The sequence below is a fragment of the Aeromonas sp. SE22 genome, from assembly GCF_038739755.1.
GTDB lineage: Bacteria > Pseudomonadota > Gammaproteobacteria > Enterobacterales > Aeromonadaceae > Aeromonas > Aeromonas jandaei.
Genome location: NZ_JBCGFD010000003.1, coordinates 1 through 114652, shown reverse-complemented (window position 1 = coordinate 114652; position 114652 = coordinate 1). Strand labels below are relative to the sequence as shown.

111 protein-coding genes and 1 tRNA gene (1 of these 112 cut by a window edge) are annotated in these 114652 nt (G+C 57.2%); 27 read left to right on the top strand and 85 right to left on the bottom strand.

The window, feature by feature from the left end:
- The 7 genes from AAHA39_RS07525 to AAHA39_RS07495 all read left to right on the top strand — a co-directional run.
- Positions 1–700 carry the 3' portion of a PTS sugar transporter subunit IIA gene (locus AAHA39_RS07525; RefSeq protein WP_320656804.1) on the top strand. The gene continues 68 nt to the left of window position 1, outside the view, so 700 of the gene's 768 nt are visible here — the last part of the coding sequence; the start codon falls outside the window, past its left edge; its stop codon occupies positions 698–700.
- Between the two features lie 120 nt (positions 701–820).
- The gene (gene rluE / locus AAHA39_RS07520) at positions 821–1699 is read left to right on the top strand and encodes a 23S rRNA pseudouridine(2457) synthase RluE (protein WP_320656803.1); all 879 of its coding nucleotides are present in this window, start codon (positions 821–823) and stop codon (positions 1697–1699) included.
- A gap of 95 nt (positions 1700–1794) precedes the next feature.
- Entirely contained in the window at positions 1795–2298 is a 504-nt protein-coding gene (locus AAHA39_RS07515) for an NUDIX hydrolase (RefSeq protein WP_320656802.1), read from the top strand.
- 150 nt (positions 2299–2448) lie between these two features.
- Positions 2449–3555: a tRNA 2-thiouridine(34) synthase MnmA gene (gene mnmA / locus AAHA39_RS07510; protein ID WP_005353619.1), complete on the top strand. Its 1107-nt coding sequence runs from the start codon at positions 2449–2451 to the stop codon at positions 3553–3555.
- A 212-nt stretch (positions 3556–3767) separates the two neighbouring features.
- Positions 3768–4382, top strand: coding sequence for a high frequency lysogenization protein HflD (gene hflD / locus AAHA39_RS07505; RefSeq protein ID WP_041208876.1), 615 nt, complete (start codon positions 3768–3770; stop codon positions 4380–4382).
- A gap of 121 nt (positions 4383–4503) precedes the next feature.
- Entirely contained in the window at positions 4504–5874 is a 1371-nt protein-coding gene (gene purB / locus AAHA39_RS07500) for an adenylosuccinate lyase (RefSeq protein WP_041208877.1), read from the top strand.
- Positions 5875–6039: 165 nt separating this feature from the next.
- The gene (locus tag AAHA39_RS07495; protein WP_185226751.1) at positions 6040–7170 is read left to right on the top strand and encodes a ribosomal protein uL16 3-hydroxylase; all 1131 of its coding nucleotides are present in this window, start codon (positions 6040–6042) and stop codon (positions 7168–7170) included.
- A gap of 69 nt (positions 7171–7239) precedes the next feature.
- On the opposite strand, the gene AAHA39_RS07490 is transcribed toward AAHA39_RS07495, so the two are convergent.
- From AAHA39_RS07490 to AAHA39_RS07470, 5 genes are all read right to left on the bottom strand, one after another.
- Complete coding sequence (locus AAHA39_RS07490; protein ID WP_320656801.1) at positions 7240–8382, bottom strand: heparan-alpha-glucosaminide N-acetyltransferase domain-containing protein; 1143 nt, start codon at positions 8380–8382, stop codon at positions 7240–7242.
- A gap of 117 nt (positions 8383–8499) precedes the next feature.
- Positions 8500–8826, bottom strand: a complete 327-nt coding sequence (locus tag AAHA39_RS07485; protein ID WP_104014220.1) for a hypothetical protein — start codon at positions 8824–8826, stop codon at positions 8500–8502.
- A gap of 160 nt (positions 8827–8986) precedes the next feature.
- Positions 8987–10534, bottom strand: coding sequence for a protoporphyrinogen/coproporphyrinogen oxidase (locus AAHA39_RS07480; RefSeq protein WP_320656800.1), 1548 nt, complete (start codon positions 10532–10534; stop codon positions 8987–8989).
- A 10-nt stretch (positions 10535–10544) separates the two neighbouring features.
- The gene (locus tag AAHA39_RS07475; RefSeq protein ID WP_320656799.1) at positions 10545–11876 is read right to left on the bottom strand and encodes a flavin monoamine oxidase family protein; all 1332 of its coding nucleotides are present in this window, start codon (positions 11874–11876) and stop codon (positions 10545–10547) included.
- Between the two features lie 414 nt (positions 11877–12290).
- A complete protein-coding gene (locus AAHA39_RS07470) occupies positions 12291–13049 on the bottom strand; it encodes a GntR family transcriptional regulator (RefSeq protein ID WP_041208882.1) in 759 nt (252 codons plus the stop codon).
- A 152-nt stretch (positions 13050–13201) separates the two neighbouring features.
- Here AAHA39_RS07470 and AAHA39_RS07465 point away from each other — a divergent pair, with 152 nt between their 5' ends.
- The 4 genes from AAHA39_RS07465 (at position 13202) to AAHA39_RS07450 (ending at position 17177) form a co-directional block, all read left to right on the top strand.
- Positions 13202–14224 carry an ADP-ribosylglycohydrolase family protein gene (locus tag AAHA39_RS07465; RefSeq protein WP_033114417.1) on the top strand — a complete coding sequence of 341 codons (1023 nt, stop codon included), beginning with the start codon at positions 13202–13204 and terminating at the stop codon, positions 14222–14224.
- Between the two features lie 2 nt (positions 14225–14226).
- Complete coding sequence (locus tag AAHA39_RS07460) at positions 14227–15609, top strand: purine-cytosine permease family protein (protein WP_320656798.1); 1383 nt, start codon at positions 14227–14229, stop codon at positions 15607–15609.
- Position 15610: 1 nt separating this feature from the next.
- The gene (locus AAHA39_RS07455; RefSeq protein ID WP_320656797.1) at positions 15611–16555 is read left to right on the top strand and encodes a PfkB family carbohydrate kinase; all 945 of its coding nucleotides are present in this window, start codon (positions 15611–15613) and stop codon (positions 16553–16555) included.
- A 202-nt stretch (positions 16556–16757) separates the two neighbouring features.
- Entirely contained in the window at positions 16758–17177 is a 420-nt protein-coding gene (locus AAHA39_RS07450) for a hypothetical protein (RefSeq protein WP_201907228.1), read from the top strand.
- A 51-nt stretch (positions 17178–17228) separates the two neighbouring features.
- Here the strand turns inward: AAHA39_RS07450 and AAHA39_RS07445 are convergent, their stop codons facing one another.
- The 8 genes from AAHA39_RS07445 to AAHA39_RS07410 all read right to left on the bottom strand — a co-directional run bounded on the left by AAHA39_RS07445 (position 17229) and on the right by AAHA39_RS07410 (position 25649).
- Positions 17229–17753, bottom strand: coding sequence for a GNAT family N-acetyltransferase (locus tag AAHA39_RS07445; protein ID WP_042031533.1), 525 nt, complete (start codon positions 17751–17753; stop codon positions 17229–17231).
- 32 nt (positions 17754–17785) lie between these two features.
- Positions 17786–19390, bottom strand: coding sequence for a GNAT family N-acetyltransferase (locus tag AAHA39_RS07440; RefSeq protein ID WP_320656796.1), 1605 nt, complete (start codon positions 19388–19390; stop codon positions 17786–17788).
- Positions 19390–20001, bottom strand: a complete 612-nt coding sequence (locus tag AAHA39_RS07435) for a glutathione S-transferase family protein (RefSeq protein WP_320656795.1) — start codon at positions 19999–20001, stop codon at positions 19390–19392. Before AAHA39_RS07435 ends, AAHA39_RS07440 begins: the two co-directional genes overlap by 1 nt.
- A gap of 36 nt (positions 20002–20037) precedes the next feature.
- Positions 20038–20676: a pyridoxamine 5'-phosphate oxidase gene (gene pdxH / locus AAHA39_RS07430; RefSeq protein ID WP_320656794.1), complete on the bottom strand. Its 639-nt coding sequence runs from the start codon at positions 20674–20676 to the stop codon at positions 20038–20040.
- A gap of 165 nt (positions 20677–20841) precedes the next feature.
- Complete coding sequence (locus AAHA39_RS07425; RefSeq protein ID WP_320656792.1) at positions 20842–22533, bottom strand: reprolysin-like metallopeptidase; 1692 nt, start codon at positions 22531–22533, stop codon at positions 20842–20844.
- The gene (locus AAHA39_RS07420) at positions 22499–23032 is read right to left on the bottom strand and encodes a hypothetical protein (RefSeq protein ID WP_320656791.1); all 534 of its coding nucleotides are present in this window, start codon (positions 23030–23032) and stop codon (positions 22499–22501) included. The genes AAHA39_RS07425 and AAHA39_RS07420 overlap by 35 nt, the downstream gene beginning before the upstream one ends.
- A 323-nt stretch (positions 23033–23355) precedes the next feature.
- Complete coding sequence (locus AAHA39_RS07415) at positions 23356–23694, bottom strand: hypothetical protein (RefSeq protein WP_320656790.1); 339 nt, start codon at positions 23692–23694, stop codon at positions 23356–23358.
- On the bottom strand, positions 23673–25649 hold the full coding sequence (locus AAHA39_RS07410) for a reprolysin-like metallopeptidase (protein ID WP_320656789.1): 1977 nt from the start codon (positions 25647–25649) through the stop codon (positions 23673–23675). Before AAHA39_RS07410 ends, AAHA39_RS07415 begins: the two co-directional genes overlap by 22 nt.
- A 171-nt stretch (positions 25650–25820) precedes the next feature.
- Here AAHA39_RS07410 and AAHA39_RS07405 point away from each other — a divergent pair, with 171 nt between their 5' ends.
- Positions 25821–27032 carry an RsmB/NOP family class I SAM-dependent RNA methyltransferase gene (locus tag AAHA39_RS07405; protein WP_043850373.1) on the top strand — a complete coding sequence of 404 codons (1212 nt, stop codon included), beginning with the start codon at positions 25821–25823 and terminating at the stop codon, positions 27030–27032.
- Between the two features lie 107 nt (positions 27033–27139).
- Here the strand turns inward: AAHA39_RS07405 and AAHA39_RS07400 are convergent, their stop codons facing one another.
- The 6 genes from AAHA39_RS07400 to AAHA39_RS07375 form a co-directional block, all read right to left on the bottom strand.
- Positions 27140–27529: a RidA family protein gene (locus tag AAHA39_RS07400; RefSeq protein ID WP_139742594.1), complete on the bottom strand. Its 390-nt coding sequence runs from the start codon at positions 27527–27529 to the stop codon at positions 27140–27142.
- 69 nt (positions 27530–27598) lie between these two features.
- Positions 27599–29893 carry a formate C-acetyltransferase gene (gene pflB / locus AAHA39_RS07395; RefSeq protein ID WP_320656788.1) on the bottom strand — a complete coding sequence of 765 codons (2295 nt, stop codon included), beginning with the start codon at positions 29891–29893 and terminating at the stop codon, positions 27599–27601.
- A 44-nt stretch (positions 29894–29937) separates the two neighbouring features.
- Positions 29938–31146, bottom strand: a complete 1209-nt coding sequence (gene tdcD / locus AAHA39_RS07390; protein ID WP_219270969.1) for a propionate kinase — start codon at positions 31144–31146, stop codon at positions 29938–29940.
- 204 nt (positions 31147–31350) lie between these two features.
- Positions 31351–32682, bottom strand: coding sequence for a threonine/serine transporter TdcC (gene tdcC, locus AAHA39_RS07385; protein WP_041208894.1), 1332 nt, complete (start codon positions 32680–32682; stop codon positions 31351–31353).
- Between the two features lie 11 nt (positions 32683–32693).
- The gene (gene tdcB, locus AAHA39_RS07380) at positions 32694–33698 is read right to left on the bottom strand and encodes a bifunctional threonine ammonia-lyase/L-serine ammonia-lyase TdcB (protein ID WP_320656787.1); all 1005 of its coding nucleotides are present in this window, start codon (positions 33696–33698) and stop codon (positions 32694–32696) included.
- A 358-nt stretch (positions 33699–34056) separates the two neighbouring features.
- Positions 34057–34401, bottom strand: a complete 345-nt coding sequence (locus AAHA39_RS07375; protein WP_005353650.1) for a Grx4 family monothiol glutaredoxin — start codon at positions 34399–34401, stop codon at positions 34057–34059.
- A gap of 287 nt (positions 34402–34688) precedes the next feature.
- On the opposite strand from AAHA39_RS07375, the gene sodB reads away from it, so the two are divergent.
- Positions 34689–35273 carry a superoxide dismutase [Fe] gene (gene sodB / locus AAHA39_RS07370; protein ID WP_320656786.1) on the top strand — a complete coding sequence of 195 codons (585 nt, stop codon included), beginning with the start codon at positions 34689–34691 and terminating at the stop codon, positions 35271–35273.
- Between the two features lie 123 nt (positions 35274–35396).
- On the opposite strand, the gene AAHA39_RS07365 is transcribed toward sodB, so the two are convergent.
- The 42 genes from AAHA39_RS07365 to AAHA39_RS07160 form a co-directional block, all read right to left on the bottom strand.
- The gene (locus AAHA39_RS07365) at positions 35397–36212 is read right to left on the bottom strand and encodes an MlaA family lipoprotein (RefSeq protein WP_320656785.1); all 816 of its coding nucleotides are present in this window, start codon (positions 36210–36212) and stop codon (positions 35397–35399) included.
- Between the two features lie 85 nt (positions 36213–36297).
- A complete protein-coding gene (gene ccmI, locus AAHA39_RS07360) occupies positions 36298–37566 on the bottom strand; it encodes a c-type cytochrome biogenesis protein CcmI (protein WP_320656784.1) in 1269 nt (422 codons plus the stop codon).
- A complete protein-coding gene (locus AAHA39_RS07355) occupies positions 37563–38042 on the bottom strand; it encodes a cytochrome c-type biogenesis protein (RefSeq protein WP_320656783.1) in 480 nt (159 codons plus the stop codon). The genes ccmI and AAHA39_RS07355 overlap by 4 nt, the downstream gene beginning before the upstream one ends.
- Positions 38043–38053: 11 nt before the next feature.
- Entirely contained in the window at positions 38054–38584 is a 531-nt protein-coding gene (locus AAHA39_RS07350) for a DsbE family thiol:disulfide interchange protein (protein ID WP_042031549.1), read from the bottom strand.
- Positions 38581–40536, bottom strand: a complete 1956-nt coding sequence (locus AAHA39_RS07345; protein WP_320656782.1) for a heme lyase CcmF/NrfE family subunit — start codon at positions 40534–40536, stop codon at positions 38581–38583. Before AAHA39_RS07345 ends, AAHA39_RS07350 begins: the two co-directional genes overlap by 4 nt.
- Positions 40533–41024, bottom strand: a complete 492-nt coding sequence (gene ccmE / locus AAHA39_RS07340) for a cytochrome c maturation protein CcmE (RefSeq protein WP_033114435.1) — start codon at positions 41022–41024, stop codon at positions 40533–40535. The genes AAHA39_RS07345 and ccmE overlap by 4 nt, the downstream gene beginning before the upstream one ends.
- On the bottom strand, positions 41021–41227 hold the full coding sequence (gene ccmD / locus AAHA39_RS07335; RefSeq protein ID WP_104014203.1) for a heme exporter protein CcmD: 207 nt from the start codon (positions 41225–41227) through the stop codon (positions 41021–41023). The genes ccmE and ccmD overlap by 4 nt, the downstream gene beginning before the upstream one ends.
- A 2-nt stretch (positions 41228–41229) precedes the next feature.
- Positions 41230–41970 carry a heme ABC transporter permease gene (locus tag AAHA39_RS07330; RefSeq protein ID WP_041208901.1) on the bottom strand — a complete coding sequence of 247 codons (741 nt, stop codon included), beginning with the start codon at positions 41968–41970 and terminating at the stop codon, positions 41230–41232.
- A 168-nt stretch (positions 41971–42138) separates the two neighbouring features.
- Positions 42139–42807 carry a heme exporter protein CcmB gene (ccmB, locus tag AAHA39_RS07325; RefSeq protein WP_042031553.1) on the bottom strand — a complete coding sequence of 223 codons (669 nt, stop codon included), beginning with the start codon at positions 42805–42807 and terminating at the stop codon, positions 42139–42141.
- Between the two features lie 4 nt (positions 42808–42811).
- Positions 42812–43447, bottom strand: coding sequence for a cytochrome c biogenesis heme-transporting ATPase CcmA (ccmA, locus tag AAHA39_RS07320; RefSeq protein ID WP_320656781.1), 636 nt, complete (start codon positions 43445–43447; stop codon positions 42812–42814).
- 192 nt (positions 43448–43639) lie between these two features.
- Positions 43640–44026 carry a DUF2802 domain-containing protein gene (locus AAHA39_RS07315; protein WP_104014990.1) on the bottom strand — a complete coding sequence of 129 codons (387 nt, stop codon included), beginning with the start codon at positions 44024–44026 and terminating at the stop codon, positions 43640–43642.
- A gap of 18 nt (positions 44027–44044) precedes the next feature.
- Positions 44045–44533, bottom strand: a complete 489-nt coding sequence (locus AAHA39_RS07310) for a chemotaxis protein CheW (protein ID WP_033114441.1) — start codon at positions 44531–44533, stop codon at positions 44045–44047.
- 69 nt (positions 44534–44602) lie between these two features.
- Complete coding sequence (locus AAHA39_RS07305) at positions 44603–45475, bottom strand: chemotaxis protein CheW (RefSeq protein WP_320656780.1); 873 nt, start codon at positions 45473–45475, stop codon at positions 44603–44605.
- Positions 45472–46266 (bottom strand): ParA family protein, encoded by a 795-nt coding sequence (locus AAHA39_RS07300; protein WP_033114443.1) that lies wholly within the window; start codon positions 46264–46266, stop codon positions 45472–45474. Before AAHA39_RS07300 ends, AAHA39_RS07305 begins: the two co-directional genes overlap by 4 nt.
- Positions 46267–46270: 4 nt before the next feature.
- Complete coding sequence (locus tag AAHA39_RS07295; RefSeq protein ID WP_320656779.1) at positions 46271–47188, bottom strand: flagellar motor protein MotB; 918 nt, start codon at positions 47186–47188, stop codon at positions 46271–46273.
- A 2-nt stretch (positions 47189–47190) separates the two neighbouring features.
- Positions 47191–47928 carry a flagellar motor protein gene (locus tag AAHA39_RS07290; protein ID WP_041208907.1) on the bottom strand — a complete coding sequence of 246 codons (738 nt, stop codon included), beginning with the start codon at positions 47926–47928 and terminating at the stop codon, positions 47191–47193.
- Positions 47929–47930: 2 nt separating this feature from the next.
- Positions 47931–49046, bottom strand: coding sequence for a protein-glutamate methylesterase/protein-glutamine glutaminase (locus tag AAHA39_RS07285; protein ID WP_320656778.1), 1116 nt, complete (start codon positions 49044–49046; stop codon positions 47931–47933).
- A gap of 32 nt (positions 49047–49078) precedes the next feature.
- Positions 49079–51286 carry a chemotaxis protein CheA gene (locus AAHA39_RS07280; RefSeq protein WP_320656777.1) on the bottom strand — a complete coding sequence of 736 codons (2208 nt, stop codon included), beginning with the start codon at positions 51284–51286 and terminating at the stop codon, positions 49079–49081.
- Between the two features lie 11 nt (positions 51287–51297).
- Positions 51298–52038: a protein phosphatase CheZ gene (locus AAHA39_RS07275; RefSeq protein ID WP_033114448.1), complete on the bottom strand. Its 741-nt coding sequence runs from the start codon at positions 52036–52038 to the stop codon at positions 51298–51300.
- Between the two features lie 12 nt (positions 52039–52050).
- The gene (cheY, locus tag AAHA39_RS07270; RefSeq protein WP_005298814.1) at positions 52051–52422 is read right to left on the bottom strand and encodes a chemotaxis response regulator CheY; all 372 of its coding nucleotides are present in this window, start codon (positions 52420–52422) and stop codon (positions 52051–52053) included.
- A gap of 123 nt (positions 52423–52545) precedes the next feature.
- Positions 52546–53265, bottom strand: a complete 720-nt coding sequence (locus AAHA39_RS07265; protein WP_041208910.1) for an RNA polymerase sigma factor FliA — start codon at positions 53263–53265, stop codon at positions 52546–52548.
- Entirely contained in the window at positions 53258–54133 is an 876-nt protein-coding gene (locus AAHA39_RS07260) for a MinD/ParA family protein (RefSeq protein WP_033114450.1), read from the bottom strand. Before AAHA39_RS07260 ends, AAHA39_RS07265 begins: the two co-directional genes overlap by 8 nt.
- Before the next feature lies 1 nt (position 54134).
- Positions 54135–55556 carry a flagellar biosynthesis protein FlhF gene (gene flhF, locus AAHA39_RS07255; RefSeq protein ID WP_043849988.1) on the bottom strand — a complete coding sequence of 474 codons (1422 nt, stop codon included), beginning with the start codon at positions 55554–55556 and terminating at the stop codon, positions 54135–54137.
- 16 nt (positions 55557–55572) lie between these two features.
- Positions 55573–57678, bottom strand: coding sequence for a flagellar biosynthesis protein FlhA (gene flhA / locus AAHA39_RS07250; protein WP_203975413.1), 2106 nt, complete (start codon positions 57676–57678; stop codon positions 55573–55575).
- Positions 57679–57785: 107 nt separating this feature from the next.
- Entirely contained in the window at positions 57786–58916 is a 1131-nt protein-coding gene (gene flhB / locus AAHA39_RS07245; RefSeq protein ID WP_320656776.1) for a flagellar biosynthesis protein FlhB, read from the bottom strand.
- The gene (gene fliR, locus AAHA39_RS07240; RefSeq protein WP_320656775.1) at positions 58909–59706 is read right to left on the bottom strand and encodes a flagellar biosynthetic protein FliR; all 798 of its coding nucleotides are present in this window, start codon (positions 59704–59706) and stop codon (positions 58909–58911) included. Before fliR ends, flhB begins: the two co-directional genes overlap by 8 nt.
- Positions 59703–59972, bottom strand: a complete 270-nt coding sequence (fliQ, locus tag AAHA39_RS07235) for a flagellar biosynthesis protein FliQ (RefSeq protein WP_203130256.1) — start codon at positions 59970–59972, stop codon at positions 59703–59705. Before fliQ ends, fliR begins: the two co-directional genes overlap by 4 nt.
- A 23-nt stretch (positions 59973–59995) precedes the next feature.
- Positions 59996–60757, bottom strand: a complete 762-nt coding sequence (fliP, locus tag AAHA39_RS07230; protein ID WP_041208916.1) for a flagellar type III secretion system pore protein FliP — start codon at positions 60755–60757, stop codon at positions 59996–59998.
- Positions 60744–61127, bottom strand: coding sequence for a flagellar biosynthetic protein FliO (gene fliO / locus AAHA39_RS07225; RefSeq protein WP_320656774.1), 384 nt, complete (start codon positions 61125–61127; stop codon positions 60744–60746). Before fliO ends, fliP begins: the two co-directional genes overlap by 14 nt.
- Entirely contained in the window at positions 61124–61516 is a 393-nt protein-coding gene (gene fliN, locus AAHA39_RS07220; protein ID WP_005298791.1) for a flagellar motor switch protein FliN, read from the bottom strand. Before fliN ends, fliO begins: the two co-directional genes overlap by 4 nt.
- Positions 61517–61566: 50 nt before the next feature.
- Complete coding sequence (gene fliM, locus AAHA39_RS07215) at positions 61567–62637, bottom strand: flagellar motor switch protein FliM (RefSeq protein WP_320656773.1); 1071 nt, start codon at positions 62635–62637, stop codon at positions 61567–61569.
- Positions 62638–62644: 7 nt separating this feature from the next.
- Positions 62645–63160: a flagellar basal body-associated protein FliL gene (gene fliL / locus AAHA39_RS07210; RefSeq protein WP_182925953.1), complete on the bottom strand. Its 516-nt coding sequence runs from the start codon at positions 63158–63160 to the stop codon at positions 62645–62647.
- A 57-nt stretch (positions 63161–63217) separates the two neighbouring features.
- A complete protein-coding gene (locus AAHA39_RS07205; protein WP_407707138.1) occupies positions 63218–65101 on the bottom strand; it encodes a flagellar hook-length control protein FliK in 1884 nt (627 codons plus the stop codon).
- 67 nt (positions 65102–65168) lie between these two features.
- Complete coding sequence (fliJ, locus tag AAHA39_RS07200; RefSeq protein ID WP_033114462.1) at positions 65169–65609, bottom strand: flagellar export protein FliJ; 441 nt, start codon at positions 65607–65609, stop codon at positions 65169–65171.
- A 27-nt stretch (positions 65610–65636) separates the two neighbouring features.
- Positions 65637–66968, bottom strand: coding sequence for a flagellar protein export ATPase FliI (fliI, locus tag AAHA39_RS07195; protein ID WP_042031567.1), 1332 nt, complete (start codon positions 66966–66968; stop codon positions 65637–65639).
- A gap of 52 nt (positions 66969–67020) precedes the next feature.
- Positions 67021–67839 carry a flagellar assembly protein FliH gene (gene fliH, locus AAHA39_RS07190; protein ID WP_320656771.1) on the bottom strand — a complete coding sequence of 273 codons (819 nt, stop codon included), beginning with the start codon at positions 67837–67839 and terminating at the stop codon, positions 67021–67023.
- A gap of 69 nt (positions 67840–67908) precedes the next feature.
- A complete protein-coding gene (gene fliG, locus AAHA39_RS07185; protein WP_033114465.1) occupies positions 67909–68970 on the bottom strand; it encodes a flagellar motor switch protein FliG in 1062 nt (353 codons plus the stop codon).
- Positions 68963–70666 (bottom strand): flagellar basal-body MS-ring/collar protein FliF, encoded by a 1704-nt coding sequence (fliF, locus tag AAHA39_RS07180; RefSeq protein WP_033114466.1) that lies wholly within the window; start codon positions 70664–70666, stop codon positions 68963–68965. The genes fliG and fliF overlap by 8 nt, the downstream gene beginning before the upstream one ends.
- Before the next feature lie 62 nt (positions 70667–70728).
- Complete coding sequence (fliE, locus tag AAHA39_RS07175; RefSeq protein WP_041208924.1) at positions 70729–71046, bottom strand: flagellar hook-basal body complex protein FliE; 318 nt, start codon at positions 71044–71046, stop codon at positions 70729–70731.
- A gap of 165 nt (positions 71047–71211) precedes the next feature.
- Entirely contained in the window at positions 71212–71988 is a 777-nt protein-coding gene (befA, locus tag AAHA39_RS07170) for a beta cell expansion factor BefA (protein ID WP_320656770.1), read from the bottom strand.
- Positions 71989–72198: 210 nt separating this feature from the next.
- The gene (pyk, locus tag AAHA39_RS07165) at positions 72199–73638 is read right to left on the bottom strand and encodes a pyruvate kinase (RefSeq protein WP_033114470.1); all 1440 of its coding nucleotides are present in this window, start codon (positions 73636–73638) and stop codon (positions 72199–72201) included.
- A 162-nt stretch (positions 73639–73800) separates the two neighbouring features.
- The gene (locus AAHA39_RS07160; protein ID WP_005334759.1) at positions 73801–74655 is read right to left on the bottom strand and encodes a MurR/RpiR family transcriptional regulator; all 855 of its coding nucleotides are present in this window, start codon (positions 74653–74655) and stop codon (positions 73801–73803) included.
- Between the two features lie 296 nt (positions 74656–74951).
- Here AAHA39_RS07160 and glk point away from each other — a divergent pair, with 296 nt between their 5' ends.
- The gene (glk, locus tag AAHA39_RS07155) at positions 74952–75968 is read left to right on the top strand and encodes a glucokinase (protein WP_139395083.1); all 1017 of its coding nucleotides are present in this window, start codon (positions 74952–74954) and stop codon (positions 75966–75968) included.
- Between the two features lie 196 nt (positions 75969–76164).
- On the opposite strand, the gene AAHA39_RS07150 is transcribed toward glk, so the two are convergent.
- Complete coding sequence (locus AAHA39_RS07150) at positions 76165–76665, bottom strand: SRPBCC family protein (protein WP_041208927.1); 501 nt, start codon at positions 76663–76665, stop codon at positions 76165–76167.
- A 158-nt stretch (positions 76666–76823) separates the two neighbouring features.
- Between AAHA39_RS07150 and AAHA39_RS07145 the strand changes: the two genes are divergently transcribed.
- Complete coding sequence (locus tag AAHA39_RS07145; RefSeq protein ID WP_082035469.1) at positions 76824–77240, top strand: GNAT family N-acetyltransferase; 417 nt, start codon at positions 76824–76826, stop codon at positions 77238–77240.
- Here AAHA39_RS07145 and AAHA39_RS07140 read toward each other — a convergent pair.
- The 5 genes from AAHA39_RS07140 to AAHA39_RS07120 all read right to left on the bottom strand — a co-directional run bounded on the left by AAHA39_RS07140 (position 77237) and on the right by AAHA39_RS07120 (position 82874).
- Positions 77237–77734, bottom strand: a complete 498-nt coding sequence (locus tag AAHA39_RS07140) for a hypothetical protein (RefSeq protein ID WP_185226727.1) — start codon at positions 77732–77734, stop codon at positions 77237–77239. The genes AAHA39_RS07145 and AAHA39_RS07140 overlap by 4 nt on opposite strands.
- Positions 77735–77744: 10 nt before the next feature.
- Complete coding sequence (locus AAHA39_RS07135) at positions 77745–78545, bottom strand: winged helix-turn-helix domain-containing protein (protein ID WP_320656769.1); 801 nt, start codon at positions 78543–78545, stop codon at positions 77745–77747.
- Between the two features lie 258 nt (positions 78546–78803).
- On the bottom strand, positions 78804–80330 hold the full coding sequence (locus tag AAHA39_RS07130) for a methyl-accepting chemotaxis protein (protein ID WP_320656768.1): 1527 nt from the start codon (positions 80328–80330) through the stop codon (positions 78804–78806).
- Positions 80331–80370: 40 nt separating this feature from the next.
- Positions 80371–81102, bottom strand: a complete 732-nt coding sequence (locus tag AAHA39_RS07125; RefSeq protein ID WP_042031631.1) for a substrate-binding periplasmic protein — start codon at positions 81100–81102, stop codon at positions 80371–80373.
- Positions 81103–81635: 533 nt separating this feature from the next.
- The gene (locus AAHA39_RS07120) at positions 81636–82874 is read right to left on the bottom strand and encodes a uracil-xanthine permease family protein (RefSeq protein ID WP_320656767.1); all 1239 of its coding nucleotides are present in this window, start codon (positions 82872–82874) and stop codon (positions 81636–81638) included.
- Between the two features lie 304 nt (positions 82875–83178).
- Here AAHA39_RS07120 and AAHA39_RS07115 point away from each other — a divergent pair, with 304 nt between their 5' ends.
- Together AAHA39_RS07115 and AAHA39_RS07110 are read left to right on the top strand one after the other, a co-directional pair.
- Positions 83179–84282, top strand: a complete 1104-nt coding sequence (locus AAHA39_RS07115; protein WP_320656766.1) for a Hint domain-containing protein — start codon at positions 83179–83181, stop codon at positions 84280–84282.
- Positions 84279–84620 carry an RT0821/Lpp0805 family surface protein gene (locus AAHA39_RS07110; RefSeq protein WP_201966689.1) on the top strand — a complete coding sequence of 114 codons (342 nt, stop codon included), beginning with the start codon at positions 84279–84281 and terminating at the stop codon, positions 84618–84620. Before AAHA39_RS07115 ends, AAHA39_RS07110 begins: the two co-directional genes overlap by 4 nt.
- Before the next feature lie 83 nt (positions 84621–84703).
- Here the strand turns inward: AAHA39_RS07110 and AAHA39_RS07105 are convergent, their stop codons facing one another.
- Positions 84704–86419, bottom strand: coding sequence for an NAD-dependent malic enzyme (locus AAHA39_RS07105; protein WP_342690008.1), 1716 nt, complete (start codon positions 86417–86419; stop codon positions 84704–84706).
- 195 nt (positions 86420–86614) lie between these two features.
- Here AAHA39_RS07105 and AAHA39_RS07100 point away from each other — a divergent pair, with 195 nt between their 5' ends.
- On the top strand, positions 86615–87814 hold the full coding sequence (locus AAHA39_RS07100; RefSeq protein ID WP_320657378.1) for a hybrid sensor histidine kinase/response regulator: 1200 nt from the start codon (positions 86615–86617) through the stop codon (positions 87812–87814).
- 72 nt (positions 87815–87886) lie between these two features.
- Here the strand turns inward: AAHA39_RS07100 and AAHA39_RS07095 are convergent, their stop codons facing one another.
- The 9 genes from AAHA39_RS07095 to AAHA39_RS07055 all read right to left on the bottom strand — a co-directional run bounded on the left by AAHA39_RS07095 (position 87887) and on the right by AAHA39_RS07055 (position 97406).
- Positions 87887–88858 carry a formate dehydrogenase subunit gamma gene (locus AAHA39_RS07095; protein WP_255936636.1) on the bottom strand — a complete coding sequence of 324 codons (972 nt, stop codon included), beginning with the start codon at positions 88856–88858 and terminating at the stop codon, positions 87887–87889.
- On the bottom strand, positions 88855–89478 hold the full coding sequence (fdh3B, locus tag AAHA39_RS07090) for a formate dehydrogenase FDH3 subunit beta (protein WP_041208940.1): 624 nt from the start codon (positions 89476–89478) through the stop codon (positions 88855–88857). The genes AAHA39_RS07095 and fdh3B overlap by 4 nt, the downstream gene beginning before the upstream one ends.
- A gap of 4 nt (positions 89479–89482) precedes the next feature.
- Positions 89483–92359: a formate dehydrogenase subunit alpha gene (locus AAHA39_RS07085; protein WP_204477524.1), complete on the bottom strand. Its 2877-nt coding sequence runs from the start codon at positions 92357–92359 to the stop codon at positions 89483–89485.
- Between the two features lie 23 nt (positions 92360–92382).
- Positions 92383–92586, bottom strand: a complete 204-nt coding sequence (locus AAHA39_RS07080) for a transcriptional initiation protein Tat (protein ID WP_216994632.1) — start codon at positions 92584–92586, stop codon at positions 92383–92385.
- A 101-nt stretch (positions 92587–92687) separates the two neighbouring features.
- On the bottom strand, positions 92688–93305 hold the full coding sequence (locus AAHA39_RS07075; RefSeq protein ID WP_042007396.1) for a TorD/DmsD family molecular chaperone: 618 nt from the start codon (positions 93303–93305) through the stop codon (positions 92688–92690).
- Positions 93306–93315: 10 nt separating this feature from the next.
- Positions 93316–95070, bottom strand: coding sequence for a 4Fe-4S binding protein (locus tag AAHA39_RS07070; RefSeq protein WP_320657377.1), 1755 nt, complete (start codon positions 95068–95070; stop codon positions 93316–93318).
- Between the two features lie 103 nt (positions 95071–95173).
- A complete protein-coding gene (locus AAHA39_RS07065; RefSeq protein ID WP_139407991.1) occupies positions 95174–95773 on the bottom strand; it encodes a DUF3306 domain-containing protein in 600 nt (199 codons plus the stop codon).
- A complete protein-coding gene (locus tag AAHA39_RS07060) occupies positions 95766–96320 on the bottom strand; it encodes a DUF3305 domain-containing protein (RefSeq protein WP_320657376.1) in 555 nt (184 codons plus the stop codon). Before AAHA39_RS07060 ends, AAHA39_RS07065 begins: the two co-directional genes overlap by 8 nt.
- Positions 96321–96728: 408 nt before the next feature.
- Positions 96729–97406: a hypothetical protein gene (locus tag AAHA39_RS07055; RefSeq protein WP_342690007.1), complete on the bottom strand. Its 678-nt coding sequence runs from the start codon at positions 97404–97406 to the stop codon at positions 96729–96731.
- 265 nt (positions 97407–97671) lie between these two features.
- Here AAHA39_RS07055 and AAHA39_RS07050 point away from each other — a divergent pair, with 265 nt between their 5' ends.
- Complete coding sequence (locus AAHA39_RS07050; protein WP_320656668.1) at positions 97672–98529, top strand: formate dehydrogenase accessory sulfurtransferase FdhD; 858 nt, start codon at positions 97672–97674, stop codon at positions 98527–98529.
- Positions 98530–98544: 15 nt separating this feature from the next.
- Positions 98545–99411, top strand: a complete 867-nt coding sequence (locus tag AAHA39_RS07045) for a helix-turn-helix transcriptional regulator (RefSeq protein ID WP_081849330.1) — start codon at positions 98545–98547, stop codon at positions 99409–99411.
- Positions 99412–99793: 382 nt separating this feature from the next.
- Here AAHA39_RS07045 and AAHA39_RS07040 read toward each other — a convergent pair whose 3' ends face one another.
- Positions 99794–101908 (bottom strand): sensor histidine kinase, encoded by a 2115-nt coding sequence (locus AAHA39_RS07040; RefSeq protein WP_320656672.1) that lies wholly within the window; start codon positions 101906–101908, stop codon positions 99794–99796.
- A 26-nt stretch (positions 101909–101934) separates the two neighbouring features.
- Positions 101935–103290 carry a sigma-54-dependent transcriptional regulator gene (locus tag AAHA39_RS07035; RefSeq protein WP_320656667.1) on the bottom strand — a complete coding sequence of 452 codons (1356 nt, stop codon included), beginning with the start codon at positions 103288–103290 and terminating at the stop codon, positions 101935–101937.
- 251 nt (positions 103291–103541) lie between these two features.
- Between AAHA39_RS07035 and AAHA39_RS07030 the strand changes: the two genes are divergently transcribed.
- The 6 genes from AAHA39_RS07030 to AAHA39_RS07005 all read left to right on the top strand — a co-directional run bounded on the left by AAHA39_RS07030 (position 103542) and on the right by AAHA39_RS07005 (position 109349).
- On the top strand, positions 103542–104372 hold the full coding sequence (locus tag AAHA39_RS07030; protein ID WP_320656666.1) for a substrate-binding domain-containing protein: 831 nt from the start codon (positions 103542–103544) through the stop codon (positions 104370–104372).
- A gap of 64 nt (positions 104373–104436) precedes the next feature.
- Positions 104437–105138 (top strand): ABC transporter permease, encoded by a 702-nt coding sequence (locus tag AAHA39_RS07025; RefSeq protein WP_104014170.1) that lies wholly within the window; start codon positions 104437–104439, stop codon positions 105136–105138.
- 28 nt (positions 105139–105166) lie between these two features.
- Positions 105167–105862 (top strand): energy-coupling factor ABC transporter ATP-binding protein, encoded by a 696-nt coding sequence (locus tag AAHA39_RS07020; RefSeq protein ID WP_040065392.1) that lies wholly within the window; start codon positions 105167–105169, stop codon positions 105860–105862.
- Positions 105834–106469 (top strand): molybdenum cofactor guanylyltransferase MobA, encoded by a 636-nt coding sequence (gene mobA, locus AAHA39_RS07015; RefSeq protein ID WP_320656665.1) that lies wholly within the window; start codon positions 105834–105836, stop codon positions 106467–106469. Before AAHA39_RS07020 ends, mobA begins: the two co-directional genes overlap by 29 nt.
- On the top strand, positions 106466–108229 hold the full coding sequence (locus AAHA39_RS07010) for a bifunctional molybdopterin-guanine dinucleotide biosynthesis adaptor protein MobB/molybdopterin molybdotransferase MoeA (RefSeq protein ID WP_320656664.1): 1764 nt from the start codon (positions 106466–106468) through the stop codon (positions 108227–108229). The genes mobA and AAHA39_RS07010 overlap by 4 nt, the downstream gene beginning before the upstream one ends.
- A gap of 61 nt (positions 108230–108290) precedes the next feature.
- On the top strand, positions 108291–109349 hold the full coding sequence (locus AAHA39_RS07005; protein ID WP_042029388.1) for an FUSC family protein: 1059 nt from the start codon (positions 108291–108293) through the stop codon (positions 109347–109349).
- Positions 109350–109426: 77 nt separating this feature from the next.
- Here AAHA39_RS07005 and AAHA39_RS07000 read toward each other — a convergent pair whose 3' ends face one another.
- From AAHA39_RS07000 to AAHA39_RS06980, 5 genes are all read right to left on the bottom strand, one after another.
- Complete coding sequence (locus tag AAHA39_RS07000) at positions 109427–110800, bottom strand: HD-GYP domain-containing protein (protein ID WP_320656663.1); 1374 nt, start codon at positions 110798–110800, stop codon at positions 109427–109429.
- Between the two features lie 87 nt (positions 110801–110887).
- The gene (locus AAHA39_RS06995) at positions 110888–111442 is read right to left on the bottom strand and encodes a DUF3332 domain-containing protein (RefSeq protein ID WP_041208956.1); all 555 of its coding nucleotides are present in this window, start codon (positions 111440–111442) and stop codon (positions 110888–110890) included.
- A 160-nt stretch (positions 111443–111602) separates the two neighbouring features.
- A complete protein-coding gene (locus tag AAHA39_RS06990; protein WP_320656662.1) occupies positions 111603–112898 on the bottom strand; it encodes a methyl-accepting chemotaxis protein in 1296 nt (431 codons plus the stop codon).
- Between the two features lie 170 nt (positions 112899–113068).
- Positions 113069–113536: a GNAT family N-acetyltransferase gene (locus AAHA39_RS06985; protein WP_320656661.1), complete on the bottom strand. Its 468-nt coding sequence runs from the start codon at positions 113534–113536 to the stop codon at positions 113069–113071.
- Positions 113537–113719: 183 nt separating this feature from the next.
- Positions 113720–113920, bottom strand: a complete 201-nt coding sequence (locus tag AAHA39_RS06980; protein ID WP_005334863.1) for a YbfA family protein — start codon at positions 113918–113920, stop codon at positions 113720–113722.
- A gap of 211 nt (positions 113921–114131) precedes the next feature.
- Here AAHA39_RS06980 and AAHA39_RS06975 point away from each other — a divergent pair, with 211 nt between their 5' ends.
- Positions 114132–114425, top strand: coding sequence for a hypothetical protein (locus tag AAHA39_RS06975; protein WP_042029394.1), 294 nt, complete (start codon positions 114132–114134; stop codon positions 114423–114425).
- Positions 114426–114468: 43 nt separating this feature from the next.
- Here AAHA39_RS06975 and AAHA39_RS06970 read toward each other — a convergent pair.
- Positions 114469–114542: transfer RNA gene (locus AAHA39_RS06970), tRNA-Cys, on the bottom strand.
- Positions 114543–114652 lie beyond the last annotated feature (110 nt).

The following is a 114652-nucleotide window of genomic DNA, read 5'->3' as shown; positions in this document are numbered from 1 at the left end:
TCGGCTGGCGGGGATGTTCAAATCCTGCATTCGCTGCGCCAACCTCACCCGGCGCCAGACGGTTATCGCCAGCAATCAGCTCTCCCTGCTCACCCTCGCCACCCAGCCCGGCGATCTCTGCCAACTGCAGATCGAAGGCAACGACGCCGAGCTGGCCCATATGGCATTCACCTGCTGGTGCGGGGAACTGGGTCAACCGCTGGTGCGCCCATATACCGCGGCGCTGGCCGAGCTGCGTCTGGCAAGCTCTCTGCCCGACTACCACTTCGCCCTGCGCCAGCTTGCTCACAGTCCCGTCCCCCTGACCAAGAGCGAGGCGCTCGAACACCTGATCGACCTGCTGCCCGCCGAGCTGATCAGCAACAGAGCCGCGCTGGAGGAGGCGATCAGTCGGCGCGAGCAGATCGCCGCCACCATCATCTGCCCGGGTCTCGCCATGCCCCATGTGCTCTGCGAGGGGATAAGCCAGCCCGCCCTGAGCCTGCTCAGCAGCCCGGCCCCCATCGAGTGGGGCTCGCAGCTCGGGCCGGTGCAGACCATCATCCTGCTGGCGGTGCCGACCGGCTGCGGGCGCGACACTCTGCTTCCCCTCACCCGGCTGGCCCGCGCCCTGATGGACGAGGTGATTAGCGGCGCCCTGCTGCAAGCAAGCTCGGCCCCCGCCAGACAAGCCATCGTGATTGAAAACCTGCTCGGTTGACCCTCGGCTGTAACCGACCCCATTTCCCAAGCGATCTTCACGGCAGCCACACCCATTCATCCTGCCGTCAGCCCCCTGTGGTACACTCGCTGCCATTCCCACTTGCCAATCCGCTATCCGATGAAATCTGCCCGCTCCCGACTCTCGCTGCCAAACCGTCCCGCCCGCGATGGCGCCACCCGCTCTGCTGCCCGACCAGCCGAACCCCGCCACGTTGCGGCGCGCAAGCCGGAGCTGGCCCCCGAGGATCGCAAGTTGCTGCTGTTGAACAAGCCCTACATGGTGCTCTGCCAGTTCACCGACGAGGCGGGTCGCGAGACTCTCAAGGATTACATCAGCGAGCCCGGCATCTACGCCGCAGGCCGACTTGACCGCGACAGCGAGGGGCTGCTGCTGCTCACCAACGATGGCAAGCTGCAGGCGCGCCTCACCCAGCCGGGGGAGAAGACCCCCAAGACCTACTGGGTGCAGGTGGAAGGTATTCCGAGCGAGGAGCAACTGGCTGCCCTGCGCGCCGGTGTGGAGCTCAACGATGGCATGACCCTGCCCGCCGGGGCCCGCATCATGGATGAGCCTGTGGTGTGGCCGCGCAATCCCCCCATTCGCGAGCGCAAGGAGATCCCCACCTGCTGGCTGGAGATCAAGATAGTGGAGGGGCGCAACCGGCAGGTGCGGCGGATGACCGCCCATATCGGCCACCCCACCCTGCGCCTTATTCGCTACGCCATCGGTGACTGGACCCTAGATGGTCTGGCCCCCGGCGAGAGCCGCGCCCTGCCCGCTCCCGAGCTGGCGCCCGTCCCGCGCAGGGCACAGACACCCAACAAACCGCGCGGCCAAGGCACGGGCAGCAACAATCCGCGCTCAGCCCAACCGACCCGAAGCCCCCATGGTCAGGGCCAGGGGCGCGACAGCCGTGACGCGAGCCCGCGCCCGGCCAATCGCAGTAGCGGCCGTGGCACAGCGCGCCGGCCGGCCCGCAGCAAACCCTCGGAATAACGCGCAGCCCGCTGGCAATAGAACAGTAAAGAACCGAGCTGAATCGAGCCCCTGCTTCGGCCGGGGCCAAACCGGTAACGAGACAAGGAGTCCTTATGAGCGATAACCTTCCTGCATCGCAGGAGAAAACGCCGCACGAGCGCATGCAGGCCAGATTGACCGTTGCCGCGCTGGTGCAGTGGCAGGGCCGCTTTCTGGTGGTGGAAGAGGAGATCAAGGGCCAGCGCCGCTTCAACCAGCCCGCCGGTCATGTGGAGGCCGGTGAAGATCTGCTCACCGCCGCCTGCCGCGAGCTGAAAGAGGAGACGGGGCTGACCGCCACGCCCACCGCCTGGCTTGGTACCTATCTCTACAAACCGGCCGACAGCGAGGCCACCTATGTGCGCACCGCCATCATCTTCGACCTTGAAAAAGCGCCGGGTCAGCACCATCCAGAGGATCCTGACGGCGATATCCTCGCCTGCCACTGGCTCACCCAGGAGGAGATCGCCGAGTGCAAATCGGCCCTGAGAAGCCCCTTGGTGTGGCAGTGCATCGAGGATTATCTGGCGGGAACACGCCTGCCGCTCTCGGCGCTCAAGGCCTTTATCCAGAGCTAGGGACAGAGCAGGCATCCGCTGGCAATCGCCGCAAGAAAAACGATTTCCTGCCGCAAGGTTCCTGATGGGGACAGTGGCATGGAGATGTGACCGGGGGCGCAAAACTCTGGTAGAATACGCCCCGTTTAAACGAACTGGTAACTTCGACTAATGACAGACAACAGCCAAATCAAGGTGATCGTCGGCATGTCCGGCGGCGTGGATTCTTCCGTCTCGGCCTACCTGCTCCAGCAGCAGGGCTATCAGGTCGAAGGCTTGTTCATGAAGAACTGGGAAGAAGACGACACGGACGAGTACTGCTCTGCCGCCCAGGATTTGGCTGATGCCAAGGCCGTCTGCGACAAGCTGGGGATGAAACTCCACACCATCAACTTCGCGGCCGAGTACTGGGACAACGTGTTCGAGCACTTCCTCGAAGAGTACAAGGCTGGCCGCACGCCGAACCCGGATATCCTGTGCAACAAGGAGATCAAGTTCAAGGCGTTCCTCGAATTTGCCGCCGAAGAGCTGGGTGCCACCTACATCGCCACCGGCCACTATGTGCGCCGTGACGACAGCACCGGCCGCCCGCGCCTGCTGCGCGGTCTCGATACCAACAAGGATCAGAGCTACTTCCTCTATACCCTGAGCGAGAAGCAAGTGGGTCAGAGCCTGTTCCCGGTTGGCGACCTGGAGAAGCCGGAGGTGCGCCGCATCGCCGAGCAGCTGGATCTCATCACCGCCAAGAAGAAAGACTCCACCGGTATCTGCTTTATCGGCGAGCGCAAGTTCAAGGACTTCCTGGCCAAGTTCCTGCCCGCCCAGCCCGGCAAAATCGAGACCGTGGATGGCAAGGTGATCGGCGAGCATCAGGGTCTGATGTATCACACCCTGGGCCAGCGCAAGGGGCTCGGTATCGGTGGTCGCAAAGATGCCACCGAAGAGGCCTGGTATGTGGTCGACAAAGAGGTCGAACGCAACGTGCTGGTGGTGGCGCAGGGCGAACATCCCCGCCTCTACTCCGATGGTTTGATTGCCAGCCAGCTGCACTGGGTGGATCGCACCCCAATCCGCGAGCCGCGTCGCTGCACCGTCAAGACCCGCTACCGCCAGCAGGATATTCCCTGTCTGATCCAGCCCATCGACGACGAGACCATCCGGGTCATCTTCGACGAGAAGCAGGCTGCTGTCACCCCGGGCCAATCCGCCGTCTTCTACGACGGGGAAGTGTGTCTGGGCGGCGGCATCATCGAACAGCGTTTCAGCCATCCGGTCTAAGGGCTGGGCGCTCACGAGCGTCCGCGCTGTACTCCCTTCTCCCCTCGCGGGAGAAGGGTTGGGGATGAGGGGGTAACCACCCTCACCCTGACCCTCTCCCTGAGGGAGAGGGGACAAAGAAAAAACAGCACAAGGCAGCGATACATGATTGGCAACGTCCAGGCCGGATCATGGCATCGGCCGGTGAATGAACAGAACAGGGCTGTGAAGATATGAGCGATAAATTCCAAGACAGAACCATGGCCTTTGCCGGCATCTGCCAGGCGGCCGCGCTGGTCCAGAAGGTGGCCCGCGACGGCAGCTGTGACGAGGCCGCCCTGCGCGAGAGCCTCTCCAGCATTCTGGTGACCAACCCGAGCCACCCGCTCGAGGTGTTCAATAACACCCATCTGGCCATTCGCGACGGCTACCGTGCGCTGGTCGAGCAGCTGGGTGCCGACGGCAGCCAGAAGAATGCCGAGCTGACCCGCTATGTGGTGAGCCTGATTGCGCTGGAGCGCAAGCTGGCCAAGCGCAAGGACATTCTCAATATGCTGGGTGAGCGGATCAGCCAGATCGGTCGCCAGCAACAGCATTTCGATCTGCTCGACGAGCAGATCCTGGCCAACATGGCGAGCATCTACAGCGATCTTATCAGCCCCATCGGGCCGCGCATTCAGGTGGCCGGCACCCCGCTGTTCCTGCAGCAGCCGCTGGTGCAGCACAAGGTGCGCGCCCTGCTGCTGGCAGGCATCCGCGCCGTGGTGCTGTGGCGCCAGCTCGGTGGCAGCCGCACCCAGATCATCTTCGCTCGCAAGAAGATGGTGGAACTGGCCAAGCGTTACTAATCATTGGCTTGCGCGCAGGGAGAGGGAGACAAGGTGAACAGCCGCACATCAGCCTTGATACACCCCGACCGGCGCGCAAGTGAATACGGATCCCCCACACCAATCATCAGGAGTTCACCCCATGGAGCTGTCCGCGCTGACTGCTGTTTCCCCGATTGACGGTCGTTATGGCGACAAGGCCGATGCCCTGCGCCCTATCTTCTCCGAATTCGGCCTGCTGCGTTTTCGCGTTGAAGTCGAGGTTCGCTGGTTGCAGAAACTGGCCAGCCACGCCGGGATCCCGGAAGTCCCAGCCCTGAGCGCGGCCGCCAACGCCCTGCTCGACGGCATCGTCAGCAACTTCAACGAGAGCGACGCCGCCCGCATCAAACAGATCGAGCGCACCACCAACCATGATGTGAAAGCGGTGGAGTACTTCCTCAAAGAGAAAGTCGAAGTGAACCCGGAGCTGGCGGCTGTCAGCGAGTTCATCCACTTCGCCTGCACCTCGGAAGACATCAACAACAACTCCCACGGTCTGATGCTGAAAACCGCCCGCGAAGAGGTCATCAAGCCTTATTGCGAGAAGCTGATCGGCGAGATCAAGCGTCTGGCCCATGAGTACCGCGATATGCCGCTGCTCTCCCGCACCCACGGCCAGCCGGCGACCCCGAGCACCATGGGCAAGGAGATGGCCAACGTCGCCTACCGTCTGGAGCGCCAGTACAAGCAGATCATGGCGGTGGAGATCCTCGGCAAGATCAACGGCGCAGTCGGCAACTACAACGCCCACATCAGCGCCTATCCGGAAGTGGACTGGCACCAGTTCTCCGAGGAGTTCGTGACCTCCCTGGGTCTGACCTGGAACCCCTACACCACCCAGATCGAACCGCACGACTACATTGCCGAGCTGTTCGACGCCATGGCCCGCTTCAACACCATCCTGATCGACTTCGACCGCGATGTGTGGGGTTACATCTCCCTGGGTCACTTCAAGCAGCGCACCATCGCTGGAGAAATCGGCTCCTCCACCATGCCGCACAAGGTCAACCCCATCGACTTCGAGAACTCCGAAGGCAATCTGGGTCTGGCCAACGCCGTGTTCCAGCATCTGGCGAGCAAGCTGCCCATCTCCCGCTGGCAGCGGGATCTGACCGACTCGACCGTGCTGCGCAATCTGGGCGTTGCCATCGGCTATTCCCTTATCGCCTATCAGTCCACTCTCAAGGGTATCTCCAAGCTGGAAGCCAACGACGCCGCCATGGCCGCCGATCTGGATGCCAACTGGGAAGTGCTGGCCGAGCCGATCCAGACCGTGATGCGCCGCTACGGTATCGAGAAGCCCTACGAGAAGCTCAAGGAGCTGACCCGTGGCCGCCGCGTCGATGCCGAAGGGATGCGTACCTTTATCGACACCCTGGAGTTGCCGGAAGCGGTCAAGGTTGAGCTGAAGAAGCTGACCCCGGCCAACTACATCGGTGACGCCCAGCGTCTGGTTGATCTGCTGAAATAAGCGGATAAATGACACCACCGGGGCCCTGTGCATGATCTGCAACAGGGCCCCGGTTATTTTATGTGGCACCCTATACACGGTTTGCAAGAGGGCTTGCCCGAGGCCGGCAGCCGCCTCTGGCAAGACCTCTCCTGACCTTTGTCGAACCCTTTGACGAGAAGATCTATGTACGAACTCAATCTGGATATCGCTCACTTCCTCGAGCACTACTGGCAGAAGCGCCCGCTCCTTATCAAGGGCGGCTTCAAGGACTTTCAGGATCCCATCAGCCCGGACGAGCTGGCGGGTCTGGCCATGGAAGAGGTGGTAGAGTCCCGTCTGGTCACCCGTTTCGACGGCAAGTGGGATGCGGCCCACGGCCCCTTCGAATCCTACGACCATCTGGGCGAAGAGAACTGGACCATTCTGGTACAGGCCTGCAACCACTGGGCCCCCGAGGTGAACGAGCTGGCGGTGCCGTTCCAGTTCATTCCGGGCTGGCGCTTTGATGATGTGATGGTGAGCTTCTCCACCCCGCACGCGGGTGTCGGCCCCCACATCGACAACTACGACGTGTTCATCACCCAGGGTATCGGCAAGCGTCACTGGCGGGTTGGCGATGCCAAGCCGCTCAACGAGTTTGCCGCCCACGCCGCCCTGCTGCACTGCGAGCCGTTCGAAGCGATCATCGACGTCATCATGGAGCCGGGCGACATCCTCTACATTCCGCCCGGATTCCCCCACGAAGGCTACGCCATCGAGCCCTCCATGAACTTCTCGGTGGGCTTCCGCGCGCCGGATGCCAAGGCGCTTATCTCCTCCTTTGCCGATCACCTGATCGACAACGAGGTGCGTACCGAGCGTTACGGCGATGCCGACCTCAAGCCCCGTGCCCGTCACGGTGAGATCCAGCCCCACGAGCTGCACCGTCTGCGCGAGCTGATGCAACAGGCCCTCGATGACGAGACCCTGTTCAAGGAGTGGTTCGGCACCATGATCTCCGAGGCCAAGCACGATCTGGACGTCAATCCGGTAGAGCCGGATTACAGTGCCGAGGAGGTAGCCGACCTGCTGACCCAGGGCGAGCCCGCCATCAAGGTGCCGGGCCTGCGCACCGTCTGGTTCAGCGGCGAAAGCCAGCAGTGCTATATCGATGGCGAAGCCTGGACCCTGCAGAGCGAAGATGCGGCAGCCATTTCGCTGTTGTGTGACAAGGACATCATCACTCAGGCCGATATGGTAGAGCTGGCCGATCAGGCCGGTTTCCTGCAACTGCTGACCCGACTGGTCAACCGCGGGTACTGGTTCTTCAACTGATCCGACAACCGTCGCGCAGAGATAAAAAAGGAGGGGTATCCCTCCTTTTTCTGTTTAATGCAGCTCACATCATTTATGAAAAAGAAAGAGCACCAGCATAGTCGCGAGCAGGGCCCCAACCAGGATCAGGGTCGTGGATGAGAAATACCTCTGACCATCCCCCGCTTTCCAATTTGCATATATCGTTGCCAACACATCACTGACCACCACAATCCCTACCGTCAGTACAATAAAGCTCGCCATGCTCAAACTTTGTCCCGGAATAGCCAAAGTCAGCCATGAAATGATCACCCAGTGAATGCAGTAAATCGGGGTAACATTTTTACTCCAGCGACCCGCGATATCCTTGATAAAACCAGGTACATAACGTACCAGATAACTCAATATAGCGAGTTCAAATATGACACCACCAGTAAAAGTGATATTATCCGTCAAGATATGATGGTAATAACCAGTCTCAAGATTCATACCTGTTGGAATAGAGAACAAAAAATTGAAAAGGTATATACCGAAGAAAAATACGACTGCCGCAACAACCCCCGATATCAGATAAAACTTTCTTTTATCAGTGCAGCGGATCAGATAATCGCCAAAAATATATCCGGCGATGGGGTAAAATGCCCATGTTAGGAATGGGAAATATGAACTTTCATTACTTCCCCAAAAAAGTCCAGCCAGAGAAGATACGGGCAGAGTCTGGGTTTGCACTGGCAATAGCAAAATATTTATCAGGGCAAAAACCAATCCGGTGATACCGATAGCAATCTTGTTAAACTGGAAGAAATTGAAGCCAGCAAACATGATCATTGCCAACCCTGAAAATTGCAGGATATCCACAATCATCAGCTCATTGAATCCCTTGTAGAGATAGCTGATGTCTGCGCTATTGAATCCCATAATTACGTTTGGGATGAATCCACGTACAAAACTGAGCAGGTAGGCTGTACATAGCAGAGCAAGACCACGCCAGGCCATTGATGCCGGTTGATTCTTCCTTGAATAATTTATGCCGATACCAAGCAGAAACATGAACATAGGGGCTGCAGGAATATCCCCATTAAAATCATTTATATCAGCCAGTAGTGTGTCCCATACTCCTGAATTGGCAAAAACCAATTGTACATGGATGATAATCATAAATAGCACGGCTAAGCCTCTGGCTATATCTAGCTCAGGTTGCCGACCACTGTTTACTTTATCCGGAGAAAACATATCTCACCTGCCTTTAATTTATATCGCTGGTTACGGCATAGCAATGCAACAATATGGCATTGCTAACAATGCCATAACGTATCACCTCAAACTTATAGAGAAACTCGTCTTATATGGTCATTCCACCATAAACGTCATAAACATATCAAAGAACACACCAAAAAAGGCGATACTGATACCAAATATAAAAAGATAGAGAGTGTGTCTATAATAAGTCAGAGCATCATCATCCTGACGGACACTTAATATTCTGAACAATACAAAGATCATGCTCACTGTGCCAGAGAACACACACATGCCGATCAAATATGCCTGCCACGCAGAGCCAACATGTTCGACGTCACCACGCACCCATGTCGCCATATAATTGAGCAAAAAGCCCAAGATAATACCGTTGGCAGTTACCATTGGTGCTCGTAGATTGGTTATTTTATCATCTTTCATTTACTCCCCCTGAAACCGGAATTATATTCACATCACCATACTATCATCAGCGCTTATGAAATATAGATCCCGGTTGGTTACATGGCAAGAAGGAGCAATACCATGTAAGGTATTACTCCATCTCCAGATTTATATCTCCGTCTGCAGTTAAATTATTGTGTCAGTCGTGATCTGCCTCAAGGATTTTTTCTGCCGCATAGTAACCAGATTGCACTGCTGCCTCAAAAGTCGGGTAGATCATATAGTCGCCCGCCAACACTATCGAGTCATCATCACTGTTATTCAGTTTGAGCAATCTGTCATATGCCCCCAATGACATCACTGGATAGCCATATGGGAATCGCTCAATATCGTAACCTGTAATTTTTTTGCTTGCTGCGGTAAATATTTTATCCAAATCACGATAGACATTCTTCAGCAACTCATCATCACTCATAGTCAAAATTGACTGGTCATGACTGCTCTTGGGAGCGATGTAGACAGAAATGATATTGGCTCGCTCTTTTTTCTGCTGGTCGTAAAACCGCTCAACCCAGGTAGCATCATAAACATCAGTGAAGAAGTAACTGTCTGGCACTGCCAAATCAAACGCCTTGTCAAATATCGGCGTATCAGAGAATAGTGCGACCGTAACATAAGGAGCGTAAGTTATCCCCTTCATGATCTCTTTACGCTCTGACGACAAAACAGCATCAGCGATCTTCAGAGTCACCGGAGCCGGGGTCGCAATGACAACTCTCTTGGCCAGAATAGTGGCTTGCTTGCCCCCTTTTTGGGTGTATACCACTGCATAATTTTCACCTTGTCTGGTAATACCGGTGACTGTACTCCCAGCTCTGAGCTTGCCATTCAACGCATGCCCCAACTTGTCAGTCAGCTCGGAGATACCCTTGGTAAAGGTGTAAGAGTTGGAACTCTCTTTTTTCGCCTCTGCATACTGCTCCGCAGCACTGCCAGGTTCATCATCCAACACATAACCATGTTCGTCATCGTCATAATCAAATGCGACCTCGGGGATCAGACTCAGTGCAGATATCTCCTGCAGGCCAGCCCCAAAAAGCCCACGGCTGGTCACATTGTATTTATCTATATAAACCTCAGGAATTCCATTCGCTGTTAACCAGCTTTTGGCATCCATATAATCCATTTTTTTAGTACGATCATTATATTCCGTATCAGGTATTTCATCGTAATGCTTATATTCTGATGAAATTAGTTTGATAAAATTATTATATGTTTCCAGATCACTATGTTTTATCAAATGTCTGGCAATACCATCACTACCATAACTGATAGATTCCCCATCATAAATAGCATCCATTGGTGAGGGAATTTCTTTCATTTCAAGACCGAGCTTGCTCACCATGCCTGCCAGCACATCATCGGGCTCCCCCAGATATTCTGTACCTTTGGCATAGGTAAACTGTTTATGGTGTCCTGAAGCGGTACGCCCACCAACAGTGTCATTTTTTTCCAACAAGACAAGATCTTTATCTTTCAGAAAATATCCTGCGGTAAGACCTGATATACCGCCACCGACGATCACTATATCATGAAACTCAACTTGAGCTGGCTGCATGCCAGACTCACGAGCACAAAGAATAGTTACCGGCAGCAAACAACATATACCTATGAAGGCAACCTTCTTATTTAAACCATTTCTTATATTATTCTGCATAGTGTCACCTCTATCTTTTCCATCACCCATTTTACGTTCATTAAGGGATGCGATTTAGACCGGAGGAGATAACCTCATCAGCTGCCCTTACACCAGATAAATAGGCACCATGTACCGTCTGAAAGAAGTGTCTCTCGGTCGCCTCACCAGCAAAAAAGAGACGATGTGCAATACTCTTCGCCAAATCGTCCCTAGCCTTGGGAGTTGCGCCCAATCCGTTGTATGAATAAGCTCCCATAGCATAAGGATCCGCACTCCAGCGTGTAATCAAGTAGCTCACCGGGTCTGGAATATTTGCACCATATATGGCTCTCAATGCTACCATCGCACTGGACACTGTATCCTGATCGTCCAGCTGTTCAACATGAAGCGCAAACTCGGCAGCATTAAAGCCAATCAAAACTGGCTGATTGGTATGTCTGGCCAAGCTGACCCATTCAACCCATTGTCCTTTATTGCCAGTATCGGGGATATTGTTAATCCAGTCGTAGCGAGTATCCCAAAATGCATAGGGGAAATGGAGACAACATTTATTCAGCGTACCGACACCAAGTTTTTTAATTGCTTGTGCTTTCCTACTTGGCAATGGTGGTTGAAATTCCACACGACCTGATTTCAAAACGCCCAGTGGTAAAGTCAGTATTACTTGCGCAGCTTGATATGTCCGGCTTTTTGTTTTAACGATAACCTCTGCATTACTCTCATATTCAACTTTTATAATTTCCTGTTCAAGCAGGATATCTAAATCCTGAGCAAGGTACTCGACAACGGACTGATAGCCGTTATACAAAACCCATTCATCACCAGAACAATCTTCATCACTATCAAACCAATATGAAGAGAGCTGCTCTATGGATCCACCATACTCATGCTCTATGGTGCTACTTAAAACAAAATCGATAATTCGTTGTTCTTCTTCAGAGCGTGAGGAGTAGGAAAGGCGAGAATAAATGCCATCCCGCAATGAGACATCACGTTCCGCATCCTGCAAAATCATTATTGCAGCAGATATTTCATCTTCAATCAAAGTAAGGCGTGCATACTGGGATGAACTCAGTTTATGAGAACCACCATAAAAAATATCTGCGCTCTCCGAATCGGTGGAAAAGTGCTTGATACCCAGCTCATCAACCAATCTTGAAACAGGATTTTGTGGCCCGGCACCGTGAATCCATGTTGCCCCAAGATCGATAGCAGGCCCCGCCCACTGCGAAGAGGTATGCAAACGCCCCCCAATACGATCCCGGGCTTCAAGTACCAATACGTGGTATCCGGCATCACGCAATTTTTTAGCCGCGACAAGACCTGCCACACCGGCGCCAATCACTATGACTTGCCATCTATCGGTAACCGCAGAATTCAACTCGCCCATGGTATTAGCGTCTCCTCTCCTATGACCAAGTTGCCAGTAAACCGATTGGTTAGAGGCAATATTGTCACTGCAACCGGTGAAACATTTCAGACAACATTCACTCTTTTTGAGCGACCGCTCAAAACTACTGTAAGGGCTTGCTACAAGTCAATAGCAACATCGCTATCAAACGCTGTTTCTTGAATCATGCAGTGAGAAGAATGGGGATGAGCCATCCAGCAAACAGCCGCATCCATGCAGTGAATATGATGGGGATACAGACAGGGGCAGAGAAAAAATACTATTTAAAATCAATAGTAATGCATGATTGAACATGACAGATGGCTCGTTTCACCATCACTACTGCCCTATGTGAAAACCTGTACGACAAAAGGCGCCTTATGGCGCCTTTTTTATTGCTATGTACCCAACTATTCAGCCGGGAATGGCACCGCTGTTGAAGGTAAAGCTGTAGCTATCGCCGCGGCAGAGGCTCTGGCTCACCTCCAGCAGCTCCCCCTGCGCCGTGTAGCTGCGCTGCATCACGGCCAGCACCGGCATGCCGACCGGCAATCCCAGCATGGCGCTCTCGGTCTGGCTCGGCACCTGCTGGCGGATCTGGTACTGCTGGGCGACAGGCTCAATCCCCTCCTCCCGCCAGTGGGCGTAGAGCGAGCCCTCCAGCAGATCGGGGCGAGGCAGGAACTGGCGAGGGATATAGGTGGTCTCGATGGAGGTGGGGTCATCGTTGACGCAGCGCACCCGGCGGATCTTGGCGATCTCGGTGCCCTCAGCCACCCCCATCAGGGCGGCCTGCTCGGCGCTGGCAGCCACGAGCTCGCGCGCCAGCCAGCGATCGCTCAGCGCCCCGAGCTGGCTCAGCTGGGCGGTAAAGCTGCCTCCAGCCAGGTTGTAGGTAAACGGAGCGTGCACGACGGTGCCCTTGCCCTGCTGCTTGATCACCAACCCCTGCTCCGCCAGCAGGGAGATCCCCTTGACCACGGTGGCCCGGGATAGGGCGAGGCTGTCGGAGAGCTGACGCTCGGAGGGGAGCACACAGCCGTGGGGCAGCAGTTTGCGCTCGATAGCCTGCTGCAGCCCCTGCGCCAGAATGAGATAGAGCGGCTCATCCCCTGCACAGGCCAGCCGTTGTTTCAACTCGTCAAACAGGTGTTCAGCACTCTCTCTCTGCATGGCGCTCTCGTCTAAAGATGCAAAAACATAAACAAATGGGTCCAGTCCACTTTACTTTAAAATGCGTTATGGTTCACACTGGACTGACACTGGATGTGTATAATACCCACTGGACTGCAACTGGACTACACAAAAAGGTGATCGATATCGTCATGACCCCATCAAGCTCTACCTCACTTCAACAGCAGCGTATTCTGGGTTGTCTCTATGGACAAGCTGTGGGCGATGCCTTTGGCATGCCATCGGAGCTCTGGTCCCGCGAGAAGGTGCGTGCCTTCTTCGGCTGGATCCATGACTTCCTCGACGGCCCCGAGGAGAACATCGCCGCCAACGAATTCGTGCGCGGCCAGTTTACCGATGATACCAGCCAGATGGTTGCCCTGATGGATGCCATCATCGAGGAGCAGGGGGAGATCAAGCCACTGACCATCGCCCGCCACATCATGAAGTGGGCCGAGGGGATCGACGCCTTTAGCAAAAATATTCTGGGCCCGACCTCCAAGGGAGCCCTTATCGCCCTGCAGCAGGGGATCCCCCTTGAGGAGATCCAGGCCAACGGGGTGACCAACGGCGCCCCGATGCGTATCGCCCCCATCGGCTGCCTGATGCCGACCAGCGACAAGGAGGCCTTTATCGAGGCCGTGCGCCTTGCCTGCGTGCCGACCCACAAGTCGGATATCGCCATCGCTGGTTCAGTGGTGATTGCCTGGGCCATCAGCCGCGCCATCGAAGGGGCCAAGTGGGCAACCATTCGTACCGAACTGCCCCCCCTCGCGCAAGAGGTGCAGAGCCGTTTTGCCTCCACCTTCAGCGCCTCCCTTGGCCGCCGCATCGAACTCGCCTTCACCGCTGTCGACAAGGCACCGACCATCGAATCGGGTCTGGACGATATCTATGACCTGATCGGTTCCGGCATGGATGTGATTGAATCTATCCCCGCCGCGCTGGGCATAGTGGAGCTCTCCGAAGGGGATCCCATGCTCTGTGCCCAGCTGTGCGCCAACCTCGGCGGCGATACCGACACCATAGGTGCCATGGCCACCGCCATCTGCGGTGCCCTCAGCGGCATCTCGGCCCTGCCGCTGGCAGCGCGCCAACTGATTGATCAAGCAAACCGGATTGACTTCGGCCCCTATGCCGAAGCCCTTGCTCACTATCGGCAACAGGACGTATGACTATGAGCCAGCAAGCAACCGAGATGCAGCCGGAACAGACTTCCAGCGGCATCGATCTCATCCCTCCCCACGAGCGAACCAAGCAACCGGCGGAGCTCTTCTTCGTCTGGTGTGCCGCCAATATCGGCATTCTGGGGGTCGTCTACGGCGCCGTGGTGGTCTCCTTTGGCCTCTCCTTCTGGCAATCGCTGCTGGCGGCGATTGCCGGGGTCGCCTCCTTCGCGCTGGTAGGGATCACCAGCATGGCGGGCAAGCGCGGCCGCACCACCACCCTCACCCTCTCCCGCATCTGCTTTGGCAAGCGGGGCAATATCGCCCCCACCGCCTTCTGCTGGATCAACCTGATGGGCTGGGAAGCGGTCAATCTGGTCACCGGTACCCTGACGCTGGCGGCACTGTTTGCCGCCATGGGGCTGGCGGAGTCCCACTGGATCACCGCCCTCTCCCTGCTGCTCTTTGGCGGCCTGACCGTGGTGGTCTCGCTGCTGGGGCAAAATACCGTGCTAATGATGCAGAAGTGGATCACCCGCACCTTCGGGATAATGACCCTGATCGTGGTGCTCTATCTGATGGCCAACGCCAACTGGCAGGTGATCATGGCGCTCCCCTCCGGTAACTGGCTGACCGGCTTCCTGCCCGCCGTGTCGGTGATTGCCGCCGGTACCGGAATCAGCTGGGCCATCGCCGGTGCCGACTACAGCCGCGACCAGAGCGAAAAATCGCGCCCCGGCACCATCTTCTCATCCGTGGTGGTGGGCGCCTCCCTACCCCTCATCCTGCTGATGTTCGCCGGTATTCTGCTCACTGCCCAGATCCCCGATCTCGCCTCTACCGAGAACCCCATCGCGGCCATCGGCAAGCTGCTGCCAGCCTGGATGGCGATCCCCTATCTGGCCGCCGCGGTTGCCGGTATCGTCACCATCGCGGTACTGAGCCTCTACTCCGCCAGCCTCAACCTGCTGAGCATGGGGGTCAAGCTGCGTCAGTCCCATGCCGTCATGCTGGATGCCGTGCTGGTCGTCGGCGTCGCGCTCTACGTGCTGTTTGTCTCCGGCGACTTCCTTGGCCCCTTTATCGCCTTCCTGATCTTCTGCGGCCTCTTCCTGGCCTCCTGGGCCGCCATCTTCATCCTCGACTATCTGGCGCTGCGCCGTCATCAGGGTTACGACTATCTGGCCCTCTACGGTGATACCGGAGTGCGCAAGGGGCCGCTGCTCTGCTGGCTCGCCGGCTCCATCAGCGGCCTGATGGTCACCAAGACCGGCTTTATCGACGGCCCGCTGGCCATCGGTGTCTTTGCCGACTCCAGCCTCGGTCTGTTTGTCTCGTTTGCCGTCAGCCTGCTGCTCTATGCCCTGCTGCTGCCCCGCATGAGGAGCGTCTGAGATGACTCCGCCCGTCCCGACCATGCCGGTCATGGTGATTGGCGCCGCCTTTGGCGACGTGATGCTGGAGATGAACCGCCTCCCCGTCTCGGGCGGCGATGAAGTCGCCCGCGAGAGCGGCCGCCAGATTGGTGGCTGCGCCTTCAACGTGGCCCGCGCCCTCGCCCGGCTCGGCGCCCCGGTGATCAACGGCATTACCGTCGGTCAGGGCAGCTGGGGAACGGCGGTGGAAGCAGCGATGGCGGCGGAGTCGCTGCCAGTCCAGTTGCGCGATCCGGCTCACGACAATGGCTGGTGTCTGGCACTGGTCGAGCCCGATGGCGAGCGCACCTTCATTACGGTGGAAGGGTGCGAGCAGTACTGGGATACCGCGGCGCTGAGCCGTCTGCTACCCGCTGGCACAGGGTGGGTCTATGCCTCTGGCTACGAGCTAACCGGCACCCAGGGGGCGCCGCTGCTGGAGTGGTTGCTCCAGCTACCCGAGCGCATCACGCCGTTAATCGATCCGGGTCCCCGCATCGGTGATCTGAGCGCTGACGAGATTGCCGCTCTGCTGGCCCGTGGCGCCCTCTTCTCTCTCAATCGTGAAGAGGCAGCCGTGCTGCTGGGGGCCCCCGCCAGCGCAGCAACCGTGGCCAGCTTCTGCCGGCAACACAGGGCTGCTCTTATCGTGCGGGAAGATAAAGAGGGAGCACTGGTCGGCACCCCGGATGGTCAATGCCAGCGGGTATATCCCGTTGCGGTGACCCTCTGCGATACCGTCGGGGCGGGCGATGCCCATGGCGGCGGCACCCTGATGGGGCTCGCCAGCGGCCTGCCGTTGGCAGAGGCGGTTCGCCTCGGCAATCTGGTGGCCGCCATCGTGGTCAGCCGTCCCGGCGCCGATGGTGCACCAACCCGCGCTGAACTGCTCAATTACGACTTGCCTGTGATCACCGCTGCGTGATCGCTTTGGCCCGCTCCGGCACCACCGAAGCGGGCATTTTTTCAATGGCAGCAACCACTTCCCCCACACTGTTCACCTCACCCCTCTGTCACAGACGATTTGCGAAACTGAACCGGATCTTGACGGCACTTCACTTGGTGTTTTATTGACCAACAGAGAGCTAGTATTATGAGCAGGTTCCCGATCAGTCAGAGAAGCGATCATGCAAATCAACTCAGCCTCCATGCCCATCATGCGCCCCGATTACGGCAAATATCCCTCTTATCCCGAGGTCACACCGGAGCAGATCAATCAGGCTCAAAACAAGGTGCTGGACAAGAAAGACGAGGTTGAAACTCAGCGTGAGGATCAGGCCACCGCCCGCCGCACCATGGCGGTCTCCTACTCGGCTGCGCAGCAGAACAAGGCTGTGGTCGAACGCTATATGGAAGCCAGCGATACAGAGAGCAACGACAATAGCGGCCCGAGCGCCAGTGACGTCTATCAGGCGGCCAACCGCTACCAGCGCCAGCAGAACCTGAGTGACTACCTGCAATTCCAGCAGAGCCCGCTCGGCCAGCAGATGGGCAGTATGGTCGGTGAAGAGAAGCCCAAGGGCTCCCTGCTCGATATCACCGCCTGACAGACCAACATCCGCTAATGAAAAAGCCCTCTTCATGAGGGCTTTTTGCTATCAGTGAGATCCTTCCGCCACTTCGTCGGGCAGCTCGTCAAAGAGAGGATGGTAGAGCACCTCGCCCGCCACATTGGCAAGGCCACCCGGCTGCAGCTCCATCGCCATAAAGCACTCTGCCGGCACCTCGTAGATGCAGCGCAGGCCAAATTCGCTGGCGGGACGGAAACCGAAGCGGCTGTAGTAGGCCGGATCGCCGAGCACCACCACCCCTTTCCAGTCCATCTCGAGCGCAGTATCCAGCCCTTCGCGGATGAGATCGGAGCCAATCCCCTGCCCCTGCCAATCGGGATGCACCGCAACCGGCGCCAGCCCAAGCCAGGGCCCCTCGACACCGTTAATGGTGATCGGGCTTAGCATCAGGTGACCCATGAACTCGTACTCTTCCTCTTCGACCATGGTCACCACGGCGGCACCACACTCGCGCAGACGGTTAACCAGCTCGGCCTCATCGGTGCGGCCAAAAGCGGCAGTGACCAGCTCATAGACCGGCAGCATGTCACCGGGGCGCTCGGTTCTCAACATCAGGTATTACTCCTCGTACAGCAGAGCGGCCATTATTCCACAAACTGCCTCCGCTCCTGAGCACCTTTGTCCAGAAATGGGAGGGTGCACTCAGGAAAACGATCGGCAAACTGCTCTCGCAAGGCTCGCCAGTTGTCCGGTGCGGGCTGGGCCAGCACCCTCTGATAGGCATTCAGCAAGGAGGGGGACTCCCGCGCCAGCCGCGCAAACGTCTGCTCCGGCCCCAGATGCCAGCGGCCATCCAGCTCATCCATCAGCTCCGGCAACTCCACCAGCAGCCTCATCAGGCGATGGCGCAGGGGGAGCGCGCTCTCAGCCGTCAATCCATCCCCATCGGCAAGTAACCGACTGATCCAGCCAAGCCGCTCGCGCCGCTCTGTCAGCGTCAGCGAAGTGGGCCCCTGACGCAGCAGAGTAGCGAATTGCAGCAACCACTCCAGCCCCATATCACCCTCATCCTTTAGCAGCAGACCACCTGCATGGTGGAATAGCTCGGGCTCAGCAACCTCCAGTCGGGAGAGGGGATAGCAGTGCAACTGATATCCCTCGGCCTTCAGCTGCGGATCAGCAAATAACCGAGCCTCGTCAGCATCCATGTCGGCCAGAAAGAGGGAGATGACGGGCAGCTTCGCTTCGCACACAGCCGGATCGCAGAGGATCACTACCGCGATCCGCTCATCCCGTTGCCATCTGACCAGCGCCTGCTGCAACGCTCCAGTAATGGCTGGACGGCGATCCAGCCGCCAGTAGCGCACCTCGCACGGCTGATGGCCGTCAATCAGACGCAGCCCCTGCTCCACCATGCCAAGCTTGGCCATCACCCTGCCGGAGGCCAGATTCTGCGGCATATGGCGAGCCGTGATGGCGGGCAGATGCAGCTGGTCAAAGGCAAATGCCTTGACCAGTCTGGCCGCCCGGGTGGCAATGCCGCGCCCCTGCCAGGGGACACCGACCCACCAGGCCAGTTCGCCATTCCAGTGCAGCGAGATGACGCCGACAAGGGGCGCTTCTGCCTCCCCTTGCGGCAAGGTGATGGCCCAGCTCCAGCCAAGGCCAAGCGCCGCTCTGCGCCAGCATAGGGCCAGCCAGTCGCGGGCCCCCTCCGGTGGATAGGGGTGGGGAATATTGAGGGTGTAGCGGGCGATCGCCTCATCGCTGCAATAGCGCACGATCTCTTGTTCATCCTCAGCGTGCAGTGCCCGCAGTTGCAGTGGAGCATAGCAATCTTGTTCCCGTAAAGAGGGTATCCACAGGCGACGCGCAAGCAGACGATTGAGCAGAGCGCCCAGATCCGCGTGTGCATCCAGCGTCAGATCGGCGCCAACCGTCCCCAGCGTGAGCAGTCCCTGCTCCCGGGCCAGCGTCAGCAAGGAAGCTGAACCACTGAGAAGGATCTGCTGGGTAGGATCGGCGTGGTGTTGCGGCAACAAATCCCCATCAAGCCAGGCGGCCAGCAGGGCGCCGGGACAGATCACGCCATCAGGGGTCAGACCTGCCCAGGGGGCGCTCTGGTGATCGAGGGTGGCGGCAGCCTCCTTGCCCAAGAGCAGCTGCCAGCGATGGCCCTGCTGCTGCCAATGGCCCACCACCTCGTTCCAGTGGGGCTGCCACAGGCTCCCCTCGATCAACAGCTCCATCACGCCTGACAGGCCGCTGGCAGGCTCATGTGATGTGGATGCGCCTCGATGCGGGTAATCCAGTCACGAATGTCGGGCCACCCCTGCAGGGAGAAGATCCCCTCCTCCGCCACATGGGTGTAGGCGTAGAGGGCGATATCGGCGATGGTCGGCACCTCGCCGCACAGATAGGGGCTCTTTTTCAGTTGTTGCTCCATCACCGCCAGCGCCTTCTCGCCACCGGCCTTCAGCCCGTCGAGCCGCGCCTCCTGCGACTCGGGCCGCCCCAGATAGCGGACGATAAAACGGGCCACCGCAATATAGGGCTCATGGCTGTACTGCTCGAAGAACATCCATTTGAGCACGTCGGCCTGCTGGCGCGGATCGGTCGGCCACAAAGACGAGCCCTGCGCCAGATAGAAGAGAATGGCATTGGATTCAGCCAGCAGATCGCCGGGAGCAAGTTCCAGTACCGGGATCTTGCCATTGGGGTTCATCGCCAGAAAATCGGGGGTTTGAGTCTCCCCCGCCGCGATATCGACCGCCACCCACTCGAGGGGCAGTTCAAGCCAGCGCGCCAGCAACCACGCCTTGTAGCAGTTGCCGGAGCGCAGATCACCGTACAGACGCATGCACACTCCTTGTGAAAAACAGATTTGAGAAACCGGTCAGGGAGCCAGACGCTCGATATGCCAGCCATCCCCTTCACGGGTGTAGTAGAAACGGTCGTGCAGACGGTGTTCACCCCCCTGCCAGAATTCGACCGTCTCGATTACCACCCGAAAGCCGCCCCAGAAGCTCGGCAGCGGCACTTCGCCGTTGGCAAACTTCTGTTTGAGCTCGAGAAACTTGGCCTCCAGCACACCGCGCGCCGAGATGCGGGTCGACTGTTTGGAGACCCAGGCGGCGATCTGGCTATCCTTGGGACGACTGTGGAAGTACTTCATCACCTCGAAGGTGCTCATCTTCTCCACCCGACCGGTTACATGCACCTGACGGTCGAGGGTGTGCCAGGGGAAGAGCAGGCTGATGCGGGGATTCTCCTCCAGCTGATGCGCCTTGCGACTGCCCATGTTGGTGTAGAAGACCATCCCCTGGGTGTCGTAGTGCTTGAGCAGCACGGTACGCTGCCACGGCTGGCCATCGGCATCCACGGTGGCAACCACCATGGCGGTGGGGTCGGTCAGCTTGGCTTCGCAGGCCTGTGCCAACCACTTCTCGAACAGCTCGAGGGGGTCGGCGGGCAGATCGGCCCGATGCAGCCCGCCACGGGTATACTCCCGGCGCAGATCAGCAACATCCATCATCTTGATTTTCCTTCAAATAAATAATGGTTCCACGACCATCAAGAGAATGATTGCAGGCATTGTGCGCCCGATAAAGCGACCTTGTAAACCATACAAAAAAGCGAAGAGGCTAATGCCTCTTCGCTTGGTTAATCAATTTACCAAAGATGGGTTGGGGTATCTGGTTTAGTAGCTTATGGTCTCACGACGACGCAGCAGCGCAGCAATACCAAGGCCTAGCAGAGCGAACAGACCGGTCGAACCGCCGCCACCACCGCCGCCATTGCTTTCAGGCTGAGGAGCTGGTGTATCACTGCTCTTGGTCGCCAGCTTTGGCGTAATGGCATAGAAGATATTGTCGCTACAGGCCAGCTTGAGGCGAACAGCGCTGCCAGCATTGGCCGGAATGGTCACCTCATGGGCGCCATTGTTGATCACGCCATTGACCAGCGGCTGCCAGCTCTTGCCTTCATCATTGCTATAACTGATATCGACCCGCTGACAGTTGATGCGGCCACCGTCGGTTCCAGCTACTTGCCAGTTCACTGTGGTCGGGCTGCCAACCAGAATACGCTGGTCAGGGGCTGGTAATATCTTGAAGGTTTGTGAACCCGTATCGACCACTTCGACCGAGGTCTCATCATAGGCACCACCGCCTTTGCCATCACGGGCGACCAGACGGAAGTTAAGGGTGCGCGGCACATTGACCCATGGATCGCCCTTCTCTTCATCTTTTATTAGCTCAGGCTGTTGCAACATAAATCGTTCATATCCCCTTAGCTGAGTCGCTAAAGAAGGAAAGTGACGTTCAGGAGACGTTGTAGGCGCCACAAAACGATATAAGGGGCCATCGCTCAATTTTCCATAGTATATATCAGATGCACTCTCAGTCGCCCGGCCAAGATCAACCTGTTCCCAGGTAAAAGTCATTCCATCTTCACCAGAACCAATCCCTGTGAGTGAAAATGCAGTTCTAACAGGAATAACTTTTGATTGCGATGCTGGCGAGATATTCGCATCAATATCTTGCTTGGTCATAGGCTCAAGAGTGCCACAATTATCTGGACGGCTGGCTAACACAGCAAGCATCTGCTCAATGGACTTGCTATGAAAATAACCAGTCGTTTTAGATTGCAGATTTTGTGACCCCATGCCAACTCTGCCCGGATAACCCATGATGGTCGCACCGCTACCAACCTCCCAAGCGGAATTAGCTACACGTCCGCCTTGATCGACATTAAAGATATGCTCTGCACCGAGCTGATGACCCACTTCATGCGCAAAGGTATCGACAAACATCGCATCGATCTCTGCGATTCCCGCTCCCGAGCTGCCATTACCGGCTCCACTCATTGCATTAGATCGCAAGTTTCGACCAGGGGACTTATTCCCGAAATAATCCAGATTTGGAGCTGCGCACAGCGTCCCCCATGCCAAGCCAGAATAATTGGTCGTCATCAGCACGTGGCCAATATCAAACTCACCTAACTTTTTCGCAGGATCGGCTTCTCTTTGAGCCAACAGTTGAACAAGCTCATTTCGATGTGCATCATCACGGTCTATTGTAGGCGTGGTAAATGAGCGGTCTTTATTAGTTCCATTAAAAAATAGATCTGTGTCCGGATCGTCAAAAATAATATTATCATTACCATCAGCCAAGATAAATTTTATACCGAGATCACGCTCATATATCTCATTGACTCGAGCCAGCAATGTTACAATAGATGACAAAGCACCTACTTTACCATGAAATGAGGTGGTATACTCTCCAGTGGTAGATATCGCAATCCGATATGTTTTTATTCCAGGAAAGTTATAATTTTGTGCTGCTTGCTTAGTTGCACTATCTAACAATGAGCGCTTTTTTTTCACTTTCATGCTCACTTGTATTATTCTGCATCAGCTCTTCATGATGCCCATTTTTTCGCGGTTTTACATTTTTCTTGTAATAAACAGAATAAAGACCACTACGTTGAACATCAATAAACACCTGCTCCCCTTGGTGCATAAACATGCCATTAAAACCACGTGGGGAAATATCAAAACTGCCGGTATTATTTTCATTGCCCACTTCATGGCCTTTAAAGGTCATGATATCCGGATACTTGGCGGCCAATGCGGGTGGCAACACCGACGAGGGCAGCACTTCAAATTGCACCATTCCACCATTTGGTAATGGCAAAGTAATCAGCGTATCGCCAGCACGCAGATTTTGAATAAACTCTTCATCGACCTTAAAGCTGGTATAGGCACTAGTTGTGACTGTATCAGCCGCCTGCCGATTGTGTGCTTCGACCATATGCCATGGGGATGCCAGCGCGATATTGGCTGACATTGCGATGACAACTGAGATTGCATTTATTGTGAACTTCATCATTATTAATCACCTGACTGAACAGCCGGCGAGAATAACGTGACAAAGATCACAACTCAACTTTTAATGCAAAAATTAAAAGATTTTAATTTTCTTTGAAAGCATACAGTTTGCACCGAATCACTTAACTCGCTAATTTAAAAAGTATTTTCACTGCCTCAGAGAAATAGAGTTAAAACTCCATTTATTTTATTTAGAGCCCCATTCGTGAATAGTGCAGCGATAATCATAGCCTCATTACGGCTGTATGCTGATTCGAGTAATAACTCAAATTCGGCTTATTAATATGCGTTTACACGCTATCCGAAACTTCCGCTCACCAGCCACTATTGCCCCGATATAGCCTCCGGCATGCACTTTTCAAGCATCCTTCTGTTATATCGGGTGGCATAGTCAACTCGTTGCTCAAACTCAGCCTCCTTGCCAATCTCAATCACATCACCGAATCCCTCCAGATAACGGATACCGCACCGCATTCTGGCCTCTGCTTGCAACCGATCAGCAACCGAAGGAACCGTGCCTCCCCGCCCGCCCCGCACGATAAGACGATAATCCTGCACTTTGAGGCTCTGCTCGACCGCCTGCTCGACCCCATCGGGTATGGCATGGCAACCTGATATGTAGAGCAGCAGCAAACCAGCCGCTACTCGCAACGTCTGCACCATAGAAGACCTCCTGCCATCAGCACCAGCCAAAGCGGATCAACACTGCCACCACCTCCCCCGCCGCCAGAACTACCAGAGCTGACAGTGGTAGTGCTTCCTGTCGAACTACCGGAAACTGAGCTCGCCCGCGCCGCCGTATTGAGAGCAAAAAAGATATTGTCGCTGCAAGAGAGCCGCAGCAAGGCCCCGCTCGCCAAAGGTGTTGGCAAAGTAATGCTGGCCGAGCCACTATTGGGTACACCGGCCACCAGCGTAGTCCAGTTGCTGCCGCTATCCCGGGTCAGGGCCACATCCACTTTCTGACAATTGATAGGCGCCTGATTCGTTCCCGCCACATTCCAGCTCAACGTTTGGGTTGCACCAGCCACCATCTTGCCAGTAAGGGGAGCAGTGATGGTGAAAATGGCCCCGGTGTTGACCACTTGTACTACCATCTCGTCGCTGCTGACAGCCCCTTGGCCATCACGCACTGCAAGGCGAAAGTGAAGGTCACGACTGGTGGTTGGCCAGGCCTCGCCCTTGGCAAGCACACCCGCAATGAGTGAGCTCATCGCAGGCAAGCTGCGGCTGGGGGCTTGGGTTGGCGACAACATACGAAACAGCGGCCGTGAGCCGTCATCCACCATGGTGGCCGCACTGGTAGAGGCAGTGCCAAGATCCAGCTCCTCCCAGCTGTAGCTCAGCGGATTGCCATCAAGATCCACCGCACTGCCGCTCAGGGTGAAAGCGGTGTTGGCGGGGATCACCCGATCCACGCCAGCATCCACGACCGGGGCATTGTTGGAGAGCACCAGATTGGTTCCACAAGATGGCTGCGAGGCCATCTTGGTACGGATCTGCTCTATCGACTTGCTGTGAAAGAAAGGAGAGCTGTTACTCTGCAGATCTTCATCTCCACAGATCCCGGCATACGCCATGATAGAGGAACCGCTGCCAGGCTCCCAGGCCGAGCTTGCCTCACGCCCGCTACCACAACTGCCCGACGTGCCGTTGAAAGAGTGCTCCGCCCCCATCTGATGACCCAGTTCATGAGCCACGTAGTCGATATAGAAGGCATCGCCTGTCGGCTGCGGGCTCCCCGTCATCCCCTGAGACCGGCTGAAGGGGTTGCAGAGCGCCCCGAGTGTAGCCAGCCCGCCTCCCGAAGTGGTCAATACGTGACCCACATCGAAACCAGAGCTTAGCAGCAAGGCTTGCTGGGTCTGGTTGATGGTCAGATCCTGAGTGGAGTTGGTGAAGGGATCGGTGGCCGGATCGGTAAAGATCACCTTGTCCGTATCCGCAGCCAACTGAAACTCGGCCCCTACATCGCGGCGATAGACCTCGTTGACTCGGTTAAGCAGAGTGGCAATGGCTGCCAAAGCTGCGGCTTTGGTGCCACCGTGAAACTGGGTATATTCCCCGGTCGCCGAGATAGCGATGGTATAGCGCTTGCGCTGGTTGCCGCTGACCAGCACCGAGCGGGCGGCCTGCGCCCCAAGCTGCGATGACAGCACTTCATCATCATCCAGCCGGCGCCAACTCTCCTGCTGGGTATAAACGGCGTACGAGGTGCCATCAAAAAGCGGGTCTATGTAGAAGGTCTTCCCCCGATAGGTGAACATGCCGTGAAACCCCTGTTGCGTCAGGTCAAAGCGACCGCTGCTTCGGGGATCGTCTGCGGCGCTGCCCGAATAGGTTTTGATGGCGGGGTAACGCAGTGCCAGCGTGGGTGGCAGCAGGGCGTTGGGATGCAGGGAAAATGTGACGATACGGCCATCGGTCAGCGGCAGACTAAGAGAAGATGGCAACTCCCCCGTAGCGAAAGGGGGCTCTGGCACCACCACCTTCACCTCATCGGCCCTCACATCAAAAGCGACGTTTGCAGCAGTTTTTGCATCCTGAAACAACCACTCCGGTGATGCCAGCACCGGCATTGCCAGGCAGGAGATAAACAGGGTCAGACCATACTTCATAGCGCCTCCATGCTCTATTGTTATCACTGCAAGTATGGCCAAGCTCCACATGACTCGCCGAATATCCACCTTGCACCGCATCCCCCTTCCACCTATCATTGCGCCGTTTGTCTGTTTCAGAATCATCCCGCTACCGGGGTGATTCATCTTTATCTGGCCAAGGTTAATCTCATGCTCAAATCCCCACTGTTGCCCCGTTTCGGGGATCTGGTCGTTGCCATTGTTGATGACGTGCTGGGTCAGGGTCTCACCCTGGATCGCGCCTATGCCCGTCACTTCTCCGGCATCGAACTCAAACCGCAAGAACAGGCAAGGATTGCCCTGGTCACCGGCGACCTGCTGCGTCGCCTGAGCCTCTACTGCGCCCTGACCGGTATTCAGGTTCGTCAGGCCGAGAAGAACGTCTGGCCGCTGCTGCACAGCTGGCATGCTTTCCACAAGATCCCCCAGCCCAACCACCCGACCCTGGATCGCTTCAACGAGGAGGCGTTCCGTCGCCGCCTGAACGAAGCCAAAAAGAACCCGGTGCTGATGGATGGCTGCCCGACCTGGCTGGAAAAACTCGGCAGCGAGCAGCTGGGCGAAGCCTGGCCGGCCGAGCGCGCAGCCCTGACCGCCATGCCCAAGCGCTACCTGCGGGTCAACACCCTCAAGTGCACCCGCGAGGAGCTGCAAGCCGCACTAGCCAAAGAGCAGGTCAACACTGTGCCGGTAGCAGGAGTTGAGAGTGCTCTGGAAGTGACTTCCGATGCAGCCCTGTTTCGCACCAACGCCTTTGCCGACGGCTGGTTCGAGCAACAGGATGCCGGTTCCCAGCACATTGCTGCCGCACTCGACGTCGCGCCCGGCATGCGGGTGATCGACGCCTGCGCCGGTGCCGGTGGCAAGACCCTGCATCTGGCCGCCATGATGAAAGGCAAAGGCCGCCTGCTGGCGATGGATGTAGAAGAGTGGAAGCTGGAGAACCTCAAGCAGCGTGCCCGCCGCGCCGGCGCCCACAACGTGGAGACCCGGGTCATCACCAGCAGCAAGACCGTCAAGCGCCTCAAAGAGAGCGCGGATCGCCTGCTGCTGGACGTCCCCTGCTCCGGTCTTGGCGTGCTCAAGCGCAATCCGGATGCCAAGTGGCGCGATACCGCCGAGCGTCTGCCGGTGCTGGTCGCTCTGCAGGAAGAGATCCTGCAGCGCTACAGCCAGATGGTGAAAGTGGGCGGCATGCTGGTTTACGCTACCTGCTCCATCCTGCCCGAGGAGAACCGCCAACAGGTGGACAAGTTCCTCGCCGCCAACGAAAACTTCCGCCTGCTTGGTGATCACACTGTGAGTCCGGCGGCTACCGGTTTCGACGGTTTCTATCTGGCGCGCATCGAGCGGATTGCCTGATCCAGAATGCCCCACTCCTTGCGCCCTTATCGCTCACGGCGGGTGCGATGGAAAAAGAGCGGCAGCCCTCGGGCTGCCGCTCTTTTTTATTGGCCGGGATCGCCGCATCAGGACTCCAGCGCAGCAATCGCCTCTATCTCGATCTTCACATCCTTGGGCAGGCGGGCCACTTCCACGCAGGATCGCGCCGGATACATGGCATCGTGCTCGGTGAAGAAGTCGTTGTAGACCCGGTTGACCGCGGCAAAGTCGTTCAGATCCGAGACAAACACCGTAGTCTTGAAGATGTTGCGCACCTCACCGCCAGCCGCCTCGACAATCGCCTGTACGTTTTGCAGGGAGCGCAGGGTTTGCGCTTCGATACCCTCTGCAATGTCACCGCTCACCGGGTCCAGCGGGATCTGGCCGGAGGTGTAGAGGATGTTGCCAATCCGGGTGGCCTGCACATAGGGGCCGATGGCGCCCGGCGCCGCTTTGGTAGTGATAACCTGTCGCATCTGTTACTTCCTCGTGCTGACAAACAAAAAGTAGGCCCGGAGCAAGCCTGCTCACCCCGGGAATGAGAGTTACATCATGTTGGTGAAGGTTCTGGAGATGACGTCCTGCTGCTGCTCGCGGGTCAGGGCGTTGAAGCGCACCGCATAGCCGGAGACCCGGATGGTCAGGCTGGGGTACTTGTCCGGATTCTCGATGGCATCCAGCAGCATCTCGCGGTTCATCACGTTGACGTTGAGGTGCTGGCCCCCTTCTACATCCCGCTCATGATGGAAGTAGCCATCCATCAGCCCCACCAGATTGTTCTCGCGATTGGCCGGCTCCTTGCCGAGCGCCCCCGGCACGATGGAGAAGGTGTAGGAGATCCCGTCCTTGGCATATTTGAACGGCAGCTTGGCCACCGAGGCGAGCGAAGCGACCGCCCCCTTGCGATCCCGACCGTGCATCGGGTTGGCCCCCGGCGCAAACGGGGCACCGGCACGGCGGCCATCCGGGGTGTTGCCAGTCTTCTGGCCATACACCACGTTGGAGGTGATGGTCAGAATCGACTGAGTTGGCACCGCATTGCGGTAGGTCGGCAGCGCCTGGATCTTCTTCATAAAGCGCTCGACCAGATCGCAGGCGATGGAGTCGGCCCGCTCGTCGTTGTTGCCGTACTGGGGATACTCCCCCTCAATCACGAAATCGACCGCCAGCCCGTCAGCATCGCGCACCGGCTTGACCCTGGCGTACTTGATGGCCGCCAGCGAATCGACCGCCACCGACAGACCGGCAATGCCGCAGGCCATGGTGCGATAGACGTCGCGATCGTGCAGCGCCATCAGGGAGGCCTCGTAGCTGTACTTGTCGTGCATGTAGTGGATAAGGTTGAGCGCACTGATGTACTGCACCGCCAGCCAGTCCATAAAGCTGTCGAGGCTGGCCATGACAGTGTCGTAATCCAGCACCTCGTCCATGATGGGCGCCACTTTCGGGCCAACCTGGATCTTCAGCTTCTCGTCCACCCCGCCGTTGATGCAGTAGAGCAGGGTCTTGGCGAGGTTGGCGCGGGCACCGAAGAACTGCATCTGCTTGCCGATCACCATGGGGCTCACGCAGCAGGCGATGGCGTAGTCATCGCTCTCGAAGTCGCTGCGCATCAAGTCATCGTTCTCATACTGCAGGGATGAGGTATCGATGGAGACGCGGGCCGCATAGGTCTTGAAGGCCCGCGGCAGTCCTTCCGCCCAGAGGATGGTGAGGTTGGGCTCGGGCGCCGGCCCCATGGTCTTGAGGGTGTGGAGGTAGCGGAAGGAGTTCTTGGTCACCAGGGTGCGACCATCCAGCCCCATGCCGCCGATCACCTCGGTCGCCCAGATGGGGTCACCGGAGAAGAGGGTGTCAAACTCGGGAGTACGCAGGAAGCGTACCATGCGGATCTTCATGATGAAGTGATCGACCAGCTCCTGGGCATCCTGCTCGCTGATGAGCCCCGACTTCAGATCCCGCTCGATATAGATGTCGAGGAAGGTGGCGGTACGGCCGAGGGACATGGCGCCGCCATTTTGCGACTTCACTGCCGCCAGATAGGCAAAGTAGAGCCACTGCACCGCCTGCTGGGCAGTGCGTGCCGGCCCGGAGATGTCAAAGCCGTAGCTGGCCGCCATCTGCTTGATCTGCACCAGTGCCCGCTTGTGCTCGGCCAGCTCCTCGCGCTGGCGGATCACCTGCTCCAGCTGCTCCCCCCGCTCGAGAGCCGGTTGCAGATCGGCAAACTGCAGCTCCCGCTCACGGATTAGATAATCTATGCCATAGAGCGCTACCCGACGATAATCTCCGATAATGCGACCACGACCGTAACCATCCGGCAAACCGGTCAATACCCCTGACTTTCGGCAACGCAGCATCTCGGGAGAGTAGACGTCGAACACCCCCTGGTTGTGGGTTTTGCGCAATTCGCTGAAGGTATATTCAAATTCGGGGTCCATCTCCCGGCCATACGCTTCAAAAGAACTGCGGATCATATTTACGCCGCCAAACGGGTGCAGCGCTCTTTTAAGGGGCTTGTCGGTTTGCAGGCCAACGATTTTTTCCAGCCCCTGCTCGATATAGCCCGGCCCGTGGGCGGTGATGGTCGTAGCAATATTGGTATCAAAATCGACCGGTGCGTGGGTGGCATTCTCGATGCGGATCCCCTCCATCACCTTGTTCCACAAAGTGGTGGTCGCTTCGGTCGCATCTGCTAAAAACTGTTCGTCACCTTCATAGGGGTTGTAGTTCTGCTGGATAAAATCACGGACGTTGATCTCGTGCTTCCAGTTCTCACCGGCAAACCCTTGCCATGCCTGACGGAATTTATCCTGATCCAATTGCATATCAACTTTCATCAAATAAACCTCATTCACTACTCATGACACTACAGTGGAAGATGTCAGACGCACTCGGCCTGACGAACCTGCTGCCCCAGACGAATGGCATCCAGCGCGATCATTTTCTCTTCATTGGTGGGAATAACCGCCGCCAGCACCATGGACTCTGCCGCCGAAATAACCCGGCAACCCTCGCTATTGGGACGCTGGTTAAACGGCTCGCTGATCGCTACGCCAAATACCTGAAGCCGTTCGCATACCAGCTTTCTGATAAAGGCCGAGTTCTCGCCGATCCCGCCGGTGAAAATAACGGCATCCAGCCGGCGCAATGAGGTGGCATGGCCGCCTATATGGCGGGCAATACGATGGACAAAAGCGTGAATGGCCAATTTCGCCCCGGGATGTCCTTCGTGATAGGCAGCTTCCAATACCCGCATATCCGAAGAGAGCCCCGAAATACCCAGCAGACCGGACTGCTTGTTCAATACCCGCTCGATATCCTCGATGGATTGCCCCGTCTTGCTGGCGATATAGGCCAGCGCGCCAAAATCGATATCACCGCTGCGGCTGCCCATGATCAGCCCCTCCAGCGGCGTCATCCCCATCGAGGTATCGACGCTCTTGCCATCCTGTACCGCACAAATAGAGGCGCCATTGCCCAGATGGGCGATGACCAGACCGGCATGCTGCTCATCCAGCCCCATGAATACACAGGCCTGCTCGGCCACATAGCGATGGGAGGTGCCATGGAAGCCATAGCGGCGCACGCCGTAATCCTGCAGGTATTGATAAGGCAGCCCATAGATATAGGCTTCCGGCTTCAAGGTCTGGTGAAAGCCGGTATCAAATACCGCAATTTGGGGCTGGTCAGGAAATAGCTGGCGGGCGGCCATCACGCCGCTCAAATTGGCGTGGTTGTGCAGCGGGGCCAGTGGCGAGACTTGCCTGATTTTGGCCAGTACCCGCTCGTCAATGATGGCCGCTTCGCTGAACTCATTGCCGCCATGGGCAATGCGATGGCCCACCAGGGTGATGGCATCGAGTAAACCGCGCAGTTTCAGCTCTTCTGCAATCGCCGCCAATGCACAGCTATGGTTGTTTTCCGGCAAGGGAGTGGCCGGGTTTTTATCAATTTTCAGCTGGGGATGTTCGGTCTCGATACCATCGGCCATGCCGGAGATCACCACCTCGCAGGTTTTACTATCCAGTACCGAGAATTTGACCGACGAAGAGCCGCAATTGATAACCAGAACCAACGAATCAAACTTCATTACATCGCCTCGATATTTATGATGTCGAGTCACTGCAGTCAGAACATATTTACCACTGCGTGGTGGCCAAATAACGCATAGCCTTGCCCTGGGCCCAAATAATTGGGCCAACCAAGAACCGGTTATTACGCGCTTCTGACTACGCCATGCAGACCCCGCCAAGGGGTCAGGGTCTGAATGGCTAGTGACTTGCAGAAAAGGTTTTCAGAACAGCTTGGAAACAATATTCAGGATGGTCAGCACACCGATGATGGTGACAAACACGTTGCTGGCCTGGCCTTTATATTTGGCCAGTGCAGGTGTCTTGTTGACGGCATACATCGGCAGCAGACAGAGCAGGGAAGCGATGATCGGCGCCCCCATTGCCTCAATCAGGTCGAGGATGTTGGGGTTCACATAAGCGACCAGCCAGGTCGAGCCCATGATGAACAACATACTGACCATGTTGAGTTTTTTACTGGAAACCTTGCTCTTGTCGCCTTGGTAGCCAAAGCGGAGGATCAGGCCGTTCAACCCTTCCAGCGTCCCCAGATAGTGGCCGAAGAAGGATTTGAAGATGGCAACCAGCGCAATGATGGAAGCGGCATACTCCAGGGTGGTGGCAAATGCAGACTTGCTGCCAGCCAGCGAGGAGAAGTGGTTGGCCAGATAGGAGAGCACCGGAATATTCTGGGCCTTGGCTTCCGCCATATTTTGCGGCGACAGGGTAAAGAGGCAGCTGAAGGCAAAGAACATCACCACGGCCACCATCAGCATGCTGGCACCGGAGATAATCTTCGAGCAGCGCTTCTCGGTAAAATCACGACCGAACTCCTGCTCATACTCTTCCCGTTTGGAGACGATGAAAGAGGAGACAATCGGTGAGAAGTTGAAGGAGAAGACCATGATGGAGATACCCAGCCAGACGGTGACCAGAATACCGTCGTGACCGAACATCGATATCTCGCTCAGATTGACCTGATCAAAGACGGCACTGTTCCAGTAAGGAACGAGGGAGAGAGAGATGACCACCAGGCTGGCGATGAAAGGAAATACCAGATAGCTCATCACGCGAACCATCAGATCCTTGCCGAAATAGATCACGAAGGCCATCAACAGCAGCAGCCCAAGGGCGACAACACCCCGATTGAGCGGCGCCATTTGCAGTTGATGCTCCCAGAATGCCATGAAGGTATTGGTGATCGTCACACCATATATCCACAGCAGTGGGCAGATGGCAAAGAAATAGAGGAAGGTAATCACTACCCCACCCATTTTGCCAAAATGCTCTTCAACCGTCTCGGTAATATTTGCCGATGGATTGCTGCCAGAAAGACATAATCTGGCCAACGCTCTGTGGCAATAAAATGCAATAGGGTAAGCCAGCACCAGCATGATTAATATTGGTATCAGGCCACCATATCCGGCTCGAATGGGGAAAAATAGAACACCTGCACCGATCGCTGTACCAAATAGACCGAGTCCCCAGGTTGTATCCGACTTACGCCATGCTTTGACACTCTCTTTACTGCTGCTAACGACACTATCCAATATCATGACTGTATTCCTTACAGGCTAAATTGACGGATATTGTTCTGTTCGATAATTTCGGCGATCCGGGTCAGGTCAATATTGCCACCCGAAATAATGCTGACGGTCTTTTTGCCTTCGACATAATGTTTCAGTTTGCCGCTCAGTAGCGCTGCCGAGGCCAGAGCTCCCGCCCCCTCGGTAATCACCTTGTTGCGCTGAATCAGGTCCACCATGCTGTGGCGAATATCATCTTCAGTGACCAAAACGATGTCATCGACCAGCTCTTTGACAATTTCATAGGTCAGGGTGCCGGGTCTTGCCACGTCACAGCCATCAGCCAGCGTGCTGCTGGTTCTGTGATTGGTAATGGTACCTGCGTAGTATGAAGCCGCCATGCCGTGGACATTCTCCGACTGCACGCCAATCACCCGGATAGTCGGGTTGATGGATTTGATGGCCATGGCGACGCCGGCAATCAGACCACCACCGCCAATCGGCACTATGATGTTGTCCACATCATAGAGATCCTCGATGATTTCCAGACCAATGGTGCCCTGACCGGCAATCACTTTTGCATCGTCAAAGGGGGGGATAAATACGCGGCCTTCCATTTCCACGATTTCACTGACTTTGGCAATGGTGTCATTGAAACTATTGCCATGCAGAATAACTTCCGCCGAATAATCGCGGGTTGCAGCAATTTTTGATTTTGGTGCACAGCAAGGCATGACCACCTTGGCATCAATTCCCAGCATGGCACTGGACAAAGATACCCCCTGCGCGTGATTACCGGCAGAGCAGGCGACAACACCTTTTTGACGATCCTCCAGACTTAATGAACTGAGTTTGTTGAAGGCACCGCGAATTTTAAAAGAGCCTGTACGTTGCATGTTTTCAAGCTTGAGGTAAACCTCGCCATGGCAACGTTCGCTGATGTAGTTAGAGGGTAATTGCGCGGTCTTGTATATATGGTTGGTCAGTCTTTTTTTGGCTTCGGTAATATCATGAAGACCAATGGGCAGATTGCTATACATCTTCATCGCAAATCTCTTTTTATTTATTAATTTGTAGGGTTTTATTTCACTGGGCGAAGCGATACTAGGTTCTATCACTTGCAATTAATGTGAGCATAAACACAAAAAAATCTACAAAGAGACTGCGTTACGGTGAAATTATCAAAAAATGTGATGGCAGCAACACTTGAATCCAAATGGATTAAAAAAAGTAATTAGAGATTGGTGAACAATATAATTAACAACTCCAACACAAAGCCGCAAAGATTAGATTTTTCAGGGCAAGTGCGTTGCTTTTTGCAACCGGCAATCAGTTGCTTGCCTGCCAGAACCGGGACAATAAAAAAGGAGCCTGTGTGGCTCCCTCTCGACAACACCGGACCGATTACTCGGCTGCCGCATCATCTTTCTTGTACTTGGCAGCAGTCTCTTTGATCAGAGCCTGCAGCTCGCCAGCCTGGAACATCTCGATCATGATGTCGCAGCCACCGATCAGCTCACCCTCAACCCACAGCTGCGGGAAGGTCGGCCAGTTGGCAAATTTCGGCAATTCAGCGCGGATATCCGGGTTTTGCAGGATATCAACATATGCAAACGGCTCACCGCAGGACATCAGCGCCTGGGAGGCCTGGGCAGAGAAGCCACAGCTGGGTAGCTTGGGAGAGCCCTTCATGTAGATGATGATGGGGTTGTCAGCCAGCTGCTGCTTGATCTTTTCGATAGTTTCCATAGATGCCTCACTAGAGCAATGATGGCGGCCATTCTACTGCAATCTGGCCCGATCACAACCGGACAAAGGGCAAGAACGGCACGAATCGCTGCCAGAATAGACAGATGATTGATCCTGATCATGGCGCCAATCAAGGGTTGTTAGCCCATCTTTGATACTGCTACAATCCCTTGGCTTTGGACTTTCCTGTCCCACCATTTTAAAAACAACTCTTTTCACATTGGAAAAGAGTACGCAATGTCTTGCAACCGTCGCGCTCGCACGGTCCAGCCAATGGAGAGTAGAAAATGGCATTCGAACTTCCCGCTCTGCCCTATGCAATCAATGCTCTGGAACCGCACATCTCCCAAGAGACCCTGGAATACCATCACGGCAAGCACCACAACACCTACGTGGTCAATCTGAACAATCTGGTGCCGGGTACCGAGTTTGAAGGCAAGTCTCTGGAAGAGATCATCAAGACCTCCACTGGTGGCGTCTTCAACAACGCAGCCCAGATCTGGAACCACACTTTCTACTGGCACTGCCTCTCCCCGAACGGCGGTGGCGAACCGACTGGCGCACTGGCTGATGCCATCAACAAAGCATTCGGCTCCTTCGCCGAGTTCAAGGATGCCTTCACCAAGTCTGCCATCGGCAACTTCGGTTCAAGCTGGACCTGGCTGGTGAAGAAGGCTGACGGCTCTCTGGCCATCGTCAACACTTCCAACGCTGGCTGCCCGCTGACTGAGGCCGGTACTACCCCGCTGCTGACTGTTGACCTGTGGGAGCACGCCTACTACATCGACTTCCGCAACCTGCGTCCGAAGTACATAGAAACCTTCTGGGCTCTGGTTAACTGGGAATTCGTGACCAAGAACCTGGCAGCCTGATAGCGGCTCCTCTTCTTGCCAAAACGCCTCGCACCTGCGAGGCGTTTTTTATATCTGTGCTGTAGCACCGCAGAGATGGAAAAGGCGCCATAAGGCGCCTTTTTTGGTCATCAGACAACCAGTCTACTGGTCATCTATCTCGTCCATATACTGGTCGAGATTGGCATCATCAGACTGCTCCTGCTTCGTCTCCTTGAGCTCGGCTTTCTTGCCCGTCACCTTGCTCTGGTTGTACTGCAGGTAGAAATCTTTGGTCAATGCATAAGGATCGAGCGAGTTGTCGATGATCCGTTCCTGATCGATCAGCTTGGAGCGAGAGCCCAGGCCATCGAGCGCCCAGTGGGCAACTTTGAGCGGGAACGTCAGCAATGCATAGGGAAAATAGAGAGTATCCACCGTATCACCTACCAGCTTGCGGGTCGTGGTCGGGCCATAGACCGGCACCATCAGGTAGGCACCTTCGCCAATATCCGCCTTGCCCAGTACAGTATCCATCTCCAGCTTGTCGCGCTCAAAACCGGCATGTTTGGCTACGTCAAAGATACCCAGCAGGCCGACCGTGGTGTTGAGGGTAAAACGACCCAGGTTGACCCCTGCCCCCTTCAAATCACCGGTGATAAGGTGGTTGACCATGCTGCTCGGTTCGTTGAAGTTCTCCACCAGATTTTCGATGCCATCCTTCATCCCCTGCGGTACGTAACGGGCATAGCTGTGTACCACGGGCCGGGCGACATAGGGCTCCAGCACATCGTAGTTAACTGCCCACATGGCCCGGTTTGGCCCCTGGAAGGGGTCACGAGGATCTGCTGCCGTACTGGTAGCTCCCGGATGATTCATCCCAGGATTGAGATCAAGGCTCTCTGGCCCCGGTTTGGGTGGGCCACCGGCGCAGCCAGCCAGCAACAGGGCTGACAGCAAGGCCCCTGCACGAAGATACATATGGAAGTCCCGACGTTTTATTTTGATTTATCAGAAGTATAGATAACCCGGCCACCCTCCGGTGGCCGGGTTATCAAAGGACATATTAGAGGGCGTGATCGATACGGATGTCAATCGGAGCGCTTGGAATATCTGCACTCTTGATCAGTGCAGATACCCCTTCAAAGGCACCCTCCTTGTTCATGACGTTGCCGCCACGGGAGAGACGAGCCTTGAATTGCAGCTCAGGATAGGAAGCCAGCTTGCTCCCCTCCATCATGGCATCGCCATCACCCAGCGAGAGCGTCACGGGCAGGGTGGGCCCTGCAATACGCTTGACGGCAATCGGCATGGGCGGCCCGTTGGGCACCACGGCAAACACGAAGAGATAGGCATCTTCCGGCATCTGAATTCCAGCCGCCAGCGAGATATGGATCGGGAACTCGCCCTGCTTCACCTCAAGCTGAGTTTGCTGGTTATCCCGAGCATCCACTGCGCCAGAAGGCGTCACCGCCATACCACGTTGCTTGAGCTGTGCCCTGGCATAATCCATGGAGCGCTCAACCATCACATAGCGGGGAGAGCCCTTCTCCATCAGCGGCAGCATCGCCTGCCAGCGAGCAAGGGCGGTCTGGAAGTCCTCTTTTTGCAGCGCCATGAACGCGTAGACAGAGCGCGCCTCGATGTTGCCCGGCTCCTGAGCGATGGCAGCCTGCAACAAGGCATCGGCTTGCGCCTCATCCCCCGTCATCATCAGTGCCTGGGCATAGGGAACTGCCACCAGCGATTTTTGCGGGGCCAGCTTGTAAGCTCGCTCCAGCGCATCGCTGGCCATCTCGGGATCGTTGCCATCCAGCGCCAGGCGCCCCAGCAGCAGCCAGCCACGGTAGTCGTTCGGTTCATCCTTGAGGCGGGTGCGCAACCCCAATGTGAAGTCGAGCAGATCCTGTTCGGTCACCTTGGCATCGCGCTCCACCAGAATGCGATTGCTCAGCTCGCCAAGACGGCTGTTGGCATCCTGCCAGCGGCTCACCTCCTGCCAGCTGCCCAGCTTGAAGTAGAGGCCCAGACTCACCACCACCAGCACCACCACACCCGGGATCCAGATCAGACTCTTGCCGCTGCGGGCGGTCTGCTCCACATCGGGAATGTCATCGAGCAGGCTGCGCTGCAACTCGATGAGCGAATCGGGCTCCTCGGCAAGCACCCCCTGTTCGCGCTCCTCGCCGATCTCCAGCAGACGCTGGCGATAGAGCTGCTTGTTGAGGGCCGAACGGCTGATGCTCTGCTTGCCTTCACCACGCCACAACGGTACGACCAGTGCCAGACTCACCAACACCAGCAGGGCCGCAATCACAATCCAAAAAGCGGTCATTGTTTCTCTTCCTCTTTGAGCAGCTCGGCGAGCCGGCGCTGCTCCTCTTCGCTCAGGGCACTATCCACGGGCTTGGCTACAGCCACAGGTCGCCGGCTGCGCATCACCACCACCCCCAGGCCGATGACGATAACCAGCAGCGGGCCAAGCCAGAGGATCAGGGTTGATGCCATCAACGGCGGGTTATAGAGGATAAAGTTGCCGTAGCGGGCCACCATGTAATCCACTATCTCATCCTTGTCCTTGCCCTGACGCACCATCTGGTAGGTCTTGTCGCGCAGATCCTTGGCCAGCCCCGCATTGGAGTCGGCAATGTCCTGGTTCTGACACTTGGGGCAACGTAGCTCCCTGGTCAGCTCGCGAAAGACCTGCTCCTGGTTGTCATTGTCGAAGGTATAGACATCGATGGCGGCCATGGCCGGGGCTTGTACCACCCATCCCAGCAACAGCAACAGGGAAGCAATTAACACTCTCATCAGCACGCCCCTCACTTCATGGCATCAAATATGGGTTTGAGGGTCGATGCCCAGTTTTCGGGGTTGATATCCCCGACGTGGCGATAACGGATGATCCCCTTGCTGTCGATGAAGAAGGTCTCCGGTGCGCCGTATACCCCCAGATCCAGCCCCAGCATGCCGTCCGGATCATAGAGATTGATCTGGTAGGGATTGCCCAGCTCCGCCAGCCACTTGATCGCCTTGTTGCGCTCATCCTTGTAGTTCATGCCGACGATGTAGATCCCCTGCCCCGCCAGCTCCTTGAGATAGGTGTGCTCGCCATAGCAGGTCGGGCACCAGGTCGCCCAGACGTTGAGCAGCATGGGACGACCGGTCAGGATGCTGCGATCGTGCTGTTTGTTCAGATCGTAAATGTCCTGCAGGGTGAACACCGGCACCTCTTTCCCCACCATCACGGATTCGAGTTTGGTGGGGTCAGAGTAAAGTCCCTTGAACAGAAAGACGGCGCCCAGCAGAAAGACGATAAAGGGAATTAAAAACAGCCAGGTCTTGCGATTCATGCCTTGCTCTCCTCCTCACGACGGCCAAAACGGTAGCGCTTGTCCAGCATTGCCAGCACGCCACCGATAGCCATGAACACGCCGCCAAACCAGATCCAGCGCACGAAAGGCTTGTAGTAAATCCGCACCGCCCAGGCATCGTTGTCGAGCTGTTCGCCAAGGGCTGCGTAAAGGTCACGGGTAATGCCGGCATCGATGGCCGCCTCGGTCATCGGCATCCGGGTCACCTTGTACATCCGCTTCTCCGGCTTGAGCAGAGCAACCTGTTTGCCATCCTTGTGCACTTCCAGCACGCCTTTGAAACCGTCGTAGTTGGGGCCGTTCTTCTCCTTGATGCCGGTGAAGACAAACTCGTAATCGGCAAAATGGATTCGATCCCCCGCCTGCATCCGCAAATCTTTCTCGATGCTGTAGTTCTGGGTACAGGCGATGCCGATGATGCTGACTGCAAGCCCAACGTGGCCCAGGATCATGGCCCAGTGGCTGTTGCCAAGCTTGCGAACCCCGATGGCAAAGCTGTGCTTGTGGGTAGCCCGCGCCCAGGTCTCCTGCGCACTGGTGACGATGATCCAGGCGCCAAGACCGATCCCCAATGCCGCCCACGGCTTGAATGTCTCGGCAAGGGTCAGCGGCAGCAGGAAGGCCGCCGCGAGACTCAGGAGCAGCGCAATCACGACCTTGCTCTTGAGCTCGCCCAGCTCCTGGCGGCGCCAACGAAACAGCGGGCCAATCCCCAGCAGCAGGGCGAACGGAATGATCAGCCAGCTGTAGATGTGGTTGAAGAAGGGGGTACCGATGGAGATGCTGCCCAGACCCAGCTCCTTGTGAACCAGCGGCAGCAGGGTGCCGAGCAGCACGGTCAACAGACCCGCTACCAGCATGATGTTGTTGCAAAGCAGCAGGGTTTCACGGCTCCACAGCTCATGCTTGCCGTGGCTCTTCACTTGCGAGCCCTTGAAGGCAAACAGCAGCAAGGATGAGCCGATTACCGCCAGCAGGAAGCCCAGAATGAACAAACCACGGGTCGGGTCGGAGGCAAACGCATGCACCGAGACCAGCACACCGGAGCGCACCAGGAAGGTGCCGAGCAGGCTCAGGGAGAAAGCGGATAGCGCCAGCAGCACAGTCCAGGCCTTGAAGGTGGCGCGCTTTTCACTCACCGCCAGCGAGTGCAGAAGAGCGGTACCCGCCAGCCAGGGCATAAAGGAGGCATTTTCTACCGGATCCCAGAACCACCAGCCGCCCCAGCCGAGTTCGTAATAGGCCCACCAGGAGCCCAGCACAATCCCCAGCGTCAGGAATACCCAGGCGGCCATGGTCCATGGACGGGACCAGCGTGCCCAGGTCGCATCGAGGCGGCCGGTCATCAGGGATGCGATGGCAAAGGCAAAGGCGACCGAAAAGCCCACATACCCCATGTAGAGCATCGGCGGGTGGAAGATGAGACCCGGATCCTGCAACAACGGGTTGAGGTCGCGGCCATCTACCGGGAAGTAGGGTAAGGTACGAATGAATGGGTCGGAGGTAAACAACACGAAAGCGGTAAAACCGACCGAGATGAGGCCCAGTACGCCGAGTACCCGCGCTACTGCGTCGAGCGGCAGACGGCGGCTGAACATGGCGACGGCCGCAGTCCAGCCCCCTAGCGTCAGCACCCACAGCAGCAGAGAGCCCTCATGGGCCCCCCATACTGCTGAGATACGATAAGCGAGTGGCAGCAGGCTGTTGGAGTTGGTGGCCACATACTGCACGGTGAAGTCGTTGTCGATAAATGCCCAGGTCAGGCAGAGGAACGACAGCAACAACAACAGGAACTGAGCATAAGCAAGCGGACGGGCCGCCGACATCATGCCAAGGCGCCCCCAGCTGGCGCCAAGCAGCGGATAACTGCCCAGCAATATGGCGGTGGCAAAGGCCAGGATCAGTGCAAACTGTCCTAATTCCGGGATCATTGCTTGCTCCCCTTCAACTGCGCCTCGGTATATTGCGGCTTGAAGTGCATGCCGTTGGTGGCATCGGCCACTTCAGGCGGCATATATTTTTCATCGTGCTTGGCCAGCACCTCGAAGGCCTCGACTGTAGTGGCATCCTTCAGGGTACCTTGTGCCACGATGCCCTGCCCTTCGCGGAACAGATCCGGCAGGATGCCGTCATACTCCACCGTCACCAGATGACCGCCGTTATCCACCAGCTTGAAGGCTACCTTGAGGCTTTGTGGATCCCGTTGAACCGAGCCGGGCACAACCAGCCCACCGATGCGCAGACGCTGCCCCTCTTCCGGCTTGATCTTGTCCGGCCCTTTCCCTTCCACCAACTCGCTCGGCGTGTAGAAGAGATCGATGTTCTGACTCAGGGCATAGAGCACCAGCCCACAGACGGTTGCAAGCCCCAGCGTGATGGCCAGGATAATGGTGAGGCGTTTTTTACGTCTCGGATTCATAGGGTGTTCTCCATCTGCTGGGCCGCCTTGCGACGAGCCTCGCGAGCCTGCTTGCTGTGCAATTCGCCCAGCAGGCTGCGGGTTTTCATACGGGTGGAAATGACGATACCGATGAGGCAAACCAGCGTCAGGCCAAAGGAGAGCCAGACATAGAAGGCGTATCCGCCCATCGCCAGGAAGTCACTGAAAGAGGCAAAGTGCATGCTTACTTCTCCTGCTCGGCTATCTCTTTGACCCAGGGGCGGTGCCACTCCCGCATCAAGAGCTCGTTTCTAAAGCGCATCAGGGTCAATGCCCCGAGGAAAGTGGCAAACGCCAGGATCATGACGAGCAGCGGCCACAACATGTCGGAAGAGATGGAGGGTTTGGCAAACTTGGTGATGGTGGCCCCCTGATGCAGGGTGTTCCACCACTCTACCGAGTAGTGAATGATGGGCAGGTTGATCACCCCGACCAGCGCCAGAATGCCGGCCGCACGACCAGCCAGCACCTTGTCGCTAAATGCGTTGTAGAGGGCGATGACGCCGAGGTAGAGGAACAGCAAAATCAGCTCGGAGGTAAGACGGGCATCCCAGACCCACCAGGTTCCCCACATGGGTTTGCCCCAGGCCGCACCGGTAAAAAGAGCGATAAAGGTAAAGATGGCACCGACTGGAGCAATGGCTGCTACCGTCATGTCCGCCATCCGCAGCTGCCAGACCAGTCCGATAAACGCAGCAATCGCCATGGTGGAGTAAGCCCCCATGGAGAGAATGGCGGCAGGGACGTGGATATAGATGATCCGGAAGGAGTCACCCTGCTGATAATCTGCAGGGGCAAAGGCCAGACCCCAGACAGAACCGATGATGAACGAAAGCAGACTAATCACCGCAAACCAGGGAAGCAGGGTACCAGCCAACTGATAGGCCCGCTCCGGTTTGGCATAAGGGTGCAACCATTTCCACATAGCTCACAAAACCTTTTTGTTATTAATCATTTGGCGAGGCCTACCATACCGACCGCAGGGCTGCATCAAATACCCCGAAAGCAATAAGCGGCGCTCTCCTTGATCCATCGCAACTTAATTTTTCCAACATTGCCTCATACGAGGCTTATTACTCTTGCACCAACACCATCAGTTGAGGCTGACTCGCAAAGCCGCTGACACCGCCAGCGGGGTCAACGTCAATGCCCCCACCAGCATGGCTGCCAGAATGGCAAGCTGCCCCCCGTAAGGCAGCCCCATCCCGGCCGCATCGATTGCCGAGGTCGCAAAAATCAGCACCGGGATATAAAGCGGCAGGATCAACAGACTGAGCAATACCCCCCCTTTACGCAGGCCAACTGTCAGGGCCACGCCGATGGCACCGAGCAGGCTCAATACCGGTGTCCCCAGCGCTAGTGTCGCTACCACCGCCAGATAACTCTGCATATCGAGGGAGAGCAGAATTGCGATAAGCGGCGAGATGAGCAACAGCGGCAAACCGGTCAGCAGCCAGTGAGCAACCACTTTCGCCAGCGCCAGCAGACCCAGAGGGTGAGGCATCAACATCATCTGCTCCAGCGAGCCATCACTGAAGTCATCGCGAAACAGCCGTTCCAGCGACAACATGGCCGCCAGCAAAGCGGCAACCCAGATGATGCCGGGGGCGATACGAGCCAGCAGTTTAGGCTCGGGACCTATGCCCAGCGGGAAGAGCGTGATGACGATCAGGAAAAACCAGAGCGGGTTGAGAATATCGGAACGCTGGCGCAGCGCGATCAGCAGTTCACGTCGAATGAGATGAAGGACGGCGCGCAGCATGGTGTCACTCCTGCATCATGGGGGTCAGTGACAGGGTCTTGAGACGCCCCTGCATCAGGGTAAGATCCTGATGAGTTGTGAGGATCACCATGCCACCCCGATCGGCATGGGCCAGAAAGAGTTGCTCCAGCACCTTGACCCCCTGTTTATCGATAGCGGTGAAGGGCTCATCCAGGATCCAGAGCGAAGGCTGGTTGCAGAGCCACAAGCGGGCGAGTGCTACGCGTCGCTGCTGACCTGCTGAGAGCTGGCCGGTGGGGTTATCCTCAAAACCGGCCAGACCAACTCGAGCCAGGATCTGCCACAAGTCGCTCTCAGTCTGCGCAGAATGATGAAGTCGCTGATAAAAAGTCAGATTTTCAAAGGGTGTCAGGGCTGCTTTTACCCCGGGTTGATGACCCAGATAGAGCAAACTGGCGTGATACTCGTCACGGCAAGCGCGAATATTCTCCCCATTCCAGAGCACTTCACCAGAAAAGGGTTGTGAAAGGCCAGTCAGCAAACGCAACAGACTGGTTTTGCCAACCCCGTTGGGGCCTTCTATTTGCACCAGATCGCCGGGTGAAACCATAAAGGAGAGATGTTCAAACAGAGTGCGATCTTCACGCACGCAGCTCAGATTGTTGACTTGAAGCAGCATGAGGATGTTATCAAATAGAATTAAGCGGCCTGCATCTTAACACAGTATTGGGATACGTCGTTTCATAGATGCAACAATTGGCGCAAGTCGCGATGGGGATCGCGAAAAGAGGTAAAGGGGATGTCGATATGGCTCTGATCTGTTCCCGTCACTACATATAAAATAAAGGAAGGCATGAGCCTTCCTTCACTATCAAGAACGACCTTTTCGCAAGGATATCAAGAGTTCGGCTTCTGCCTTTGGCAACTCGCACTCGCTCATGACTTCATCCAGGTCGGCCCCCAATTCAACCATCTTGGCAGCACGGCTGTAGAGCCTGCGCTCTGGATCCTGCATGGTCAGCTCTTGCTGGCGATCGTTGATCTGTTGCATCGCGCCTTCCACAGCTTGCAGGCGTTGCCCCATGCCAATGGCACCGGTATGCAGCTCCATCATCTGTTTGCGCAAGCTTTCAAGTTGCCCCTGCAAGGTAGCAACGCTTGCCTCGGACTCCTGCTTGCTGCGCTTGCTTCTTGACCAGACATAAAAAGCAAACGCCAGTGCAATCAGGGACACCACCAAGGCAACTATCTCAATGATCAAAACATCACCTTATTGTTAGAGAGAACCAATTTCGTCCCACTCTTCATCAGAGAGCAACTTGTTCAGGTCAACCAGGATCAACAGTTGACCATCGCGGTTGCTAACACCCTGGATGAACTTGGCGCTCTCTTCGGTACCCACTGCGGGTGCGGCATCGATCTCGGAGGAGCGCAGATAAACAACCTCGGCAACGCTATCAACCATGATGCCAATCACTTGCTTCTCTGCTTCGATGATGACGATGCGGGAGTTTTCACTCACATCGCCGGAAGGCAGGCCGAAACGGGAACGGGTATCAATGACAGTCACCACATTACCACGCAAGTTGATGATCCCGAGTACATATTCGGGAGCACCCGGCACAGGCGCGATTTCGGTGTAGCGCAATACCTCCTGCACCTGCATCACGTTGATGCCATAGGTCTCATTTTCCAGTTGGAAGGTTACCCATTGCAGCACTTCATCTTCAGCCAGATTCTGTGCAATATTGCGCTTTTCTGTCATGTTTTTATTCCTTTTATGAAAACGTCTACTGCTAAAACTAGCAATAAAACAGCTCGATTGCAGAAGTTATCAGCGACCTTCTATGTTGACCCCACGCTCCAATAAAAGGAGCAATTCCCGAACATGCAACAGGGCACACATTTTTTCTTTAACCATGCCAGCGAGCCAGGGGCGCTTGCCCTCTTGATGGCGCCACTTGACCTGATCGCGGTGCAACAATTCAGTTCCTTTGAGGTGATGACACGCCAGCCCCCAAGGTGACTCTCCAAGCATAATCAGATATTTGTAAGGATCCATCTCCAAATGCTGCCCAGGCATCACCCACTGGGCTGTATCCACTACATTCATCTTTTGCTCGCGAGAGGTCATGATCCCCTTATACCAGCCTGGCTGACCAAAAAGAGAGGTCACCTCTCCCAACTGATGAATCCCGCCAAGATCGGTCAAGGGCACCGCAAACGTCACACCAGACACTTCAAAGAAGAGAGCCTGGAACTCCTTGCCTGTCTCGATATTTTCCCAACTGACGGGAGACTCTGCCACTTCCGATGCAACTTCTACCGCCGTCTCGGTTACGACCGTCGTGATCGGTTCTGCAATCTCAGGGCTCAATACCTCAGCAGGCCACTCAGGCTCTACTGGCGACAGAGACTCTTCAGCCACAATCTGCAGTGGCTCTGACACTGTTAGCTCATTGGTAAACGCATCATTCTCAAATTGCACCTGCCCCACTTGAGCCAGCAATTCACTCAGTTGGGTAAGACGCGGGTCACTCTCCATATAGGGAGGAGCAACTACCTCCGGCACACTTTGAGGTTGTCGCTGCAACTGCACTACTGGCGCAGCAGGAGCTTCTTCGATTTCATCAAGCCCTGACGGGTCATCAAGGAGCAACGAATGGAAATAATCATCCATTGCCCGAACTTGAATGGTATCTCTCATGCCGTCACCTCATGAGTTCGCTGCCGCTCAAGCGCGTCAAGATATTTGAGCAGAGTTTCGTAGGCATAGGTTCCACGACTCCCGGGTGAATAAATGGAGGGGGGAATATGCAGCAAACTGGCATCTCGGAATTTGGTATCGATAGGGATCACCGCGTTCCATACCGCATCACCGTACTGTTCCTTGATTGATTTCAACGTCATCAACGATGCTCGGGTACGCTTGTCAAACATGGTCGGAATAACGGTAAAACGAAATTTATCCCGTTTTGAGCGCTGCATGATTTCAAACGTCTTCATCATCCGCTCCAACCCTTTCAGCGCCAGAAATTCGGTCTGAACAGGCACCAGAATGCGGTCACATGCAGCAAGCGCATTGACCATCATCACTCCCAATACTGGTGGACAGTCAATGAGCACGTAGTCGTACTGATCCTGAATACGCAGCAACGCGCGTTTAAGTACCAGCCCCATCCCTTCCCGGTTCCCCATGACCCGATCGAGCGTAGCCAGCGTGATAGATGCAGGCAGCAGATTGATATTGTCGAACTTGGTTTTGAGCGTCAGTTTATTGACAAGCTCGGTGGTCGGCTTGACTGCTTGAAAAAGCTCATAGAGCGTGCCATCAAGACGATCCGAATCGTAATCGAGATAAGCGGTCAACGAGGCATGCGGATCCGTATCAATCAGCAGCACTCGTTGGCCACGCTGAGCCAAGATCCCGGCGAGAGAGACCACTGTGGTGGTTTTCCCGACACCGCCTTTCTGGTTGGCAACCGTCCAAACAATCACTGTATCAATCCTGCCTTGTTGTTATACGCATGCCACCACCGGGTAGTGAGATCACCTTGACCTCACCAGCATCCGCCGCTTTTTGCACTTCCGGCACAGCCTCTGTGGCTGGCGGAGTTTTGACTACAGGTCTTGCAGGTACCCAGGCAAACTTGGAGATAGCGACCACCACTTTACGGTTCTGTAGCCGCCCCTCTTCGCTACCATTGTCTGCAAAAGGAGAAAACTCACCATATGCCTCGAATGCCAAGCGCTGAGGTGCAATACCATTGGCAATCAAACCGTTTAGCACTGCCTCAGCCCGAGCCGCAGACAGAGCCCAGTTTGAGCGATAAATTTCATTATTAATCTGTTGGTTATCGGTATACCCCCTGACCCTTACATAGTTATCGACCGGTTTGAGAATACTTGAAAGAGTATTGATAACTGGCGCTGCATTCGGCCCCATAAATGCACTTCCGCTGCCAAATAACAGGCCGGAGCTCAACTCGATAGTCAGCCAGTTCTCATCTTGGGTCAGTTTGACTATCCCGGACTCAACCAATGATCCCATGCTTGCCTGCAGCTGTGTACCAAGCGTCGCAAGTGTTGTGCCATTTTGCAAAATAGGGACACCGGAAATAGGCGCAAGAGAGGGAGCCGGCGCGCTTGTCCCATCAAGAATTGAAGGTGCGGAAGAGGCAGAATTTTCCAATAGCGAATGACCTTGGCCATCCAGCATACCGTCGCTGCGCGGCTGAATAACACTGAAAGCCTGACTCATACCGTCAATGACGGCACGATACTTGTCCTTGTTAACCAAAGCTACGGAATAGAGCACCACAAACAGGGCAAAGATGAGAGTCATGTAATCGGCGTAGGAGACCAGCCAGCGATCCAGATGCTCACGCCCTTGCAAGTGCAACCGATAACGCTTACGCATGGCTACTCTCCCTTCAGATATGCCTTGAGCCGCCGTTCTACCTGCAAACCATTTTCACCATGGGCAATCGCAATGAGCCCCTCCAGCGTCATCTCCTGGAAAAGCGCAGAATGGTAATGGAAAGCCCTTAATCTATTGGCAACAGGCAGATAAATCAGGTTGGCAAACCCCACTCCATAAATGGTTGCAACAAAGGCTACCGCAATTCCCGCGCCCAGTGCTGCAGGGTCTTCGAGATGGAACATCGCCTGGATAAGCCCCATCACGGCGCCAATGATCCCGATGGTGGGGCTATAACCCCCCATGGATTCAAATACCCTGGCTGCATGCTCATTACGCTCTTGCTCGATGTCGATGTCGGCCTCCAGCAACATGCGGATATCTTCTGTCGACACACCATCAACAATCATGTTCAACCCTTGGCGGGTAAATTCATCTTCCTCTTGCTCCGCCTGATCTTCCAAAGCCAGCAGCCCTTGCTGCCGGGCAAACACAGCCCAGGATTGTAAACGCTCAGCCTGAAGCATCAGCTCCTGACGTGGGGGAACAAAAATCCAGAGTGCTTGCCTGAGCGCAAGCAAGATATATCTGACGGGAGTTTGCAGAGTAACGGCACCGAAGGTGCCGCCCAATACGATCAGAAAAGCAGGGCCATCAACCAGAGTCAGCAGGGAACCACCATGCCACAATTGGGCAATGGCAATGGCCCCCAAAGCCAGGAGCAGGCCAAACAAGCCCATGATCAGCGCCCCAACTCAACCAGGATACGCTGTGCCACCTTGTCCAAAGGGAGTGATTCACTGGCAATACCTGCCTTGGCAACCGCTTGAGGCATCCCATATACCACACAAGATGCTTCATCCTGAGCCCAGATAGTAGAGCCTTGCTCTTTCAGCAACTTGGCGCCATCTCGACCATCAGCCCCCATGCCCGTCAAGACTATCGCAAGCACCTTGTCAGCATAGGTTTTAGCTGCAGAAGCAAAGGTAATGTCAACACAAGGCTTGTAGTTAACTTTATCATTGCCATCGATTATCCGGATACGAGCACCAACGCCACGCCCTTCAAGCAACATCTGCTTGCCACCCGGTGCCAGATAAGCATGGCCAGGTTTGAGCACATCGCCATCCTCAGCTTCCTTGACACCGATCTGGCACAAGCCATTGAGACGAGCCGCAAATGCCGCAGTAAAGGTTGCCGGCATATGCTGGATCAGCAAAATAGGGTGAGGAAAATCGCCAGGCAGCTTGGTCAACACATTTTGTAATGCAACCGGCCCCCCTGTGGATGTACCAATAGCGACCAATTGATAAGTTTTACCACTGCGCTTGAATGCCGGGGCTGGTGTTATGCGCGGTGTTTCTGGCACACGCTCAGCAGTTCGCGATGCAGCTGAAGAACCCAGTGGCGATCTGGCCATCGGCTCAGGAGCTTTGGGACGAGCAGAGCTCATCAAAAAGCGCTTGCGGGAGATCTCCTTCACCCGCTGCTGCAGCAATCTGACCGCTTCATCTTTGTCTCTAGCGATGTCTTCAAACTTTTTAGGTAAGAAATCTAGGGCACCGGCATCCAGTGCATCCAGAGTCGCCTTTGCTCCTTCATGGGTCAGAGAGGAGAACATTAAAATAGGTGTTGGACATTTGGCCATAATCTCGCGCACAGCGCTGATGCCGTCGAGCACGGGCATTTCGATGTCCATGGTGATTACATCAGGGCGCAGCGACATCGCCTTGTCCACGGCCTCACGCCCGTTTTGAGCGGTATCAATCACTGTCAGCATGGGATCCTGACTAATGATTTCACTTACCCGACGGCGGAAGAAACTCGAATCGTCGACAACTAATACCTTGACTGCCATTGTTATTTTTCTAACTCCTTGGGCCTGAGCTATTAATGTCTACGCGCATATGCTTTGAGCAGACTCGGCACATCCAAAATCAGGGCTATTCCACCATCACTGGTAATTGTTGCACCCGCCATACCTGGCGTTCCTTGCAGCAAGCTATCAAGTGGCTTGATAACCACCTCTTCCTGGCCAATCAGGCTATCAACAACAAAACCAATTTGCTGTGTCCCTATCTGCACAATAACCACATGACCTGTATCTTGACGGGAGCGCTTGTTGGGACCACGCACCAGCCATTTATGCAGATAAAAGAGCGGAATTGCCTTCTCACGAACAATGATGGTGAGCTGACCATCCACCATATTGGCCTTTTTCAAATCCAGGTGGAAAATCTCATTCACGCAACCAAGCGGCAGGGCAAAAGTTTGCTCCCCCACCTCTACCATCAGGGTCGGCAAAATCGCCAGAGTCAGTGGCACCTTGATTTCAAGACGCGTACCTTTACCCCATGTCGAATCAATATGTACTGAGCCATTGAGGCCAACAATACTGGTTTTCACCACATCCATACCGACACCACGGCCAGATATATCCGAAATCTCTGACTTGGTAGAGAAACCCGGAGCAAAAATCAGGTTGTAGGCATCATTGTCACTCATGCGAGCAGCAGTATCTGCATCAAGTACACCACGGCTGATTGCTATAGACTTGAGTTTTTCGGGATCCATACCTGCACCATCATCTTCGATACAGAGCAGGATATGATCACCTTGCTGAGAAGCACTCAGGGTGATTGTTCCCTGACGTGGTTTACCCGCTTTTTCACGGATCTCGGGCAACTCAACCCCATGGTCACAGGAGTTACGAACCAAGTGAACAAGGGGGTCAGCCAATGCCTCAACCAGGTTTTTATCAAGATCGGTCTCTTCACCGACCATGACCAATTCGATTTCTTTTTTGAGAGTACGAGCCAAATCACGAACAACGCGCGGGAATCGACCAAAGACCTTCTTGATCGGCTGCATTCGGGTCTTCATGACCGCTCCTTGCAGGTCCGCAGTCACAACATCCAGGTTGGCAACAGCCTTTGACATCTCTTCATCGTTGCTGGCAATACCAAGACTAACCAATCGGTTACGCACCAATACCAACTCGCCCACCATATTCATGATGACGTCGAGCGTCTTGGTATCCACCCTCACCGTTGTATCGCTTTGTACGGCACTGTTTTCCGCAGGGGCTGGAGCAGAAGCCTTGGCTGCTGGTACAGGAGTCTTGGCTGGTGATTCTGCAGGTTTTGCTGAGGCACTGATCACGGGCTTGGCTGCAGGAGTTGGTACTGCAGGTTTGGACTGAGCTGGCACTGCGGCAGGTGCGGCAGGTGCGGCAGGTGCGGCAGGTGCGGCAGGTGCCATTGTACTCTGCGGCCCTTGCCCACGCCCATGAAGTTCGTCAAGCAAGCGTTCGAACTCATCATCATCGATCAGCTCATCTACTTCCTTCTGCACCGACTTAAGGGGATTAACTTCTGGTGCACCTATATGTTGTCCCTGGCCATGCAGCTGATCCAACAAGGCTTCGAACTCATCATCCGTAATGTCACCGGAATCTGTGGTCACAGATGTTGAAGCCGCTTTGGTTGGGGCTCCGCCAACACCATGCAGCTCATCCAGTAAACGTTCGAACTCGTCAGCAGAGATCTCGTCAATAGAACCACCACCATTAACAGCTGCTGGCTCAACGCTCTCTGCTGAAACTTCAGGCTCAGCAACGAAAACGTCTACTTGAGGAACCACTGGTTCGGGATCGGCAACAACATCAGAGGCAGCACTGCTGGTTGCAGTCCTCAGCTGCTCTTCACCCTCAGGCTTGCACAGCTCATGAAGGTCGTGCAGGAGATCTTCTGACGCAGGACTTGGCGCTTCACGATTTTGCACTTGGGCAAACATGACGTTGATGGCGTCCAGAGCCTGCAAGATTACATCCATCAATTCTGCAGTCACTGTACGTTTGCCATTGCGCAAGATATCAAACACGTTCTCGGCACCGTGGCATACGTCAACCAGTTCGCCCAGCGACAAGAACCCAGCACCGCCTTTCACGGTATGAAAGCCGCGAAAAATCGCGTTCAGCAAGTTCTTGTCATCGGGCCGCTTTTCCAAGTCGACCAGTTGCTCAGACAACTGTTCCAATATTTCGGATGCTTCGACCAGAAAGTCTTGCAGTATGTCTTCATCAACTTCGAAGGCCATGCGTCACTCCATTAGAATCCCAAGCTAGACAGCAGATCGTCCACATCATCCTGACCATTGACCACATCGGCACGGGCCTCGGGGTTCATGATGGGGCCTTCAGCTTCAATCCCGTTGACAGGAAGGCTGCGAGTTGAATGCTCTGCAGAAGCCTCACCAAACATAGTCAGCATTTCTATTAATTTTGTTTCTACTTCCTGCACAAGTTTGATGACCTTGCGGATCATCTGCCCGGTTAGATCCTGAAAATCTTGCGCCATCAGGATCTCTGTCAGCAGTTGCCGTAATTTATCGGCATCAGACTCTGAAGCCTTAATAAAATCATCGAGTTGGTGACAGAGCGATTTGAATTGCCCAACATTCATGTCGCGGGACATCAAGGCATTCCAGTTCGGCATAACCAGCTGGATATTGTCATTAAGACGATCTGCAATCGGCAGGCTGGCTTCTACCGCATCCATGGTGCGGTTTGCAGCCTTGTCAGTCATATCGATAACGTAGCTAAGGCGTTCCCGAGCATCGGGGATATCATGAGTGGCCAGATCGGGAATCCGCGGATCAAGGCGAAACTCTTGTAGTGAATTGTGCAGTTGTCTTGTCAGCTGACCGACCTTGTCAAACAGATCGGAGGCATTGGGGGCACATACTTCGGCAAGCAGATCATCGGCCAGCTCAAATTCACCTTGCTCAAGATGAGCAACAAGCATCCTTGCCTGGTCGAGCGAAATCATTGCTCTCGTTTTGGCCATCATCCCTGCAGCTCCTTAGCCGATTCGTTCAAAAATCTTGTCCAGTTTTTCTTTGAGCGTCGCTGCAGTGAAAGGCTTGACGATGTAGCCATTAACGCCAGCCTGTGCGGCCTCAATGATCTGTTCGCGTTTGGCTTCAGCTGTAACCATCAAAACCGGAAGATGTTTGAGTTTGTCATCAACCCGAATGGCCTTGAGCAGGTCAATACCTTGCATGCCGGGCATGTTCCAGTCAGTTACTACAAACTGGAAATCACCATTTTTCAGCATCGGCAATGCTGTATTGCCATCATCCGCCTCGTGGGTGTTGTTGAATCCCAAGTCGCGCAGCAAGTTCTTGATAATCCGGCGCATCGTTGAAAAGTCATCAACAATGAGGATTTTCATGTTCTTGTCCAAAATTCCCTCCTAAATAGCCACCTCGGCGGCTCACTTACATGATGCTAAAAACGGGTTGTGTCGTGCGGATTATGCCTTAGAGTTTAGTCTCAGTGTAGCCAGTACAAACACTTATAGATGCCAATCTCGCAAACGAGCACGTAATCTGTGCATTGCCTGACTGTGAATCTGACTCACCCGTGACTCACTGACATTCAAAACCTCGCCGATTTCGCGCAAATTCAGTTCTTCATCGTAGTAAAGAGAGAGAACCAGGGCCTCCCTCTCTGGTAAGCGACCAATTTGCTCGGCTAATGCAATCTGAAATCGTTCTGCTGCCAAATCATCGAAACCTGACCCGGAGGGCGCGTCATCAGGATGACCAATCACATCCTCACTGACCCCCAGATCCTCGATCCCGATAATTTTTCCGCAGGAAACATCCTGCAGCATGACATGATAGTCAGCAATCGAGACCCCCATCTGAGCCGCGACTTCCGTATCACGCGCATCTCGACCATTGGCTTGTTCAACATTTTCGATGGCTTCGGAGATCGCCCGGCTGTTACGATGCACGGAACGAGGCACCCAGTCACCACGCCTAATCTCATCGAGCATGGCACCACGAATGCGGATCCCTGCGTAAGTCTCGAAACTGGCCCCCTTGCTACCGTCAAAGTTGCGAGAGGCTTCCAGCAGCCCAATCATACCTGCCTGGATCAGGTCATCCAGCAAGACACTGCTGGGCAGACGAGCCAGCAGATGCTGGGCTATTCGCTTGACCAGCGGAGCATGTCGCTCCACCAGCACATAGGAATCCTGATGACGCAAGTACGCTTGGGCTTTATTCACGGGAACCTTCCTGTGTTGTGGCCGGCTTTTGCAGCAAATTCTCCAGGAAAAACTCCAGATGACCACCCGGCTGATTGGGAACTGGCCAGCTTGCCGCCTTGTTGGCCAGCGCACGGAAGGCCAACGCTGCAGGAGATTTGGGGAATGCTTCAACAATCAGCTTCTGTTTGCGCACTGATGCCCGCAAATTGGTGTCATAAGGCACGCAGGCTACCAGCTCAAGAGAAGTATCCAGGAAACGATCCGTTACCCGAGTCAGCTTGGCAAAAAGCTCCTGGCCCTCACGCAGGCTACGTACCATATTGGCAACCACCTTGAAGCGGAACACCCCGTGCTCCTTGGAGAGGATCTTGATGAGAGCGTAAGCATCGGTAATGGAAGTCGGCTCATCGCACACCACGACCATGATGTCTTGCGCAGCACGGGTGAAGCTCAGCACCATGTCCGAGATACCGGCGGCGGTATCTACCAGCAAAATATCGACCTGAGTCTTCATTTCGCTAAAAGCTCGGATAAGCTCGGCATGCTGTACGGGTGAGAGCTCGACCATCGATTGAGTACCGGAGGTTGCCGGCACAATCATCATGCCGTACGGCCCCTCGACAATGATGTCGTCGATAGTGCATTCACCGGCCAGTACGTGGGATAGGTTGCGATGTACCCGCAGCCCCAGCATGACATCCACGTTTGCCAGACCGAGGTCAGCATCCAGTACCATCACCCGTTTGCCCTGCGCAGCCATGGCTCCTGCCACGTTCAGAGTGACGTTGGTCTTGCCAACGCCCCCCTTGCCTCCGGAAACGGCGATTACTTTAACTCGATTGTTTTGACGCATTTTGCGCAGACCACTCGCCTGATCCATATACATGTTACTCATAAAACTCCGAATCTTCGGCCTCGCCAAAGCCTGCACCCCAGAAATAGGGCTCTTCTGTTTCTCGCTCCAGCGACCCCATGGCGGCTCCAACGAGCTGCGCCGCATTGGCAACCTGAATATCTTCCGGAACCCTTTGTCCGTCAGTGATATAGCTGATGGGCAATGAATTCTGGATACACACGTTAATCACTTCGCCCAGATTCAGACTTTCATCCAATTTGGTAAGTATGCAGCCGCTAAGCGGAATACGCCGGAAATGGTCGACCGCCTCCTGCATCACCCGACGCTGGGAGGTTGCGGACATCACCAGATAACTGCGGATCCGCACCTTGGCATTCTTGACCAAGGTATCGAGCTGCTCGGTCAAGCGAATATCCCGCTGACCGACCCCTGCCGTATCGATCAATACCAACCTGCGATGGCGGAACTGATAAAGCGCGCTGGCCAGCTCCTCGGCATCGCGCACCTGACGAACCGGACATCCCATGATGCGACCATAGGTCTGCAACTGCTCATGGGCGCCGATCCGGTAATTGTCAGTGGTGATCAGCGCCACCTGCTCGGCACCATATTTCATGGCAAAGCGTGCTGCCAGTTTGGCAATGGTGGTGGTCTTGCCAACCCCAGTCGGACCGAGCAGGGCTACTGCCCCACCCTGCCGCAAAATTTCGTCTTCGCTGATCTTGAGTTGAGCTGTAAGCACTTCAGCCAGTTGAGCCATTCCCTGATGGATCGACATATCTTCCGGGATCATGCCTGCCAGCTGATCGGCAAAAGCATCGTCAAACCCCATCTTCTTGAGTTCCTTGATGAGTAGCGCTCGCATCGGCTCCCGGCGCTCCACCTCTTGCCACATCAGACCGGAGATCTGGTGCTCCAGCAGCTTGCGGATGCTGGCCATCTCCTTGCGCATCCCCTCCATCTCTTGATCACGTTGATTTGATTGAGGGGCGCGAGGAGAAGTTGATGCGGCACGAGCCCGAGGTTTGGCTGGTTCGGGCGCCGCCCCCCACTGTCCCTGTTCGGCAAGGGTTTTCGGCGCAGAAGTCGTGGCAGCTATTGCGGCTGGCTGAGCCCCCCCCATCCCGGCGCCATTGCCCGGTTGGAGTTTTTGCTGGCGAGCAAGCAAGGCTGCCAGCGTGTCGGCATAGTGTTCGTTCTGGTTGGGGGCTGGTTCAGGGCGCCCCATCTGCCGCGCAGCAGACGAAATATTGACGCTCTCATCGTTCAGCTGACGGCGAACCGGCGTATCTCTCGGCCCCGGAACCTGGGATTGATAGTCAACAGCGGCGACTATCTCGACCCCTCCGGTCACCTTCTTGTTGGACATGATGACGGCATCCGGCCCGAGAGTCTCCTTGACCTCGGCCAGAGCCGTTCGCATGTCCTTGGCAAAAAACCGCTTAATCTTCACCCGTCATCTCCGCTAACTAGTTCTGTCCGACTGCACTGACGATACGAATCTGCTTGTCATCAGGCACTTCCTGATACGACAGAACGCGCAATCCTGGAATGGCATTCTTCACAAATTTGGCCAGGGTATTGCGCAAGATCCCCGATGTCAGCAGCACGGCAGGTTGACCTTCCAACTCTTGCCGCTGTGTGGCTTCCACCAGTGAGCGCTGCATCCGCTCCGCCAAACCCGGCTCAATACCGGCACCATCACCGCCACCCGCCTGCAAGGATTGATGCAATATACGTTCCAGTTCTGGTGCCAAGGTAATCACCGGTAGCTCGGGATCCGGGCCGGCAATCTCCTGCACGATCAGACGGCGCAGGGCAATCCGGCAGGCGGCTGTCAGCACTTCCGGATCCGGGCTACGGGGTGCGTACTCGACCAGGGTCTGCAGAATAGTGCGCATATCGCGAATTGGCACGCCTTCATTGAGCAAATTCTGCAATACCTTCACAAGGTTACCCATGCTGATGACTTCGGGCACCAGCCCTTCAACCAGTTTGCTCTGGTGCTTGCCGATCATATCGAGCAGCTGTTGCACTTCATCGTGACCGAGCAGCAGTGAGGCATGGTTGGTCAGGATCTGGCTAAGGTGGGTGGCAACCACAGTCGCCGTATCAACCACCGTATAGCCCAGTGTTTGAGCATGAGAGACCTGCTCCTTGGCAACCCAGACGGCTTCCAGCCCAAAGGCTGGGTCCCGTGCAGCAATCCCCTGCACCTGACCAAAGACCTGACCCGGATTAATGGCCATCTCCTTATCATGGTAAACATTGGCCTCGCCGGTACTGACCCCCATCAAGGTGATGCGATATTGGTTGGGAGCCAGCTCCAGGTTGTCACGAATGTGCACGGCAGGGATAAGAAAACCCAGCTCTTGGGACAGTTTCTTTCGAACCCCTTTAATCCGGTTGAGCAACTCACCTCCCTGACTGCGATCCACCAGCGGAATGAGCTGATAGCCCACTTCCAGACCAATGATATCGACTGGCATCACGTCGTCCCAGCTCAGCTCTTTCTGCTCGTGAGCAGGTTGGTCGGCACTTGCCGGCATCAACTCCCCTTTGGCTGCCTTGGCTGCAAGCAGTTTCTCGCGGCGCAGCAGCCACCAGGCTCCGACCGCAGCTACGCCACCCAGACTCAGAAATGCTACATGCGGCATACCGGGCACACTGCCCATCATCAGCAAGATACCGGCAGAAATGACTAGCGCCTTGGGATTATCGAACAACTGTCCCAATACCGCAGTCCCCATATCCTGATCGGTATTTTGCCGGGTGACTATGATGGCGGCTGCGATAGAGAGCAGCAGGGAGGGGATCTGGGCAACCAGGCCATCACCGATAGCCAGCAAGGTGTAGATCTGGGCCGATTCGCTGAAGGTGAGCTGGTGTTGGGCCATGCCGATGATGAAGCCCCCCAGTATGTTGATAAAGAGGATCATGATGCCCGCAATCGCATCCCCTTTAACAAATTTGGACGCACCGTCCATAGAACCGTAGAAATCGGCCTCCTGAGTCACATCCTGGCGGCGCTTTTTGGCCTCTTCCTGATTGATAAGGCCGGCGTTCAAATCGGCATCGATGGCCATCTGCTTGCCAGGCATCGCATCCAGAGTGAAGCGGGCGCTCACCTCGGAGATGCGCCCTGCACCCTTGGTGACCACCACAAAGTTGATGATCATCAAGATCATGAAGACGATGATGCCGACCGCGTAGTTACCGCCGATCACCACGTTACCAAAGGCTTCGATCACGTGCCCCGCAGCCGCACTGCCGTTGTGGCCTTCCAACAAAACAACCCGGGTAGAAGCAACGTTAAGCGCCAGACGAAGCAGAGTCGCGATAAGCAGTACGGTAGGAAAAGCGGCAAATTCCAGAGGGCGGCGGGTGTAGACGGCAACCAGCAGTACCACGATGGAGAGCGCGATGTTGAAGGAGAAGAGGATATCCAGCATCAGAGGCGGAATGGGCAGAACCACCATTCCCATGGACGCCAGTACCAGCAGCGGGGTACCGACCCCTTTGCCAAGAAGCCATCTGTACTCTTTTAAGCGGCCCAATGATGCCTTGAATTCCATCGCTTTTCTCGATCTTTACTCGCTGGTTCCAGATTAAAGCAAACATCAAGCCAAGAATTCAATGCATTGATTTTAAATGATTTTATTTTGACTGTGTCAGAACTTTGTCATTTGCGATATTCAGGCGGAATAGGAAGATCTTTAGCCAGCGGCTGCGGGCGACGGCCGTGTCCACGGCGGAACTTCTTGAGCTGGAACACATAGGCCAGCACCTGGGCCACGGCAGCAAACAGCCCTTCCGGTATTTCTCTACCCAGCTCGGTGGAGTGATAGATGGCGCGGGTCAACTCGGGAGAAGGCATGATGGGAATATTGTATTCACGGGCGATCTCCCTGATCTTCATCGCCACCTCGTCAGTCCCCTTGGCGATAACCTTGGGTGCGGCACCAGGCTTGCCCGCCTCATATTTGAGGGCAACAGAGTAGTGGGTCGGGTTGGTGATAACCACATCCGCCTTGGGCACTTCCCCCATCATCCGGCGCGCAGCCATCTCCATTTGCAGACGACGGATCCGCCCTTTGACCTCTGGCTTACCTTCACTATCCCTGAATTCGTCTTTTATCTCCTGTTTGGTCATCTTGAGCTGACGCATGTGATTCCACTGCTGGAACGGCACGTCTATGGCCACAATAGGGATAAGGGCGCAACAGAGGATGATCAGCATCCAGAGAAAGAGTTCTAGCGCATCAATGATGCCACCGGGGTATCCCTCCATCGAGAGATTGAGCAGATGGTTAAACTGGCTGGAAAGCATCCACCATGCAAACAGGGAAATAAACACAACCTTGGCAATCGACTTGACCAGCTCGACCAACGATTGCACCCCGAACATCCGCTTCAACCCGTTGAGCGGGCTCAGCTTGCTGAACTTGGGCATCATGGCTTCGGTGGAGAAGTTCATCCCCCCCATCAGGGTATTACCGATAAAAGCGGCAATGGTAACCAGCGCAAAAAGCAGACCCAGCGGAAGGATCAATTCCCCAAGCAGCGCTGGAACCATGGCGATCATAGCGTCAGGGTCGAAGGCCTGCTCCCTGTCCAGAGTAAAACCGGTCGTCAACACTTTGATCATGGCGCTGGCGAGCGCCCCTTTGAGCATCAGCAGCCCGAACACGGCTGAAAGCAAGACACTGGCGGTACCCAGCTCCTTTGAACGCGCAATCTGCCCTTTTTCACGGGCTTGTTGCAGTCGTTTGCCCGTGGGTTGTTCGGTACGTTCCTGATCGGTATCAGCCATGGGAGCCCCCCAGACACTGGGTGTCAATCAGCTCGCAGCTGACCTCCTGCACCCGCTCCCACAGACTATCAAAATGGCCGAGAAAACCACCTATAGTGAGCCAGAGGATGAGCAGACCCGACATCATGCTGACGGCAAAACCGATACTGAAAATATTGAGCTGAGGAGCAGCCCGGGTCATCACGCCAAAAGCGAAGTTGATCAACAGAAGCGCCACTATGGCAGAGAGCGACATAACCAGCGCAGCCTGATACATAACCCCCAAGAATGCGCTCAAGGTTTGCATGGAGGAAACTGAAAGACCTCTATCGGAGACGGGGAGCGTCTCAAAGCTGAGGATGACCAGTCGCAGCATCACCAGATGACCATCGAGCGCCAGAAAAACCAGCGTCGCCAGCATCAGATAAAACTGGCCGACCACAGGTGTAGCCTGACCATTCATGGGGTCAACCAGGGTGGCAAAACCCAGACTGGTCTGCATGGCGATTACCTGACCCGCCATTACGAAGCTCTCCATCAGAAACTGGGTCATCAGTCCCAGCGCAATGCCTATAAGCAACTGCTGGGCCAATACCAGAAAACTGCTGACGGAGAAGAGCTCGATGGGAGGCATCTTGGGGAGAAGAGGCGCTATCAGAAAGGTAATGGCAAGGGCCAGGCCAATCCGGATCCGGGCTGGGGTGAGGCGGCTACCAAACACCGCCATCACCATTAACAGGCTGCTCACCCGAGCCAGTGGCCAGAGGATGGAAGACAACCACTCCATGATAAGAGCGGTCGTGTAGGTCATCCCACCACCTCGGGGATCTGGCTCACCATTAGCTGAAAGAAGTCCATCAGACTCTGCAAGCCCCAGTGAGCACCAACCCCCAAAGCAAAAAGCGTCACAATCAGACGAGGCAGAAAACTCAAGGTCTGTTCGTTAATGGAAGTGGCCGCCTGAAAAATAGCTACCAGCAAACCAACGAATAGGCTAGGCAGTATCACGGCACAGACCATGATCGTGACCAGCCAGAGCGCCTCGCGAAATACGTCGACAAAGGTTTCAGGGCTCATACTGCCTGCTCCTTCAGCCCGGCTTAACCGGTACCCAGTCCGAAACTGTTGGCCAGAGAACCTAGGATCAGGTTCCAGCCATCCACCATGACAAACAGCATCAGCTTGAATGGCAATGAAACAATCATTGGCGAGAGCATCATCATACCCATCGCCATCAAGATACTGGCTACCACCAGGTCGATAACCAGAAACGGCAGAAACAGCATGAAACCAATCTGGAAAGCAGTTTTCAACTCACTGGTTACAAAAGCCGGGATCAACACCCGCAGCGGCACATCGGCAGGTTTCTCCACCTGTACGTTGGCGATCTCCATAAAGGTATTGAGATCCTTGATGCGAGTTTGCGCCAGCATGAACTGATGGATAGGTAATTCGGCCCGCTCCAGCGCCTCTTTGGCCTGAATAGTCTCTGCCAGATAGGGCTGCAACGCTTCATTGTTGATACGATCGAGTACCGGCGACATGATGAAAAACGACATGAAGAGGGCAATACCGATTAGCACCTGGTTGGAGGGGCTCTGCTGCAATCCGATCGCCTGTCGCAAAATTCCCAGCACTATGATGATGCGGGTAAACGACGTCATCATGATCACCATGGATGGCAAAAACGAGAGCGCCGTCATCAACGCCAGAACCTGCAGGGTCAGGCTGTACTCCTGACTACCATCAGCCATGGTTTTGACGGTCACAGCCGACATGGCATCCTGTGCCACGGCCAGTGAGGAGAAGAGCAGCGGGGTCAGCAGGCTGATCGACAGCCAGATCCAGTTAGCTTTTTTCATGCTTACCCATCAATTTGCCAAGCTGCTGGGAAAAAACCTGAGGCTGATTTTCATCGAGCGGTTCTTCCAGGCGATAGAGGAAGTTGACCTGCTGTGGCGTCACCCCGACCAGCAACTGCTGTTCACCCACCTTGACCACCAGCAACTTCTCTTTGTAGCCCACCGGCAGGCTGGCTATCACCCTCATCTGGCCGCCTCCCATGGCGGTGGTAATCTTGCTCTTCTTGAGCAGAAAGCCCAGAACCAGAATAAGACCGATCACCATCAGGCTGGAGAGCAACCAAGAGCTCAGGCTGGGGGCATTGACTGCCGCCCCGACATCAGCCAGTGCTGGCAAGGGCAGCAGTAGTAACTGCAGCATTCGCATCATTTGAGTTTCTTGATCCGCTCAATTTGGCTGATGACATCGGTCAGACGGATACCGAACTTGTCGTTGACCACTACAACCTCGCCGTGGGCGATCAGGGTGCCGTTGACCAGCACATCCAGCGGCTCACCGGCCACCCGATCCAGCTCCACGACGGAACCCTGGTTCAGTTGCAGCAGATTGCGGATGCTGATCTGGCTGCGGCCCACTTCCATGGCGATGGTGACAGGAATATCCAGAATGGTATCGAGCTTGCGGCGCTCCTCGGCACTGATGGGAGCGTCATCTTTCAACTCTTCCAGCGGGGCTGGCTTGGCTTCCGCCGTCACCTGCTCTTCCAGGGCGGCAGCCCATGCGTCCGCCATCAGATCCTCTTCCTCAGTTCCGCTCATCTTGCTTCCTTATCGCTACTTCATGACCGTTTATCGCAATAAACCGTCGATTATCTCTGTTGATCCTCGATGCTGCGCTCCAGCTCTTCCAGCTCGGCCTCGCCATCGATACGTACACCGCCCCGGGTCACCAGATGCATCTCGGTCTTGACCCCTTCCGGGCGCTTGAGTTTGTCGGTGATTTTGAGCGCCACATTGTCCTTGGTCCGCCCCATCTTGGCATGGAAAGTGGGCAAGTCCTCCACGAACACCAGCAGGTTCTCCGGCATATCTACCGGGATGATGTCGCCGGGTTGCAGCTCCATCAGCTCGCGCAGGGTGAGCTCGGTCTCCAGCAGTTTGGCCCGCAGCTCGACCTTGACGTCCATGATTTCGTCACGCAATGCCTTGCTCCAGCGCACATCGGTATCACCCTTGTCACTCTGTACACCGGCATCCAGCAGTTCGCGGATGGGCTCCAGCATGGAGTAAGGCATGGCCACATGGAAGTCACCACCACCACCATCCAGTTCAATGTGGAACGAGCTGACCACGATCACCTCAGTCGGGCTGACAATGTTGGCCATCGCGGGGTTCACTTCGGAGTCGAGATACTCGAAGCCCACATCCATCACCGGAGCCCAGGCATCCTTGTAATCTTCAAACACCAGCTTGAGCAGCATCTGGATGATGCGTCGCTCGGTGGGGGTAAATTCGCGCCCTTCAATTTTGGCGTGGTAGCGCCCGTCGCCACCAAAAAAGTTCTCCACCAGGATGAAGACCAGCCGAGCCTCCATGGTAATTAGCGCAGTCCCTTTCAAAGGGCGGAAACGCACCATGTTGAGACTGGTTGGCACAAACAGGGTATGAACATACTCGCCAAACTTGAGCATCTGTACGCCGTTGATGGATACCTCGGCAGTACGGCGCATCATGTTGAACAGGCTGATCCGCATGTGGCGGGCAAAACGCTCGTTCACCAGCTCCAGCGTCGGCATGCGGCCACGGACGATGCGGTCCTGGGAGGAGAAGTCAAACTGGGCTACGCCGGGATCCCCCGCCGAGCCTATCTCCTCCTCTTCGACATCATCGACACCGTGCAAGAGGGCATCAATTTCGTCCTGACTTAACAGATCGCTCACGCTTCACCTACTGCATTACAAAGCCGGTAAACAGCACTTGTTCGATAACGGGGGAAGAGACCAGATCCTTGAGCACCCGACGACACTCTTCCAGTGAATCCTTGCGCAGCTTCTCCTTGCCTTCGAAGGTCATCAGCTGTTCGGCCGTTGCTGCGCTGAACACCCGCAGCAAGGTGCCTTCAATCAGGGGGATATTCTGCTTGGCCAGCGTCTCATCGGCGGCACCGCGCACCTGCAGCTGGATCTTGATCTGCACCAGACGATCTCGCTGCACGCCAGCTACGTTGAAGACAAAGGGACGCGGCATCGATACATAAAGTGAAGGCTGGGGCGCCTCCTCCTTGGGTTTGGCCTCTTTCCCTTCGGCAGCTTCGGCAGCCGGTTTCTCCGAGCCGGAGAGCATCAGAAAGGCGCCAGCACCGCCACCACCCAGCAGGATAACGGCAAGGGCGATGATGATGATCAGCTTCTTTTTCTTGCCCGCGGCCGGGTCTTTCAGGGTTAATTCGTTATCGTCTGCCATCCCTTGTCCACCCTCATATCAAACTTGTTCGATATCATAAACTTACTCGGGATTGCATCAAGCATAGAAATCAATTCCGGAACCGTTTGTCGATTCCACCAGCACATTGAGGGTAGATGTAGTCACATCTCCCGTCTCCTGCCCTCTGCCGGAGCCTGACTGACCACCACTCTGCCCCTGCTGACCCTGACCGCCAGAGGTTGCCTGACCTTGCTGTTGCTGCTGTTGGGACTGATGCTGCACCTGGGTTTGACCAAGCTGGATCCCCTGCCCAGCCAGCATGTCACGCAGACGCGGCATCGCCTGCTCCAGCATCTCACGAGTCTGCCCATGTTGTACCACGAAATGGACGCTGGCCTGACTGGAAGCATCGATCTGGATCTGGATTTTCATCTTGCCAAGGCCGATGGGGTCGAGCTGGATCTCAGCCTGCTGCAGCTTGTCCGCCAGCATCAGGTTGACCTTCTGGTGCAACTCGGCAGGGGCTTCCTGGCCAGCCAGCTTGAGGTGAGGCAAATTCTGCGGCTCGCGGCGCTGTGCGCCCTCGGCGGCTGACGGGGTACGATTTTCGGCAACCTGCACCTGCGGCTGGCTGTTCTGGCTATGTTGCACCGACTGACTCTGGCTGCTTTCGCTAGCCGCCTCGGTCACCACCACACTTTGGTTGGCACTATCCACTTTGGGTTTTACATCGAGTTGGGCTGATTTGCGAAGCGGAGTCGCTCCAGCCGCCTCCATCTGCTGAATGCCTGCGGAGATAGTCGACAAGGGGGCCTGTGGCCCTTGCGATTCAACCTGTGCCAACACCTGCTGTGGCGCAACCATCACGGGTTCCGCGCTGGCAGTAGCAGGTGGCTGAGCGCTCTGGGTAGTGACAGAGACGGGAGCAGTTGCTGCGCCTTCGCGAGCACTCTGGGCTGTCGGCGCCGGATTGCTATCTGCCGTTGTCTGCTGCCCGGCACTCTTGCCATCCCCTTGTGCGCCACCTTGTGACCCATTCTGAGCCGTACCATCAGCTTGCTTGAGCCCTTCGTGGAAGGTCTTGAGCGCCTCGCTCTGCCCCTGAGCCGGGGTCGTCTGTGCAGCTTGTCCCTTGTTAAGCGGCACAGCACTATCCATTTCACTGTCGGGCCCGACTTGCGAACCGGAAGCCGTTTCCGGCTTGGTAACCGGGACAGACTCGCCAGTTGGCATCAGTTTGGCCAACTGGGCAACACGTTCGGCTCCGGAGAGAGGTTTATCCCCCTTGGCGGCAGGTACTGGTTCCCCCTGCCCCTTGAGTTCAGTTTCTCCCTTGAGTGTGCTGGCGCTCTGCCCTTCGCCGGTATTCTCAACTACCTCTTCTTCAACTACAACCTGAGAGGATTCACTATTCTGAGCGGTGGACACAGCTTGTGCGGACGCCGCAGCAAGCTTCTCCAGCATGGTTCCAGCGGCTACCGAGGACGGCAGCGCCGACTTGTCAGTCGCGCTCGGTTTGACGTCATCACCAGCCTCAAGCGCATGCGGCTCACCCTCTTGCGGCAACAGATTGCCGTCAGCAGGAGGTGTGGCAACGACGGCAGGCGTTACCAAAGAGGTGTCGAGTTTGAGGGAGTCTTGCAGACGCAGCAGAAAATCGTTAGGAGGCAGCTCGTCCCCCTTCTTCTCGGCATCTTCTTTGATGCTGCTATCGCTCTCGGTCGCCAAAGATTTGGCTGATCGGTCGCTGCTGCCGGATTTGTTGACGGCACTCTCTGCTGCTCCCTTCTCTGCGGACCCTTTCTCTGCGGGCCCCTTATCCTTGCTTTGCGCCTTTGCAATCAGAGAGGCGAAGTCACCCTTGCTGTCGAGGGCTCCGGCGCTATCCATATTTGCAGTTTCGGTTGTACCGTTCAGGGCGGCTTTGTCCAACCCGTTCGTCTGAGCCGAAGGCGCTTGTGTCAACACTGTCTGCATCATGATGGAGTCCCTGAATTATGGAGGTTCCCTGCGGGATGACCTCCGGCCATGTTCAGTTCAAAGCAAGTTACAGGCCAGATTGATGGAAGCGCCGCAAGATAGCGTACTCATCCAGCATCTTCTGCTCCTGGCGCTGAGCCTTCTGCTGTTCGCGACTTGCCTGTTTTTCCAGCAGCAACTCCACCGCCTTGCGCCGCTGCTGGGCTGCCAGCCACTCTTCGCGGCGCTGCTCCAGCGCCTGCCGCACCTGCAACACCCCTTCGTACTGCTGGGTTGCCGCCTGCTCGAGCTTGTTGATAAAGGCGTGATACTGGGCGTTCTGCTGCGGAGAGATCCCCTGCAAGCCGCGATCGGTCCACTGCTGGTGATAGATCTGGCGATACTGGTTGAGGGCATTTTGCTGCTCCATAAACAGCTTGAGATCCTGCTGGGCCTTCGCCAGCGCGAGCGCACACTGCTGCTCCGCCTCCACCAGCCGTTCCGACAACAATATCAACCCTTTACTCATGGATCTGCTCCACCATCCAGCGACTCATCAACGCATCAGTGGCATCGCCACCATCTGCAAGGCCTGCAGGCCATCGTCATAAGGGATAACCTCGCGCATCCCCTGCTGCAAGAACTGATCCAGATAGGGTTTCTGGATGATGGCGCGGTCGATGCGGGGATCAGAACCCTGGCTGTAGGCACCTATGGTGATGAGGTCCCGGTTCTGCTGATAGAGGGAGTAGAACTGCTTGAGGGTACGCGCCAGATCCATGTGTTCCGGCGACGTCACCATGGGCATGACCCGGCTGATGGACTTCTCGATGTCGATGGCGGGATAGTGGCCCGCATCGGCCAGCTCGCGTGACAGCACGATGTGGCCATCGAGGATCGCCCGCGCAGCGTCGGCGATGGGATCCTGCAGATCGTCCCCCTCGGTCAATACGGTGAAAAAAGCTGTGATGGATCCCTGCCCATCGCTGCCGTTACCGGCCCGCTCAACCAGCGCCGGCAATTTGGCAAACACCGAGGGCGGATAACCCTTGGTAGCCGGCGGCTCGCCCACGGCCAGCGCAATCTCGCGCTGGGCCTGGGCATAACGGGTAAGAGAATCCATCAAGAGCAGCACGTTGAGTCCCTGATCGCGGAAATACTCGGCGATGGCCAGCGCGGTTTCGCACCCCTTGAGACGCATCAGCGGCGAAGCATCGGCGGGAGCAGCCACCACCACGGAGCGGGCACGTCCCTCCTCGCCCAGGATATCCTCGATGAACTCCTTCACCTCGCGGCCCCGTTCGCCGATAAGCCCGACCACAACCACATCGGCTACCGAGCCGCGGGTCATCATGCCGAGCAGCACGGATTTACCGACACCGGAGCCGGCAAACAGCCCCATCCGTTGGCCCTGACCGACGGTTAGCACCGCATTAATGGCACGAACCCCGACATCCATCGGCTGATGAATGGGGCGACGCGCAAGCGGATTGATGCGGTGCTGGGCAAACTGCACCGTCTGGGAGGAGAGAATGGGACCGAGACCATCCAGCGGCTGACCGATACCGTCGATCACCCGGCCGAGAAGATTCATGCCGACCGGAATACCATGCTCTTCGGTGATGGGCACCACCCGGGCACCGGGAATGACCCCCTTGAGCTGCTCGCTCGGCATCAGATAGAGGCGATCGCCAGAGAAGCCGACCACTTCAGCCTCCAGCGTCCCATCAAGGGTATCGATGCGGCAGAGCGCACCGATAGCGGCGCGGCAACCTATGGCTTCGAGGGTCAGCCCCACCACCCGGGTCAATTTGCCGGCAACCGGTGGTTTGGGGGCGCTATCGCGCACCTTGTACCCTTGCAACCGGTTCAGTAGCGAGCCGCTCATCTGGCCTCCTGATCTAGAAAACTGTCAACCGGACAGCAGTGTCCAGCGTTGATTACGGGTGCGGATCCGGCAAGGAGTTATTGGGTGTCGCATTGTCTCGCAAGAAGTTGCGTAGCAGCTGGTCAATGCGTCCGGAAAGGGTCAGGTCGATACTGGAGAGCTCGGTCGCCAGTTGCAGATCGCCGGGAGAGAGGGTGGGATCGCTCTGCAGCCGCCACTGGCGCTTGACACACTCCTCGGCACCGAACGCCTGTTCGACCCGGGCAATATCGTCGGGATGCAGCATCAGCGTCACTCCCTGTTCGGCGGCAGGCAGCAGGGCAATCCCCTGCTTGAGCGCCTCCAGCAAAATACGGGGAGAGGTTTCGGCCTCATGGCGGATGAGGGCACGCGCCAGTTGCAACACCAGCGAGAGCAGCTGCTGCTCCACTGCCTGATCCAGCTCGTTGAGAGGATTGGCCAACCGAGCTACCAGAGCTTGCCAGTGAGCAATTTCCTGCTCCACCAGCTCGCGCCCCATGGCCAGCCCCTCTTCGCGCCCCTGCTCGAGACCGGCGGAATGGCCCTGTTGCAACCCTTCCAGCTTGCCCTCTTCCAGCCCCTTGGCAAAACCGGCCTCACGCCCTTCAGCCATCCCCTCTTCCCAAGCAGCCTGGCGGATCGCCTCCAGCTCCTCGGCGGTGATGGAGGGGGTTGGCTCCTGTTCGGGTTCCGGCTCGACGACCTCTTCTTCCTGCTGATACCAGTCGGGGGCCAGGCCGAGAGCGTTGGTCTCGACCTCGGCCTCGACCTCCATCTCGGGCCAACCCCAGGTTTCGATCCGGGCATCGTCCCCGTCAGGCCGCACATAGCCACGCAGTTTGTTGTTCATGGATTAGCGCAGCTCCTCGCCACCGCCGGATACAGTCCCGGCGCAACCGTAGAGTTTCTGGCCCATGGCTTAGAGGAACTCCTCGCCACCACCGGCACCCAGCATGATCTCGCCGGCATCCGCCAGACGACGGGCAATGGAGAGGATCTCCTTCTGGGCGGCTTCCACTTCGGAAACCCGGATCGGCCCCATGGCCTCCAGATCGTCTGCCAGCATCTCGGCGGCACGCTTGGACATGTTCTTGAAGATCTTCTCGCGCATCTGATCGTCCGAGCCCTTGAGGGCCCGTTGCAGCAGATCGCCCGGCACTTCCCGCAGCATGGTCTGGATGCCGCGGTCGTCCACATCGATAAGGTTCTCGAACACGAACATCAAATCCTGGATCTGCTGGCTCATCTCCTCGTCCGACTCGCGGATGGAGTCCATCAGCTGGCCTTCGATGTTGGTGTCGAGGTAGTTCATGATGTTGGCCGCAGCCTTCAGGCCGCCCATCTTGGCTGCCTGGGCACCCGCCGCACCGGCGAACTGTTTCTCCATGATGTCGTTCAGCTCTTGCAGCGCCGCCGGTTGTACCTCTTCCAGGTTGGCGATACGCATCACCAGATCGAGGCGCACCTGCTCGGGGAACTGGCTCAGGATCTCGGCTGACTGCTCCGGCTCCAGATAGGAGAGCACGATGGTCTGGATCTGCGGGTGTTCGTTCTGGATGATGCTGGCCACCTGACGGGCATCCATCCATTTGAGCGAATCGAGGCCGCGGGCACCGGAACCCAGAATGATCTGATCCACCAGGTTGCTCGCCTTGTCTTCGCCAAGAGCGGCCACCAGCGCTTTGCGCACGAAATCTTCGCTGCCGATACCGATGTTGGTGTACTTCTGGATATCGTCGATGAATTGACGGTGTACCGCCGCTACCCGGTCGTGACTGAAATCCGACATCGAGGCCATCGACATACCGAGCCGCTGCACCTGCTTGGGCTCGAGATGACGGAAGATCTGGGCCGCATCTTCTTCATTTAGGCTCAGCATCAGTACTGCCGCCATCTCCATCCCGGACATCTGCTCCAGAAGCTGGCGCTGACTGTCGGTGATGTCGTTGCCAGTTACCTGGCTCTTATTCTCTTCAGGCATCTTTGGTTACCCACTCTTTAATGACCTGAGCGGCCAGATCCGGCTCGTTCGCCACCAGGGCACGCACGGCCTTGAGCAAATCCTCATCCCGGTGCAGATCAGGCAGCTTGAGCTGACCATCGCGCAATCCGAACACAGGCTCTGCTTCGGCCTGAGCCGCCAGCAGACTCAACTCGTCGTCACCACCCAGCACAGTGTGGTTGTCGAAATCCAATTCGCCTTCCGGCTTGGCATCCGGATAGAGCAGCCGCTTGAGCATGGGGCGAACCACGGTCACGATCAAGACGATAATAACCAGCACGGAGGCCGCGATGCGCACCGCACGCCAGAACCAGGGCTCATCATAGACAGGGGTGGCCGCCACGGCTTCAAGCTCGGGACGGTTGAACGGGATGGCAACCACTTCCAGAGTATCGCCACGGGTCACATCAAAACCCAGGCCACCGCTCAACAGACGACGCAGGGTATCGAGCTCAGCCTGGCTGCGTGCCTCGCGAGTCACCTTGCCATCAGCGGCAGTCATCGACTTGTAATCGACCGCCACGGAGACGGTCATGCGGCGGATCCCCCCCATCTGGCGACGGGTATGGCTGACGGTGGTATCCAGCTCGAAGTTGCGGGTGGCCTCTTTGCGTGAACGGCCATTGGCAGCGGAGCCACTCTCGCCGGCAGTCGCCTGCTCGGGAATAGTGGATGCTGCTGGCGGCTGGTTGCTGAGCGCCCCCGGCACACCGCCATTGCTGCTGCCGGAGCTGTTCTCTTCCAGCGTCATTTCGGAACGCACCGCCGGCAGATCCGGGTTGTAGGTTTTACGGGTCTGCTCCTGCTGGGAGAAGTCGAGGGAGAGATCCACTTCCGCCGTATAGTTGTCAGCCCCCAGTACCGGGATCAGAATGGCGTCAATTTTTTGTTTGTATTCGAGCTCCTGCTTCTGCTGCATCGCGAACTCTTTGCGCGTCTGGGCAGCGAGAGGATCTTGCGAGCCGGAGTTGAGCAGGCGGCCATTTTGGTCGGTAACGGTGACACGAGTCGGTTCGAGGCCGTGGACTGCCGAGGCAACCATATCGACGATGGAGTCCACCTCGCCCTGACCAAGAGCAGCCCCTTTCAGATTGACGACCACGGTCGCACTGGGTTTACGTTCGTTGCGGGCAAAGACGTTGTCTTTCGGGATGGCCAGCAGCACTTGGGCCTTGGCTACATTCTGGAACTGCTCGATAGCGCTGGCCAGCTGGCGCTCGCGGCTCAGCTTGAGGCGCTCCGCCTCCATCCGCTGGCTCACACCGAAGCTGGAGTCCTTGAGCAGGATATCTTCGCCGTCACTGCTGGCGTCGGTCACATTGGCCAGACCGGCACGGGTCAGCGCCAGCTTGATATTGGGGTAGTTCTCGGCACTGACCAGCACGCTCTTGCCATCCACCTCGTAGGGGATCTTCTGCTGATCGAGGAAGTCGAGGGTTTTGACCAACTCCTGGGTGGTGTAGGTGCCGAGGGGACGCATGTCCGGCTCCTTGCCCCAGAGCAGGATAAACACGGCAATGGCCAGACAGATGGCAAGTCCCAGGATCAGGGTGATCTGGCGCAGAACATCGGTATTGGACAGAAAGCCCAGTGCCGAACTCTTCTGCTCATTCTCATCGAGGGCGGCAGTACCCTCATCGTTTAGCAGCAGATCGCCGTTTTGGTCAGTAGCCACGATTTATGTCCTTATTGCTGACATGTTCATGATGCCCGGTCGTCATGGTTCGTTGAAATCCTTTATACCGGCATGTTCATGATGGTCTTGTAGGCATCGACCATCTTGTTGCGTACCTGTACCGTGGCCTCGAATGCGATGGAGGATTTCTGCCCGGCAATCATCACTTCGGCCAGATCCACTGACTTGTCACCCATATCGAAGCGGGTGCGCAGATCGTTGGCGGCGCCTTGCAATTCGTTGACGTTGCCCAATGCCTGTTGCAGCAGCAGGCCAAAGTCGGAGCTGACCTGACGGCCCGGCTGTGCCAGCGGGGTTGCACCGGCCTCAACCTTGAGTGCCTGCATCTCTTGCATCAGGCTGCTTGCACTAATTTCCATTTTTCCATCCCCAGACAAATCATTGACGCTGACAGCCAACAAGCAATTATGATGCCAAACAACAGATACACGTCTGGACAAGGGTTGCAGCGAGGGGAAAGCACTGCAACCCGATGAAGGGATAACGCCAGAGCGAAGAGAGGGTGAACCCTTTCTGAGGCGACCTTATTGGGTCAGATCCTTATCGATCCAGTATTTGGATCCGGAGATATTGGCATCGAGCAGCAGCCCCTTCTCGCCAATCTGATAGATGGCCATGCCGCCGTTGTATTTGGCGGTCAGTTCAGCGCTCTCCTTGCCGGCCACCACGCCCACTTCGGAGGTGGCCTCCCAACCCTGGGTCACGAAGGCATCGAATCTGGCCTTGTCTTCAAACAGGATCACCTGCTGATAAAACTTGCCACCGATCCCGGCCGCAAGACCCGCACCAAACATCTTCATGTAGGTGTGTTTGCCGGTTTTCCGATTAACAGCCACACCAGCCCCCTGATTGGTGTGAAGCATCAGGGAGAACTTGCGCGAGTCGAAGACGGCGTAACCATAAGCCTTGTCAAACAACAACTTGGCTGAGGGTTGTTCATTGAAGAGATGTATCAGCGCAGTATCAGACATGGTGTTGAGCGCAATCCTTGCCTCTTGTGCCGTCTTGGGGTTGACCATTTCCGTGAGTTTTTTGTCGGCGACAACCAACCACTCCTTACCGGCCGCTATGCTCTTGTCAGTCCAGACACCGGCGGTATTGAACGCCTCCTCACCCCAGGTAGAAATAGAGGCCCAGCTCTTTTTGGAGAAGTCGCTGACATCCTGCCACACCTCCTTGCCGGTTTCGCTCAACGCACTTCCGAGATCGGATGCCGCTGCCTTGAGCTTTGCCCAGTCGGCATAACAGGGGGAGATAGCCAGACTCACGGCCAGACCCAGCAACCACTTGTGATTCTTCATCCTTTTGCTCCCATAGGCTTCGGCTTCATGGCATTCACCTATCCGCGCGGGTCAGGGCAAACACCTTGGATAATCTTGCGCATTATCGGGATGGGCTCCGCCATAAGCAATCTTCGAGTCCATGCCCATAAGTAAGATATGTGCCAAACCGACATAAAAAAGGCTGCCCACCAAAGGTGGGCAGCCTTGATAGTCAGCAAGTCAAACCGCTTATTCGACCATCATCACCTTGCAGGTGTTGGTACTGCCGACGGTCTCCATCTTATCACCGTGGGTCAGCAACACCATGTCACCGCTCTGCAGCAGACCTTTGGCTTTCAGGACATCCAGCGCATCGCGGCACACTTCATAGACCGGCTTGGTCTCGTCACCGTCAAACAGCACAGGGGTGACGCCGCGGTAGAGGTTGGTCCAGGCCAGGGTCTTGTTGTGCGGAGACATGGCAAAGATCGGCAAACCGGAGCTGATTCGGGACATCAGCAGCGGAGTGGTACCGGATTCGGTCAGCGCCACAATCGCCTTGACCCCTTCCAGATGGTTGGCTGCATACATGGTCGACATGGCTACCGCTTCTTCGACAGAAGTGAAGGTGTAGTTCATGCGGTGGTTGGAGACGTTCAGGCTCGGATGCTTTTCGGCACCGACACAGACGCTGGCCATGGAGGTCACGGTCTCGATGGGGAACTGACCGGCAGCGGTCTCGGCAGAGAGCATCACGGCATCGGTACCATCCAGCACGGCGTTGGCCACGTCCATCACTTCGGCACGGGTCGGCAGCGGCGCATTGATCATCGACTCCATCATTTGAGTCGCGGTGATCACCACCCGGTTCAGACGACGGGAGAAGCGGATCAGCTTCTTCTGTACGCCAACCAGCTCGGGGTCACCGATCTCGACACCCAGATCGCCACGGGCAACCATGACGGCGTCGGAACCGAGGATGATGTCCTCCATCGCTTCGTCAGTGGCGACAGTTTCGGCGCGCTCAACCTTGGCCACGATCTTGGCATTGGAACCGGCTTCGCGGGCCAGCTCGCGGGCGTAGCGCAGGTCATCGCCACAACGGGGGAAGGAGACCGCCAGATAGTCCACGTTCATACGGGCGGCAGTCTTGATATCTTCCTTGTCCTTCTCGGTCAGCGCCGGCGCGGAGAGGCCGCCCCCTTTCTTGTTGATGCCCTTGTTATTGGAGAGCGGGCCAGCCACAGTGACAGTGGTCAGAATACGGGTGCCTTCGACGCTCTCTACTTTCAGCTGCACACGGCCATCATCCAGCAACAGGATATCGCCAGGCACAACATCGTTTGGCAGGCTCTTGTAGTCGATACCAACCTGCTCCTGACAACCTTCCCCTTTGCCAAGGGCCGCATCCAGCACGAATTTGTCACCGATAGCCAGATAGATCTTGCCGTCTTTGAAAGTGGAAACGCGGATTTTCGGCCCCTGCAGGTCACCCATGATGGCAACGTGACGGCCCAGCTTGGCAGCAATTTCACGCACCTGATTGGCGCGCAGGATGTGATCTTCAGGAGTGCCGTGAGAGAAGTTCATCCGCACCATGTCGGCACCGGCGCGGATGATCCCTTCGAGGATCCCTTCGCGGTCGGTAGCAGGACCGAGTGTGGTTACAATCTTTGTACGTCTAGGCATGAAAGACTCCGATATGAAGTTGATACGAGTTGAGATTCTGCCCCATCAAGCCGATAGCTCGATGCACCCGTTTGCAAGCCCTCTGGGTGGCTTTTGTTACTAAATTACAATACTACACCAAGGCGGGTGGCATAGACAGTCGGGGGCAAAGCCCCCGACCATTCAGGAAGAGTGCGGGGTTTCGAAGCGGGATTCGCGCAGTCCCTCTTTAACCTTCTTCAGGTTTTCGCGAAATTTCATTCCCCGGCGCAGGGTAAAACCGGTTGCCAGTACATCAACCAACGCCAGCTGGGCGATGCGGGATGCCATCGGCATATAGACGTCGGTATCTTCCGGCACATCCATGGAGAGCACCAGATTGCACTCACGTGCCAGCGGGGAGTCCTTGGCGGTCATGCCGATAACGGTGGCGTCGTTTTCACGAGCCAGCGCGGCTATTTCCACCAGCGCCTTGGTACGGCCAGTGTGAGAGATGAGAACAACCACGTCCCCTTCGCTGCTGTTGATGCAACTCATGCGCATCATGACGATGTCGTCGAAGCTCACTACCGGAATGTTGAAGCGGAAAAACTTGTTCTGAGCATCGCGGGCCACTGCGGAGGAGGCGCCAAGGCCAAAGAAACTGATCTTCTTGGACTGGGTCAGAATATCGACACAACGATTGATGGCGGAAATATCCAGACTGTTTTTGGCTGCATCGAGGCAAGCCATGGTGGATTCGAAGATCTTGGCGGTATAGGTATCCGGACCATCTTCCGCTTCCACATGACGATTCACATAAGGGGTGCCATTGGCCAAGCTCTGGGCCAGATGCAGTTTGAAATCAGGGAATCCTTTGGTGTCAAGGCGACGGCAAAAGCGGTTGACGGTCGGCTCGCTGACATCGGCCATCTTGGCCAGGGCGGCGATACTGGAGTGAATAGCCGTCTGTGGGGATGCCAAAATCACTTCGGCGACCTTGCGCTCTGATTTACTGAAACTTTCCAAGTTGTTTGTAATTTTATCAAGGGTATTCATCATCACCACCAGGCATTTTGTAATTTAGCTTCAGTGTCTTTGCACTCAATTTACGGCTAAGCAGGTTTCCAATCAACCTGATGACTATACAAGACAAGCGGTTAACGCAACTAACACCCACAATACAAAGTATGACTCATCTCTAATTATTTCGTTCTTTTCGTTACAAAATGTCACTGCCGATTGAAACCGCTTACAAATGTTGCAAAGCAACAACACTGTGAGCGGGCGCACGTTTGTGCGTCTCCAACAGACGACCATCGCTTTGGCTCGGTTAGAATTGGCGGAAAATAATAATGTCAGGGCGCCACTGGTCGTCCACACCTTGTAACGAAGGAGTTGTTATGCAGCATACCCATGCACTGGTCGGCGATGTCGGCGGAACCAATGCTCGCCTGGCTTTGTGCGAACTGGCCACCGGCGCAATCTCTCAAGCCAAGACTTACTCAGGTCTGGAGCACCCATCTCTGGAAGCGGTCGTCCGCCTTTATCTGGAAGAGCACAAGGCTCAAGTCAATGAAGCCTGTATCGCGATTGCCTGTCCCATCAACGGTGACTGGGTCGCTATGACCAACCACAGTTGGGAATTTTCCATCAGCGAGATGCAGGCCAACCTTGGCCTTGGCCGTCTGCAGGTGATCAACGACTTCACCGCCGTCTCCATGGCAGTACCGGTACTGGCTGAGGAAGAGCGAATCCAACTGGGTGGTGCAACCCCCGTTGCCGGAAAACCTATTGCTATTTATGGTGCTGGCACCGGACTTGGTGTGGCACATCTGGTGAAAGCAGGCGAGCAGTGGCTCAGCCTGCCGGGTGAAGGCGGTCATGTCGATTTTGCAGCCAACAATGAAGAAGAAGATGCCGTTTTGCAGGTGATGCGCGGCGAACTCGGCCATGTCTCGGCCGAACGCTTTCTCTCTGGTCCGGGCCTGGTCAATCTCTATCGCGGGCTGGTCAAATCAGACGGGCGTGAACCTGAAGCACTTGAACCCAAAGCGATCACCGAACGGGCATTGGCCGGATCCTGCCTCGATTGCCGCCGTACCCTGAGCCTCTTCTGCGTGTTGATGGGTCGCTTTGCCGGTAACCTGGCCCTCAATATGGGCACGTTCGGCGGCGTCTATATCGCCGGCGGCATAGTGCCGCGTTTCAAGGAATTCTTTATCAACTCGGGTTTTCGAGTGGCGTTTGAAGACAAAGGCCGCTTCAAATCCTATCTCAAGGAGATCCCGGTTTTCCTCATCACCCATGAGGGCCCGGGACTGCTTGGCGCTGGCGCCTACTTGCGTCAATCAATGGGGATGGCCATCTGAACCAAGGCGGGAATGGGGCTGAATGATCCATGGTTCAGCCTCAATTCAGTGATCCGGACATATAGTGTCGGCACGTAACCAAGAGAGCTGGAATTCACAAGGAGTGGAAACCACTTTCATCCACTGGATACGTTTGTCACCTGACAAGCCTGAACTGTTTCAACCGGCCTTCTGGCCGGTTTTTTTTATCTGCAAATTACTGCGCCAGCGACTTCAACTGCGCTTTGTCAGGCGGATTGCTCCAGTCAATAGGGCCGTGAGTAAAGCGGTACTGCAGCCGTGGTAAGCTGGTCTCCAGCCACTCTTCCCGGAAATAGGCATAGCCCTGATCCCAGTCTGGATCATTGGCCCAACCGGTTTGCAGGAAATAGAGACGGGTACCCTGCCCTTCCGGTACAAAGCGCAGACAAACCTGAGTCTTTTGCTGGCGGATGTGCGGGAAAGAGGGAGGGAAATTCCAGCTGAAACTGAGCAGGTCATAGGGCATCACAGCCATCACCCGGCATCCTTCACTTCCCCGCTCCCCAAGCGGAGCATCCGGTCTGAAGTAGATTTCGAACGGGCCATTCGGTTCTGCCACCATCAAACACTCGGGCGCCAGAAAACTGCGCAGGCCACTCTCTGTTGTCCAGGCATGCCAGACATCGTCTATATGAGCCGGAACAAAGATGTTGCCTTCAATCTGTTTATTGTCCATAAATCAGCGAGCCTCAAGCCATCCATACAGGGGACTTCGGCAGTATAGCCCCATGCTAATGACAATAGACAGAGCTTAATCACGTCCTTGTCATTTACTTCTGAACAACAAAAACCAGGGCACATAAGATGTGCCACGGCCTGACCAGGGAGGTCACAATGATCCGCGTAATGGAACAAAAAGATATTCCCCAACTAGCCCAGCTCTTCCTGAAAAGTCGCAGAGACACGTTTCATTGGGTTGAACCAGCCAGGTTCCAGCTTGATGATTTTGAGCAGCAAACAGCAGGAGAGGAAATATGGATTGCCGAACACGGAGGAAATATCTGTGGCTTTATTGCAATCTGGAAACCCGATAATTTTGTCCACCATCTTTATGTTTCGACAGACTGGCATGGCCACGGGATTGGACGAGCCCTGCTTGAACAGGGCCTTGCTACTGGCCCAGGATCACTAAAAGTCGCCACTCGCAATACTGCTGCCGTTGCTTTTTATCACCGGCTTGGCTGGATAGAGACCGAAGAGAGAGGTCACTGCGATCTTACCGGCCCCTGGTGCACACTAATCAAGGCTTAACCTTCACTCTGCCCTTTGGTTGGCAATAGCGGTGCTGGAGGAAAGAACCAGCGGTAGAGATCAAACCAGCCATCACGCTGCGCAATCACAACCTCGTGTACCGGATCTCGCTGAAAAATCGCCACCTTGTTTTCCGTCAACGGCACCCAAGCATAGTTAACCAATGCGTACTGGGACTGGATGAGATTGTATTCGTTCAGATAAGAGTCGTCCTTGCCAGACTCGTGGAGCTGTACCCTGCTGTCGATGAGATATACCAGCTGGTCAAACAACGTCAGTTGAAATCCGGTTATCCGCCATTTCTCCTTGGTGGACTCCTCCTCCTCAATCACGGTGATCTTGCCCCAACGACATACCCCATGATAATTGACGCCATTCGCAGACATTCGAAGTTCGTAATGACATCCCAGGCTATTGATGAACATCCCCGCGACAAAAAGCAGTACCAAGGACAGCGGTAGAAACATCAAGGCATTTTTCAACGTTCGTTTCATCAGCCATCCCTTAAGGCGTTTGTTCTAACTCTTGGTAGGAAAAAATACGCACCTGATGGCCCGAGATCAGAACCAGAGAATCAGGCTTGGTGACAGGCACTTCGCTTTTGGCTTCCATCCGGCAAACAAGTCCCGAAGTGCCCTCGCCACAGCTAACGTGGAGCCATTCAAAATGCAAATAACTGGCAACACACAGCAATAACAAGAGCAGTGCCAGATTTATATAGGTCAAGGCTTTTGCCAACACAGGCCGACCCAGTCGATGCAGCAATGCAAACTTGATACGTTGCATGAGAGATGTTGCCTTGGCTGGTGTGAGGGCAACTACCTTATCACCTGATGAAGAGGCCGTGTCAGGAGACGTAAGATGGGAGGATGCAGCAATTATCTCATCCGATACAGGATATGCGTCAGTGACCACATTTTCGGGTTCCTGATAGCCATATCCCGCGATGACCTTGCAGTTCAGGTGCAAGGAATAACCCTTTTTAGGCGTACTTTTTATATCGAGGATCTGGGGAGTCAGGGCGAAGTGGCGACGGATATTGGCAATGGCTACGTTCAATGAATTGGGGCTGATAGGACGCCCTTGCCAACCAATATCCAGAAGTAAATCCTTGTCACACACTTCATCGGGATGATCCAGTAAATAGCAGAAGATGAGAGACTCCGCCGATGAAAACCGAGCTGTCTTGCTGGTTTGTGCAGCATCTGAATCCGTACCAAAAACAAGCTCCCGCCTTTTAACATCAAAAACATAATCACCGAAATGGTAGGTTGATATGTTATTGCCTGTCGCAACGCCCGTCATATCAACCCCTTGCTATTTTCTTCATCGTCAAGCAAACCGGAATCCACATCCAGATAGAATCAAACAGCTCCGAAAACGGCCTGCCATCGCGGGAAATTCTAATGGGTAAGGATCTGCTTCACAATAGGAGCGAGAGAAGTGTACGACGGGAAAATCAGGGCAGTATCTATTTGTATCATCTTTCAAAGGTTCCCCCGGCCAGACCGGGGGAACAGGCGGGATGAATCCGTTGTTAGGTATGTCATAAAGAGAACCGTTTCAGACCCTAAACTGCTTCAACAATGTGTCCAGCTGGGCTGATAACTGACGCAGATCGCTGCTCGCTTCGGCAACCTGGGCAACTCTTCCAGCATTTTCACTATTGAGTGTCGCAATCCGGTTGACGCTGTGGCTCACCGCCTCGGCAACCGAGTGCTGCTCCTCCGAAGCCTGCGCAATATACATGTTCATCTCGCGGATCAGGCTGACCTGATTCTTTATCTTCTCAACCGACATCTGCACATCAGCAGCTTCAGCGCCAGCCTGTGACGCTCTATCCTGACTCTGTTGCATCCCGGCACCCACATTCTGGGTAGCCTGTTGCAAACGCTTAATGCTAGCGCTGATCTCTTCCGTTGACTGGCGAGTACGCCCGGACAGCGTCCTCACCTCATCGGCTACAACGGCAAAACCTCGCCCTTGGTCTCCGGCTCTCGCAGCCTCGATAGCTGCATTCAGCGCCAGAAGATTGGTTTGTTCGGCAATGCCGTTGATCACTTCGATAATATTGCCGATGCTGTTGCTCTCGGTAGACAAAGAACGCATCAGTGTCGCAACCCGTTCCACTTCACCCACCAGCTGTCTGATCGCCTCATTGGCATGACCTGCCAGACTATATCCCTGCTCTACATAAAGATTGGCCTCATCGGTCGCCGTAGAGGTTTTCACTGCATTACCTGCTACTTCCTGCACTGCCTGGCTCATCTCGGTGATAGCCGTTGCAACCTGATCAAGTTCGGATTGCTGAGCATCGCTACCACTGCGGGTATCAGCAGACAAATTGTCACACCGCTCTGCCGTTTGCAGAACCCCGACCGACAACTCGTTAATCTCCGCCACCATCTCCTGCAGCTTGGCAATAAAGTGGTTGATGTTGATAGCAAGCGTCCCCATCTCATCATGACGGTTGATTTTCAAACGCTGGGTCAGGTCACCATCTCCTTGGGCTAAATCGAACACGGCTTGATTCATCTGGTTGAGCGGTCGCAGCACATTGCGATGCATCAGAACCATCAGCAAGGCGATGATGCAGATATCAAGCACCACAATCTGCCAAACAGTAGTAATCAGTTGCTGCCGCAGGTGTGCCTGAATAGCGGCATCACTGGTATGCACCAACAAGCGAGCTACCGTCGTCTTCTGGCCGCTGTCGTCATAAACCAGATCATGACCACTATATGTGCTGATATCGGCGGGGATTGTACTGATCGGTGCAATCGACCCCGCCTCATCACGAGAAAAACCGGCTACCGGCTTGTCCTTGCTGACCACCAGCAAGGCACTCAGCATGTCGGCAGCCAGCTCGGACTTGAGCGATGCCTCGATAAATGAAGATTCGTAGTTCCACAAAGGACCGGGCAAAGAGAGCTGCAGCCGGCTGATGGCCTGGTCCACCAGCTGCGCTTGTTTGCTGTAGCTCTCCGCCCTGGAGGCACTGTAATTGTACCCCCCAAACAACACCAACAGCAGACTCACCGACAGGGAGGTCAGCACGGCGATCCTGAATTTCAGACTTTTCCAATCCATGGCTTCCTCCCGGTATTAACGGCAGCCCGAGCAGTAAGACTTACTGGTACTTGGCGTTGATCTTCTCGATGGTGCCATCTGCTTTCATGGCTGCCAGGATTTCATTCAACTTTTTAATAAGTTCATCAGGGGTATCTTTGTTGAACGCCAAACTCATCTGGGTTTCCTTGAACACGAACACCGGTTTGGGATTGGCTGCCTTCTCCTTGTTCGCCAGATAGGGAGCCAGATACTGACCTGTTGCCCACAGGTCGATACGCCCGGCCTCCAGTTTTTTCACGTTTGCCGTATCGTTGGCGGCCAGCTGCAACTTGGAAAAACCCTGTGCTTTCAGATACTCGGCAGCAGCATCACCGTTATAGCCACCGACCGAATACTGTTTGGCATCGTCCAGCGACTTGATCGAAATATTGGCAGTGGAGCTGGAGAAGAAGACCCAGTTATTGTTGACCAAGGGGCCAACCCATTTGAACAGAGTTTCACGTTCCGGCGTGCGAGTCGTGGAATAGAGCGCGGTGTTGGGGGTGCTGAGGGTATCTTCATAAGCCCGTTTCCAGGGCATCAGGGTAATCTTGTATTCAACTCCCGCGCGCTTGAACAGCTCTTCAACAACCTCGGTAGAGAGGCCTACAATCTTGCCCCCTTCCCCTTGCATGTTGAACGGTGGGTAATCCTCAGTCATCACGTTTAGCGGTGCAGCCTGTGCCGCTCCCAACGCCAGCACGGAAGAGACTGAAAACAGGGCACCTTTCCACAACAATTGATAGTTCATTGCGACCTCGCTTTGCTTGCCATTCATCCCTAAACCCCCGCCGTCATCAATGGCTGGGCTGTATGACCCGAACTCGGGCCGTGCCGGTTTCCACGGCTCGCTACCCGCGAATCAGATACGCAGCAGCAAACAGATTCGAATGGTGTTAGCAAGCCACCATTTGGAGCAATGTGGCTCGAACAAAATCTGTGGCCAAATGGCAATGAAAGAGATAGAGGCAGGTAACCGTGGATGAGTTACAACGTGAAATGCATCCAACCTTGATGTGATATACGAAGGCACCTTGGTGATGTGCCAACACGTGATCAGGAAAGAATGAGTGAGAACACCAACATCCATTTTCTCGTCCCTGCTCAAGACTACCTTAGAGCCAAACCTGTCCTTTAGCTAAGGCCACGAAGAGAGATCCGTCAAATAGGTGTGGCGACATAAAGTCGCTGGCGAGGCAATCCTTGATCCATGACAAAAATGAGAAAGCATAAAGCCACCGTGAGGTGGCTTTATGCTTATCCGCTTGAGACGTCTGGCAAAAATCAATCCTTGGCGGAGTCCATAACCCCCTCTTCGGAGTAGGCCGGCAGGATCAGGTTGAGCAGGATGGCGGCAACAGAAGCCAGACCAACACCAGCCAAAGCGAAGTCACCGATCTTCATCTCCAGCGCACCGACACCCACGGTCAGGGTTACAGCCACGATGGCGATATTGCGCGACAAGCCCAGATCCACTTTGGATTCAACCAGCGTCTTGAGACCGATGGCAGCGATGGATCCGAACAGCAGCAACATGATACCGCCCATCACCGGCATCGGGATGGAGGTGAGCAGCGCATTGAACTTGCCAAAGAAGGCCAGAATGATGGCGAATACCGCAGCCCAGGTCATGGTAACCGGATTGAAGTTGCGGGTGATCATCACAGCGCCGGTTACTTCTGCATAGGTAGTGACGGGAGGACCACCGATCAGGCCAGCGAAGCAGACACCGATACCGTCACCGGCCAGAGTACGGTGCAGACCCGGATTTTTGGTGTAGTCCTGACCAGTCACACCACCAATGGCGAGCACGCCACCGATATGCTCGATACAGGGAGCAATCGCCACCGGCAGCATGAACAGCGCTGCGGCCCAGTTGACCTCAGGGGTTTCAAAGTGAGGCAACGCCAGCCAAGGGGTGTTGATCAGACCCTCGAAGTTAACCTGTCCCATCAGTACGGCAGAGACATAACCGGCAATCACGCCACACAGGATGGGGATCAGCTTGATCCACCCCTTGCAGAACACGGCAGCAATCAGGGTCACCGCCAGCGAAATACCGGCCAGCGTCAGCGCGGTTGATGCGGGAACAACCTGCTCGCCACCGGCACGCCCCATCGCCATGTTGCAGGCTACCTGAGCCACGGAGAGACCAATCACCATGATCACCGGGCCAATCACCACCGGCGGCAGCAATTTATGGACAAATCCCATCCCTTTCGCCCGTATCAGCGCAGCCAGAATGAAATACATGAAACCGGCAGCAAACAGACCGAACATGGTGGACGGCAAGCCCCAGGTCTGGGTGGCATAGATGATGGGAGCAATGAAAGCGAAGCTGGAGCCCAGAAAAATGGGCACTTGGCGGCGGGTACAGAGCTGGAACAACAGAGTGCCCACACCGGCGCCAAGCAGGGCCATGGAGGGGTTCAGTCCGGTGAGCAGGGGCACCAGAACCATGGCACCGAAGGCAACAAACAAGATCTGCAGCCCGGCGACACTTTGCTTGACTAGGGAAAACATGGATGTCCTTAATTTTTTGATAACTGACAGGGATATTTGACACTTTTCAGTTATCGAAAGACGCTTTCAAGGTAAAAAGTGAGCATCTTGGCATCACAAATTACGTTTTACTGCTTGGGGAGGGCATGAAACAGGCTTTTTAGGCGGGATTCGTTGCTACAAGCATCGAGTATGCGATTTTACGTACTTTTGTGACAAACGCCAATCGTTTTTCCATCATGTTTGCTTTACAGGTCTCCGCTCAAGGTATCCCCGCACCGCTCTATACTTGACCACATGGTTCAAAATGGACAAGGAGTCCTCCATGCCAAAACCCCCTTTCAAACCGACACAACGCAGGCTCCTGATTGGTTCTGCCATTGCATTAGCCCTATTTGCCAACCCGTTTAGCTATGACTTTGCCCATCAAGAGTGGCAAGTTACCAAGGCATATGCCGAGTCCTGCTTCGTTGCTGGCACCCGCATCACCATGGCCGATGGAAGCGAACGTCTCATAGAGACATTGCAAGCAGGTGAAAGAGTTCTCGATCAATATGGCCATACCAACCAGATCTTGGCGGTAGAACGTGTGCTGTTGGGAGAGCGCAGACTCTATGGCATCAACCAACTGCCTCCTTTCTTTACCGGCGAACACCCATTCCTGACCACTCGCGGTTGGGCTGCTATCTCACCAGCCATGACTCGTGCCGAAAACCCGACATTGATTGTATTGCCCCTCTTTACCGGCATGCGACTACTGGGATGGTCGGCCGCCGCTAACACTGGCAACCTGGCATTGGCACCGCAACCGGTTGAGCTGCTGGTGGAATCCATCTACTGGATTGACGCGCCACCTACCACCGAGCTGTTCAACCTGGTTCTTAATGGTACCCATAGCTATATAGCCAATTCATTAATCGTGCATAACAAGGATGGTAATGGGGGTGGCAGCGACCACGGAGGCGGTGGTAACGACAATAGCGGCGGTGGCAGTGACCACGGAGGCGGTGGTAGCGACAATAGCGGTGGTGGCAGTGACCACGGGGGCGGTGGTAGCGACAATAGCGGCGGTGGCAGTGACCACGGAGGCGGTGGTAGCGACAATAGCGGCGGTGGCAGTGACCACGGAGGCGGTGGTAGCGACAATAACGGCGGTGGCAGTGAACATGGAGGTGGTGAACACGCTGGAGGAGACCAACATGCGGGTGGAGAGCGCCATGCTGGCGGCGAGTTGCATGGCGGAGGAGACCTTCATGCCGGTGGTCGTGGCCTTGGCAACGGGCTTGATGACAACGGTGTAGATGCCGTCGATGCCAACGGCAACCAGCTCAGGGGCGATGGCACGGTCGATGATCGCCAACAGGTGCTTACCGATGAGCAGGAGCGTGCGCTGCTCAACAACGGCTTTAGCCAACAGGGGCAACCATAATGCGTTATCTGCTAACACTCCTCCTGCTCGGCCTCGCTGGCTGCACCACGGTCGACACCCAGCCGCTTTACCATCAAATGGATAAGGCAGATGTTCAACTGGCCAATCAGGCACTCGCCAAGGCGCTGGAAACCCGCACCAAAGGGCAGAGCCTCACCTGGTTCAATCCGGCCAACCGTCACTCGGGTAGCGTCACCCCGCTACGCACCTTCCGCCATACCAACGGAGAGTGGTGTCGCGACTATAGTGAGCAACTCTATATCGGCAAGGCCAGCCAGCAGTGGCAGGATACCGCCTGCCGCAATCAGCAAGGGAGCTGGCGGCCACTACGCACTTAGTGCTGACGGAATAAACGAAGGGGGTAGCAGTGCTACCCCCTTGTCATTTTGGCCGACCCGTTATCCGGGTGGTGGATACGCGGTTATACCCGACGATAAGGCAGGTAGGCCGGCTCCCACATGTGATTGAGGATATGCTGCTGCAGATCCTGACCGATCAGCGGGTGGGACGGATCCTTGCGCACTATATCCTTGAGCACTGCGGTCGCCACATGCACCGAGATGCTGCGCAGCTCGCGAATACGCGGATAGACAGCCCCTTTCGCCAGATCGACCTCACTCACGCACTCGGCCAGTGCAAAGGCGGCGGTGGTGAAGATATCGGGCGTGATCTCGCGGATCTGGCTGACAATCGCAGCCAGCCCCACTCCGGGGAAGATAAAGACGTTGTTGCCCTGCCCGACCCGGAAATCCTGTCCGTCATAGTTCACATCCTTGAACGGACTGCCGGTCGCGACGATGACCTTGCCTTGGCTCCAGTTGTAGATATCTTCCGGCAAGGCTTCGCAGTTGGCGGTCGGGTTGGAGAGCGGGAACACCATGGGACGTTCGCAGTGCTTTTGCATCAGCTGGATGTGCTCTTCCTTGAAGGCGCCACCTGAACCACTGGTTCCCAACAAAACGGTGATCGGCACATGACGCAACACATCGGTCAGACTGGCCTTGCCGGGCACCTCGGTGTCCCAGCTGGCCAGCAGCAGGCCCGGCTTGGCGTAGCGGCGCTTGTACTCGTCAAGCCCCTCGCGGTTGTCACACACCAGTCCCTGGGTATCCAGAATATAGATGCGATCCCGCGCGGCCTGCGGATCCATCCCCTCGCGGATCATCCCCGCGCAGATTTGATCCGCCACCCCGACCCCGCCGGCCCCCGCGCCATAGACCAGATAGTTCTGTTGGCCCAGCGTCTCACCTTTGACCTTGACCGCTCCAATGATACCGGCCAGCACCACGGCCCCCGTACCCTGAATATCATCGTTGAACGACGGCAGTGACTGCTGATAGCGGGCCAGATTGTTGAAGGCGTTGGATTTGCTGAAATCTTCCCACTGCAGCACCGCATTGGGGAAGTGACGCTTGACCCCCTGCACGAACTTGTCGATGAACTCCTCATACTCCTTGCCGCGGATCCGCTTGTGCGGGCGACCGAGGTACATGGGATCATCCAGCAGTTTCTGGTTGTCGGTGCCGACATCCAGCGCAATCGGCATGCAGCAGGCCGGATGGATGCCCGCCCCCAGGGTATAGAGCGCCAGCTTGCCGATGGGAATACCCATGCCGCCAACACCCTGGTCGCCGATCCCCAGAATCCCCTGGCTGTCGGTGACGACTATGATGCGGATCGATTTGGCATCGAAGTGACGGGCCTGACTGCCCATGTCATCCACGTTGTCCGGGGTGATGTAGAGGCCGCGCGGCTTCTGGAAGCGGTGACTGAACTCCTGACACGCCTTGCCGACGGTCGGGGTATAGATATAGGGGGTCATCTCCTCCACATGGCGAGACAACAGGGCATAGAAGAGGGTCTCGTTGCGATCCTGCAGCGCGCGCAGGTTCTGGTACTTCTCGATATCGCTGCTCGCGCTCTTGAAGCCTTCATAAACCCGATCCAGCTGGGCTTCGAAGGTTTGCACCTGAGGAGGCAGCAAGCCATCGAGATCGAAATCGGCCCGCTCCTGTTCGGTAAAGGCGGTGCCCTTGTTGAGATAACGATTGTTGAGCAGATCAGTGCCTGTCAGTGCAACGGGGCGAAAATCCTGTCCCTGTGCATCTTTCCACAGCAGATATTGTCCGGTAGCCATAGTCATTCTCTTTGATTTACGTGAAGTTGCCGTTCGGCAGGAGAGCAAGACTCATAATGAAATCAATCATATGACGTTTAGTTGTTTCATTTTGTGAGCTTGGCCATACCCTGCGGCCAAAAAGATGCCCAAACGTGACTCAAACACATCCATTTCCCTCAGCGATAGCGGCGCTATGAGGCTACGCTGCGGTTAATGAAGAACTATGCTGAACATCAGACCCATTGCATGGAAGCGCCAACCGGTATGCCAGGCACCAACACCATACACAACATTCTTGTCGTCGATGATATGGCCTCCAACCGCTATATCCTGCGCAGCCTGCTCGAAGAGGAGGGCTATCAGGTGCGGGAAGCGGAGGATGGCCAGCAGGCCGTTGCTGCTGTAGCGCAAGTAACTCCCGACCTTATCCTGATGGACATCAACATGCCGGTGATGGATGGCTACGAGGCATGCCGCCGTATCAAACAACAACAGGGGCACTGGGGATTGCCCGTCATCTTCATCAGCGCCAACAGCGAGATCAGTGCCCTTGAGCAAGCCTTTCAGGCGGGCGGCTGCGACTATGTCTCCAAGCCGTTCCATCAGCTCGAGGTTCTGGCCCGGGTACAGAACCAGCTGCGCCTGCGCGAGCTTGGTCGCCAGCAGGCCAAGGTACAGCTCTATCAGAGCCTGTTTCAGCTCACCGCCGGCATCGCCCATGAGATCAACACGCCAGTCGGAGTTGGCATCACCGCCTCCAGCCTGATTCAGGGCGCCGGCGATCTGCTGGCCAATGCGGTAAAAAACGGGGTACTGGGCCAGCGCCTGCTCAACCAGCAGCTGACCGATATCAAGGAGGGCACCGAACTGGTGGAGTCCAGCCTGCGCCGGGTCGCCCTGCTCATCACCCGCTTCAAGGAGCTGACCCGCGATCAAAACGAACAGGAGGCGCGCCCCTTCGCAGTGAAGAAGTGTGCCGAGCATATGTTGCAGGCATTCGCCGCCGAGCTGCAGATTGCCAGAGTCATCCCCCGCCTTGAGGGGAGCGAAGTCACCCTGACTGCCCCCGAAACGCTCTTCGTCGACCTGCTGCAGGAGCTGGTGAAAAACAGCATGGATCACGCCTTTCACGGCAACGGGGAGCACAGCTTCACCATCCACGTCGCTCAGGATGAGGAGTCGTTGCTGCTCACCTATCAGGACTCGGGCCCCGGCATGCCGCCAGAGAAACTGCCCCGCCTGTTTGAACCCTTCTTCACCACTCTGCGCGGCAACACCAGCCACTGCGGGCTCAGCGCCTGCCGCATCCACAATCTGGTGGAGAACAACTTGCGCGGTTCGGTCAACGTCACCAGCCCGCCGGGCGAGGGATTGCGCTACGAGATCCACCTGCCACTCAAGCCGGTGACCTGAGCCGGCATTCGGAGAAAATTGAACATAAAAAGGGGCGCATCAGCGCCCCTTCTCTTTACTCTTTGTCGACCATCAGCTTGATTTACCCGCCTTGGGCTTATCGAGAGTGTGCTTCACCTCTTCATACCAGAGGTCGTGGTGCTCCTTGGCCCAGGTCTCGTCCACCTCGCCGGTCACCATCCCCTCCAGCGCCCCTTCCAGCTGGAACAGGCCCATGTAGATATGGAAGATAAAGCCGCAGATAAGGATCAAGGCGCCGACGATATGGATGAAGCTGGCCCACTCCATCTGGCGGCGCAGCTGGCCGAAGATGGGGAAATCGAGGAACAGCCCGGTCGCCACGACGATGCCGCCAAACCAGATCAGCAGCCAGAAGATCGCCTTCTCACCGCCGTTGGAGAAGCCCGCCGAGGGGTGACTCCCCTTGTGGGGCCCCAGCATGCCGCCCGCCTTCATAAACCACTGCACATCCACCATGTTGACGATGTTGTGGCGAAACCACTTGATGAGCACTCCCATCAGGCAGAGGAAGAAGAGCGGCCCCACGTAGTTGTGGAACACCTTGGCGAACCAGATCCAGTTCTCCCACACCCCGAGGCTCACCACCGGCTTGATGAAGTGCTTGCCGTAGATGATGGCCAGCCCCGACCCGGAGAGGGTCAGGAACATGCCCGCCGTGGTCCAGTGCAGCGCCCGATCGAGCCGGCTCCAGCGCTTGAGCTTGCGCCCGGTGCGCGGTTTGGAGAGCTTGGTCGGCCCCACCACCCAGTACATCAGGCCGCACATGGCCAACGAGCCGAAGATGGCGATGGCACCGAGCGGCGACACCCACTTGGTCTTCACCTCGAACCAGAGCTGGCCCGGCACCGAGATGAGCACCCCGTGCTCCGGCGAGCGGGAGGTGGTGTACCCCTCTTGCCCATCCTTCACCGCCCGCCAGTAATCGGCACCGGCAAAGCCGACCGCCTCTTTCTCGGCATCGGCGAAACTTGCGGTACTCACCAGCAGCAGGGCGGCAAACAGGGCCATTAGCCAGGTTTTCATGCCGCCCCTCCCTTGCCCGCCTTGCTGGCGTCGTAAAACAACTCTTCACCGCTGCCCCAGCCCGCGTCCTTGGCGCCGCGATAGGCGACCCGCTCGCGGAAGATATCGGAGATCACCTGCGCATCCCCCGCCAGCAGCGCCTTGGTGGAGCAGAGCTCGGCACACATCGGCAGCTTGCCCTCGGCGATGCGGTTGGCGCCGTACTTCTGGCGCTCCGCCTCGCTGTGATCCTCTTCCGGGCCGCCAGCGCAGAAGGTGCACTTGTCCATCTTGCCCCGATCGCCAAAGGCGGCGGTCTTCGGGAACTGGGGGGCCCCGAACGGGCAGGCAAACAGACAGTAGCCACAACCGATACAGAGATCCTTGTTGTGCAGCACAATGCCGTCATCGGTGTGATAGAAGCAGTCGGCCGGGCAGACCGCCATGCAGGGAGCATCGGTGCAGTGCATGCAGGCGACCGAGATGGAGGTCTCCCCCGGCAGGCCGTCGTTAAGGGTCACCACCCGGCGGCGCTGGATGCCCCACTCGAGGGCATCGTCGTTCTCGTTCTTGCACGCCGTCACACAGCCGTTGCACTCGATGCAGCGCTTGGTGTCACACATGAATTTCATTCTGGCCATGGGATCAGGCTCCTACTTTGCGAAAACGGCACAGGGTGACCTTGGTCTCCTGCATCTGGGTGACCGGGTCATAACCATAGGTGGTGACTATGTTGACCGACTCCCCCAGCACATAAGGGTCTGACCCTTCCGGATATTTGGATCGCAGATCCTTGCCCTCGAAGTGGCCGCCGAAGTGGAACGGCATAAAGGCAAGCCCCGGTTTGACCCGCGGGGTCACCAGCGCCTTCACCTTGACCCGGCCCCCTTCCGGCCCCTCCACCCACACATCCTGACCGTCGCGCACGCCGACGTCGTTGGCATCCGCCGGGTTCATCTCGACGAACATCTCCTGCTGCAATTCAGCCAACCAGGGGTTGGAACGGGTCTCGTCGCCGCCCCCCTCATATTCGACCAGACGGCCCGAGGTGAGGATGATCGGGAACTCCTTGCTGACGTCCTTCTCCTGCACCGAGGCGTACTGGGTCGGCAGGCGCCACAGGCTCTTGGCGTCGGGCCAGGTGGCGTAGTCGGCCAGCAAGTCGCGGCGCGGGGTGTAGAGCGGCTCGCGGTGCTTGGGCACCTGATCCGGGAAGGTCCACACCACGCAGCGCGCCTTGGCGTTGCCATAGGGGACGAAGCCGTGCTTGATGGCGACCCGCTGGATGCCGCCGGAGAGATCGGTCTTCCAGTTCTTGCCCTCGGCCTCCTTCTTCTCGGCCTCGGTCAGCTCATCCCACCAGCCGAGCTGCTTCATCAGGTCGGCAGTGATCTCGGGATAGCCGTCTTCCACTTCGCTTCCCTTCGGCCAGGAGTCTTCGGCGAGCAGCGAGACGCCCTGATACTCGATGCCGAAACGGGCGCGGAAACCGCCGCCCCCTTCCGAGACCGGAATGCTGGTGTCGTAGAGGATGTGGCTGCCGGGGTGCTTCATCTCCGGGGTGCCCCAGCAGGGCCAGGGCAGACCGTACACTTCGCCGCTGACCGGGCCGCCCTCGGCCTTGAGGTTGGTCTTGTGGAAGGTGTGCCAGTTCTGCTGGTGTGCCTTGAGCCGCTCCGGGCTCTGGCCGGTGTAACCCACGCTCCACATGCCGCGGTTGTATTCGCGGGTGATGTCTTCCAAGAGCGGCTGGTTGTTCTCCACCTTGATGTGTTTGAACAGCTGGTCGGCAAAGCCGAGCTTCTTGCTCAACAGATACATGATCTCGTGGTCGACCTTGGATTCGAACAGGGGCTCAATCACCTTGTCGCGCCACTGCATGGAGCGGTTGGTGGCGGTGACGGAACCATAGGTCTCGAACTGGGTGGTGGCCGGCAGCAGGTAGACGCCGTCGGTGCGATCGTTCATCACCGAGGCAACGGTGGGATACGGGTCGACAATCACCATCATGTCGAGCTTTTGCATCGCCTTCTTCATTTCCGGGCCGCGGGTCTGGGAGTTGACCGCATGGCCCCAGTAGAACATGGCGCGGATATTGGAGCCCTGCTCGATGAGATCGGCGTTCTCCAATACCCCATCCACCCAGCGGGAGACCGGAATGCCGTTGTTGTTCATCGGCAGCTTGCCGTTGTAGGCCTTGTTGTCAAAGCGGGCCTTGATCCACTCGTAATCGACATCCCACACCCGGGCCCAGTGCTTCCAGGAGCCCTCTTCCAGCCCGTAGTAACCGGGCAGAGAGTCGGAGGTGACGCCAAAGTCGGTGGCGCCCTGCACGTTGTCGTGACCGCGGAAGATGTTGGTGCCCGCCCCGCTCTTGCCCACGTTGCCGAGGGCCAGTTCGAGGATGCAGTAAGCACGGGTGTTGTTGTTGCCGGTGGTGTGCTGGGTACCGCCCATGCACCAGACCACGCAGCCGGGGCGGTTGTCGGCCAGCAGCTTGGCGGCGCCATAGACCTGCTGCTCGTTGAGGCCGGTCACCCGCTCCACTTCGGCCGGAGTCCAGCGCGCCACCTCTTTTTGCACCTCATCCATGCCGTAGACGCGGGTGCGGATGAACTCCTTGTCTTCCCAGCCATTCTTGAAGATGTGCCAGAGCATGCCCCAGATAAAGGCAACGTCGGTGCCCGGACGCAATGAGAGGTACATGTCCGCCTTGGCGGCGGTGCGGGTGCGACGCGGGTCGACCACCAGGATCTTGCAGCCGTTGCGCTCTTTGGCCAGCAGGATGTGCTGCATGGCGACCGGGTGGGCCTCTGCCGGGTTGGAGCCGATAAACATGATCGACTTGCTGTTGTGCATGTCGTTCAGGCTGTTGGTCATGGCGCCGTAGCCCCAGGTGTTGGCTACACCTGCGACCGTGGTGGAGTGACAGATGCGCGCCTGATGATCCACGTTGTTGGTGCCCCACAGGGAGGCCATCTTGCGAAACAGGTAGGCCTGCTCGTTGGAGTGCTTGGCGGAGCCGAGCCAGTAGACGCTGTCGGGGCCTGACTCCTTGCGCAGGCGCAGCACTTCGTTGCCCACCTCTTCGATGGCCTGATCCCAGCTGATGCGCTGCCACTTGCCACCCACCAGCTTCATCGGGTACTTGAGGCGACGCTCACCGTGGCCATGCTCGCGCAGGGCCGCACCTTTGGCGCAGTGACCGCCAAGGTTGAAGGGGTGATCAAAGGCCGGCTCCTGACCGGTCCAGACGCCGTTCTGCACCTCGGCATAGACGCCGCAGCCCACCGAGCAGTGGGAACAGATGGTGCGCTTCACCTCGACCGGCACCCCGGCCGCCACCGTTTTGGCCTCGGCCCGCTGCATCATGGCTGGCGCCAGCCAACCGGCGGCCACGGCGCCACCGGCTACCAGACCCGAGTTGACCATAAAGGCGCGACGGGTCAGCCCCTGACCGCGAATTGCCTCATTGCCCTGCTCGCCCGCCTGGGGCTGCTCGGCACGTTTTGTCAGTTTCATGAATTCTCCTTCACTGATCCGGCTCAGTCGGTGCCGCGCAGGGTGCGATAAAAGTCGTGAACATGGGGGGTCTCCCGATAGCCCTGATCAGGCTTGGTATCGTGGGTCAGTACCTCCTTTCCCACCACCCGACCGGCGGCACCGGCCAATACACCTATGGTGGCGACCACGCCAACTCCCTTGATCAGATTGCGGCGGGACGGGTCTTTCAGCTTTTCATCGCTCATTCTTGTGACCTCTGTTGTTGTTCTTGCCAGCGCCTGCGCGCCAGCTTCGCGTCCAATGGGATATCTCGTCTGCTCGTTTTGTTATGCACAGATGGAGGCGTTCAGCCCGTCACCACGCAGGCGCCAAACGGCAGGCGCAATTCGTTTTCCAGCTTGAAGAAATCTTCGGCAAGGGCGCCGACTGCCCGGTAGAAGCTGCCCCCTTTCGCCTGTTGCTGATCGCGGCAGCAGGCGAGTACCCAGGGGGCAAGGTGGCGTTCATAGAAGCGGTTGCGATCCGGGTGCTGCTCGGCAATCAGTACCGCCATCACCTCACAGAGGGCGGCGAGGTGATCTTCCGGCTCGCACACTCCGCTCTGGCGCTCGAAACCGAGGGACTGGAGATCTGCACGCAGCACCGCCAGCGGCAGCTCCATCAATGAGCCGGTGAGATACCAGGAGGCAAACGGCACTATCTCCCCGCGCCCCAGCCCGATAAAAAGATCCTGATACTCCTCGGCAAGCTCGTTTTCGTGGTGGCTGCTGGCCGCCAGCTGCACCAGCCCCAGCCCTCTGGCAAAGGGGCCCGGCATAGCCTGCAACCCTTGCAGCCAGGCGAGCTGTTCGCCACGGGGAGCGGCGCGCCAGAGGCTCGCCAGCAGGGCGTAGAGATCGGCGCTGCTCTGTTCCAGTTCGGTCATGGTCAGTTCGCCAGCCTTTTCGTTATGTTGTTCACTCATCACTGGCCCCTCACACCTTGAGCTGGGAGACGGGATCCGCCGCCAGCGCCGCAAACACATCCTTGACCCGGCACTCCTCACACATCAGCAACCGCTGGGCGGCCTCGTTCTGGAAGTGGGAGTGACCGGCCAGTTTTTGCTGGATGCGGCGGATCATCGAGGCGGGCGCGAACGGCTTGGCGCAGCGAATGCAGCAGGCGGCCTCTTCAGCTTTCAGGCTCTGCACGGCGCGGCGCGCCTCGGGCACGGGTTGCAGGCGGGGCATCAGCACGATGGCCTGCTCGGGGCACGCCTTTTCGCACATGCCGCACTGGATGCAATCCTGCTCAATAAAGTTGAGGCCGGGCGTGTGCCCAACCGCATGCAGGGCGCGGCTCGGGCAGACCGCCACGCAGCCCATGCAGAGGGTGCAGTCAGTTTCTTTCAATTCCACGCTGCCGTAAGGGGCGCCGTGAGGCACCGCCAGCGGCTCGCAGCTCGCTTCGTTGGCCTGCCAGAGGGCATCGAAGGCGGCAAACAGGTTCTCCCGTTTGTCCCCTTTCAGCGGCTTGTCCAGCAGGGCAACGGCTGGCTGGCCGGAAACAGGCTCACCAGCATCTGCGTCAAACAGAGCAATGCGATCGGCAGAGAGACCGGCACCCGCCAAGAGCACAGCGGCGCTCGCCAGTTCCCGCTCAACCAGCGCACGGACGCTTGCGGGGGTATCGTCACCCAGCGCAATGCGTACCGCGCTGGCGCCATAGGCGAGGGCGGCGAACCAGCTCTCGATGCCTAAGCTCGCGCTATCCTCCACCCAGACCGGCAGCCAGTTGGCAGGCAGGCGGGTGAGTTCGGCTTCCACCCATTCGCGCTCGCTTTCACCGGCGATCAGCAGTTGCGGCGCTTCCCCCCCCGCCTCCCGGTAGTGCTTGAGCAATCGGAACAGATAGTCGCCGCTAGTGTTGGCATCGGGCTGGTGATAGGCAATCGCCCCGGTCGGACAGGCAGAGGCGCAGCTGCCGAAGCCCTGACAGAGATGGGGATCGATCTGGATGCGCCCATTGATGGGCTTGAGTGCATCGGTCGGACAGACATCGAGACAGCGGCTGCAACCGGGCACGCCGCGGGCGGTAAAGGCGCAGGCCTCGGGGTCGAGGCGAAAATAGCGCGGCTTGTCGAAGATACCGGTCAGCGCACAGAGCTCGGCGAGCCGTTCGGCCAACCCTTGGTCATCGGCAAGATGCAGATAACCGATCGGCGGGCGTTCCAGCGCAAAGAGCGGGGCGCGGCCCAGATCGGCCACCAGATCGAAGCGCGGTTCGCGTGGCTGTTCACTGACAGCAGCCGCTTGGTGTGGAAAGCCTTGTTGTGGGAAGCAAAGCGCCGCCAGGTTAACCCGCTCACCCTGTCCATTGAGGCCGGTGAGCTGGAACTGGCCGAGATACCCTGTCAGGCCCGGTTCGCGCAGGGTCAGGGCCGCGAGGGATGCTGTGGCATCAAAGATGGCTTCGAGATCGGCCGCCTCGGCATCGTGGACCGCTTCGGTCACCAGCAGAGTCGGCTTCACCCCGGCGGGCAGCAGGCTGGCGGCGCGGCGAATACGATCTTCCGGGCCGACCAGCAGCAGTTGCCCCTGACTCTGGTAAGAGACAGTGGCCGGGATCAGGTTGTCGGTCTTGACCGTATGCTGCAGGGCATAGGCGCGAGCGCGCGCGTTATGCTCGGCCGCCCCCGCCCCGTGGGCCAGATTTGGGCTCAGATTTGGCAATGTTTGTTCAGTGCTCACATACACTCCTGCGCGCGCCACCTCATGGGATGGGCGCTTGTTGGTAAGCCGAGAGAGCAAGAGGCGAGCCAACTCCCCCGGAAAAAAAGTGACTGACAGGGAGTCAGGATCCTGAGGGTTCCATTCCCCCACCTTTGGTTGGGACATTTTGTCCACCAGAGGAAACCAAAATGTCCCGATCATCGGTGTGGGTTTGAGAATGGTTATCAGCCAGCTCGGGCGGCTCGGCGGCAGGTTCGCTGGCAAGCGCCACCGGTTCTGCGGCTCCGCTGGCCGGATTGACCGATTCGCTCTCCGGGGCGGTTACCTGCTCTACCAGCCAGTTGCGCAGCCCGGCGGTCAGGGCCGCGGGCAGCAATTCGGGCTGGCTGAAATCCTGGGTGTAGTCGTCGAGCCCATCCGGTTTATGGCTGCGAAACATGGCCCGCAGCGCCTCCCTGTCGGGGAGTTTGGCCTTGCCCGGCTGGGCCGTTTTCAGCAGCGGCTCGCTACTCCCTGCCCCCTCAACGGCAAGGGTTTCACTACTCCCCTTGTCAGTGCTGACTACGGGGCTATCCAGCGCAATATCTGTAGTTTCACCTTCGCCACTGCCTTCGATGGGGGCGGCAACTGCCTCGGGGATAACCTCTTCCCTCGGCTGCAATACCTGATGCTTGCGCGCCTCACTCTTGCGAGACGACCAGCGCTTGAGGAACTCACTCATGGGCGCTGTTTCCGCTTTGGCTACCACGCTCGCGGCCATCGGGGCCGGTGGCTTTAACGGCGCCACAGCTGGCTTGATCTACCGTATCGACACCGAGCTGATCCTGCGCCCGCCCCTTGCCCTTCTTGCCCTTGCGGCGGGCCTCCAGCAGCTCGCCGTGACGGCCGATAAAGGCCTCCACCCAGGCTTGCAACGCCTCGGGCAGCGGGCAAGAGAGCACCTGCCGCTCGCCATCCATATAGGCGGCGGCCACGGTCTGGCTCAAGGTGAGGCCATCGGCCACAAAGCCACTGTCCACGCGGCTTCCGGTGACAAACAGGCGGGGCGAGCCGGAGCTCAGATTGAAGCGATAATCCCCCCGCTCATCGCGAAACAGGGTAAGAGGCAGCGCACCGGCCGCCTCAGGTTCGGCGGGATGGAGCGCCGCAATCTCGAAACGGCGGCTCTGCCAGCGGCCAACCTGGCTGTCGATGGCCTTTAACTCCAGTTGCAGCCAGCGCTGCGGGGGCAAGGTATTGGTGGTGTCTTGCACTGTCACGGCTCCCATCAGAAGGTCTCTGCCGGGCCGCCCTCCCCCGTGAACCACCCCGTTCGAGGCAGATCAAAGCAGGAGATTCAGGGCGGCCACGGCCATCAATGGGATAAGACTTAGCAAGAGTGGGGCCAAGGCCGGGTTTGCTGGCCGATGGGGGCTTTGATGCGGGTTGGGACGTCGTGCGGAGTATGGGTTGGCGCGGGCGTAGGTTGGTGCTGAGCGCAGCGAAGCCCAACATGCGGCGTAAAACCAATCCGCCAGAGCCTGATTGAGGGAATGGTAATAATCGAATAATGCTGAATTATCCGATTATTACCTTGATAAAGTGTTCGCGGTAAACGTTGGGCTTCACTTCGTTCAGCACCAACCTACGAGTTGGCCCAACATACGAGATAAACATAGCGATATAATCATAAATATCTACCAATCATTTACCAATTTGTATAACGTTAAAAATACAGCTAAAACCCCAATTATATATGGACCTATTAGATCTAAATTCTCTCTATATTTTAGAAATGCAGATAGTTGATATTTTAACTCAAGCGATAGCAACTCTAAATATTTACGACGACTCCAGTTGTCATTTTTAAAGTCAGTTAGCGTTATGACATCTTGATATTCATCAATACTACCATCTTCACATCTATGATATGTGGGATACAAAAGCTCTCTCTTAAATAAACCAGAAATATGATATTTTGATGCCTCTATACCTGGCTCCTCTTCACCCCAAACAGTTACAGCATATCCAAGCAATCCCCTTACGATTTTTGCATCTTTATCATAATAAAAGACATTTCTGTTTTTAAGCATTCTATTAGACCACAACTCATATAACTCTTGATGATAACTATGAGCGTATGCGTAATAGCGCATAAGTAGAAATAGTATTGACAAAAGCAAAAATGTGTTTAATCCAGACTGATTGGTAAATTCGATTTTAAAAATAAATGTATTTGCTTCCTTGAAAACTGCACCTGTAAAATTAATTGCCAGCACCAAAACAGACAAAATTACCAACAGCTTTCTTTTCCCCTGCAGACCTTCATCTTCGTCTAACTTTTTCCTATATTCAGACAATACATCATCTGACATAACCCACCCTTCCTTATTTATTTAAAATGAACAACAGCAAATACAAACAGACTTAATTAGAACAAAATATCTATACAATACCTTTCCTGTGATATATAGATAAACTCACCAATTAACAGACGGTTTATATCATACAGAAAAGAGCATTTAAAATAATATAATGATTTAACATCCCCTCACACCCGATATCAATAGCCACAATATCTTGGAACAAAACTTGCTGTATCCATCCCCTTAGATCCCGGCAACCGGTCGCGAGGGGCCCATGACACCGACCTTTATCAAAAGCAATGCAGCAGCCCAGCTCACCATGGCCGTCGAGGTGATGGATGAGCAGGGCACGTTGCAAACCCGCCAAATCGCCTGTGAGCGGCCACTGACGGTCTACCTCAACTGGAAGGAGATAGTAACCCTGATGACGCTGGGGGCCCGCCCCGAGGCGCTGGTGTTGGGTTATCTGAAAAATCAGGGCTTTATCGAGGATATTGCAGCCATCGAGTCGGTGATCGTCGACTGGGAGAGTGAGGCCGCCGCCGTGGTGAGCAGCCAGCAGGCCGCCGATCTCGACAAGTCACTGGAGAAGAAGACGGTCACCTCCGGCTGCGGTCAGGGCACAATGTATGGCAGCGTGATGAAGAAGCTTGAAGGGGTGGTCTTGGCGGCGCCTGAGCTTAAACAGAGCACCCTCTACGCCCTGCTCAAGGCGCTGTCGGCCCATAACGAAACCTACAAGATGGCCGGTGCCGTCCATGGCTGCGCCATCTGTCGCGGCAGCGAAATCCTCTCTTTTGTCGAAGATGTGGGGCGCCACAATGCGGTGGATACTCTGGCGGGCGAGCTCTGGATGAGTGGCGAGGCTGGCCACGACAAGATCTTCTACACCACCGGGCGACTCACCTCGGAGATGGTGATCAAGGTGGCGCAGATGGGCATTCCGGTGCTGCTGTCGCGCTCCGGCGTCACCCAGATGGGGCTGGATCTGGCGCGCCAGCTCGGCATCACCATGATTGCCCGCGCCAAGGGGCGCCATTTCGAGGTCTTTAGCGGCCACGACCATATCGTGCTGGACGAGAAGCCGCCGATGCTGGCGCCCGGTTCAACCGGTCGCGGGATGCGAGATTAAGCCATGAATGAATTTATGAATGTGAAGCAGGTGGCCGAGTACCTCGATCTCAACGAGAAGAAGGTCTACCAGCTCGCCAACGAGGCGCGCATCCCCGCCACCAAGGCGACCGGCAAGTGGCTGTTTCCGCGATCCCTGCTCGATCGCTGGCTGCTTGGCAGCTGCCATGAGGGGGTGATGAACGACCGGCTGCTGCTGGCAGGCTCGGACGATGTGCTGCTGCACTACGCCAGCAGCCGCTTGGCCCGGCAGCTCGGCACCCAGGCACTGGTGGGCTACACCCCGTGCGGCACCCGTCAGGGGCTGGCGATGCTGGCCCGCGGCCATGTGGATCTGTGCGCCATCCACTGGGGACAGGCCGAGGAGGCCCACCTGCGCCATCCCGCGCTGGTGCAACAGTATCAGGGTCACCGGCAATGGGTGATCGTTCATGGATTTCGCCGGGTGCAGGGGCTGGTGCTGCGGCAGGGGCTGCAACCCAAGGAGGCAAAGGAGGCGCTCGACTGGCGCTGGGCCATGCGTCAGGAGGGGGCTGGCAGCCAGCGCGCCCTGCAGGAGTGGCTGCAAACGCAAGGAGAGTCGCTGACCCGGCTGGAGCGCACCCTCGAGGTCAACAGCGAGCGGGAGCTGGCCGCCGCCATCAGCCGTGGCGATGCCGATGTCGGGCCCGGTGCCCAGAGCACCGCCACCGAGTTTGGCCTCGGCTTTATGCCGCTGTCGCAGGAGTGCTTCGATCTGGTGATGCCGCAGGGGGTCTTTTTTCGTACCCTGCTGCAACAGCTGATCGGCTGGCTGCAATCCCCCGAGGGGCGCGAGCTGGCGGCCCGCCTCGGCGGCTATGACCTGAGCCAGAGCGGCAAGCTGGTGTGGAGCCCGCAGTAAGCGGCCCGGCACGACCTAACCCTTCCCCCTTCACGTCATTCCCGTCTCGCTGGCTACCCGGCCAGCGAGACGGTTTGTCTGCCTCTGCCTGACGCTCTTCTACGCCTCTTCATCACCTTTCCCCCAGATCGGAGGGAGTGCGCTGGCGGCCCCCAGCCAGCTCTGACAAGGGCTCAGAACGGGTCAGCGATCGGTATAAGTTAAAATAGGGTCATTTTGGCAAAACCCATAAATTTAATTTATACCACCGATTTTATCCCACCGAGGGCAGCAAAGTCGTCCCAGCCAGCCTTGCGGCAGCCTCCTCCGATCCGCCCAAGCCGCCATAAAAAAATCCCCAAGGCTTGCTCGGGGATTTTTGCCGTTGCGCGCAGGTGAAGGGTTACTGACCGCGCTCGCCGCCGGAATCAAACCCCTCGGCATTGAGGGCGATGCGCCACCCTTCGAGCTGGGCCGGTTCGCCGCCGCTTGGCAGCAGGGCGTGGCTGCGCAGCCGCACGGTAAAGCAGCTCCCCAGCCCCGGGGTAGAGTCCACCAACAGCTCGCCGCCCCAGCGGCTGATGATGCGGTGACTCAACGCCAGCCCCAGCCCGGTGCCGGTGGCGCGGGTGGTGAAGAAGGGGTCGAAGATCTTGTCCATAATGGCCGCCTCGATGCCGCTGCCGTTGTCGATGACCCGCACCAGCGCCCCCTGCAACACCCCTGCCTCATCGAACCAGTCGCTGCTCTCGACCCGGATCTCCCCCTGCTCACCCAGCGCGTGGCTGGCGTTGACCAGGAGGTTTATCAGCACCTGCAGCAGCTGCTGGCGATCCGCCTCGATGGGCTGCTGCGCCTTGAGGTCGGCCACCAGCGCTATCTGCTGCTGGCGCAGGGCGGAGCGCACCAGAGTCAGGCTCTCCTCGATGATGGGGTTGAGGTGCTGCCACACCGGCGCCGTCTCGTAGTCGCCGGGGCGCGAATATTGCAGCAGGCTGCGGGTGATGGCGCGAATGCGCTCGATCTGGGTCAGCACCAGCGCCAGCTCCTCGCTGACCGGCTCGGCCGCCTCCCCCAGCTCCAGCTTCATCAGCTCCACGTTGCCGAGGATCACCGCCAGGGGGTTATTGATCTCGTGGGCCACCCCGGCACAGAGCTCGCCAAGGGCCGCCAGCTTCTCGCTGATGAGCAGCTGCTGGCGCGCCTCGGTCAGCATCTGGATATGCTCCTCCAGCTCGGCGGTCTTCTGCTTGAGGCTCTGGGTGCGCTCGGCCACCTTCTGCTCCAGCTCGTCGGCGCTGCGGGCCATCTGCTGCTGGTGCGCCTCCTGCCGGTCCAGCATGGCGTCGAACTGGCGACCAAGCTGGGCCAGCTCGTGGTCGGGGTCGAGGGCCAGCTCGCCGATGCGGGCCGACTGCCCCGCCTGCACCTGCCGCACCACCTTGTGCATCCGCTCGATGGGGGTGAAGAGATCCCGCGCGCTGCGATAGACCAGCAGGCCCGAGATGAGCAGCAGCACCACCACACCGGAGCCAAGCTCCACCAGATTGGTGAGGTAGGTGCGAATGATGGGCCACTCGAGGAAACCGACGTAGAGCATGCCGATCCGCTCGCCTTTGGCCCCCAGCAGCGGCTCGTAGCCCGAGACATACCAGGCGTCATGGACGAAGGCGCGGTCAATCCAGAGCTCGCCCCGCTTCAGCACCTGCTCGCGCACCGGTGGCGAGACCCGGGTGCCCACCGCCCGGCCCACCTGATGGCTGCTGCTGATCGGCACGTTGGTGCTCACCCGCAGATCGTCGAGAAACAGGGTGACGGTGCCGACGCTGCCATCCGGCAATGTGTTCTTGGCAAACACCTGCCCCTTGATCTCGTCCACCAGCCGGGTGCTGCCGTTAATCAGCTCGCCCCCCTCCAGCACCGCCCAGAGGGAGCCGTCGCGGGCCATCACCGGCGTCAGCGAGAGGCTGATCAGCCCCCGGTTCTCCACCACTTTGGTGCCGTCCCGTTGCCACAGCACGGCCCGTTTGGCCAACAGCGGCGAGAGGGCGCGCATCTCCTGCTGCGACCAGACCACGAAGTGGCTGACGCTGTGCCCGGCGCGCAGGGCCGTCAGCTCCTGTGCCGTCAGGGTGTCCAGCTCGGCGCCGCGGCGCAGACGCAGAAAATCGAGGCCGTAGTTGGATGCCAGCGGCATCACCCAGTCCTGCAGCTGATCCGGCGATTCCCGCAGCCGCAGCTGGAAGGCCCAGGCATCGCGCAGGTGTTCGAGGTGCTCGCTCTGGCGAGTCTGCTGCACGATCACCGCGTGGTGGGCGCCAGCCAGATCGCTTCTGACCGTGGTGAGCAGGTTCTGCCAGCTGTAGGTGAGCGTCCAGTAGAGGGTGAGCGCCACCATGCCCGCCAGACTCAGCATGATGGGCATGGAGGTGAGCAGCAGCAGGCGCCAGCGCACCTTGGTGCGCACGCAGCGCGGCAACAGAATACGGATACAGCGTGACAACAGGCTCTTTTTCATCGCCACTCCCTTGGCATCGGCAGACCTCATTCGATGGCCCACTCCTTGAACTTGCGATCCAGCGTCTTGCGCGCCACCCCGAGCACCCGGGAGGCGGCCGACTTGTTGCCATCGTGATTCGCCACCACTTGCAGGATGTGGGCCTTCTCCACCTCCGCCAGCGGCCACTCCAGCGGATAACCGTCGCCGCCATCGCTTTGCGGCGCCGGCTGGCTGCTCTGCCAGTAGTCGGCGGGGGGCTTGCCGAGCAGCAGGCAGCGCTCGATAAGGTTGCGCAGCTCGCGCACGTTGCCGGGCCAGGGGTAAGCCTGCATCGCCACCACATCCTCGTGGGTCCAGCTCAAGGAGCCCATCCCCATCTCGGCGGTGAGCTGGCGGGTAAAGTGGTGCACCAGCGCGGGGATGTCGTCGATGCGCTCGCGCAGCGGGGCGACCGGCAGCGCCACCACGTTGAGACGATAGAAGAGATCCTCGCGAAAGCGACCCGCCTCCACCTCGGCTTTGAGATTGCGGTTGGTGGCGGCGACGATGCGCACATCCACCGCCAGCTCGCGCTCGGCACCGACCGGGCGAATGGCCTTCTGCTCCAGCGCCCGCAGCAACGAGGCCTGCATGGCCAGCGGCATTTCGCCGATCTCGTCGAGAAACAGGGTGCCCTGATGGGCAACCCGAAACAGGCCGTCGCGCCCCTTGCGGGCGCCGGTAAAGGCCCCCTGCACATGGCCAAACAGCTCGCTTTCCAAAAGCTCCGGCGCGATGGAGGCGCAGTTGAGGGGCACAAAGGCCCCGACCCGACCGGAGAGCTGGTGCAGGGCGCGGGCCACCAGCTCCTTGCCGGTGCCGGACTCCCCCTCCACCAGCACGGCGGCGTTGGAGGGGGCGACCCGGGCGATCAGGGTCTTGAGCTCGCTGGTCTTGACGCTGTCGCCAATCAGGGTGGGCGGGAAGAGCTTGCTCACCTCCCGGCGCAGCAGCAGGTTCTCCCGCTCCATCTGGCGGCGCTCGATGACCCTGTCCACCGCCTGCACCATCTGATCGAGATTGAAGGGTTTGAGAATAAAGTCGCTGGCCCCCAGACGCAGCGCCTTGAGGGCGGTCTCCATGTCGCCAAAACCGGTCATGAAGATGATGTCGCTGCGGCGGGTGCCGGGTTCGATGGCCTCGTGCCACTCGATACCGGAGCGTCCCGGCAGCCGGATGTCGGCGATGATGAGATCAAAATGGAGGCGGCAGCGCAGGGCTTCCGCCTCCTCCACGCTGGCGGCGGTCTCTATCTGGGCGAAGCGCCTGGCCAGCGCCTTGGCCAGAAAACTGCGCATGCCGGGCTCATCGTCGACGATGAGCAGGGAGAGGGCAGACCAGCGGCCGGAAGAGACTGTCATGAAAAAAAGCACCTCGAATACAGGTAAGGTCGGAGAATGTCCCGATAACCGGAACTTTAGTGGGACATTTTGTCCTTCCCGTATCAAAATCACCAACCCCAATTATTAAAAGCGATAACCGGCTCACCTAATTGCCGCAATTAACCCTCTGTTTTTAAAGGGTAAAGAGCTAATCACAGTGGTGTGGAACAGTTTGGCACCCCGCTTGCTTGGCTGTTTCCTCTCTCACCTGCCCTGAAAGTTGCATCACGATGACGATAAAAACCAACCTCAAACGTTTTGCCCTCTCTCTCGCCGCCAGCCTGCTGCTCGCCGGTGCGGCCCATGCTGACACTACCAAGGCGCCAATCCGCCTCGCCACCACCACCAGTACCGAACAGTCCGGTCTGCTGGGCTGGCTGCTGCCCCAGTTCACCAAGGAGACCGGCTATCCGGTGCAGGTGATGGCGGCCGGTACCGGCCAGAGCCTGAAGATGGGCGAGAATGGCGATGCGGATCTGGTGATGACCCACGCCCCCTCTGCCGAGAAGAAGTTTGTCGACGCAGGCTTTGGCATCGAGCCGGTGCACCTGATGTACAACGACTTCGTTATCGTCGGCCCGGCCAAAGACCCGGCAGGTCTGGCCAAGCTACACGACGCGGCCAAAGCGCTGCAGGCCATCAAGGATAAGGACCAGACCTTTATCTCCCGCGGTGACGAGTCCGGTACCCACATCAAAGAGAAGACCCTGTGGCAAGCCGCTGACGTCAAACCCGAGTTTGCCGGTTACAAATCCATCGGCCAGGGGATGGGCCCGACCCTGACCATGGCCTCCGAGCTCGGAGCCTACACCCTGACCGACCGCGGCACCTGGCTCGCCTACCAGAGCAAGCTGGATCTCGCCGTGCTGCTGGAGGGTGACAAGCGCCTGTTCAACCCCTATCAGGTAATCCTGGTTAACCCCAAGCGCTACCCGGATCTCAACACCGAAGGGGCGCGCACCCTGAAGAACTGGCTGGTCTCCGAGCATGGCCAGAAGCTGATCGGCGACTTCAAGGTAGCCGGTCAGGCGCTGTTCGTGGCCGACGCCAACAGCAAGTAATGCCCGCACCGACCGACATGGCGGCGCAGCTGGCCCTCCCCCTTTACCATAACGGGGGAGGCGCCTGATGACGCTGCTCGACACGACCCTGGCGGCCCTCGCCCTGCTGTTCAACGGCGACACCGAGCTGTGGCAGGTGGTGGGGGTCTCCTTCTCCGTCTCCGGCATCGCCCTGCTGCTGGTGCTGCTGCCGGCGCTGCTGCTGGGCTTTGCGCTGGCCTACCTGCCGCTGCCCGGCCGCTGGCTCTGGCTCTCCTGCATCAACACCCTGCAGTCGGTGCCGACCGTGGTGATCGGTCTTTTGCTCTACATGCTGCTGTCGCGGGCCGGCCCTTTTGGCGACTGGAAGCTGCTCTTTACCCAGCAGGCGATGGTGGTGGGGCAGATGCTGATCGCCTTTCCGGTCATCGCCACCATGGCTCACGCCGCCTTTGTCCAGAGTGACCGCCGCGCCTGGGAGACCGCCCTGACCCTGGGCGTCTCCTGGCCCAAGGCGCTGCTCGGGTTGATGCACGAGTGCCGCTTTGGCCTGCTGGCGGCGGTGATCGGCGCTTTCAGCCGCATCGTCACCGAGGTGGGTTGCTCCATGATGGTGGGGGGCAACATCCTGCACTTTACCCGCAATATCCCCACTGCCATCGCGCTGGAGACCCAGAAAGGGGCCTTCACTCAGGGGGTGGCCCTCGGCATTGTGCTGCTAACCCTCGCCTTGCTGCTCAACCTGCTGCTCACCGCCTGTCGCGGCCAGAGCTATCTGAAGAATTGACCATGCCCGCAACCCACAGGAGTACCCCATGGCTCTGACCGCCCACCAGCTGACGATGCGCTTTGGCGACCGTCAGCTGTTCGAGATTGAGCGCCTCTCCATTGCGGCGGGAGACACCATCTGGCTGCACGGGGCCAACGGGGTGGGCAAGACCACCTTGCTCAAGATCCTGGCGGGGCTGCTCCCCCCGACCCGCGGCTACACCAACCTGCCGGGGCGCTGGCAACGGCGGCTCAACCGCCTGCTCAAACGGGATCTGGGGCCCGGCCGGGTCACCTATCTGCACCAGACCCCCTATCTGTTTGATCGCACGGTGCACGACAATGTCGCCTGGGCGCTGGACAAGCAGCTCGGCAGCGAGGTGCGGGTGTTCGAGGCGCTGCGCCGGGTCGAGCTGGAGGGGCTGGCGCGGGAGCACATCAGCATTCTCTCGGGTGGCGAACGGCAACGGCTGGCCATGGCCCGTGCCTGGGCGCTGCAACCCGCTTTTCTGCTGATGGATGAGCCCACCGCCAATCTGGATGCACATTCGGTTGCCCTGATGGCCGCATTGGCGCAAGATCTGCGGGAACATGGCAGCGGCCTGGTGGTGATCAGTCACCAGCACAACGCCCTGACCGACCTGTGCGAGCGGCAATGGACCCTCGCCCGTGGCCAGCTGCAAGAGACGACCCCTTTAAAAATCATCGAGCGACATGACTTCAAGAAGCGAATCCCCCTCTAGCCCTTTTCCCGTGTCGGCAGTGATCCTCGCCGGCGGCCGCGCCACCCGGATGGGGGGCGAAGACAAGGGATGGGTGGAGCTGGCAGGACGCCCGCTGATCGCCCACGTACTGGAGCGGCTGCGCCCCCAGGCGGACGAGATCCTCATCAATGCCAATCGCAGCCACGACCGCTATCAGGCGCTGGCTCCCGTCATCAGCGATGACAATCGCGACTACCTCGGCCCGCTGGCGGGCATGCAGGCTGGCCTTGCCGCCGCCCGCCACGACTGGGTGCTGTTCGTCCCCTGTGATGGCCCAGCCCTCCCCCCGGACCTGATGAGCCGCTTTCGCGCCGCCCTAACCCCGACGACCGAGCTGGTAGTAGCCCACGACGGCGACTGGCTGCAACCCGTGGTCGCCCTGCTGCACACATCCCTGCTCCCCTCCCTTAGCGCCGCACTGGCCGGGGGGGAGCGCAAAATCGATATCTGGTTTGCCCGCCATAATATGGCGGTGGTGAGCTTTGCCGATCAGCCGGATGCCTTTATCAATCTCAACAGCCCGGGCGAGCTGGCCGCCTACGAGGCGCGCCTGCAAGACGCCACCGGACAAGGAGCCACCTCATGACCCCGGCCCCCACTCTTCCCCTGCTCGGCTTCGCCGCCTGGAGCGGTACCGGCAAGACCACCCTGCTCGAGCAGCTCATCCCGCTGCTGACAGGGCGCGGCCTGCGCATCGGGGTGCTCAAGCACGCCCATCACGACTTTGATATCGACCAGCCGGGCAAGGACAGCTACCGCCTGCGCAAGGCGGGGGCACAGCAGATGATGGTGGCCTCCCGCCGTCGCCATGCCCGCATCATTGAAACCGAGCTGGCCGAAGCCGATTTTCGCCAGCTGCTGGCAAGCTTCGATCAGACAGAGCTCGACCTGCTCTTGGTCGAGGGGTTCAAGCACGAGCACTTCCCGAAAATCGAGCTGCACCGCGCCGAGATTGGCAAGCCGCTGCTCTTCCCCGAAGACCGGGACATCATAGCGCTGGCCAGCGATCAGCCCCAACAGAGTGGCGAACAACAGCAGACAAGCCTGCCCCACCTCGATATCAACGACCTTGAGGCTATCGCCGACTTCGTCTGTAGCTGGCTTGACGGCTGCCAGACTTGCGAGCAGGAGGCTGGCAGCGGCTTTTTGTCGGTCGAAGCGGCCCGCAACGCCATTCTGGCGGCTCTCACCCCAAGCTCCGCCTGCAGCGACAAACCGCTGGCCCAGTGCCGCGGCGCCGTGCTGGCTACCGATCTGATCAGCCCCATCAATGTGCCGCCCCACGCCAACTCGGCGATGGACGGCATTGGCCTGCGCAGCGACGATCTCGCCGCCGGTCGCTGGCAACTGGCGGGGGAAGTGCTGGCGGGCCAGCAGCGCCACGAGCCGGTGCTGGCCGGTCAGGCGGTGCAGATCATGACCGGTGCCCCGCTCCCCCCCGGGGTCGATACCGTGGTGATGCGCGAAGAGACTCGTATTGAGGGTGAGTGGGTCACGGTCACCGCCCCCGTTCACGCAGGGCAGAACGTGCGTCAGGCCGGGGAAGATCTGGCCAAAGGTGCGGTCGCCATCCCGGCTGGTACCCGACTCGCAGCCCCCCAGCTGGGGCTGGCGGCATCGCTCGGGCTGGGCAGCCTGCCGGTACGCACGCCGCTGAAAGTGGCACTTTTCAGCACCGGCGACGAGGTGCAGGCGCCGGGCGAACTGCTCGCCCCCGGCCATATCTTCGACAGCAACCGCTTCACCCTGATGGCCCTTATTCGCGCCGCCGGTTGCGAGGTGATGGACCTTGGCATCATCCCCGATGACAAGACCATCCTGCGCCAACAGCTGGAGCAGGCTGCCGCCAGCGCCGATCTGGTGCTGAGCTCCGGCGGGGTCTCGGTGGGCAACGCCGACTTTATCAAGCTGGTGCTGGCAGAGCTTGGCCAGATCGATTTCTGGCGAATCCAGATGAGACCTGGTCGCCCGCTCGCCTTTGGCAAACTGGGGCAGACCCCCTTCTTCGGCCTGCCCGGCAATCCGGTGGCCGCCATGGTCTGCTTCCTGCAATTTGTCGAGCCAGCCATCGCCCGCCTGCAAGGCAAGCTGTGGCAGCCGCTGCGCCTGTCGGCACTGGCAGACGAGAAGATGAAGAGCCGCCCGGGTCGCACCGAGTTCCTGCGCGGCATCTTCCATCAGGATGGCAACGGCCAGCTGCGGGTGCGCACCACGGGGCCACAGGGCTCCGGCATCCTGAGCTCCATGGCCGATGCCAACTGTCTGATTGAAATCGTCCCCGCTCAGAGCGGCATCGCCGTTGGCGAGCGGGTCTGGATCCACCCCCTGCAAGGACGATTGGCCTGAATCCCGACGGGGCGCAGGCCGGATGCAATGCGCCCCCAGGTCACTTTACACGAGGCTCACTGTGCGTCTTGATGCCCCCTTATCCCGGCTCGATCTGCTGGTCTACGGCCACTATCGCATCGTCCATGGCCTGCGCATTGCGCTCGCCTTTATGCTCACCTTTCTGCTCACCCGCCAGCTGCAACTGCCAGAGAGCACCTGGCCGCTGATCACGCTGGTGGTGGTGATGGGCCCCATCTCGTTTTGGGGCAATGTGCTCTCCCGCGCCCTGCAGCGGGTGGTGGGCACCATCTTCGGCGCCAGCTGCGGGATAGTGGCGCTCTATCTCGAGATCTACTCCCTGCCGCTCACCCTGATCTGGTGCGGCTGCATCATGTTCCTGTGTGGCTATCTGGCGCTCGGCAAGCGCCCCTATGTGGGACTGCTGATCGGCATCACCCTCGGTGTCACCATGGGGGCCCAGCCGGGGGATATCCATACCGCCCTCTGGCGCAGCGGCGACGTGGTGCTGGGCTCCCTGCTGGCCCTGCTCTTTTGCAGCATCTACCCCCAGCGGGCCTACAGCCACTGGCGGCTGCAACTGCACCAGATCCTGCAGCAGTCGGGACGTCTCTATCACACCCACCTCTCCCCCAACGTGCTGGAGCGGCCGCAGCTCAAACACAATCTCTCCCAGCTGCTGGCCCAAACCGGCAAACTGCGGGCCCTGCTGGCACCGGCAGCCAAGGAGACCCGCCACAGCATCGCCCTGTTTGATGCGGTGCAGGTCACCATGCGCAATACCCTCTGCACCCTTGAGATGCTGGCCAACACCTACTGGAACGATCGGGAGAGCCACTTCCTGATGCAGAGCACCCGCGAGCTGCACGAGTGCCATCAGGCGACCGAAGAGGCGATAAACCAGCTTGCCCGGATGCTGCAAACCGGCGACGGGCGCGGCGCCGAGGCCGCCATCGCCCGTCTGCACGAGCTGGCAACCCGGGTCAACCTGCCCGCCAATACGGAGACGGCCATCATCGGCTATCTCTGGCTCAACGTGCAGCTGACCGAGCAGCTCACCCACCTGCGCCGCCTGCTGGGGCTGATCCTCACCGTGCCCCATCGCAAACAGCCAACCTGAGCGCCATAAAAAACGCCCCGCAGTTGCAGGGCGTTTTGCTATCTGACTGGCCGCTTGGGCAGTCAGGGCTATAAACCTTAACTGGCATTGGCCAGCGGCTGCTCGGGGGTGAGGTAGAGGGAGAAATCCTGAATACCCGCCTGCAGGGCGGCAAAGCAGTCGGGATCGATGGCGGTGCCCAGATTCTCCGCCATCATCTCCAGCGCCTGCGGCACGGGGATGGCACCGCGGTAAGGGCGCTTGGCGGTGATGGCATCGAAGATGTCGGCCGTGGTGATGATGCGCGTCTCAAGGGTAATCTCGTCCCCTTTCAGCCCCTTGGGGTAGCCTTTGCCATCGAGCCGCTCATGGTGGGCGCCCGCTACTTGTGCCAGCTCCTCGAAGGCGCCGATGCGGCTCAGGATCTCCTCGGTATAGGCGGCATGCATCTGCACCGCCGCCCACTCCTGCGCATCGAGCTTGCCCGGCTTGTCGAGAATGGCGTTGCTCACCCCGAGCTTGCCCACGTCATGGAGCAGGGCACCCCGCTTGAGCCAGCGTCGACGCGACTCGGACAACCCCATCTGGGTGGCAAGAATATCGGTATAGAGCGCCACCCTGCCGCTGTGACCCGCGGTGTAGGGACTTTTGGAGTCCACTACCTGCCCGAAGGCCGCCGCGATCTCGTCCAGATAATCCTCATCCAGCGCTACTTCGCCCTGTCCGGCCGGGTGGACCAGAACCCACTCGGTCAGTCGGGGATCGGCCAGTCCTTGCCAGAAAGCATCGTCCGCCAGCGCTTCAAATTCGCGAACCAGTGCCGAGTCAAACCAACTGCCGCTGCGCTCGCGCAGCTCCTTGAGCGCTGCATCCGGGCCGGCGGCCGCATGAAACACATCCACCACCTGGCAGAGCAGGGCAATGCGGGAGAAGAGCGGGATCGCCTCGCCAGCCAGTTGCAGGGGCCGACCCTTGCCATTCCAGTGTTCATCAAGGGAGAGGATGCCATTGGCTACATCATCACTGAAACGGAGCTGGCGAGCGATATCCGCCCCCCGATGACAGCGGGTCTGGATCAGTTCGTTGGCAATCTGGTCGCCGTTGCGAAAGATATGAAACAGGCTGCGAAAACGTCCCAGCAGATCCGCCTGCAGGCCGGTATGGCCCAGCACGAAGTTGACTACCTCGGAGAGGGAGCCATCTACCAGTTTGAAATCGCGTTTGAAGTGAAGATCGTCGGTGAGATAGAGCTCGCAGATGCGGGCAGCATTGCTGCTGCACCCAAGATCCTTGAGCAGGAGCGTGTAGTAGAGATCATGGCGCAGCCGGGCATCCAGTCCCAGCCGCGCCCCCAGACGGGAACCTATCCAGCAGCAGCGAATGCAATGCCCTCTTGGTTGCCCCTCGGTCATGTCGAGTGCATGACTGAGGGAACCAATCAACTCCGCCAATCGCAATCCATTCACCGTCATAGTCTACTCCCTTAGACATCATGGCGATTTTGCCAGCTGCTTATGTATACCCCATCTGGTGCCGGATAGATCTGGATTCAGTTGAATTTAGGCAGCAGCCTTGCCCTGGTTCACCCGCTCTTCCAGCTCAGCACGGCTCAGGGTAGAGACGAAGCGACCGTCGAAGTAGATATCCATCAACTCGCCGCGCTTCTCGCCACGCATCATGCTGCTGCGACCATCCAGATAGTGCACCTCCATCTGGGCGGTATGCTCGTCGGGATAGCTGATCTCCACCTCACGCACCCCTTGCGGCAACATGGCCAGCGGCACTTTGTGAAGAGAGGGGTCGAGGTGCTGGTTCACCTTGATCACCGGGTCGACCTTCATATCCACCACCGCCGGTGACTTGCCGGTGATGGGATTCTTGCCAGTCCAGAATTCGATGGTGTTGAAGACGAACAGGTCGGCAGTCGCCGCCAGACCATAAATCGGGGAGAGCAGCATAAAGACGCCAGCCCGGCCGTAGCGGTTATCCACTACGCTCAGATTGCCCTTGGTCACCATGCCGGATAGCCCCATCTGCCCCATGCAGCCACTCAGCCCCATGCTCGCAACCATCATCAGCAACGCGGCCGCCCGCCCCTTCTGTTGTCGTACCATCTTGTTCTTTTCCTGCTCGGTTATGAATGAGGCGGCAAGCCTAAGCAAGAGAGGGGGTGGGGACAATTCACAATGGCGGGGTGATACAGGAAGAGTTCAGATTGGGGCACTGACTGGTCAGAAGTGCATCAGTGCCCCGGTTTGATTGTGGTCGGATGAGTCACATGGCCAGACCCGAAACCGTGGCGGAGACATTGTTTGCCTCGCGGCGGATCTCGCTCATCACCTCGTTGACCTCGCCAACCTGCTGCTTGCCCAGCTCGGCGCTGCCCGCCACATCAGACATCTCGGCGGTCACCTTGGCGGTCAGTTCACGGTTGTTCTGCACCACCTTGGCAATCTCGTCGGTAGAGAGCGAGGTGCGTGCCGCCAGCTGGCGAACCTCGTCAGCCACCACCGCAAAGCCACGCCCCTGATCCCCGGCCCGGGCCGCTTCAATGGCCGCGTTGAGGGCGAGCAGGTTGGTCTGGTCGGCAATGCTGCTGATGGTGGAGACGATCGCCTCTATGCTGCGCGACTGCTCGTTCAGCTGATTGATAAGGCCGATGCTGTGAGTCAGCTGGCTGGCAATCAGGCTGGACGTGTCAACCACCGAGGAGAGCAGCCCAGCCCCGCGCTCGGCACAGCTCAGGGTCTCCCGCGCCGCATCGTGGGCCAGCATGGCCGCTTCGCGCACCGCATCGCTCTTGTTGATCCGCTCCGTGATGTCGCTGGCAAACTTGATCACCTTCACCACCCGGCGGTTGTCATCCAGGATCGGGTTGTAGGTCGCCTCCAGCCACACCTTGCTGCCATGGCTATTCTGGCGGCAGAAGAGGCCGGATTTGAACTGGCCGCGCCCAAGCTCTTCCCAGAAGTGGGGATTTTCCTGATAGAAGTGGTCATCGCAGAAGATGCGGTGGTGCTTGCCCTGCACCTGAGCCAGGGTGTAGCCCATGGTGTGGAGGAAGTTGGCATTGGCAGTGAGCACTTCACCAGTCGGCGTGAATTCGATGACGGCCAAAGAACGATCAAGGGCCTTTACCACCGCCTGCTGGCTCAGCAGCTGCAGATGATGCTCTGTAACGTCAGCGGCAATCTTGATCACCTTGGTCACTACGCCGCGCAATTTGACCGGGAAGTAGGTGGCCTCCAGCCAGATTGGCTCGCCGCGGCGATTAAAGCGCTGAAAGACCCCGGTACGGGAACGCCCCTGTTTCAGGTCAGCCCAAAACTGTTGATAGGCGCTGCTCTGGGCATACTGCTTGTCGCAAAAGATCCTGTGATGCTGGCCCACGACCTCGGATGCGCTGAATCCCACCACGTTGAGAAAGAGATCGTTGGCGGCCAGCACGGTGCCATCAGGGCTGAAAGTGATGGTCGCGACGCTGCCATGCACTGCATCGTAAAATCCCTGTTGCTCCAGAAGCTGCTCCTGACACTGCTGCAACTCGGCTTTCAATTTGTTATTGAACATCGAAACATATCCTCCAGACAGGCACCCGCCATGGCCAAACCACATGGTGGATCAACAAGATAATGACGGCGTGTACCCTCAGCATAGCTGGCTGGGCCATCAGACTCCCTTTTGACAAGCTATTTATTGTCACCCATCACACGACGGGCTGATGGCTGACATGTCACGGCTCACCGGGCAGGTGGTTGCCACTCCATATAAGCCGGATTGGCGACAAAACCGATCCGCTCATAGAGAGGCCGGCCAGCCTCGCTGGCATGGAGCCATACCTTGCCAAACCCGCGAGCTATGGCCTCTGCCGCCATGGCATCGAGCAGTGCACTGGCTGTACCCTGCTTGCGATAATCCGGCAAGGTATACATGTTGAGCAGATAGGCCTCTCTTCCCGCAAGATTGCCGGGATAGGGTGGCCGCACAAACATCGCCAGAGTACCCGCCGCGACAACCTGTTTATCGACCTCGGCCAGCCAGGATAAAGCGGATCCGCTCAAAAATGCGTTGGTAAAATAACGTTCGGTTGCCTGTATCAGGGCAGGGTCGGCTGTGGGGTGTGGTAACTCCCCCACTTCACAGAAGAGCGCCATTCGCATGGCAACCAGCGTCGGAATATCGGCCTCGGTGGCCTGACGGATCAGCATCGCAGCTCCTTGCGTCATCGGGATCCATAAAATGAGCAACCAACAGGGGGAAGAGCGTAGCTGCTGCCACATTGTGACATCCCCTTTTTGCACCAGCGATAGTAACAGAGTCGAGCATTAACCATCTGTTTTTAAACGCATAAAAAAAGACAGCCGAAGCTGTCTTTTTTATCGAAGAGGGTCTTAGTAGAAGATCCGCTCGCCACGTTCGCTCATCTTGAGCCAGACCGGCTTGGTACTGGTCTTGTTCCAGATGCGGTGCAGATAGCTATAAAAGCGGGCGCGATCACTACGAAACAGCATCACTGGAAACGCCAGAATGCCCACCAGCAATACATAAATGCGACGAAGAATAATCTGAGTCAGAGAAAAGGGATGAAACATGATGCAACTCTTTATTGGTACGACCACTGAACAAAGATTACTCCACTATCTGTAGGATTACTACATCCCCAGCCATATTTTTTCATAAAAACGGCAAATTAGCGGGATAAATGAAATTTAGCAACGTTATTAACCAACAGTTAACACATTTGCGAAAATCGTGAGCTCTGCCACAGTTATGAGTGCGGAAACGTGCCGTATGGAGATGCGTATGAAGCTTTCAGAAGTTGCTCTGCTGGTGCTGATGCTCGCCTTGACCAAGGCGCAAATCGATGAGTGGCAGCTCAATCAGGGGGATGCCATTGTGCTTGCCCGACAAGGGCCAACCACCGTGAGTCTGTGGCAGTGCGGCACACTGAAACAACAGATGGCGGATCTCACCCAATACAGTGCAGAAAGCCAGTTTCAGAATCGGGGCCAAAACGTGGACGAAGTGAATCACTATCTTGAACGGCAGTGGCGAGAAGCAGGCTGCGAACGGCTGATGCTGCAACAGAGCTACTGATAAATTCGGTTTGAGATGATTTTTTGAAAAGAAAGAAGAGAGATGGAGGCACGTTCCGGAGTCGAACCGGACTAAACGGATTTGCAATCCGCTGCATAACCGCTTTGCTAACGCGCCATGCTGACAAGACTGATTGTCTTGAAAGTGATATCCATCGTTGGTGCGATGGAAAATTGGAGCGGGAAACGAGACTCGAACTCGCGACCCCGACCTTGGCAAGGTCGTGC

Bases quoted from the DNA above. Each gene is read 5' to 3' on its own strand.
- rluE (WP_320656803.1), top strand. From the start codon at position 821: ATGAAATCTGCCCGCTCCCGACTCTCGCTGCCAAACCGTCCCGCCCGC.
- AAHA39_RS07515 (WP_320656802.1), top strand. From the start codon at position 1,795: ATGAGCGATAACCTTCCTGCATCGCAGGAGAAAACGCCGCACGAGCGC.
- mnmA (WP_005353619.1), top strand. From the start codon at position 2,449: ATGACAGACAACAGCCAAATCAAGGTGATCGTCGGCATGTCCGGCGGC.
- hflD (WP_041208876.1), top strand. From the start codon at position 3,768: ATGAGCGATAAATTCCAAGACAGAACCATGGCCTTTGCCGGCATCTGC.
- purB (WP_041208877.1), top strand. From the start codon at position 4,504: ATGGAGCTGTCCGCGCTGACTGCTGTTTCCCCGATTGACGGTCGTTAT.
- AAHA39_RS07495 (WP_185226751.1), top strand. From the start codon at position 6,040: ATGTACGAACTCAATCTGGATATCGCTCACTTCCTCGAGCACTACTGG.
- AAHA39_RS07490 (WP_320656801.1), bottom strand. From the start codon at position 8,382: ATGTTTTCTCCGGATAAAGTAAACAGTGGTCGGCAACCTGAGCTAGAT.
- AAHA39_RS07485 (WP_104014220.1), bottom strand. From the start codon at position 8,826: ATGAAAGATGATAAAATAACCAATCTACGAGCACCAATGGTAACTGCC.
- AAHA39_RS07480 (WP_320656800.1), bottom strand. From the start codon at position 10,534: ATGGGTGATGGAAAAGATAGAGGTGACACTATGCAGAATAATATAAGA.
- AAHA39_RS07475 (WP_320656799.1), bottom strand. From the start codon at position 11,876: ATGGGCGAGTTGAATTCTGCGGTTACCGATAGATGGCAAGTCATAGTG.
- AAHA39_RS07470 (WP_041208882.1), bottom strand. From the start codon at position 13,049: ATGCAGAGAGAGAGTGCTGAACACCTGTTTGACGAGTTGAAACAACGG.
- AAHA39_RS07465 (WP_033114417.1), top strand. From the start codon at position 13,202: ATGACCCCATCAAGCTCTACCTCACTTCAACAGCAGCGTATTCTGGGT.
- AAHA39_RS07460 (WP_320656798.1), top strand. From the start codon at position 14,227: ATGAGCCAGCAAGCAACCGAGATGCAGCCGGAACAGACTTCCAGCGGC.
- AAHA39_RS07455 (WP_320656797.1), top strand. From the start codon at position 15,611: ATGACTCCGCCCGTCCCGACCATGCCGGTCATGGTGATTGGCGCCGCC.
- AAHA39_RS07450 (WP_201907228.1), top strand. From the start codon at position 16,758: ATGCAAATCAACTCAGCCTCCATGCCCATCATGCGCCCCGATTACGGC.
- AAHA39_RS07445 (WP_042031533.1), bottom strand. From the start codon at position 17,753: ATGTTGAGAACCGAGCGCCCCGGTGACATGCTGCCGGTCTATGAGCTG.
- AAHA39_RS07440 (WP_320656796.1), bottom strand. From the start codon at position 19,390: ATGGAGCTGTTGATCGAGGGGAGCCTGTGGCAGCCCCACTGGAACGAG.
- AAHA39_RS07435 (WP_320656795.1), bottom strand. From the start codon at position 20,001: ATGCGTCTGTACGGTGATCTGCGCTCCGGCAACTGCTACAAGGCGTGG.
- pdxH (WP_320656794.1), bottom strand. From the start codon at position 20,676: ATGATGGATGTTGCTGATCTGCGCCGGGAGTATACCCGTGGCGGGCTG.
- AAHA39_RS07425 (WP_320656792.1), bottom strand. From the start codon at position 22,533: ATGAAAGTGAAAAAAAAGCGCTCATTGTTAGATAGTGCAACTAAGCAA.
- AAHA39_RS07420 (WP_320656791.1), bottom strand. From the start codon at position 23,032: ATGATGAAGTTCACAATAAATGCAATCTCAGTTGTCATCGCAATGTCA.
- AAHA39_RS07415 (WP_320656790.1), bottom strand. From the start codon at position 23,694: ATGGTGCAGACGTTGCGAGTAGCGGCTGGTTTGCTGCTGCTCTACATA.
- AAHA39_RS07410 (WP_320656789.1), bottom strand. From the start codon at position 25,649: ATGAAGTATGGTCTGACCCTGTTTATCTCCTGCCTGGCAATGCCGGTG.
- AAHA39_RS07405 (WP_043850373.1), top strand. From the start codon at position 25,821: ATGCTCAAATCCCCACTGTTGCCCCGTTTCGGGGATCTGGTCGTTGCC.
- AAHA39_RS07400 (WP_139742594.1), bottom strand. From the start codon at position 27,529: ATGCGACAGGTTATCACTACCAAAGCGGCGCCGGGCGCCATCGGCCCC.
- pflB (WP_320656788.1), bottom strand. From the start codon at position 29,893: ATGAAAGTTGATATGCAATTGGATCAGGATAAATTCCGTCAGGCATGG.
- tdcD (WP_219270969.1), bottom strand. From the start codon at position 31,146: ATGAAGTTTGATTCGTTGGTTCTGGTTATCAATTGCGGCTCTTCGTCG.
- tdcC (WP_041208894.1), bottom strand. From the start codon at position 32,682: ATGATATTGGATAGTGTCGTTAGCAGCAGTAAAGAGAGTGTCAAAGCA.
- tdcB (WP_320656787.1), bottom strand. From the start codon at position 33,698: ATGAAGATGTATAGCAATCTGCCCATTGGTCTTCATGATATTACCGAA.
- AAHA39_RS07375 (WP_005353650.1), bottom strand. From the start codon at position 34,401: ATGGAAACTATCGAAAAGATCAAGCAGCAGCTGGCTGACAACCCCATC.
- sodB (WP_320656786.1), top strand. From the start codon at position 34,689: ATGGCATTCGAACTTCCCGCTCTGCCCTATGCAATCAATGCTCTGGAA.
- AAHA39_RS07365 (WP_320656785.1), bottom strand. From the start codon at position 36,212: ATGTATCTTCGTGCAGGGGCCTTGCTGTCAGCCCTGTTGCTGGCTGGC.
- ccmI (WP_320656784.1), bottom strand. From the start codon at position 37,566: ATGACCGCTTTTTGGATTGTGATTGCGGCCCTGCTGGTGTTGGTGAGT.
- AAHA39_RS07355 (WP_320656783.1), bottom strand. From the start codon at position 38,042: ATGAGAGTGTTAATTGCTTCCCTGTTGCTGTTGCTGGGATGGGTGGTA.
- AAHA39_RS07350 (WP_042031549.1), bottom strand. From the start codon at position 38,584: ATGAATCGCAAGACCTGGCTGTTTTTAATTCCCTTTATCGTCTTTCTG.
- AAHA39_RS07345 (WP_320656782.1), bottom strand. From the start codon at position 40,536: ATGATCCCGGAATTAGGACAGTTTGCACTGATCCTGGCCTTTGCCACC.
- ccmE (WP_033114435.1), bottom strand. From the start codon at position 41,024: ATGAATCCGAGACGTAAAAAACGCCTCACCATTATCCTGGCCATCACG.
- ccmD (WP_104014203.1), bottom strand. From the start codon at position 41,227: ATGCACTTTGCCTCTTTCAGTGACTTCCTGGCGATGGGCGGATACGCC.
- AAHA39_RS07330 (WP_041208901.1), bottom strand. From the start codon at position 41,970: ATGTGGAAATGGTTGCACCCTTATGCCAAACCGGAGCGGGCCTATCAG.
- ccmB (WP_042031553.1), bottom strand. From the start codon at position 42,807: ATGCTGCGCGCCGTCCTTCATCTCATTCGACGTGAACTGCTGATCGCG.
- ccmA (WP_320656781.1), bottom strand. From the start codon at position 43,447: ATGCTGCTTCAAGTCAACAATCTGAGCTGCGTGCGTGAAGATCGCACT.
- AAHA39_RS07310 (WP_033114441.1), bottom strand. From the start codon at position 44,533: ATGACAGAAAAGCGCAATATTGCACAGAATCTGGCTGAAGATGAAGTG.
- AAHA39_RS07305 (WP_320656780.1), bottom strand. From the start codon at position 45,475: ATGAGAGATACCATTCAAGTTCGGGCAATGGATGATTATTTCCATTCG.
- AAHA39_RS07295 (WP_320656779.1), bottom strand. From the start codon at position 47,188: ATGCGTAAGCGTTATCGGTTGCACTTGCAAGGGCGTGAGCATCTGGAT.
- AAHA39_RS07290 (WP_041208907.1), bottom strand. From the start codon at position 47,928: ATGGGCTTGTTTGGCCTGCTCCTGGCTTTGGGGGCCATTGCCATTGCC.
- AAHA39_RS07285 (WP_320656778.1), bottom strand. From the start codon at position 49,046: ATGGCAGTCAAGGTATTAGTTGTCGACGATTCGAGTTTCTTCCGCCGT.
- AAHA39_RS07280 (WP_320656777.1), bottom strand. From the start codon at position 51,286: ATGGCCTTCGAAGTTGATGAAGACATACTGCAAGACTTTCTGGTCGAA.
- AAHA39_RS07275 (WP_033114448.1), bottom strand. From the start codon at position 52,038: ATGATGGCCAAAACGAGAGCAATGATTTCGCTCGACCAGGCAAGGATG.
- cheY (WP_005298814.1), bottom strand. From the start codon at position 52,422: ATGAAAATCCTCATTGTTGATGACTTTTCAACGATGCGCCGGATTATC.
- AAHA39_RS07260 (WP_033114450.1), bottom strand. From the start codon at position 54,133: ATGTATATGGATCAGGCGAGTGGTCTGCGCAAAATGCGTCAAAACAAT.
- flhA (WP_203975413.1), bottom strand. From the start codon at position 57,678: ATGGAATTCAAGGCATCATTGGGCCGCTTAAAAGAGTACAGATGGCTT.
- flhB (WP_320656776.1), bottom strand. From the start codon at position 58,916: ATGGCTGATACCGATCAGGAACGTACCGAACAACCCACGGGCAAACGA.
- fliR (WP_320656775.1), bottom strand. From the start codon at position 59,706: ATGACCTACACGACCGCTCTTATCATGGAGTGGTTGTCTTCCATCCTC.
- fliQ (WP_203130256.1), bottom strand. From the start codon at position 59,972: ATGAGCCCTGAAACCTTTGTCGACGTATTTCGCGAGGCGCTCTGGCTG.
- fliP (WP_041208916.1), bottom strand. From the start codon at position 60,757: ATGAAAAAAGCTAACTGGATCTGGCTGTCGATCAGCCTGCTGACCCCG.
- fliO (WP_320656774.1), bottom strand. From the start codon at position 61,127: ATGATGCGAATGCTGCAGTTACTACTGCTGCCCTTGCCAGCACTGGCT.
- fliN (WP_005298791.1), bottom strand. From the start codon at position 61,516: ATGAGCGGAACTGAGGAAGAGGATCTGATGGCGGACGCATGGGCTGCC.
- fliL (WP_182925953.1), bottom strand. From the start codon at position 63,160: ATGGCAGACGATAACGAATTAACCCTGAAAGACCCGGCCGCGGGCAAG.
- AAHA39_RS07205 (WP_407707138.1), bottom strand. From the start codon at position 65,101: ATGATGCAGACAGTGTTGACACAAGCGCCTTCGGCTCAGACGAACGGG.
- fliJ (WP_033114462.1), bottom strand. From the start codon at position 65,609: ATGAGTAAAGGGTTGATATTGTTGTCGGAACGGCTGGTGGAGGCGGAG.
- fliI (WP_042031567.1), bottom strand. From the start codon at position 66,968: ATGAGCGGCTCGCTACTGAACCGGTTGCAAGGGTACAAGGTGCGCGAT.
- fliH (WP_320656771.1), bottom strand. From the start codon at position 67,839: ATGAACAACAAACTGCGTGGCTATGTGCGGCCTGACGGGGACGATGCC.
- fliG (WP_033114465.1), bottom strand. From the start codon at position 68,970: ATGCCTGAAGAGAATAAGAGCCAGGTAACTGGCAACGACATCACCGAC.
- fliE (WP_041208924.1), bottom strand. From the start codon at position 71,046: ATGGAAATTAGTGCAAGCAGCCTGATGCAAGAGATGCAGGCACTCAAG.
- befA (WP_320656770.1), bottom strand. From the start codon at position 71,988: ATGAAGAATCACAAGTGGTTGCTGGGTCTGGCCGTGAGTCTGGCTATC.
- pyk (WP_033114470.1), bottom strand. From the start codon at position 73,638: ATGCCTAGACGTACAAAGATTGTAACCACACTCGGTCCTGCTACCGAC.
- AAHA39_RS07160 (WP_005334759.1), bottom strand. From the start codon at position 74,655: ATGAATACCCTTGATAAAATTACAAACAACTTGGAAAGTTTCAGTAAA.
- glk (WP_139395083.1), top strand. From the start codon at position 74,952: ATGTCAGGGCGCCACTGGTCGTCCACACCTTGTAACGAAGGAGTTGTT.
- AAHA39_RS07150 (WP_041208927.1), bottom strand. From the start codon at position 76,665: ATGGACAATAAACAGATTGAAGGCAACATCTTTGTTCCGGCTCATATA.
- AAHA39_RS07145 (WP_082035469.1), top strand. From the start codon at position 76,824: ATGATCCGCGTAATGGAACAAAAAGATATTCCCCAACTAGCCCAGCTC.
- AAHA39_RS07140 (WP_185226727.1), bottom strand. From the start codon at position 77,734: ATGAAACGAACGTTGAAAAATGCCTTGATGTTTCTACCGCTGTCCTTG.
- AAHA39_RS07135 (WP_320656769.1), bottom strand. From the start codon at position 78,545: ATGACGGGCGTTGCGACAGGCAATAACATATCAACCTACCATTTCGGT.
- AAHA39_RS07130 (WP_320656768.1), bottom strand. From the start codon at position 80,330: ATGGATTGGAAAAGTCTGAAATTCAGGATCGCCGTGCTGACCTCCCTG.
- AAHA39_RS07125 (WP_042031631.1), bottom strand. From the start codon at position 81,102: ATGAACTATCAATTGTTGTGGAAAGGTGCCCTGTTTTCAGTCTCTTCC.
- AAHA39_RS07120 (WP_320656767.1), bottom strand. From the start codon at position 82,874: ATGTTTTCCCTAGTCAAGCAAAGTGTCGCCGGGCTGCAGATCTTGTTT.
- AAHA39_RS07115 (WP_320656766.1), top strand. From the start codon at position 83,179: ATGCCAAAACCCCCTTTCAAACCGACACAACGCAGGCTCCTGATTGGT.
- AAHA39_RS07105 (WP_342690008.1), bottom strand. From the start codon at position 86,419: ATGGCTACCGGACAATATCTGCTGTGGAAAGATGCACAGGGACAGGAT.
- AAHA39_RS07100 (WP_320657378.1), top strand. From the start codon at position 86,615: ATGAAGAACTATGCTGAACATCAGACCCATTGCATGGAAGCGCCAACC.
- AAHA39_RS07095 (WP_255936636.1), bottom strand. From the start codon at position 88,858: ATGAAAACCTGGCTAATGGCCCTGTTTGCCGCCCTGCTGCTGGTGAGT.
- fdh3B (WP_041208940.1), bottom strand. From the start codon at position 89,478: ATGGCCAGAATGAAATTCATGTGTGACACCAAGCGCTGCATCGAGTGC.
- AAHA39_RS07085 (WP_204477524.1), bottom strand. From the start codon at position 92,359: ATGAAACTGACAAAACGTGCCGAGCAGCCCCAGGCGGGCGAGCAGGGC.
- AAHA39_RS07080 (WP_216994632.1), bottom strand. From the start codon at position 92,586: ATGAGCGATGAAAAGCTGAAAGACCCGTCCCGCCGCAATCTGATCAAG.
- AAHA39_RS07075 (WP_042007396.1), bottom strand. From the start codon at position 93,305: ATGAGTGAACAACATAACGAAAAGGCTGGCGAACTGACCATGACCGAA.
- AAHA39_RS07065 (WP_139407991.1), bottom strand. From the start codon at position 95,773: ATGAGTGAGTTCCTCAAGCGCTGGTCGTCTCGCAAGAGTGAGGCGCGC.
- AAHA39_RS07060 (WP_320657376.1), bottom strand. From the start codon at position 96,320: ATGGGAGCCGTGACAGTGCAAGACACCACCAATACCTTGCCCCCGCAG.
- AAHA39_RS07055 (WP_342690007.1), bottom strand. From the start codon at position 97,406: ATGTCAGATGATGTATTGTCTGAATATAGGAAAAAGTTAGACGAAGAT.
- AAHA39_RS07050 (WP_320656668.1), top strand. From the start codon at position 97,672: ATGACACCGACCTTTATCAAAAGCAATGCAGCAGCCCAGCTCACCATG.
- AAHA39_RS07045 (WP_081849330.1), top strand. From the start codon at position 98,545: ATGAATGTGAAGCAGGTGGCCGAGTACCTCGATCTCAACGAGAAGAAG.
- AAHA39_RS07040 (WP_320656672.1), bottom strand. From the start codon at position 101,908: ATGAAAAAGAGCCTGTTGTCACGCTGTATCCGTATTCTGTTGCCGCGC.
- AAHA39_RS07035 (WP_320656667.1), bottom strand. From the start codon at position 103,290: ATGACAGTCTCTTCCGGCCGCTGGTCTGCCCTCTCCCTGCTCATCGTC.
- AAHA39_RS07030 (WP_320656666.1), top strand. From the start codon at position 103,542: ATGACGATAAAAACCAACCTCAAACGTTTTGCCCTCTCTCTCGCCGCC.
- AAHA39_RS07020 (WP_040065392.1), top strand. From the start codon at position 105,167: ATGGCTCTGACCGCCCACCAGCTGACGATGCGCTTTGGCGACCGTCAG.
- mobA (WP_320656665.1), top strand. From the start codon at position 105,834: ATGACTTCAAGAAGCGAATCCCCCTCTAGCCCTTTTCCCGTGTCGGCA.
- AAHA39_RS07010 (WP_320656664.1), top strand. From the start codon at position 106,466: ATGACCCCGGCCCCCACTCTTCCCCTGCTCGGCTTCGCCGCCTGGAGC.
- AAHA39_RS07000 (WP_320656663.1), bottom strand. From the start codon at position 110,800: ATGACGGTGAATGGATTGCGATTGGCGGAGTTGATTGGTTCCCTCAGT.
- AAHA39_RS06995 (WP_041208956.1), bottom strand. From the start codon at position 111,442: ATGGTACGACAACAGAAGGGGCGGGCGGCCGCGTTGCTGATGATGGTT.
- AAHA39_RS06990 (WP_320656662.1), bottom strand. From the start codon at position 112,898: ATGTTCAATAACAAATTGAAAGCCGAGTTGCAGCAGTGTCAGGAGCAG.
- AAHA39_RS06985 (WP_320656661.1), bottom strand. From the start codon at position 113,536: ATGCTGATCCGTCAGGCCACCGAGGCCGATATTCCGACGCTGGTTGCC.
- AAHA39_RS06980 (WP_005334863.1), bottom strand. From the start codon at position 113,920: ATGTTTCATCCCTTTTCTCTGACTCAGATTATTCTTCGTCGCATTTAT.
- AAHA39_RS06975 (WP_042029394.1), top strand. From the start codon at position 114,132: ATGAAGCTTTCAGAAGTTGCTCTGCTGGTGCTGATGCTCGCCTTGACC.